Source organism: Streptomyces sp. AC558_RSS880, from assembly GCF_019049255.1.
Taxonomy (GTDB): domain Bacteria; phylum Actinomycetota; class Actinomycetes; order Streptomycetales; family Streptomycetaceae; genus Streptomyces.
This window is the reverse complement of sequence record NZ_JAGMUJ010000102.1, coordinates 1-97,742: the sequence shown is the minus strand read 5'-3', so window position 1 is coordinate 97,742 and position 97,742 is coordinate 1. Positions and strand designations below refer to the sequence as shown.

Annotated in this window: 81 protein-coding genes and 1 pseudogene; 41 read left to right on the top strand and 41 right to left on the bottom strand. The window is 73.0% G+C overall.

What is annotated here, in order from left to right:
- Nucleotides 1-112 precede the first annotated feature (112 nt).
- Both KUM38_RS28175 and KUM38_RS28170 read left to right on the top strand, forming a co-directional pair.
- On the top strand, nucleotides 113-2,206 hold the full coding sequence (locus tag KUM38_RS28175; RefSeq protein ID WP_217133252.1) for a HEAT repeat domain-containing protein: 2,094 nt from the start codon (nucleotides 113-115) through the stop codon (nucleotides 2,204-2,206).
- Nucleotides 2,207-2,269: 63 nt separating this feature from the next.
- Nucleotides 2,270-2,710 (top strand): hypothetical protein, encoded by a 441-nt coding sequence (locus tag KUM38_RS28170; protein ID WP_217133251.1) that lies wholly within the window; start codon nucleotides 2,270-2,272, stop codon nucleotides 2,708-2,710.
- Here the strand turns inward: KUM38_RS28170 and KUM38_RS28165 are convergent.
- Both KUM38_RS28165 and KUM38_RS28160 read right to left on the bottom strand, forming a co-directional pair.
- Complete coding sequence (locus KUM38_RS28165) at nucleotides 2,701-3,324, bottom strand: HD domain-containing protein (protein ID WP_217133250.1); 624 nt, start codon at nucleotides 3,322-3,324, stop codon at nucleotides 2,701-2,703. The genes KUM38_RS28170 and KUM38_RS28165 overlap by 10 nt on opposite strands.
- A 28-nt stretch (nucleotides 3,325-3,352) precedes the next feature.
- A complete protein-coding gene (locus tag KUM38_RS28160) occupies nucleotides 3,353-6,208 on the bottom strand; it encodes an ABC transporter substrate-binding protein (RefSeq protein ID WP_217133249.1) in 2,856 nt (951 codons plus the stop codon).
- Nucleotides 6,209-6,518: 310 nt separating this feature from the next.
- Between KUM38_RS28160 and KUM38_RS28155 the strand changes: the two genes are divergently transcribed.
- From KUM38_RS28155 to KUM38_RS28135, 5 genes are all read left to right on the top strand, one after another.
- Complete coding sequence (locus KUM38_RS28155) at nucleotides 6,519-7,061, top strand: hypothetical protein (RefSeq protein WP_217133247.1); 543 nt, start codon at nucleotides 6,519-6,521, stop codon at nucleotides 7,059-7,061.
- A 127-nt stretch (nucleotides 7,062-7,188) separates the two neighbouring features.
- Nucleotides 7,189-7,725 carry a GNAT family N-acetyltransferase gene (locus KUM38_RS28150; protein ID WP_217133244.1) on the top strand — a complete coding sequence of 179 codons (537 nt, stop codon included), beginning with the start codon at nucleotides 7,189-7,191 and terminating at the stop codon, nucleotides 7,723-7,725.
- A 3-nt stretch (nucleotides 7,726-7,728) separates the two neighbouring features.
- Complete coding sequence (locus KUM38_RS28145; RefSeq protein ID WP_217133242.1) at nucleotides 7,729-9,228, top strand: ABC transporter substrate-binding protein; 1,500 nt, start codon at nucleotides 7,729-7,731, stop codon at nucleotides 9,226-9,228.
- A gap of 3 nt (nucleotides 9,229-9,231) precedes the next feature.
- A complete protein-coding gene (locus KUM38_RS28140; RefSeq protein ID WP_217133240.1) occupies nucleotides 9,232-11,034 on the top strand; it encodes an ABC transporter permease subunit in 1,803 nt (600 codons plus the stop codon).
- Nucleotides 11,031-12,257, top strand: coding sequence for an MFS transporter (locus tag KUM38_RS28135; RefSeq protein ID WP_217133238.1), 1,227 nt, complete (start codon nucleotides 11,031-11,033; stop codon nucleotides 12,255-12,257). Before KUM38_RS28140 ends, KUM38_RS28135 begins: the two co-directional genes overlap by 4 nt.
- Nucleotides 12,258-12,335: 78 nt before the next feature.
- On the opposite strand, the gene KUM38_RS28130 is transcribed toward KUM38_RS28135, so the two are convergent.
- The gene (locus KUM38_RS28130; protein ID WP_217133236.1) at nucleotides 12,336-13,097 is read right to left on the bottom strand and encodes a CDP-alcohol phosphatidyltransferase family protein; all 762 of its coding nucleotides are present in this window, start codon (nucleotides 13,095-13,097) and stop codon (nucleotides 12,336-12,338) included.
- Nucleotides 13,098-13,205: 108 nt separating this feature from the next.
- On the opposite strand from KUM38_RS28130, the gene KUM38_RS28125 reads away from it, so the two are divergent.
- From KUM38_RS28125 to KUM38_RS42260, 5 genes and pseudogenes are all read left to right on the top strand, one after another.
- Entirely contained in the window at nucleotides 13,206-14,183 is a 978-nt protein-coding gene (locus KUM38_RS28125; RefSeq protein ID WP_217133234.1) for a zinc-binding alcohol dehydrogenase, read from the top strand.
- A gap of 132 nt (nucleotides 14,184-14,315) precedes the next feature.
- Nucleotides 14,316-14,714, top strand: coding sequence for a 6-carboxytetrahydropterin synthase (locus KUM38_RS28120; RefSeq protein WP_024888232.1), 399 nt, complete (start codon nucleotides 14,316-14,318; stop codon nucleotides 14,712-14,714).
- Nucleotides 14,715-14,731: 17 nt separating this feature from the next.
- Complete coding sequence (locus KUM38_RS28115; protein WP_217133261.1) at nucleotides 14,732-15,949, top strand: glycosyltransferase family 4 protein; 1,218 nt, start codon at nucleotides 14,732-14,734, stop codon at nucleotides 15,947-15,949.
- Entirely contained in the window at nucleotides 15,946-16,974 is a 1,029-nt protein-coding gene (locus tag KUM38_RS28110) for a class I SAM-dependent methyltransferase (protein ID WP_217133232.1), read from the top strand. Before KUM38_RS28115 ends, KUM38_RS28110 begins: the two co-directional genes overlap by 4 nt.
- Nucleotides 16,971-17,840: pseudogene (locus KUM38_RS42260) on the top strand (lysylphosphatidylglycerol synthase transmembrane domain-containing protein); the annotation flags it as partial. The gene KUM38_RS28110 and the pseudogene KUM38_RS42260, both read left to right, overlap by 4 nt.
- A gap of 194 nt (nucleotides 17,841-18,034) precedes the next feature.
- Here KUM38_RS42260 and KUM38_RS28105 read toward each other — a convergent pair.
- The gene (locus KUM38_RS28105; protein ID WP_217133230.1) at nucleotides 18,035-18,820 is read right to left on the bottom strand and encodes a creatininase family protein; all 786 of its coding nucleotides are present in this window, start codon (nucleotides 18,818-18,820) and stop codon (nucleotides 18,035-18,037) included.
- A gap of 41 nt (nucleotides 18,821-18,861) precedes the next feature.
- Between KUM38_RS28105 and ribA the strand changes: the two genes are divergently transcribed.
- A complete protein-coding gene (ribA, locus tag KUM38_RS28100; RefSeq protein WP_217133228.1) occupies nucleotides 18,862-19,521 on the top strand; it encodes a GTP cyclohydrolase II in 660 nt (219 codons plus the stop codon).
- Nucleotides 19,522-19,527: 6 nt separating this feature from the next.
- Here ribA and KUM38_RS28095 read toward each other — a convergent pair whose 3' ends face one another.
- Nucleotides 19,528-20,757, bottom strand: coding sequence for a serine hydrolase (locus KUM38_RS28095; RefSeq protein ID WP_217133226.1), 1,230 nt, complete (start codon nucleotides 20,755-20,757; stop codon nucleotides 19,528-19,530).
- 48 nt (nucleotides 20,758-20,805) lie between these two features.
- Between KUM38_RS28095 and KUM38_RS28090 the strand changes: the two genes are divergently transcribed.
- Nucleotides 20,806-21,252, top strand: a complete 447-nt coding sequence (locus KUM38_RS28090) for a PPOX class F420-dependent oxidoreductase (protein WP_217133224.1) — start codon at nucleotides 20,806-20,808, stop codon at nucleotides 21,250-21,252.
- A gap of 29 nt (nucleotides 21,253-21,281) precedes the next feature.
- On the opposite strand, the gene KUM38_RS28085 is transcribed toward KUM38_RS28090, so the two are convergent.
- From KUM38_RS28085 to KUM38_RS28075, 3 genes are all read right to left on the bottom strand, one after another.
- Nucleotides 21,282-23,675 carry an excinuclease ABC subunit UvrA gene (locus tag KUM38_RS28085; RefSeq protein WP_217133218.1) on the bottom strand — a complete coding sequence of 798 codons (2,394 nt, stop codon included), beginning with the start codon at nucleotides 23,673-23,675 and terminating at the stop codon, nucleotides 21,282-21,284.
- Between the two features lie 135 nt (nucleotides 23,676-23,810).
- On the bottom strand, nucleotides 23,811-25,169 hold the full coding sequence (locus KUM38_RS28080) for an MFS transporter (protein ID WP_217133216.1): 1,359 nt from the start codon (nucleotides 25,167-25,169) through the stop codon (nucleotides 23,811-23,813).
- 262 nt (nucleotides 25,170-25,431) lie between these two features.
- Entirely contained in the window at nucleotides 25,432-26,097 is a 666-nt protein-coding gene (locus tag KUM38_RS28075) for a TetR/AcrR family transcriptional regulator (RefSeq protein ID WP_217133214.1), read from the bottom strand.
- A gap of 145 nt (nucleotides 26,098-26,242) precedes the next feature.
- Between KUM38_RS28075 and KUM38_RS28070 the strand changes: the two genes are divergently transcribed.
- Both KUM38_RS28070 and KUM38_RS28065 read left to right on the top strand, forming a co-directional pair.
- Nucleotides 26,243-27,130, top strand: a complete 888-nt coding sequence (locus KUM38_RS28070; protein WP_217133212.1) for a shikimate dehydrogenase — start codon at nucleotides 26,243-26,245, stop codon at nucleotides 27,128-27,130.
- Nucleotides 27,131-27,172: 42 nt separating this feature from the next.
- Nucleotides 27,173-28,966, top strand: coding sequence for a bifunctional sugar phosphate isomerase/epimerase/4-hydroxyphenylpyruvate dioxygenase family protein (locus KUM38_RS28065; RefSeq protein WP_217133204.1), 1,794 nt, complete (start codon nucleotides 27,173-27,175; stop codon nucleotides 28,964-28,966).
- Nucleotides 28,967-29,237: 271 nt separating this feature from the next.
- On the opposite strand, the gene KUM38_RS28060 is transcribed toward KUM38_RS28065, so the two are convergent.
- The 8 genes from KUM38_RS28060 to KUM38_RS28025 all read right to left on the bottom strand — a co-directional run bounded on the left by KUM38_RS28060 (nucleotide 29,238) and on the right by KUM38_RS28025 (nucleotide 38,316).
- The gene (locus KUM38_RS28060; RefSeq protein WP_217133259.1) at nucleotides 29,238-29,822 is read right to left on the bottom strand and encodes a histidine phosphatase family protein; all 585 of its coding nucleotides are present in this window, start codon (nucleotides 29,820-29,822) and stop codon (nucleotides 29,238-29,240) included.
- A gap of 5 nt (nucleotides 29,823-29,827) precedes the next feature.
- Nucleotides 29,828-30,712 carry a phosphogluconate dehydrogenase (NAD(+)-dependent, decarboxylating) gene (gnd, locus tag KUM38_RS28055; protein WP_217133202.1) on the bottom strand — a complete coding sequence of 295 codons (885 nt, stop codon included), beginning with the start codon at nucleotides 30,710-30,712 and terminating at the stop codon, nucleotides 29,828-29,830.
- Nucleotides 30,713-30,718: 6 nt separating this feature from the next.
- Nucleotides 30,719-32,365 carry a glucose-6-phosphate isomerase gene (pgi, locus tag KUM38_RS28050; RefSeq protein ID WP_217133200.1) on the bottom strand — a complete coding sequence of 549 codons (1,647 nt, stop codon included), beginning with the start codon at nucleotides 32,363-32,365 and terminating at the stop codon, nucleotides 30,719-30,721.
- Complete coding sequence (opcA, locus tag KUM38_RS28045; RefSeq protein WP_217133198.1) at nucleotides 32,358-33,293, bottom strand: glucose-6-phosphate dehydrogenase assembly protein OpcA; 936 nt, start codon at nucleotides 33,291-33,293, stop codon at nucleotides 32,358-32,360. The genes pgi and opcA overlap by 8 nt, the downstream gene beginning before the upstream one ends.
- The gene (gene zwf / locus KUM38_RS28040) at nucleotides 33,290-34,906 is read right to left on the bottom strand and encodes a glucose-6-phosphate dehydrogenase (RefSeq protein ID WP_217133196.1); all 1,617 of its coding nucleotides are present in this window, start codon (nucleotides 34,904-34,906) and stop codon (nucleotides 33,290-33,292) included. The genes opcA and zwf overlap by 4 nt, the downstream gene beginning before the upstream one ends.
- The gene (locus tag KUM38_RS28035; RefSeq protein WP_217133194.1) at nucleotides 34,903-35,154 is read right to left on the bottom strand and encodes a hypothetical protein; all 252 of its coding nucleotides are present in this window, start codon (nucleotides 35,152-35,154) and stop codon (nucleotides 34,903-34,905) included. Before KUM38_RS28035 ends, zwf begins: the two co-directional genes overlap by 4 nt.
- A 374-nt stretch (nucleotides 35,155-35,528) precedes the next feature.
- The gene (locus tag KUM38_RS28030) at nucleotides 35,529-36,938 is read right to left on the bottom strand and encodes a glycoside hydrolase family 16 protein (RefSeq protein WP_217133192.1); all 1,410 of its coding nucleotides are present in this window, start codon (nucleotides 36,936-36,938) and stop codon (nucleotides 35,529-35,531) included.
- 607 nt (nucleotides 36,939-37,545) lie between these two features.
- The gene (locus KUM38_RS28025) at nucleotides 37,546-38,316 is read right to left on the bottom strand and encodes an IclR family transcriptional regulator (RefSeq protein ID WP_217133190.1); all 771 of its coding nucleotides are present in this window, start codon (nucleotides 38,314-38,316) and stop codon (nucleotides 37,546-37,548) included.
- Nucleotides 38,317-38,416: 100 nt separating this feature from the next.
- On the opposite strand from KUM38_RS28025, the gene KUM38_RS28020 reads away from it, so the two are divergent.
- A complete protein-coding gene (locus tag KUM38_RS28020) occupies nucleotides 38,417-39,754 on the top strand; it encodes a 6-phospho-beta-glucosidase (RefSeq protein WP_217133188.1) in 1,338 nt (445 codons plus the stop codon).
- A 172-nt stretch (nucleotides 39,755-39,926) separates the two neighbouring features.
- Here the strand turns inward: KUM38_RS28020 and KUM38_RS28015 are convergent, their stop codons facing one another.
- The gene (locus KUM38_RS28015) at nucleotides 39,927-41,060 is read right to left on the bottom strand and encodes an ATP-grasp domain-containing protein (RefSeq protein WP_217133186.1); all 1,134 of its coding nucleotides are present in this window, start codon (nucleotides 41,058-41,060) and stop codon (nucleotides 39,927-39,929) included.
- Nucleotides 41,061-41,295: 235 nt separating this feature from the next.
- Here KUM38_RS28015 and KUM38_RS28010 point away from each other — a divergent pair, with 235 nt between their 5' ends.
- Together KUM38_RS28010 and KUM38_RS28005 are read left to right on the top strand one after the other, a co-directional pair.
- Complete coding sequence (locus KUM38_RS28010; RefSeq protein ID WP_217133184.1) at nucleotides 41,296-42,153, top strand: metallophosphoesterase; 858 nt, start codon at nucleotides 41,296-41,298, stop codon at nucleotides 42,151-42,153.
- A complete protein-coding gene (locus tag KUM38_RS28005; RefSeq protein WP_217133182.1) occupies nucleotides 42,150-42,827 on the top strand; it encodes a 4'-phosphopantetheinyl transferase in 678 nt (225 codons plus the stop codon). The genes KUM38_RS28010 and KUM38_RS28005 overlap by 4 nt, the downstream gene beginning before the upstream one ends.
- Nucleotides 42,828-42,862: 35 nt before the next feature.
- On the opposite strand, the gene KUM38_RS28000 is transcribed toward KUM38_RS28005, so the two are convergent.
- From KUM38_RS28000 to KUM38_RS27990, 3 genes are all read right to left on the bottom strand, one after another.
- Complete coding sequence (locus KUM38_RS28000) at nucleotides 42,863-43,099, bottom strand: hypothetical protein (protein WP_217133172.1); 237 nt, start codon at nucleotides 43,097-43,099, stop codon at nucleotides 42,863-42,865.
- Nucleotides 43,100-43,227: 128 nt separating this feature from the next.
- Complete coding sequence (locus tag KUM38_RS27995; protein ID WP_217133255.1) at nucleotides 43,228-43,770, bottom strand: toxin-antitoxin system, toxin component; 543 nt, start codon at nucleotides 43,768-43,770, stop codon at nucleotides 43,228-43,230.
- Between the two features lie 31 nt (nucleotides 43,771-43,801).
- Nucleotides 43,802-44,458: a helix-turn-helix transcriptional regulator gene (locus tag KUM38_RS27990; protein ID WP_217133170.1), complete on the bottom strand. Its 657-nt coding sequence runs from the start codon at nucleotides 44,456-44,458 to the stop codon at nucleotides 43,802-43,804.
- A 223-nt stretch (nucleotides 44,459-44,681) separates the two neighbouring features.
- Here KUM38_RS27990 and KUM38_RS27985 point away from each other — a divergent pair, with 223 nt between their 5' ends.
- The 12 genes from KUM38_RS27985 to KUM38_RS27930 all read left to right on the top strand — a co-directional run bounded on the left by KUM38_RS27985 (nucleotide 44,682) and on the right by KUM38_RS27930 (nucleotide 56,769).
- Nucleotides 44,682-45,341 (top strand): hypothetical protein, encoded by a 660-nt coding sequence (locus KUM38_RS27985; protein WP_217133168.1) that lies wholly within the window; start codon nucleotides 44,682-44,684, stop codon nucleotides 45,339-45,341.
- 65 nt (nucleotides 45,342-45,406) lie between these two features.
- Nucleotides 45,407-46,570 (top strand): FAD-binding oxidoreductase, encoded by a 1,164-nt coding sequence (locus KUM38_RS27980; protein ID WP_217133166.1) that lies wholly within the window; start codon nucleotides 45,407-45,409, stop codon nucleotides 46,568-46,570.
- Entirely contained in the window at nucleotides 46,567-46,866 is a 300-nt protein-coding gene (locus tag KUM38_RS27975; RefSeq protein ID WP_217133164.1) for a (2Fe-2S)-binding protein, read from the top strand. The genes KUM38_RS27980 and KUM38_RS27975 overlap by 4 nt, the downstream gene beginning before the upstream one ends.
- Entirely contained in the window at nucleotides 46,856-48,235 is a 1,380-nt protein-coding gene (locus KUM38_RS43030; RefSeq protein ID WP_217133162.1) for an NAD(P)/FAD-dependent oxidoreductase, read from the top strand. The genes KUM38_RS27975 and KUM38_RS43030 overlap by 11 nt, the downstream gene beginning before the upstream one ends.
- Nucleotides 48,232-49,122 carry a dihydrodipicolinate synthase family protein gene (locus KUM38_RS27965; protein WP_217133160.1) on the top strand — a complete coding sequence of 297 codons (891 nt, stop codon included), beginning with the start codon at nucleotides 48,232-48,234 and terminating at the stop codon, nucleotides 49,120-49,122. The genes KUM38_RS43030 and KUM38_RS27965 overlap by 4 nt, the downstream gene beginning before the upstream one ends.
- A 15-nt stretch (nucleotides 49,123-49,137) precedes the next feature.
- Nucleotides 49,138-50,139, top strand: a complete 1,002-nt coding sequence (locus KUM38_RS27960; protein ID WP_217133158.1) for a proline racemase family protein — start codon at nucleotides 49,138-49,140, stop codon at nucleotides 50,137-50,139.
- Nucleotides 50,136-50,795, top strand: a complete 660-nt coding sequence (locus KUM38_RS27955; RefSeq protein WP_374227091.1) for a GntR family transcriptional regulator — start codon at nucleotides 50,136-50,138, stop codon at nucleotides 50,793-50,795. Before KUM38_RS27960 ends, KUM38_RS27955 begins: the two co-directional genes overlap by 4 nt.
- Before the next feature lie 57 nt (nucleotides 50,796-50,852).
- Entirely contained in the window at nucleotides 50,853-51,851 is a 999-nt protein-coding gene (locus KUM38_RS27950) for a LacI family DNA-binding transcriptional regulator (protein WP_217133157.1), read from the top strand.
- A gap of 136 nt (nucleotides 51,852-51,987) precedes the next feature.
- Nucleotides 51,988-53,331 carry an ABC transporter substrate-binding protein gene (locus KUM38_RS27945; RefSeq protein WP_217133154.1) on the top strand — a complete coding sequence of 448 codons (1,344 nt, stop codon included), beginning with the start codon at nucleotides 51,988-51,990 and terminating at the stop codon, nucleotides 53,329-53,331.
- 3 nt (nucleotides 53,332-53,334) lie between these two features.
- Entirely contained in the window at nucleotides 53,335-54,288 is a 954-nt protein-coding gene (locus tag KUM38_RS27940) for a carbohydrate ABC transporter permease (RefSeq protein ID WP_217133153.1), read from the top strand.
- Nucleotides 54,285-55,148: a carbohydrate ABC transporter permease gene (locus KUM38_RS27935; protein WP_217133151.1), complete on the top strand. Its 864-nt coding sequence runs from the start codon at nucleotides 54,285-54,287 to the stop codon at nucleotides 55,146-55,148. The genes KUM38_RS27940 and KUM38_RS27935 overlap by 4 nt, the downstream gene beginning before the upstream one ends.
- A 37-nt stretch (nucleotides 55,149-55,185) precedes the next feature.
- A complete protein-coding gene (locus tag KUM38_RS27930; protein WP_217133148.1) occupies nucleotides 55,186-56,769 on the top strand; it encodes a glycoside hydrolase family 13 protein in 1,584 nt (527 codons plus the stop codon).
- Nucleotides 56,770-56,893: 124 nt separating this feature from the next.
- On the opposite strand, the gene KUM38_RS27925 is transcribed toward KUM38_RS27930, so the two are convergent.
- The 5 genes from KUM38_RS27925 to KUM38_RS27905 form a co-directional block, all read right to left on the bottom strand.
- Nucleotides 56,894-57,337 carry a hypothetical protein gene (locus tag KUM38_RS27925; RefSeq protein ID WP_217133146.1) on the bottom strand — a complete coding sequence of 148 codons (444 nt, stop codon included), beginning with the start codon at nucleotides 57,335-57,337 and terminating at the stop codon, nucleotides 56,894-56,896.
- A gap of 121 nt (nucleotides 57,338-57,458) precedes the next feature.
- Nucleotides 57,459-58,247 (bottom strand): ABC transporter ATP-binding protein, encoded by a 789-nt coding sequence (locus KUM38_RS27920; protein WP_217133143.1) that lies wholly within the window; start codon nucleotides 58,245-58,247, stop codon nucleotides 57,459-57,461.
- 20 nt (nucleotides 58,248-58,267) lie between these two features.
- On the bottom strand, nucleotides 58,268-59,047 hold the full coding sequence (locus KUM38_RS27915) for an ABC transporter permease (protein ID WP_217133141.1): 780 nt from the start codon (nucleotides 59,045-59,047) through the stop codon (nucleotides 58,268-58,270).
- Nucleotides 59,044-59,817 carry an ABC transporter permease gene (locus KUM38_RS27910; protein WP_217133138.1) on the bottom strand — a complete coding sequence of 258 codons (774 nt, stop codon included), beginning with the start codon at nucleotides 59,815-59,817 and terminating at the stop codon, nucleotides 59,044-59,046. The genes KUM38_RS27915 and KUM38_RS27910 overlap by 4 nt, the downstream gene beginning before the upstream one ends.
- Nucleotides 59,814-60,785, bottom strand: a complete 972-nt coding sequence (locus KUM38_RS27905) for an ABC transporter substrate-binding protein (protein WP_217133135.1) — start codon at nucleotides 60,783-60,785, stop codon at nucleotides 59,814-59,816. Before KUM38_RS27905 ends, KUM38_RS27910 begins: the two co-directional genes overlap by 4 nt.
- Nucleotides 60,786-61,024: 239 nt before the next feature.
- Between KUM38_RS27905 and KUM38_RS27900 the strand changes: the two genes are divergently transcribed.
- Complete coding sequence (locus tag KUM38_RS27900; protein WP_217133133.1) at nucleotides 61,025-61,840, top strand: IclR family transcriptional regulator C-terminal domain-containing protein; 816 nt, start codon at nucleotides 61,025-61,027, stop codon at nucleotides 61,838-61,840.
- Here the strand turns inward: KUM38_RS27900 and KUM38_RS27895 are convergent.
- From KUM38_RS27895 to KUM38_RS27830, 15 genes are all read right to left on the bottom strand, one after another.
- Entirely contained in the window at nucleotides 61,791-62,738 is a 948-nt protein-coding gene (locus KUM38_RS27895) for a PDR/VanB family oxidoreductase (RefSeq protein WP_217133132.1), read from the bottom strand. The genes KUM38_RS27900 and KUM38_RS27895 overlap by 50 nt on opposite strands.
- Nucleotides 62,735-62,905 carry a hypothetical protein gene (locus KUM38_RS27890; protein WP_184826593.1) on the bottom strand — a complete coding sequence of 57 codons (171 nt, stop codon included), beginning with the start codon at nucleotides 62,903-62,905 and terminating at the stop codon, nucleotides 62,735-62,737. Before KUM38_RS27890 ends, KUM38_RS27895 begins: the two co-directional genes overlap by 4 nt.
- Nucleotides 62,902-63,972, bottom strand: a complete 1,071-nt coding sequence (locus KUM38_RS27885; RefSeq protein WP_217133130.1) for an aromatic ring-hydroxylating dioxygenase subunit alpha — start codon at nucleotides 63,970-63,972, stop codon at nucleotides 62,902-62,904. The genes KUM38_RS27890 and KUM38_RS27885 overlap by 4 nt, the downstream gene beginning before the upstream one ends.
- A gap of 160 nt (nucleotides 63,973-64,132) precedes the next feature.
- Nucleotides 64,133-65,239: an aliphatic sulfonate ABC transporter substrate-binding protein gene (locus KUM38_RS27880; protein WP_217133129.1), complete on the bottom strand. Its 1,107-nt coding sequence runs from the start codon at nucleotides 65,237-65,239 to the stop codon at nucleotides 64,133-64,135.
- 184 nt (nucleotides 65,240-65,423) lie between these two features.
- The gene (locus KUM38_RS43720; RefSeq protein ID WP_366815035.1) at nucleotides 65,424-65,525 is read right to left on the bottom strand and encodes a putative leader peptide; all 102 of its coding nucleotides are present in this window, start codon (nucleotides 65,523-65,525) and stop codon (nucleotides 65,424-65,426) included.
- Between the two features lie 140 nt (nucleotides 65,526-65,665).
- On the bottom strand, nucleotides 65,666-66,124 hold the full coding sequence (locus tag KUM38_RS27875; RefSeq protein WP_217133128.1) for an Rrf2 family transcriptional regulator: 459 nt from the start codon (nucleotides 66,122-66,124) through the stop codon (nucleotides 65,666-65,668).
- Between the two features lie 69 nt (nucleotides 66,125-66,193).
- Nucleotides 66,194-66,976, bottom strand: a complete 783-nt coding sequence (locus tag KUM38_RS27870; protein ID WP_217133127.1) for a sulfite exporter TauE/SafE family protein — start codon at nucleotides 66,974-66,976, stop codon at nucleotides 66,194-66,196.
- 161 nt (nucleotides 66,977-67,137) lie between these two features.
- On the bottom strand, nucleotides 67,138-68,367 hold the full coding sequence (locus KUM38_RS27865; protein ID WP_217133126.1) for an acyl-CoA dehydrogenase family protein: 1,230 nt from the start codon (nucleotides 68,365-68,367) through the stop codon (nucleotides 67,138-67,140).
- Between the two features lie 13 nt (nucleotides 68,368-68,380).
- Complete coding sequence (locus KUM38_RS27860; protein ID WP_217133124.1) at nucleotides 68,381-68,950, bottom strand: winged helix-turn-helix domain-containing protein; 570 nt, start codon at nucleotides 68,948-68,950, stop codon at nucleotides 68,381-68,383.
- A gap of 520 nt (nucleotides 68,951-69,470) precedes the next feature.
- Entirely contained in the window at nucleotides 69,471-72,212 is a 2,742-nt protein-coding gene (locus KUM38_RS27855) for a fumarate reductase/succinate dehydrogenase flavoprotein subunit (protein ID WP_217133119.1), read from the bottom strand.
- Between the two features lie 11 nt (nucleotides 72,213-72,223).
- Nucleotides 72,224-72,991: an ABC transporter ATP-binding protein gene (locus tag KUM38_RS27850; RefSeq protein ID WP_217133116.1), complete on the bottom strand. Its 768-nt coding sequence runs from the start codon at nucleotides 72,989-72,991 to the stop codon at nucleotides 72,224-72,226.
- Nucleotides 72,975-73,838, bottom strand: a complete 864-nt coding sequence (locus KUM38_RS27845) for an ABC transporter permease (RefSeq protein WP_217133113.1) — start codon at nucleotides 73,836-73,838, stop codon at nucleotides 72,975-72,977. Before KUM38_RS27845 ends, KUM38_RS27850 begins: the two co-directional genes overlap by 17 nt.
- Nucleotides 73,835-75,178 carry an ABC transporter substrate-binding protein gene (locus tag KUM38_RS27840; RefSeq protein ID WP_217133111.1) on the bottom strand — a complete coding sequence of 448 codons (1,344 nt, stop codon included), beginning with the start codon at nucleotides 75,176-75,178 and terminating at the stop codon, nucleotides 73,835-73,837. The genes KUM38_RS27845 and KUM38_RS27840 overlap by 4 nt, the downstream gene beginning before the upstream one ends.
- A 14-nt stretch (nucleotides 75,179-75,192) precedes the next feature.
- Nucleotides 75,193-75,420 (bottom strand): ferredoxin family protein, encoded by a 228-nt coding sequence (locus tag KUM38_RS27835; RefSeq protein WP_003992261.1) that lies wholly within the window; start codon nucleotides 75,418-75,420, stop codon nucleotides 75,193-75,195.
- Between the two features lie 62 nt (nucleotides 75,421-75,482).
- A complete protein-coding gene (locus KUM38_RS27830) occupies nucleotides 75,483-76,271 on the bottom strand; it encodes a GntR family transcriptional regulator (protein WP_217133109.1) in 789 nt (262 codons plus the stop codon).
- Between the two features lie 634 nt (nucleotides 76,272-76,905).
- On the opposite strand from KUM38_RS27830, the gene lanKC reads away from it, so the two are divergent.
- The 4 genes from lanKC to KUM38_RS27810 all read left to right on the top strand — a co-directional run bounded on the left by lanKC (nucleotide 76,906) and on the right by KUM38_RS27810 (nucleotide 83,561).
- Nucleotides 76,906-79,524 (top strand): class III lanthionine synthetase LanKC, encoded by a 2,619-nt coding sequence (gene lanKC / locus KUM38_RS27825; protein ID WP_217133107.1) that lies wholly within the window; start codon nucleotides 76,906-76,908, stop codon nucleotides 79,522-79,524.
- 37 nt (nucleotides 79,525-79,561) lie between these two features.
- Entirely contained in the window at nucleotides 79,562-79,690 is a 129-nt protein-coding gene (locus tag KUM38_RS27820) for a SapB/AmfS family lanthipeptide (protein ID WP_006130296.1), read from the top strand.
- A gap of 170 nt (nucleotides 79,691-79,860) precedes the next feature.
- Nucleotides 79,861-81,654, top strand: a complete 1,794-nt coding sequence (locus KUM38_RS27815; RefSeq protein ID WP_217133105.1) for an ABC transporter ATP-binding protein — start codon at nucleotides 79,861-79,863, stop codon at nucleotides 81,652-81,654.
- Nucleotides 81,651-83,561 carry an ABC transporter ATP-binding protein gene (locus KUM38_RS27810; RefSeq protein ID WP_217133103.1) on the top strand — a complete coding sequence of 637 codons (1,911 nt, stop codon included), beginning with the start codon at nucleotides 81,651-81,653 and terminating at the stop codon, nucleotides 83,559-83,561. The genes KUM38_RS27815 and KUM38_RS27810 overlap by 4 nt, the downstream gene beginning before the upstream one ends.
- Nucleotides 83,562-83,608: 47 nt before the next feature.
- On the opposite strand, the gene KUM38_RS27805 is transcribed toward KUM38_RS27810, so the two are convergent.
- Nucleotides 83,609-84,205, bottom strand: coding sequence for a response regulator transcription factor (locus KUM38_RS27805; RefSeq protein WP_254397852.1), 597 nt, complete (start codon nucleotides 84,203-84,205; stop codon nucleotides 83,609-83,611).
- A gap of 632 nt (nucleotides 84,206-84,837) precedes the next feature.
- On the opposite strand from KUM38_RS27805, the gene KUM38_RS27800 reads away from it, so the two are divergent.
- From KUM38_RS27800 to KUM38_RS27780, 5 genes are all read left to right on the top strand, one after another.
- A complete protein-coding gene (locus KUM38_RS27800; RefSeq protein WP_217133099.1) occupies nucleotides 84,838-85,728 on the top strand; it encodes a DUF4132 domain-containing protein in 891 nt (296 codons plus the stop codon).
- A 41-nt stretch (nucleotides 85,729-85,769) separates the two neighbouring features.
- Complete coding sequence (locus KUM38_RS27795; RefSeq protein WP_217133253.1) at nucleotides 85,770-90,812, top strand: DNA-binding protein; 5,043 nt, start codon at nucleotides 85,770-85,772, stop codon at nucleotides 90,810-90,812.
- A 64-nt stretch (nucleotides 90,813-90,876) separates the two neighbouring features.
- Nucleotides 90,877-94,368: a DUF5682 family protein gene (locus tag KUM38_RS27790; RefSeq protein WP_217133097.1), complete on the top strand. Its 3,492-nt coding sequence runs from the start codon at nucleotides 90,877-90,879 to the stop codon at nucleotides 94,366-94,368.
- Complete coding sequence (locus tag KUM38_RS27785; protein ID WP_217133094.1) at nucleotides 94,365-96,209, top strand: SWIM zinc finger family protein; 1,845 nt, start codon at nucleotides 94,365-94,367, stop codon at nucleotides 96,207-96,209. Before KUM38_RS27790 ends, KUM38_RS27785 begins: the two co-directional genes overlap by 4 nt.
- Before the next feature lie 140 nt (nucleotides 96,210-96,349).
- Nucleotides 96,350-97,742 (top strand): phosphocholine-specific phospholipase C (locus tag KUM38_RS27780; RefSeq protein ID WP_217133092.1); only part of this gene is annotated, 1,393 nt, incomplete at its 3' end.

Sequence of the window (97,742 nt, the reverse complement as noted above, 5' to 3'; positions counted from 1 at the left end):
GCGGTGGGGGAGAGGTTTCGTCGTCGTGACGTCACCGTAGGTCAAAGAGGTTGACGGGGTCCGCCACTCCACAAGATCTCGATTGTCAGTGGCGTCCGTCATAGTCCGCCTCATGTTCAACGGACTTCACGACATCGACTGGTCCTCGATGGACCATGCCTACGGCTCGGCCGAAGAGGTACCCGCGCTGCTGCCGGCCTTCCGTTCCCCGGACGCCGGGGAACGGAGCGAGGCGCTCAGCCGGTTCTACAGCGCTGTTCACCACCAGGGCGATGTCTATCCGTGCACGGCGGCCAGTCTGCCGTTCCTCTTCGAACTGGCGGGTGACGCCGAGACGCCCGACCGCGCGGCCGTCGTCAAGCTGCTCGTCAGCATCGGGAGCATCGCCGTCGAACGCTGCGAGGAGGTGTACGGCCACCCGTCGGGCTACGCCGACGCCGCCGCGATCGTGCGTGCTCGTGCGGAGGAGATCGTCGGGTTCGCTTCGGATGCCGATCCCCGTGTACGGCGGGCCGCGATACCCGGACTGGGGCTGTTCGTCGACGACGCGGACCGGGCCGCCGATGTGCTGCGCGGGCGGTTGCCGGCCGAATCCTGGGTCGCCCAGCGGCTGCTGGTCGTGGAGGCGATGGCGACACTGGCCCTGCGTCGCCCGGAGGTCGCGGGTGACGCGATGGAGTGGCTCGACGAGCTGGCGGCGGACCCGGTCCTCGATCCCGGCACCAGGCTCGCTGCCGTGGTCCACCGTGCCCGTTGCGCGCCGGAGCGGATCGGTGAGGACGTCGTACCGGCCGCGCTGGGCCTGTTGCGGGAGGCGGCACGTGTCACGGTGCCCGCCGAGACGTGGGCGGACCCGCCCCGTCGTACGGCTCCGGCGGTACCGGCGGACGGTGTGCCACCGCAGGTCGTCGCCGCCTTCGAGGACCTCGACCGGCACGGGCGCGTCCACGCGCCCACCACGGAGCTGCTGCGCACCCTCCACGAGGTGCTGGAGGGACGGACACCTCAGCGCACGCACCTGCTGGCGGAGCAGTTGCGCACTCCCGATCCGGGCTCTCGCCTGGACGCCCTACGGATGAGCGCGGACCTCATGAAGTCGTGGCGCGGTGACCACACGGCACTCATCCGGCTCGTCGCCGAGCAGCTCGGGGCGACCGACCCACAAGTGGCCGCGGAGGCTGCGGCCGTTCTCGAGGCCTGCCATCCGATCGCCGAGCCGGCCCGGGAGGAACTGGCCGCCCACGTGGCCGCGCAGCGCGCGGCGCACGGAGCGGACGTGTGGGCCGCACCGCAGCCGCAGCTGCGCAGGGCCCATCAGAAGGCGGTCCGCGCACTGGCCCGCCTCGGTGACACGCGAGCTCTGCCGAGTCTGCTGACGGCGCTGGACGGCGGGGTCGACGGCTGGCGTGCGGTGGAGGTCGCCGGGGCCCTGCCGCAGGCCGCCGGCCAACTGGTGCCGCGACTGTGCGACCGTCTGCGCCGCGTCGACGTCACCCAGGAGTGGTCCGAGATGAGCGCGCGGGCGCTGCTGTCCGCCCTGGCCGCGCTCGGTGACGCGACGACCGCTGTACCGGCGGTCACCGAAACCCTGGAGCAGGCGGTGCGTCATGAGCGGTGGCACCTCACCTGCTCGGCCCTGGCGGCACTGAAGAAGTTCGGTTCCGCGGCGGCTCCCGCACGGGAGACCGTACGGGCGCTGACCAGTGCCTCGGACGCGCACGTCAAGCCTGCCGCGGTCGCCGCGCTGTGGGCCGTCGGTGGCGATCGGGAGGAGGTCATGCCGCTGTTGCACGACCTGCTCGACGACAGCATCACCTTCCGGATCGGGGACGCGGCCGACATGCTCGGTGAGATCGGACCTCCTGCCGCTGCCGCACTGCCCCGCCTGCGGGAACTGCTGGCTCACGGTTACGACTGGGTCCGGGTGCACTGTGCGGCCGCGCTCTGGGACATCGGTGGCGAGGCCGAGGCGGGGACCGTCCTGGACGTCCTGCTCCAGGCGTGGACGCGGAACCCGTCCACGGCCAATCATGTGATGGCGTGCCTGGACCGCATGGGTCACGCCGCGCAGCCGGCGCTGCCGCTGCTGCGCGCACAACTGGCCCTGCCCAGGCGTGGCGGCCGGTTCGCGAGCATCGACCACGACGAGGAACTGCAACGGACCGGCCGCGCCGTCATCGGGCGACTTGCCGGAGCCACCGCGTGAACCACCCGTGATTCCGTGACCCGCCGCAGAAGCGTCCGGGCCGGGGTTCGTAGCCTTCTGATCATGGCCGACATCTACGAACTCCAGCTCACGCTCGACCTGCCGGGCTCGCTCCCGCCGCAGGACCTCGCCCTGCTCCGCTGGCACCTGGGGGAGGAGGGCGGCCGGCAGGACGACGGCTACGCGTACCCCCTCTGGGGGGACCGGGGGCCGGCGCTGCGGATCGGGGGTGCGCTGGTCGGGGAACTGTGCTCCGACGGTCCCGAGTGGGCGCTGACCGTGCGGCAGGAGGCGCATCCCGACGAGTTCGACGACCTGCGCAGGATGGTGCTGTGGCTCGGCGCGCGCACGACGACCGTGGGCACCATCGGCTACCTCCGCTTCTACGAGTCGGATGTTCCCGATGTGCTGTTCGCGGACTCGGGAGCCGTCCGCAGCGCGGTCCTGCGGGTGGAGAAGGTCCTGGAGTCGGCGACCGAGGTGATCCCCGACCCTTACGCGTGAACCGCGGCCGCCCCGGAGCCTCCCTCCGCGCCTCCACCGCACGGCACCGGCCGGTCGAGGTCCGGGTCGCCGAACTCCGTGCGCAGGGCCTCGAAGGCGGTCACCTTGTCCTCGCCGAAGCGGCGGACGTGGGCGGCGTACGCGTCGGGGGAGAGGAACGCCAACGGCCGGGACTTGCTGTGGAACTTGTCCGCGTACATCACCAGCCGCTCCTCCCGCGTCACCGCGAGGTAGTCGGCGGGAGGGATCGGAAGGCCCTGGCGCAGGACGTCGTCCTTCGTGACCCCCACCCCGGTGTGGTGGGAGCAGAACCGGCACAGGGGCTCCGGGAGGCCCTCACCGGCGAGGAGTTCGTGGCCGAGCAGTCCGTGGCGGACGTAGTTCGCGTGGTCCAGACGGCCGTCGTCCCCGTAGAGGCGGTAGACGCCGATGTCGTGGAGGAGACAGCCGGCGCGGACCAGTTCGGCGTCGACGTCGAGACGCGCGGCCGAGATGAGCTGCTCGGCGACGCTCCAGACGATCTCGCAGTGCGTGTGGACGAGCGCGAACGCCTCGGCGTTCGGTGCGTGCTTCTCGTGCAGCGCGCGGATCTCTTCGGGTCCGGGAATCCTCACTCGGGGAGCGTAACAACCGCCGGTCCGCTCACTCGATGGCGCACTCCTTCACACTGAGCGGCTCGGTGCTGCCGGCCGGTCTGCTGCACAGGACCTCCGTCTGCGAGACGCCCTCCGGGGTTCTCCGGACCCGGTTGAGGACGATGCTGTGGCCGTGGCGCTCCTCGTACAGGGGTGCGTCGGTGAAGTCGATGGTTCCGGTGGCCATTCCGTCGAGCCTGACGTTCCTGAGGTTGACCCAGGTCGCCGCGCGGCTCTGGCGCACGTCCCCGAGGCTGGCCGCCCAGTACAGGGCGCGCGTGGCGTCGTGGGAGAGGGCGGTCTGCCCGCTCGCGAAGCCGGCGGCGTCGTACGTGGCCTTTCCGTCCTCCAGCCAGGGGAGGTAGTTGGCGGCGTCCTCGTAGAAGGCGGTCCTGGACGCGGCCTCCTTCAGCTCGGCCAGGGCCGCGTGGTACAGCGTGATCCGCGGGGCCACGCCGTCGCGGCCGCCCGTGCCGGAGAACCGGGCCTTGCTCAGGTCGTCGCCCGTGAGGATCGAGATCTGTCTGTTCGCGCAGCCCGGTTCGGTGCTCAGCTGTGTCATCAGCGGTCCGACGTCCTCGACCCGTCCGGCGAAGTAGATCACCGAGGGAACGTCCTCACCCCGGCAGATGCTCTCCGCGTGCAACCGTAGTTCGGGCTTGCCGTTGGCCACCCGGTAGCGCTGCGTGGGCAGCAGCCGGAAGCCCTCCCGCTCCAGCATCTCCCCGCCGTACAGCGCCTGTTCGCTGGTGTAACGGTCCTGCGACTCCTTGGTGTCGCGGGCCAGCACCAGGGCGTGCGGGGCGCTGTCGCGGGAGCGCAGCTGCCGGGCGATGAGGCCGAGTGCCTCGGCCTGGTGCTCGTCGGGGGCCGCGAGGCTGAACCAGTTGGAGAACTCCTTCGGCAGGTAGGTCGCCGAGTTGGTGCCGGAGACGACGGGCAGCCCCACGGCGTGGAGCCGGCGCGTGACGGCGGGGCTGCTCTGCAGGTCGCGGCCGAAGCCGACGACGCCGACGACGGTCGGGTCGCGGTCGGCGTACTCGGCGATCGCGTCGGCCGTGACGCGCTGGTGGCCCATGTCCGCGCCGCCGTTGGCGAGCAGCACCCGCAGTTTCACCGTGTAGTTCTCGTTGACGACGCGCTGCGCGAGGTACACGCCGGTCAGCTCCTCGGCGCCCTTGACCAGGGACGGGTCCACCGAGGAGGAGCTCAGCGGGCCCGCGTACACCACCGTGACGTAGTCGTCCGGGTGGTCGCGCAGGACCTCGGCGTTCTCGGCGCGCACCAGCCTCTCCAGCTCCTGCAGCCGCTTGCCCTCCCCGGTGGTTCCGCCGCTCAGGTGCGCGCCGAACCGGACGTCTCCGGTGGCTATGCCGACGCACTCCGTGCCGCCGCCGGGCGCGGGACGCCGCTCGGTGTCGCGGTCGGCGGTCAGCAGGCCCGCCGAGCAGTACGTCCGGTGCAGTTCGCGGGCGTGGACGACGCCCGCGGTGACGACCAGGGCGAGGACGAGGAGCAGGCTGTGCACCGACCACACCACGCGGGCCACGGGCGGCCGGTGTCTCGCCCTGACGCACCGCCAGTCCGACTGCCGCAGCTGCACCAGCTCGCCGGGGGGCAGCGGGATCCTGAGCACCCAGGGCAGGGCGTTCGTCCTGCTCGGTGACTGATCGGCCCGGAGGTTCCCGGCCCATTCGTCGTACCAGTGCCGCAACCGCTGCGGGAGACGCGAGGGCGAGGACGGGGGCTGCTGCGGCCGGTTGAGCGGAGGATCCGCGTCCGCGCCCCGGTCGAGCAGTGCCGCGTCGCCCGCCGCCACGCCCGCCACGATCAGCAGCGGGTCGAGCTCACTGCGCCGGCTGCGGACGTCGCTGACCGCCCTGATCAGCTCTATGCCGCCGTTCTCCCGGCCTATGCGGCGCAGGAACAGCACCGGCGGGCGCGTCCGTTTGAATCCCCGGAGGTCCCAGCTGCCGCGCCGGTGGTTGTCGCGCAGGTCCTCGAAGAGCGCCAGCACGTACAGCTGGAGGGGGAACGGGCCGCCCTCGCGCATGGCCTCGGCGACGTCGTAGGCGCGTGCCGCTATGGCACGCCAGGAGCGGACGGGCCGCAGCAGCCGCACGCTGGTCGACTGGCGGCGGGCGGCGGACTGGAGGAACGTCGTGGTCAGGAACCACCGGCTCTCCCTGCGCAGCCACAGGAAGAGGGGAGCGCGCCCGGGGACGTGGTTGAGGACGGCGAGGAGGACCATCAGTCCGATGCCCGCCAGGACGGCGATGTACCACTCGGGGCGGGTGAGCAGCGCGGTGAAGGCACCCAGGACGCCCATGGGGAGGAACTGCTGCACGTCGTTGAGCAGCATGAGCCGGTTTCCGCGCGCAGGTCTGCGGGGACGCCAGCGCTGCCGGGCCAGGATGCGCAGCAGGTGTGTCTGGGCCCGCTCCCGCTGGACGTTCCCGTCCGGGGTGCCGCCGGGGGCGGTCGGCCAGTGCTCGCGCATCTCCGGGTCGTCGGTGGCCTCCTGGAGGGCGCGCACCAGGTTGAGGCGGGGGAAGGAGTAGGGGCGGTAGGAGGCGGACCGGTCGCCCCACTTCCTGGAGTCGCCGAGGTCGATCAGGAGCCGCGCGGCCCGGGCGGTGGGATCGAGGTCCGCCGGTTGCGGCTCGGTCGGCGCGACGGCCAGGCGGGTGCCGTGACGCTGCTGCCCCTCGCTCAGTTCGTCGACGAGTTCGGTGACGCGGTCGTCGTCGGCGGGGTCCTCGGCGTGCAGCACGATCACCGGCATCGGGGGATCACTGGTCCGGAAGTCCTGGATCAAGGACTCCAGCTGTCGCTGGACGTCGATCCCCGCCTCGGTCGACATGCCCGGGTGACCACCCGGACAGTTCTGAAGGAAGCTCTGGTCACGGTCGTGCATGGACACCCCCCGTGGTCGCAAGACACATGTGTCACAAGCGCCTTGTGAGGATAACTCCCGCCCCTGACAACCGCCCCGGTGCAACGGCGGTCCGTCGGGGCGGCGATGCCGTGGCCGGTGGTGGCGTCGTCGGCGGACGGTGTCACACGATCGGGTGGTGCTGTGCGACGCGGGCACGTGCGGGGCGGGCGGTCCGTTCGATCCGGTGACGGGAACATCTCCCGTCCTCACACACCACGGACGACCGGAGTACCTCATGAGCCTGCACTTCCACCGCAACCCCGACGGCACGACGACCGGGCGGAACGAGGCCACCGGCTTCACCGTGACACACGCCGAAGAGGAGGAGGTGAAGCGGCAGTTGTACGAGGACGCGGGATGGGCGTACACGCCGCCACCGCCTCCGGTGCCGCCCGGGTTCCACCGGTTCGCGCTGGTGCACGACGAGTTCGAGCACACCGGGTTCGCGGACGAGCGGTACGCGGGGCTGAGGGCACGTCCGCCGGAGGGGTGCGTGCCGGTCGACTGGGGCAGTTTCGCCCTGAAGTGCGAGCGGCCGGGGAAGACGCTCCTGGACGCGGTCGCCGGCACCGTCGCGGAGGTCCGCTGTGAGCACGGGCTGGTGATGAACAGTCTGGGGGTCGAGAAACCCCAGGAGTGGTTCGACGCCGACCACCAGAACGGATACGCGGCGGAGATCGTGGCGCACCTGGTGCTGATGGCGACCGATCGGGCCCGTCGGCTCGGGTACGGGCGCAAGGACCTGGTCCGGCTGCTCGGCGCGGCCGGTCTCGAGTAGGCGAGGTGAGGGGAGGCGCCCGGTCGGCCATTTTTGAAAATGAATATCATGTATGTAGATTCCAGGCGTGCCGGCCGGCCCCCACCCCCTTGATCACCTCGAAAAGGTTCTTGCATATGCTTTGCAAGTGCGTGACTACAGCATCAGGGCCGCGGGCCCGGCAGACCTCGACCGTGCGCGAGCCGTGATGCTCGACACCGTGTACCGCGATTTCGGCACCGGGTACGTACCGCGCTGGCACGGTGACGTCATCGACCCGGGTGCCGCCTATCTCGCCCCGCCCCGGCACACCCTGCTCGTCGCGCTCGATCCGGACGGCGGCGAGGTCGTCGCCACCGGGGCCCTCGACTCCCGGGGGCCCGCCCATCCGCCGAACCCGCGTGAGCTCGCCGAGCGCTACCCCTCCGGGGAGACCGCGCAGTTGCGGCGGGTGTATGTGCGGCCGGACCACCGTCGGCGCGGTCTGGCCCGGCGGATGGTCGGCGAACTGCTCGACTTCGCGGCCGCCGACGGCGGTTACCGGTCCGTGTATCTGCACACGGACCCGTCCGTCCCGGGGGCGGAGGCCTTCTGGCGGTCGCTCGGCAAGATCGTGCACGACGAACGTGAGGACGCGGACGGCGGCAACGGCGTCGTCCACTTCGAGATACCGATGGGACGGTGACCTGTGCACCCGCTGCGTTCGCGGCTCCTCGCCGCCCTGGTGCTCACCCCGCTGCTGGCCGGCTGCTTCGCCTCCGGGGGAGGTGAGCCCGGGGACGACGGCGACGGCAGGAGCGGCTCCCGGCTGCGGGTCGCGCTCGCCTTCCCGCCCGCCGAGCGGCTCTCGCCGTACGGCGCCGACGCCACGCTCCTCAGCCGGCTCGGCGTCTCCGAAGGGCTGACCGCCATGGACGCCAACGGCGCCGCCGCGCCCGCCCTCGCCCGGTCCTGGCGGCAGAAGGACGACAGGACCTGGGTGTTCACCCTGCGCGAGGCCCGCTTCCAGGACGGTACGGACGTCACCGCGTCCGCCGTCGCCGACGCGCTCACGCACGCCACCGAGGCCGAGCCCGAACCCGCCGCCCTCTCCGGCGTCGACCTGACCGCCGAGGCCGACGGCAGCCGCGCGGTCACCGTCCGCACCGCCGAGCCCGATCCCGTTCTCCCGCTGCGACTGTCCAGCCCGAACCTCGCCGTGTTCTCCGCCAAGGCGTACGACGCGAAGGGTCGCGTCGACCCCGTGGGCACCGCCACCGGACCCTTCGAACTCACCGAGGCCGACGGGGCCTCGTCCGCCGCACTCGACCGCTTCGACGACTACTGGGGCGGCCGCGCCCAGGCCTCCGGCATCGACGCCCGCTTCATCGCCGACGGCACCGCCCGCGCCAACGCGCTGCGCACCGGTGACGTCGACATCGCCGAGGCGGTACCCGTCGCACAGGCGGCCACCCTCGACCGGAAGACCCGGCGCGACACCGCCACCACCCGCACCACCAGCCTGCTGCTCAACTCCGCCTCCGGGCCCCTCAAGAACCCGGAGCAGCGCGCCGCCGCCCGCGCGGCCGTCGACACCTCCGCGCTCGCCGAGGGGGTGTACGAGGGGTACGCCGACCCGGGCGCCGGCGTCTACGGGCCCGCCGTGACCTGGGCCGAGGGCAAGCGGGTCGAGCCCGTCGGACGGGCCGGGGCCGGCAGCGCGAAGGGAACCGCGATCACCCTCGCGACGTACGACAACCGGCCCGAACTCCCCGAGGTCGCACAGGTGGTGAAGCAGCAGCTGGAGAAGGCGGGCTTCGAGGTGAAGCTCGAGATACGGGAGTACTCGCGGCTCGAGGGCGACGCGCTGGACGGGAAGTTCGACGCGTTCGTCCTCGCCCGCAACACCCTCCTCGACACCGGCGACCCGGTCGCCGTCCTCGCCAGTGACTACACCTGCGACGGCGACTACAACATCGCCCAGCTGTGCGACAAGGACGTCGACCGTGCGGTCGCCGAGGCCGAGCGGACCGCCGATCCCGGCAAGCGGCAGGACGCGGCCATGGCCGCCGAGGCGGCCGTCCTCGGCAGCGACGCCGTGGTGCCGCTGGTGCACCAGCGGATCATCACCGGTGTGGGCACCTCGGTGCGGGGCGTGCTGCTCGATCCCTACGAGCGCACCCTCGTCGGTACGGGAACGCGGCGCTGACCCGTGCGACAGCCCCTGACCGCACTCCTGTGGCGCACCGCCCTCGCGGCCGCCCTCGTGTGCGGCATCGGTCTGCTGCCCTGGCTCTCGCGCACCGACCCGGCACTGACCGTCCTCAAGGCACGGTCGGCCGAGCGTGATCCCACACCCGAGGTGCTCGCGGACGTCCGTGCACAACTGGGCCTGGACTCCGGTCCGCTGTCCCTGCTCGGACAGTGGCTGGGCGGGTTGTGGCGCGGGGACGCCGGACGGTCGTGGATCTCCGGCGGCGAGGTCCTGCCCGAGGTGCTCCGGGCACTGGGCGCCTCCCTGCTGCTGATGTCGGTGGCCCTGCTCGTCGCCTTCGTCACCGCCGCGCTCGTCTGCGCCCGCACACTCCACCTCGGAGCACGGCGACGGCTCGACGGGGGCAGCGGGGGCGGCGGGTCGGCGGTGCTCGCCGCGCTGCCCGAGTTCCTGGTCGCCTCCGTGCTCGCCACCGTCGTCGGAGTGCACCTCGGCTGGCTGCCCGCACTCGGCTGGTACGGGCCGCAGTGGACCGTGCTGCCCGCGCTCGCCCTCGGCCTGCCCACCGGGGCCGTCCTGGGACGGCTGCTCGGCGATCTGCTGCCCGGCGCCTTCGCCGAGCCGTGGGCGCTGGCCACCGCCGCCCAGGGACTGCCCGCCCGGTGCGTCGCCCGTCGGGCGGTACGCCGCTGCGTGCCCGCGCTGCTGCCCAACCTCGGGCTGTTCGTCGTCGGGCTGACCGGCGGGGCCGTCGCGGTGGAGCAGGTCTTCGACATCCCCGGACTCGGCCGCACCACCCTCCAGGCCGCCCTCGCCCAGGACCTGCCCGTGCTCCAGGCGGGCACCCTCGCCCTGGTCCTGCTCGCGGCCGTGGCCACGGGGGCGTGCCGGCTCGCCGCCCGGCTGCTCGCCGGGCCGGCGCTGCGGGCCGGCGCCCTGACGACACTGCACCGGCCGTCTCCGCCCACCCGCCGCGTCCAGCCCTTCGCCTACGGTGCCCTCCTGGTCGCCGTCGTCGCGCTCGGGCTGCCCCGCGACCCGCTCGCGCTGGACACCGGGGAGCGGCTCCGGGCCCCCTCCCTCGCGCACCCGTTCGGTACGGACGCCCTCGGCCGGGACCTGCTCGCCCGGGTCGGGCACGGCGCCCTCGACACCCTGCTGCTCGCCCTCGGGATCAGCGCCGTGGCCCTGTGCGCCGGCGTGCTCCTCGGGCTGCTGCCCCGGCTGTCCGGGCCGCTCGCCGACACGGTGAACGCCGTGCCGCCGGTGCTCGGCGCGCTGCTCGTCACCGCCGCCGTCGGGGGCGGGACCGCCACACCCGCGATCGCCGTGGCCGCCGTCGCCTGGACCCCGCTCGCCGCGCACACCTCGGCGCTGCTGACCCAGGAGCGCGCCACCGAACATTTCGCGGCCGCCCGGCAGTTCGGGGCGGGCCCCTGGTACCTGCTGCGGCGTGAGCTGCTGCCCGCGGTGCTGCCGCCCGTCACCCGCCACGCGCTGGTGCGGCTGCCCGGCATCGCCCTCGCCCTCGCCTCCCTCGGTTTCCTCGGCCTCGGCGCCCAGCCGCCGTCGCCGGAATGGGGGCTGCTCCTCGCCGAGAACCAGCCCTACGCCGAGCGCGCGCCCTGGGCCGTGCTCGCCCCGGCCGCCGTCCTCGCCCTGCTCGGGGCGTTCGCGGTGACCGCGGCCGGTGGAGTGCGGTGGCCGGGGCGGCGGCGCGGGCGGACCGGGAACCACACGTCCGGGGAGGCGCCCGCGCGCCCTTCACCGGTCACCAAGGAACTGGTGGAGGCACGATGACCATTCTGCCCACGCGTCCGCGCGAGGCGGCGGGCCGGACCCGGCTCTCCCCGCTGCTGCGGCTGCTGATCGTCACCCAACTCGCCTTCAACCTCGGGTTCTACGCCGTACTGCCCTTCCTCTCCGCCCATCTGGGACAGGCCATGGGAATGGCGGGCTGGCTGGTCGGGCTGGTGCTGGGGCTGCGGACGTTCAGCCAGCAGGGGCTGTTCGTGGTCGGCGGGGCGCTGGCCGACCGGTACGGCATCCGGCCGGTGGTGCTCGCGGGGTGCGCGCTGCGGATCGCCGGTTTCGTGTGGCTGGGGTACGCCGAACGGACCTGGGCGGTGATCTGCGCGGTGGTGCTGATCGGGTTCGCCGCCGCACTGTTCTCCCCGGCCGTCGAGTCGGAGGTGGCCCGGCAGGCGGTCGTGTGGGAGGAGGCGGGCGGGGGATCCCGTACCCGCGTGCTGGCGCTGTTCACCGTGGCGGGACAGGCCGGCGCGTTCGTCGGGCCGTTGCTGGGCGCGCTGTTGCTGGCGGTGGACTTCCGCACCGCGTGCCTGGCGGGTGCCGGGGTCTTCGTGCTCGTGCTCGCCGGCCACGCCCGGCTGCTGCCGCAGCGCATACCCGGGCGGGACCGGACGCCGGTCAAGGGCGGACTGCGGATGGTGCTGCGCAACCGGCCCTTCCTCGGCCTGTGCTGCGCCTTCGGCGCCTACCTGCTCGCCTACAACCAGCTGTATCTCGCCCTCCCGGCGGAGGTGGAGCGCGTCACCGGCTCCCAGACGGCGCTGGCCTGGCTGTTCGCCCTGTCCTCGCTGCTGGTGGTGACCGCGCAGTTGCCGGTCACCCGCTGGGTGGGGGAGCGGCTGGCGATGCGCCGGTCGATGGCGGTCGGCCTGCTGCTCGTCGCGGCCGGTTTCGCCGTGGTGGCGGCGGCACGTCCCGCCGGGTGGTCGGGGACCGCCGGTCTGGTGCCCGCGGCCGGGTTCGTCGTCCTGCTCACCCTCGGCCAGATGCTCGTCGTGCCCGTGGCCCGGGCCTGGGTGCCCGACCTCGCCGAGGAGGGCCGGCTCGGCCTCTACACCGGGGCGCTGTCCTCGGTCTCCGGCCTGATCGTCCTGCTCGGCAGCTCGGCGACCGGCACGCTGCTGGACGCGGGGCTGCCGCCGGTGGTGCCGTGGCTGGTACTGGCCGGTGTGACGGGGGCGGCGGTGCTGCTGCTGCCCCGAAGAGCGTGACGGGAGCGGCGCGCCCGCCCGCTCCCGCCGGGAGCGCCACGACCGGGCCGAGCCCGTCCGGTGCGCCCCGACCGACCGTCAGCCGACGACCAGTTCGCGCACCTCGTGCGCCGCGGGAACCGTCGTCACCCGGGACGTCCGCCACAGCCACAGCACGTCCCGGCCGAACGACCACACCAGCAGCCCCAGCGCCAGCACCACCACACCGACGTTGACCGCGTGGGGCAGCAGTGCCGCGCCCGCCGTCAGCAGCAGCACACCCTGGAGCGCGGCCACCGTCTTGCGGGCCGTGCTCGGCGGGAGCGGGGCGGTCAGCCACGGCCAGACGCGTGCGGCGGCCACGAAGACGTACCGCATCCCGCCGATCAGCAGCACCCACAAACCCATCGTCATCGACACGTACACGCTCAGCACGAGGATGAGGAACGCGTCCACCTCCATGTCGAAGCGGGCGCCCAGCGCGGTCGACGTCCCCGTCCTGCGTGCCACCTTGCCGTCCACGCCGTCCAGGATCAGCGCCACGGCGGTCAGGCCCACGAAGAGGGAGACGGGCGGTGAGTCCTGGAACGAGTCGGCGACCAGCGCGGTGACCCCGCCGACGAGGACGGCGCGGCCGAGCGTGACCCGGTTGGCCGGGCCGAAGGAGCGCGGCCGGGACCGGTGCAGGGCCCGGGAGAGCACCGCCCAGGTGGCGATCGCGAACGCGAGGCCGGTCAGCCAGCCCACGGGGCCCATGCCGATCGCCGTACCCATCAGAGCCAGCAACAGGACCTGTACGCCCGCCCCCACGGCGGTCTCCTGCTGTACGGGCCTCGCGTCGTAACTGTTGTTCAGGGCCACCGAGCATCCTCCGGCCGTGTGACAGAGTCGATCAACGCCGCTACCTTGTGCGCGGCCTGTGCACCACTCGGTACGCGCGCGGCTTCCCGATCGTTCAGGAGGACTTCGATGAACCGCACCGCACGTGCGTTCTGGCTCGACGCACCCGGCCGAGGGTCGATCCGTGAGGTCGGCCTGCCCGCCCCCGGCCCGGACGAGGTGCTGGTGCGCTCGCTCTGCTCCGGGATCAGCCGGGGCACGGAGACGCTCGTCTTCCGCGGCGGGGTGCCGGAGAGCCAGCACGCCGCCATGCGGGCGCCGTTCCAGGAGGGCGGCTTCCCGGCCCCCGTGAAGTACGGCTACCTCAACGTGGGCGTGGTGGAGGAGGGACCGGAGGCGCTCGTCGGACGCACCGTGTTCTGCCTGTACCCGCACCAGACGCGGTACGTCGTTCCGGCGGGCGCCGTCACACCCGTGCCCGACGGGGTGCCCGCCGGGCGGGCCGTGCTGGCCGGCACCGTGGAGACCGCCGTCAACGCGTTGTGGGACGCCGCGCCGCTGGTCGGCGACCGGATCGCCGTCGTCGGCGGCGGGATGGTCGGCTGCTCGGTGGCCGCGCTGCTGGCCCGGTTCCCCGGCGTGCGGGTGCAGCTCGTCGACGCCGACCCGGCGCGCGCGAAGACCGCGGCGGCGCTCGGCGTCGGTTTCGCGCTGCCCGGGGACGCGCTCGGCGAGTGCGACCTGGTCGTGCACGCCAGCGCCACCGAGCAGGGACTGAGCCGGGCGCTCGAACTGCTCCGCACCGAGGGCACCGTCGTCGAACTGAGCTGGTACGGCGACCGGAAGGTGAGCCTCCCGCTGGGCGAGGCCTTCCACTCCCGGCGACTGACCGTCCGCGGCAGCCAGGTCGGCACCGTCTCCCCGGCCCGCGCGCACCGCGGCTACGCCGACCGGCTCGCCCTCGCCCTCGACCTGCTCGCCGACCCCGCTCTCGACGCCCTCGTCACCGGCGAGTCCGCCTTCGAGGAACTGCCCGACGTCATGCCCCGCCTCGCCTCCGGGGAGATCCCGGCCCTGTGCCACCGCGTGCGCTACGACACCCCGTAGCGGCACCGGCGCGCCTGACCTGAGAAAAGACGTGGCGGACGCTGAACAGGGGAAGGCGGTCAGCCGTACTACACGGCATCCCCGTCGGAGATCGGCCGGGGAACAGACGCGCCGCACCTGGAGGGTCGTCCGTTGTTCAGCATCACCGTCCGCGATCACATCATGATCGCCCACAGCTTCCACGGCGAGGTCTTCGGACCGGCCCAGCGCCTGCACGGGGCCACGTTCCTCGTGGACGCCACCTTCCGGCGCGAACAGCTGGACGAGGACAACATCGTCGTCGACATCGGCCTGGCCACGCAGGAACTCGGGGCCGTCGTCGGCGAGCTGAACTACCGCAACCTCGACAACGAGCCCGACTTCGCGGGGGTCAACACCTCCACGGAGTACCTGGCCAAGGTCATCGCCGACCGGCTCGCCGAACGCATACACAAAGGGGCGCTGGGCGAGGGCGCCAAGGGCATCGCGGGCATCGCCGTCACCCTGCACGAGTCGCACATCGCCTGGGCGAGTTACGAGCGTGCGCTGTGACCGACACGACGATCGACATGCCCGACACGGCCGTCGACGTGCCCGGCACGACCGCAGGCCGGGCCGGGACCGCCCGCCTGGACTACGTCCCGGTGCAGGCGGCCTTTCCGAGGAACGGCGGGATCATCCCCATGTCCCTGCGCTCCGTGCACTTCGTGATGCCGGGCGGTGTCGACGACCCGGCCGCGCCCAGCGGCGGCAACGCCTACGACCGGCGCGTGTGCCTGGACCTGCCCGGCTTCGGCTGGCAGGTGCACCGGCACGCCGTGGCCGGTGACTGGCCACGGCCGGACGCCGCCGCCCGTGCCGAACTCGCCCGCACCCTGCGCGAACTGCCGGACGGCGCCGTCGTCCTGCTCGACGGGCTGGTCGCCTGCGGGGTGCCCGAGATCCTCGTCCCTCAGGCGGAGGAGGGGCGGCTGCGCATGGCCGTCCTCGTGCATCTGCCGCTCGGTGACGAGACCGGGCTCGACGCGGCCGTCGCCGCCGAACTGGACGCCCGTGAGCGCGCGGTGCTGCGGGCGGTGCCCGCGGTGATCGCCACCAGCGACTGGGCCGTACGGCGTCTCGTCTCCCACCACGGCCTGGCCCCCGACCGCGTCCACGTCGCCGCCCCCGGCGCCGACATCGCGCCCCTCGCGCCCGGCACCGACGGCGTCTCACGACTGCTGTGCGTGGCCGCCGTGACCCCGCGCAAGGGACAGCACCGGCTCGTGGAGGCCCTGGCGTCGGTGGCCGACCTGCCGTGGAGCTGCGCGCTCGTCGGCGGGCTCGGACAGGACCCCGAGTACGTCGCCCATCTGCGGAACCTCATCCGTGAACACGGCCTCGAGAACCGGCTGGAGCTGACCGGCCCGCAGGCCGGCGCCGCACTCGACGCCAGCTACGCCGCCGCCGACCTCATGGTGCTCACCTCGTACGCCGAGACGTACGGCATGGCGGTCACCGAGGCGCTGGCGCGCGGCATCCCGGTGCTGGCGACCGACGTCGGCGGGCTGCCCGAGGCGGTCGGCCGCGCACCCGACGGAGGAGTGCCCGGCATCCTCGTCCCGCCGGAGAACCCCGCCGCCATCGCCGCCGAACTGCGCGGCTGGTTCGGCGAGGCGGACGTGCGGCGCCGGCTCAAGGCCGCCGCCCGCAGCCGGCGGGCCGCACTCGGCGGCTGGGCGGGCACCGCACAGAGCCTGGCGGCGGTACTGCGCCGGCTTCCCACCGAATCCCGGAGGGCCGCATGACGAAACCGGCGACCACCACCCAGCACGGCGGGACGGTTCCGGCCCGGCCCGGCCCCAGGGACGTCGTACCTCGAGGGGGCACCGTGGAACCCGGCACCGCCTCCGCCGGACCGTCCGTCATCCCCGGTGCCGGACCCGCGCCCCGCCCCGGCGAACGGGCCACCCTGCGGCTGCGGGACACCGGCGACGACGAACCGGCCCGCTACGCCCCCGAGTGGCTCCAGCTGCGCGAACCGGCCGACGCCGCCGCCCGCTCGTACGACCTGCTCGACCCGCTGCGCGTCCGGCTCGCCGATCCGCCGCGCCGGGCCGACGGACTCGTCATCCACGACATCGGCTGCGGCACCGGCTCGATGGGCCGCTGGCTCGCCCCCCACCTCGACGGCGCCCAGCACTGGGTCCTGCACGACCGGGACCCCTACCTCCTGCACTTCGCGGCCGTCGCCTCCCCGCGCTCCGCCGCCGACGGCAGCCACGTCACCGTCGAGACCCGGCGCGGTGACGTCGCCCGGCTCACCCCGGACACGCTGACCGGTGCCTCCCTGGTGACGGCCTCCGCGCTGCTCGACGTCCTCACCCGCGAGGAGGTCGGCGCCCTCGCCGCCGCCTGCGCGGGAGCCGGCTGTCCGGCCCTGCTGACGCTGTCGGTGGCCGGACGGGTGGAGTTGACCGAGCCGCATCCGCTGGACCAGGAGATCACGGAGGCCTTCAACGCCCACCAGCGCCGGGGCGGGCTGCTCGGCCCGGACGCGGTCACGGTCGCCGCCGAGGTCTTCGCCGAGCACGGTGCGACCGTACGGCTCGCCCCGAGCCCCTGGCGGCTCGGCCCCGGACAGGCCGCGCTGACCGAGCAGTGGCTGCGGGGCTGGGTCGGCGCGGCGGTGGAGGAACGGCCGGAACTGGCGTCGCGTGCCGACGGTTATCTGGCCGAGCGGCTGGAGGCCTGTGCGGCGGGGGAGTTGCGGGTCGTCGTCCACCACAGTGATCTGCTCGCGCTGTGCCGGCCGGTGGACGGGGCGGCATGAGTGCGCGGCTGCGCGGCACACCCGCCGGGCTGCGCGGCACTCTCGCCCGGCTCAACGCCCCTGCCGTGCGCACCCGTCTCGGCACGCTCGGCGGCGCCGCGATCCTCGCGGTCCTGCTGTGGCGCCTCGACACCGGGGTCCTGCTGGAGGGGCTGCGCCGCATCGACGGGCCGACGCTGCTCGCGGGGCTCGGGATCGGGCTGGTGACCACCGTGTTCAGCGCGTGGCGCTGGGCGCTGGTCGCCCGGGGGATCGGGATCCGGCTGCCGCTGGGGGCGGCCGTCGCCGACTACTACCGTGCCCTGTTCCTCAACGCGGCCCTGCCCGGGGGTGTGATGGGTGATGTCCACCGGGCCGTGCGGCACGGGCAGAGCGCCGGGGACCTGGGGCGGGGAGTGCGGGCGGTGGTGCTGGAGCGGACCGCCGGCCAGCTCGCGCTGTTCGCCGTGGGGGCGGTGGTGCTGGTGAGCATGCCGTCGCCGGTGCTCGACGAAGTGCGGCAGGCCGCGCCGGTGGTCGGGCTCGGTGCGCTGGGGGCCTGTGCGGTGGTGCTGGCGGTGCGGATGAACCGGGCGCCGGGGCGGCGGAGGGTTGCCTCCGGGGTGCTCGCGGAGGCCCGTGAGGGGTTGTTCTCGCAGCGCAACGCGCCCGGTGTGCTTGTCTCCTCCGTCGTCGTACTGGCCGGGTACGTCGCCATGTTCGTCCTTGCCGCTCATGTCGCCGGGGCGGACGCGTCCGTGGCGGAGCTGTTGCCGCTGGCCGTGCTGGCGTTGCTGGCGATGGGGCTGCCGTTGAACGTGGGTGGGTGGGGGCCCCGGGAAGGGGTCACCGCGTGGGCGTTCGGGGCGGCGGGACTTGGGGCGGGGCGGGGGCTGACCGTCGCGGTCGTCTACGGGGTGCTCAGTCTCGTGGCCAGCCTGCCGGGTGTGGTGGTGCTGGTCGGTCGGTGGTACGCGGGGGTGCGGGGTGGTGAACGTGGTGGTGTCGCCCCCGCCGCCCCTTCCCTTCCCGTCCCCGGGGGCGCCGCCCCCGGACCCCCTGCCGGCCTTCGGCCTCGTCCTCACACTCCCCCGGACGGGCCGGGAGGTGACGTCAGCAGCGAGAAATACGCCGCGAACGAATCCACCAGGCTTGCCAGGATTTCCCTGCCCTTTTCCGCCGTGCCCAGAGAAGGGCGGCCGATGACACCGGAATCGGTGTAGGCGGACATGCCGGTGGTGAGGAGATGACGGCGGTCGTCCGCGACGTGATCGGAGGTCTCATAACCGGGGCGGAGCAATTCGGGATGTGTGTGGAGAAGAATGGAGGTCTCGATTTCGCCCGCGTGCATGTCGGTGAGAAGGGACGTGGCGACGCCGGCCCGTGCGCGCGCCGTCTCCCAGTCCTCCGGGGCCGGGAACAGCGCCATCCGCTCGCCACGGGCGGAGGACTCCTGAACGACGTTGCCCAGGACGTAGTTTCCGCCGTGCCCGTTGACCAGCACCAGGGTGTCCGTGCCCGACCTGCGGAGCGAGTCGGCGATGTCCCGTATCACCGCGTGGAGCGTGACGGAGGAGAGGGAGACGGTCCCCGGCCAGGCCGCGTGCTCGTGGGAGCAGGAGATCGTCACCGGAGGAAGGAGGTGCACCGGGTGGGCGTCGGCGATCTCCCGCGCGATCGCACAGGCGACCAGCGTGTCGGTCGCCAACGGCAGGAACGGTCCGTGCTGTTCGAAACTCCCGACCGGAAGTACCGCGATCTGCCGTGAGACACCGGCTCCCCGCGTCCGTACATCCTCTGTAGTATCCGCCGGCAACAGACCGTGCACCGGGCCGTATGCCGCCGACCGCTTTTGTGAACCACCCATATCGTCACGGCCTTTCGTCTCTGCTTAGGAACTCGAGAATCATGACAGAAAAAGTAGGCGTACTCGGCAAGAAGTCCCCTCGGCGGACCGGTGTGGAACGCGTCGTGAATGCGCCGCTGCCCACCGTGTACGGCACGTTCCAGGCGGTCGGCTACCTGGACCACGACCGCGGTGACGAGCAGGTCGCCCTGGTGTACGGCGACATCGGCACGGACGGTGTCCTCACCCGGCTGCACTCGGAGTGCCTGACCGGGGACGCCTTCGGGTCCCAGCACTGTGAGTGCGGCGACCAGCTGGCGTCGGCGCTGCGCGCGGTCGTCGCCGAAGGGGCGGGCGTGGTCGTCTACTTGAGGGGCCATGAGGGCCGCGGCATCGGACTCCTCGGCAAGCTGCGGGCGATGGCCCTGCAGGCGGAGGGCCTGGACACCGTCGAGGCGAACCTGGCGCTCGGGTTCCCGGTGGACGCCCGCGACTACGGTGTCGCCGCCGGGATCCTCCAGGACCTGGGCGTGCGCTCGGTGCGGCTGATGTCCAACAACCCGCGCAAGCGCGAGGCGTTGGTGCGGCACGGCATCCAGGTCGCCGAGCAGGTGCCGCTGCTGATACCGCCGTGCGAGAACAACATCACCTATCTGCGCACCAAGCGGGAACGCCTCGACCACCACCTGCCCCATCTGGACGCGGTGGCCCACCTGTCCTGACGTCCGTCAGCGCGTCACCGCCTCGTGCACCAGCCGTTTGAGGTCCCGGAAGACGGTGTGGGACGACCTGGGCCGCACCTGTGTGTAGAACTGCACGGTCAGGTCGCGGCCCGGGTCGACCCAGAACGTGGTCGTGGCCACCCCGCTCCAGCCGTAGCTGCCGAGGGCGGACGGGGCCTGCGTACGGGACGGGTCGACGACGACGGAGACGCCGAGGCCGAAGCCGACGCCCTCGTTGCCGGGCACGTCGTGTGCGGGGCGGCTGCCGAAGGCGCGCAGGTCGGCGCCGCCGGGGAGGTGGTTGCGGGTCATCAGGTCCACGGTCGCCGGGGAGAGCAGGCGCACGCCGTCGAGTTCGCCGCGGCGGCGCAGCAGCTCCATGAAGCGGTGGAAGTCGTGGGCGGACGCCACCATGCCGCCGCTGCCGGACAGGAACCGGGGCCGGCCCCGCAGCGGCAGTCCCTCGATCGGCTCGATGCCGCCGTCGTCGGACTCCCCGTACATCTCCGCGAGCCGCTCCGCCTGCTCGTCGGTGACCTGGAACCCGGCGTCCGTCATGCCGAGCGGCCGGAAGATCCGTTCGGCGAGGAACACGTCGAGCGGCCGGTCCGACACCACCTCGACGATCCGCCCCAGCACGTTCGAGGCGACCGAGTAGTTCCACTGCGTGCCCGGATCGAACTGCAGCGGCAGACGCGCGTACACCTCGGTCGTCCCCGCGAGATCCGCACCCGGCGCCACCGACGACTCCAGCCCGGCCTCGCGGTACAGCGCGTCGACGGGATGGGAGTGGTAGAAGGCGAACGTCAGACCGGCGGTGTGCGTCATCAGGTGCCGTACGAGGAGGGGGCCGGCGGGAGGGCGGGTCCGCACCTCGTCACCCGATCCGCTCTCGTACACGCGCGGCCGCGCGAACGCCGGCAGGTGGCGGCCGACCGGGTCGTCCAGTGACAGGCGGCCCTCCTCCACCAGCATCAGCGCGGCGACGGCCGTCACCGGCTTGGTCATGGAGTAGATCCGCCACAGGGTGTCGCTCTCCACGGGCAGCCCCGCCGCCACGTCCCGGGCCCCGTACGCCGTGAGGTGCGCGACGCGCCCGCCCCGGGCGACGGCCACCAGGAACCCGGGCAGCCTCCCCTCGTCGACCAGGCGGGCGAAATGCCGCTCCAGGCGCTCCAGCGCCTCCGCGTCCAGTCCGGCCTCGGCGGGATCGGCCTCTTGCCGCAGCACTGTCATCGCTCTCCTCGAGGGAACGCCGGCCCGGTGCGGGCCGTTGAACGAGTCATGACCCAGGACGCCGAACAGAACGCACTGCTCGCCCTGCTCTCCGAACGGCACGGCGGAGTGCTCGTCACCCTGAAACGTGACGGGCGGCCCCAGCTGTCGAACGTCATGCACGCTTACTACCCCGACGAGCGGGTCGTCCGCGTCTCGCTCACGGACGACCGGGCCAAGACCCGCAACCTGCGGCGCGACCCCCGCGCCTCCTACCACGTCACCACCGACGACCGGTGGGCCTACACGGTCGCCGAGGGCACCGCCGACCTGTCGCCCGTCGCCGGAAACCTGTACGACGGGACGGTGGAGGAACTGATCCGGCTGTACCGCGACATCAACGGCGAGCACGAGGACTGGGACGACTACCGCGCCGCGATGGTCCGCGACCGGCGCCTGGTGCTGCGACTGCGGGTGGAACGGGCGTACGGCATCCCGCGCGGCGCCGGGGCATAGGCCGACCCCGGCGCCGCGCGGCGAGCGGCTCAGCCGCCGACGTACTGGGCGAGGTGCTCACCCGTGAGGCCGGCGCGGGCGGCGACCAGGTCGGCGGGGGTGCCCTCGAAGACGATCCGGCCGCCGTCGTGACCGGCCCCGGGGCCGAGGTCGACGATCCAGTCGGCGTGCGCCATCACCGCCTGGTGGTGCTCGATGACGATGACCGACTTGCCGGAGTCCACGAGCCGGTCGAGCAGGCCGAGCAGCTGCTCCACGTCGGCCAGGTGCAGACCGGTGGTCGGCTCGTCGAGGACGTACACACCGCCCTTGTCGGCCATGTGGACGGCCAGCTTCAGCCGCTGCCGCTCACCGCCGGAGAGCGTGGTGAGCGGCTGGCCGAGGGTGAGGTAGCCGAGCCCGACGTCCGCCATCCGCTCCACGATCCGGTGCGCGGCCGGGAGCCGTGCCTCGCCCTCGCGGAAGAACTCCTCGGCCTCGGTCACCGACATCGCGAGCACCTCGCTGATGTCGCGGCCGCCGAAGCGGTACTCGAGGACCGACGCGTCGAACCGCTTGCCCCCGCAGTCCTCGCAGGGCGTGGCGACACTCTGCATGATCGCCAGGTCGGTGTAGATGACGCCGGCGCCGTTGCAGGTGGGGCAGGCGCCCTCGGAGTTGGCGCTGAACAGCGCCGGCTTGACGCCGTTGGCCTTGGCGAACGCCTTGCGGATCGGGTCGAGCAGTCCCGTGTACGTCGCCGGGTTGCTGCGGCGCGAACCGCGGATCGGCGTCTGGTCCACCGTGACCACGCCCTCGTGGGCGGGGACGGAACCGTGGATGAGGGAGCTCTTGCCGGAGCCGGCGACGCCGGTGACGACGCAGAGCACGCCGAGCGGGATGTCGACGTCGACGTCCTGGAGGTTGTTGGCGTTCGCGCCGCGGATCTCCAGCGCGCCGGTGGCCTCGCGGACCGTCTCCTTCAGCTTGGCCCGGTCGTCGAGGTGGCGGCCGGTGACGGTGTCGCTGGCCCGCAGACCGTCGAGGCTGCCCTCGAAGCAGACGGTGCCGCCCGCCGTGCCGGCCCCGGGACCGAGGTCCACGACGTGGTCGGCGATGGCGATCGTCTCCGGCTTGTGCTCCACCACGAGCACCGTGTTGCCCTTGTCCCGCAGCCGCAGCAGCAGGTTGTTCATCCGCTGGATGTCGTGCGGGTGCAGGCCGATCGAGGGCTCGTCGAAGACGTAGGTGACGTCGGTGAGCGAGGAGCCGAGGTGGCGGATCATCTTGGTGCGCTGCGCCTCACCGCCGGAGAGCGTGCCCGAGGCCCGGTCGAGCGAGAGGTAGCCGAGGCCGATCTCCACGAACGAGTCGAGGGTGTGCTGGAGCTTGGCCAGCAGCGGCGTCACCGACGGCTCCTCCAGCCCGCGGACCCATTCGGCCAGGTCACGGATCTCCATGGCGCAGGCGTCGGCGATGTTGACCTCGCCGATCTTCGAGGAGCGGGCCAGTGCGCTGAGCCGGGTGCCGTCGCACTCGGGGCACTCGGTGAACGTGACCGCCCGGTCCACGAAGGCCCGGATGTGCGGCTGCATCGACTCGCGGTCCTTGGACAGGAACGACTTCTGGATCTTCGGGATCAGTCCCTCGTAGGTGAGGTTGACCCCGTTGATCTTCACCTTGGTCGGCTCGCGGTACAGGAAGTCGTGCCGCTCCTTCTTGCTGTACTCGCGGATCGGCTTCTCCTTGTCGAAGAAGCCCGACTCGGTGATGACCCGCACCACCCAGCCGTCGCCGGTGTAGTTGGGGATGGTGAAGGGGTCCTCGGAGAGCGACTTGGAGTCGTCGAAGAGCTGCGTGAGGTCGATGTCGGAGACGGTGCCCCGGCCCTCGCAGTGCGTGCACATGCCGCCGGTGCGGCTGAAGCTGACCTTCTCGGTCTTGGTCCTGTCGGTCCCGCGGTCGACGGTGAAGCCACCGGTCGCCGAGACCGAGGCGACGTTGAAGGAGTACGCGGCGGGCGGGCCGATGTGCGGCGTGCCGAGCCGGCTGAAGAGGATGCGCAGCATCGCGTTGGCGTCGGTGGCGGTGCCGACGGTGGAGCGGGGGTCGGAGCCCATCCGCTGCTGGTCGACGGTGATGGCGGTGGTCAGGCCGTCGAGCACGTCGACCTCGGGGCGGGCCAGGTTCGGCATGAAGCCCTGCAGGAAGGCACTGTAGGTCTCGTTGATCAGCCGCTGAGACTCGGCGGCGATCGTGTCGAACACCAGGGAGCTCTTGCCCGAGCCGGAGACACCGGTGAACACCGTCAGCCGACGCTTGGGTATCTCGATGCTGACGTCCTTGAGGTTGTTCTCACGCGCCCCGTGCACGCGGATCAGATCGTGGCTGTCGGCGGCGTGCGGCTCGGCCGGCTGCTGCTCTGTCCTCGTGGCCATGCTCATCGTTCTCCATCCGTCGGGCGGGGACCGCGTGCGCGGTCCCCGCCGGCGTCCCCATCGCGGCCAGGCTAGGCTAGGCGGCCCGTCACCACCTGCGCTTCTCGATTCCTGACCGGTCGGGGACGCCCTCGGCGTGGATCAGGCCGTCACCTTCTCCGGCCGCTCCGCGCCCTCCTCGACGGCACGTTCGCCGAGCCGTTCGGTGGGGACGCGATGGGTCTCGCGGGCCGTGACCGCCGCGATGACCGGGGGCACGCACAGGGCGGCCGTGAACAGGGCCACCGCCGTCCAGTCGTCGCCGTCGGGCCCGGCGATCCGCGCGGCGAACGTGACCGCGAACCCGGCCACCGCGAAGCCGATCTGCGTGCCGATCGCCACGCCCGAGAGCCGGACCCGGGTCGGGAACATCTCGCCGTAGAAGGACGGCCACACACCGTTCGCGGCGCTGTAGACCACGCCGAACGCGACGATCCCGAGGAACAGGGTGAGCGGGTAGCTGCCCGTGGAGATCGCCCACAGGTAGAGGAACATCGTCACCGCGCTGCCGACGGCGCCGATCAGATAGACGGGGCGGCGGCCCACCCGGTCGGAGAGCGCGGCCCACAGCGGGATCGCGGCCAGCGCGACGACATTGGCCAGCGCGCCCACCCACAGCATCGACGAGCGGGACATGCCGACCGTGTCACCGGTGGCGTACGCCAGTGCCCACACCGTGAAGATCGTGCTGACCGAGGCGATCAGCGCGCCCGCGACCACCCGCAGGACGTCCGCCCAGTGCTCGCGCAGCAGCACCACCAGCGGCAGCTTCACGACCCCCTCGCCGGCGGTCTGCTGCTCGAACGCCGGCGTCTCGTCCAGCCTGCGGCGGATGACCCACCCGACGACGGCGACCGCGACGCTCAGCCAGAACGGCACCCGCCAGCCCCAGGACAGCAGCTGCTCCTCGGGCAGCGCGGCGATCGGGATGAAGACCAGCGTGGCCAGCAGCTGGCCGCCCTGCGTGCCGCTGAGGGTGAAGCTGGTGAAGAAGCCCCGCCGGTCCGGCGGCGCGTGTTCCAGGGTCATCGAGTTCGCGCTGGCCTGTTCACCGGCCGCCGAGATGCCCTGCAGCACCCGGCACAGCACCAGCAGGACCGGGGCGAGGGTGCCGACCTGGGAGCGGGTGGGCAGACAGCCGATGAGGAAGGTCGACAGGCCCATCAGCATCAGCGTGAAGACCATGATCTTCTTGCGGCCGAGCCGGTCCCCGATGTGCCCGAGGAAGAGCGCGCCGATCGGCCGGGCCGCGTACGCGACACCGAACGTGGCCAGCGACAGCAGGGTCGCGGTGGCCGGGTCGGAGTCGTCGAAGAAGACCTCGGGGAAGATCAGCGCGGCCGCGCTGCCGTAGATGAAGAAGTCGTAGTACTCCAGGGCGCTGCCGATCCAGGCGGCGGCGGCCGCCTTCTTCGGCTGCCCGGGCGGGGAGGCGTCGCGGGGCGGTGCGGGGACGGTCACGGCGTGCTCCTTCGGGGGACTCCACGACGGTACGCGGAGGACGAGCGGAGGGGAGTTGCCGAGGTGCTAATTAACCCACTGGGTAGTTAGTCGCGGCTGGGTAGGGATGCTGCGCCCGGTCGCCCGCACTGTCAAGGGGTCGCGTCGCACGGACCGGCGGACCAGGACCGTGGTCCGGACCTGGACCCGGACCCGGACCCGGACCGGGCCGGACCCGGATCAGGCCGGACCGCCGGTCCGGGCTCAGTCCGCCGGTCCGGGCTCAGTCCGCCGCGCGTTCCGCCGTCAGGTAGGCGATCACCATGTCGCCCAGCATCGCCCGGTAGTGCTCGCGCCGGTCCGGATCCACCAGGTCGCGGCCGAACAGCGCGCCGAAGGTGTGCCGGTTGGACACCCGGAAGAAGCAGAAGGAACTGATCATGGCGTGCAGATCCACGGCGTCGACGTCGGCCGTGAACAGCCCGGACTCCTGCCCGGCCGCCAGGATCCGGCGGATCACGTCCAGCGCGGGCGAGCCCATCCGGCCCAGTTCCTCGGAGGCCGCGATGTGCTCCGCGCCGTGGATGTTCTCGATGCCGACCAGGCGGATGAAGTCCGGGTGCCGCTCATGGTGGTCGAAGGTCAGCTCCGCCAGGCGCCGGATGGCCGCCACCGGGTCCAGGTGGTCCACGTCCAGCTGCTGCTCGGCCTCGCGGATCACGCCGTACGCCCGCTCCAGCACGGCCGTGAACAGCTGCTCCTTGCCGCCGAAGTAGTAGTAGATCATCCGCTTGGTGGTGCGGGTGCGGGCGGCGATCTCGTCGACGCGGGCCCCGTCGTAGCCGGCCCGGGCGAACTCCCGCGTCGCCACGTCGAGGATCTCGGCCCTGGTGCGGGCGGCGTCACGGATGCGCTCGCCGGGCCGTGCCGGTTCTTCGACGCTGGTCATCGCGTTCCTTCGGGCCGAGGGTGCAGTGCCGGTGATTCTAGAAGCAGCCCCTCGCCCGCCCGACGGGTCTTCCCGCGGGTCCGGGACGGCTGATATAGCTAACGTACTGGTTCGTACATTAGTGAGCCGCCTCTGGAGGTCCCCGGTGCTCAAGGACTCGTATCTCGTCGGGCTGATCGGCTCCGGCATCGGCCCCTCGCTCAGCCCCGCGCTGCACGAGCGGGAAGCCGGCCGGCAGGGCCTGCGCTGTCTGTACCGGCTGCTCGACCTCGACACGATCGGTGTCCCGCCCGAGGCGGTGGGCGAGCTGCTGCGCGCCGCCCGGCTGCTCGGTTTCGACGGGCTCAACATCACCCACCCGTGCAAGCGGCTCGTCGTCGAGCACCTGGACGCCCTCGATCCGCGGGCCGAGGCGCTCGGCGCGGTCAACACCGTCGTGTTCGAGGGCGGACGCGCCGTCGGCCACAACACGGACGTCACCGGCTTCGCCGCCGCCTTCGCCCGCGGTCTGCCCGACGCCCCGCTGGAACGGGTCGTGCAGCTCGGCGCGGGCGGCGCCGGCGCGGCCGTCGCGCACGCCACGCTCACCCTCGGCGCCGAACGGGTCACCGTCGTGGACGCGCTGCCCGAGCGGGCCGTCGACCTGGCCGCCGCGCTGGACCGGAGCTTCGGACCGGGCCGCGCCGCCGCCGCGCCCCTCGACCGGCTGCCGGAGCTGCTCGGCGCCGCCGACGGTCACGGCGGCCTCGTGCACGCCACCCCCACCGGCATGGCCGCCCACCCCGGCCTGCCCCTGCCGGCCGGACTGCTGCACCCCGGACTGTGGGTCGCCGAGGTCGTCTACCGCCCGCTGGAGACCGAGCTGCTGCGCACCGCCCGCGCGGCGGGCTGCGCCACCCTCGACGGCGGCGGCATGGCCGCCTTCCAGGCCGCCGACGCGTTCCGCCTGTTCACCGGCCGGGAACCCGACAGCGCGCGGATGCTCGCGGACCTCACCGAACTGACCGACGGCGCCGTCGGGGCGCCGAAGTAGACCGAGAGACCGAGAAGCCCCACGGAAGCAAGAGGTACCGACGTGCGTACGTCCATCGCCACCGTCTCCCTCAGCGGCTCCCTCACCGAGAAGCTCACGGCCGCCGCCCGGGCCGGCTTCGACGGCGTGGAGATCTTCGAGAACGACCTGCTCGCCGCGCCCCTCACCCCCGAGGAGATCCGCGCCCGCTGCGCCGACCTCGGCCTGACCGTCGACCTCTACCAGCCGCTGCGGGACGTCGAGGCCGTGCCCGCGGACCTCTTCGCCCGCAATCTGCGCCGCGCCCGGCACAAGTTCGAGCTGATGCGCAGGCTGGGCGCCGACACGGTCCTCGTCTGCTCCAGCGTCGACCCGTCCGCCGTCGACGACGACGCCCTCGCCGCGCGGCAGCTGAGCGAACTGGCCGACCTGGCCGACGACTTCGGCATCCGGGTGGCGTATGAGGCGCTGGCCTGGGGGCGGCACGTCAGCACGTACGACCACGCCTGGCGCATCGTCGAGGCGGCCGGCCATCCCGCGCTGGGGACCTGTCTGGACAGCTTCCACATCCTCTCGCGCGGCAGTGATCCCGAGGGCATCGAGGACATCCCCGGCGAGAAGATCTTCTTCCTCCAGCTCGCCGACGCCCCGCTGCCCGCGATGGACGTGCTGCAGTGGAGCCGCCACCACCGCTGCTTCCCCGGCCAGGGCGGCTTCGACGTCGCCGGACTGGTCCGGCACGTGCTGCGCACCGGCTACGACGGGCCGCTCTCCCTGGAGGTCTTCAACGACGTCGTCCGGCAGGCCGAGGCCGGCCCGGCCGCCGTGGACGCCCGCCGCTCCCTGCTGATGCTCCAGGAGGAGGTGGGCGTGGCCGAACCGCCCGCCCCCGTCGTGCCCACCGGGTTCGCCTTCGCCGAACTCGTCACGCCCGACGCGGATCCCCTCGCGGGTCTGCTCGACGCGCTGGGCTTCGCCCGCACCGCCCGGCACCGCAGCAAGCCCGTCGACCTGTGGCAGCAGGGCGAGGCCCGGATCCTCGTCAACACCGGGGCGGCGGTACGCCGTGACGGCACCCGGCTCGCGGCCGTCGGCCTCGAGTCACCCGACCCCGCCGGTGCCGCCCGCCGCGCCGAGGCCCTGCTGGCGCCCGTACTGCCGCGCCGCCGGGCCCCCGAGGACGCCCCGCTCGACGCGGTGGCCGCGCCCGACGGCACGGAACTGTTCTTCTGCGGCACCCGGCCCGGGTCCGGCGGCTGGCGGTCCGACTTCGCGGACGTGGAGCACGCCCCCGCCGCCACGGCCGTACGGCACATCGACCATCTCGCCCTCACCCAGCCCTGGCACCACTTCGACGAGGCGGCCCTCTTCCACCGCGGTGTGCTCGGGCTGCTCGCCGACGAGAGCGTGGACCTCGCCGACCCCTACGGTCTGCAGCGCAGCCGCGCGGTCGGCACCGCCGACGGCAGTGTCCGCATCGCCCTCGGTGTCGGTGCCGCGCCCACGGACGACACCGTGCACGCCCAGCACATCGCGCTCGCCACCGACGACGTGGTCGCCGCGGCCCGCCGCTTCCGCGACGCCGGCGGCCGACTGCTGCCGATCCCGGCGAACTACCACGACGACCTCGCCGCCCGCCACGAGTTCGCCGACGGCGAGCTGGAGACCTACCGCGACCTGGGCATCCTCTACGACGCCGACGAGCACGGCACCCTGCGCCACTGCTACACCCTCACCGTCGGCCGCGTCTTCTTCGAGCTCGTCCAGCGCGACGGCGCCCACCGCGGCTACGGCGCCCGCAACGCCCCGGTCCGCCTGGCCGCCCAGCACGCGGCTCAGACGCGCGCGGGCGGCTGAGCGCCCGCCCGTCGCCGAGCCGTGGACGGGGCCCGGCGGGAGCAGGCCGCAGCACCGGGGCTGCCGGCCGGCCTGCTCCTGACGCGCGTCAACGCACACGGGTGACGGGCCGCCACCCTCCTCGGCGCGACGGGCCGGATCGAATCGGGCGGGCCCGGCCCGCCGGCCTCGTGCCGCCAGGCCGCACACGGGCCGTGGTGCGCGCCGCCCGCGACGCGGGCCCGGCCCGCACCCGCCGGTGGCCCGGTGACGGCCGGCCGGCCGCCGCACGTCACGGCCGTGTGTTCCACTCCGCGATCACCGGGCGGCCGTGTTCCGTCGACAGACGGCTCAGGGTGCCCGTCTCCAGGCGGAACAGCCGCCCGGCGGACGGCGGCAGGCCCAGGCGGCGGGCCGTCAGGACGCGGAGCAGGTGGCCGTGCGCCACCAGCATCACGTCCCCCTCCTCCAGCGCCCCGGCCACCCGGGACAGCACCCGGTCCGCGCGCTCGCCGACCTGCTCCGGGGACTCGCCGGGGAACTCCCGGCCGGACGGCACCCCGTCGGTCCACAGATCCCAGCCGGGCCGGGAGCGGTGGATGTCCGCGGTGGTGATCCCCTCGTAGGCGCCGTAGTCCCACTCCCGCAGGTCCGGTTCCGGTATCGCGCCGGTCAGGCCGGCCAGTTCCGCGGTGCGCCGGGCGCGGACCAGCGGGCTGGTGAGGACCAGCCCGAAGGTCCGCCCCGCCAGGAGCGGGGCGAGGGACTTGGACTGGGCCTCACCGGCCGGGGTCAGCGGCAGATCGGTCCGGCCGGTGTGCCGGCCCGCTCTGCTCCACTCCGTCTCGCCGTGCCGCGCCAGCAGCAGATCCCCCACCGGCGTCACGCCTTCTCCGCCGACTCGACGGCGTGGCCGCCGAACTGCTTGCGCAGCGCCGCGATCATCTTCATCTGCGGCGAGTCCTCCTGGCGGGAGGTGAACCGCGCGAACAGGGACGCGGTGATCGCGGGCAGCGGCACGGCGTTGTCGATGGCCGCCTCCACGGTCCAGCGGCCCTCGCCCGAGTCCTCGGCGTACCCGCGCAGCCGCTCCAGGTGCTGGTCCTCGTCGAGGGCGTTCACCGCGAGGTCGAGCAGCCAGGAGCGGATGACGGTGCCCTCCTGCCAGGAGCGGAACACCTCGCGGACGTTGTCCACCGAGTCGACCTTCTCCAGGAGCTCCCAGCCCTCGGCGTAGGCCTGCATCATGGCGTACTCGATGCCGTTGTGGACCATCTTCGCGAAGTGTCCGGCGCCGACCTTGCCCGCGTGGACATAGCCGTACGGTCCCTCCGGCTTGAGCGCGTCGAAGATCGGCTTCAGCCGCTCCACGTGCTCCTCGTCGCCGCCGACCATCAGGGCGTAGCCGTTCTTCAGGCCCCACACCCCGCCGGAGACGCCCGCGTCGACGAAGCCGATGCCCCGGGCGCCCAGCTCCTTGGCGTGCTTCTCGTCGTCCGTCCAGCGGGAGTTGCCGCCGTCGACGACCGTGTCGCCCGGCTTGAGCAGGCTGCCCAGCTGGTCGACGACGCGCTGGGTGGCGGCGCCGGCCGGCACCATCACCCACACCGCGCGCGGCCTGTCGAGCCGGTCGACCAGGTCCGACAAATGGTCGACGTCGGAGAGTTCGGGGTTGGTGTCGTACCCGATGACGGTGTGGCCGGCGTTGCGGAGGCGCTCGCGCATGTTGCCGCCCATCTTGCCGAGACCAACAAGACCGATCTGCATGTCAGTTCACTTCCTGTGTTCGCGGTAGGCGGCCACCAGCGCGGCCGTGGAGGGGTCGAGGCCGGGGACGTCCGCGCCTTCGGTGAGGGCGGGCTCGACGCGCTTGGCGAGGACCTTGCCGAGTTCGACGCCCCACTGGTCGAAGGAGTCGATGTTCCAGATCGCGCCCTGCACGAACACCTTGTGCTCGTAGAGCGCGATCAGCTGGCCGAGCACCGAGGGGGTCAGCTCCGCGGCCAGGATGGTGGTGGTGGGGTGGTTGCCCCGGAAGGTGCGGTGCGGCACCTGCTCCTCGGGCACGCCCTCCGCCCGCACCTCCTCGGCGGTCTTGCCGAACGCGAGGGCCTGGCCCTGCGCGAACAGGTTGGCCATCAACAGGTCGTGCTGCGCCTTGAGTTCGTCGCTCAGCTCGGCGACCGGACGGGCGAAGCCGATCAGGTCGGCCGGGATGAGCTTCGTCCCCTGGTGGATCAACTGGTAGTAGGCGTGCTGCCCGTTGGTGCCGGGCGTGCCCCACACCACCGGTCCCGTCTGCCAGGCGACGGGACGCCCCTGGCGGTCCACCGACTTGCCGTTGGACTCCATGTCGAGCTGCTGGAGGTAGGCGGTGAACTTCGACAGGTAGTGCGAGTACGGCAGCACCGCGTGCGACTGGGCGTCGAGGAAGTTGTTGTACCAGACGCCCAGCAGGCCCATCAGGAGCGGGGCGTTGGCCTCGGCCGGCGCGTTGGCGAAGTGCTCGTCGACGGTTCGGAACCCGTCGAGCATCTCCCGGAAGCGGTCCGGGCCGATGGCGATCATCAGCGACAGGCCGATCGCGGAGTCGTAGGAGTAGCGGCCGCCGACCCAGTCCCAGAACTCGAACATGTTGGCCGTGTCGATGCCGAAGTCCGTGACCTTCTGGGCGTTGGTCGACAGGGCGACGAAGTGCTTGGCGACCGCCTTCTCGTCGCCCCCCAGACCCTTGAGCAGCCAGGTGCGCGCGGACGTGGCGTTGGTGACCGTCTCGATGGTGGTGAACGTCTTGGACGCGACGATGAACAGCGTCTCCGCCGGGTCCAGGTCCAGGATCGCCTCGTGCAGGTCGGCGCCGTCCACGTTGGAGACGAACCGGAAGGTCAGCGAGCGGTCGGTGTAGGCGCGCAGCGCCTCGTACGCCATCGCCGGGCCGAGGTCGGAGCCGCCGATGCCGATGTTGACGACGTTGCGGATGCGCTTGCCGGTGTGGCCCGTCCACTCGCCGGAGCGGACGCGGTCCGCGAAGTCGGCCATCTTGTCGAGCACGGCGTGCACGGCCGGGACGACGTTCTCCCCGTCGACCTCGATCACCGCGTCCCGCGGGGCGCGCAGGGCGGTGTGCAGCACGGCCCGGTCCTCGGTGACGTTGATCTTCTCACCGCGGAACATGGCGTCGCGCAGCCCGAACACATCGGTGGCCTCGGCCAGTTCGAGCAGCAGGGCGAGCGTCTCGTCGTTGACCAGGTGCTTGGAGTAGTCGATGCGCAGGTCGCCCACGCGCACGACGTACCGCTGCGCGCGGGAGGGGTCGTCGGCGAACAGCGTGCGCAGGTCCGGCTGCGGCAGCGCGTCCGCGCGGTGGTTCTCCAGGGCGGCCCACTGGGGGCGCCGGGTCGGCTCGGGGACGTCAGACATGAGCGGGGGTCTCCTCGGTGGCCTCGCCGCGCAGGGCGACGGCGTACATCTCGTCCGCGTCGAGGCGCCTGAGCTCCTCGGCGATGAGTTCGGAGGTGGGACGGACCTTCAGCGCCAGCCGGCGCGCGGGCTGCCCCGGCAGGGTCAGCGTGGCCAGCGGACCCTCGGGACGGTCGATGACGACCTCGCCGTCCGCGGTGCCCAGCCGGACCGCCGTGACCACGGGCCCCGCGGTCACCACCCGGTCGACGGTCACCCGCAGCCGCGCCTCCAGCCAGCGCGCCAGCAGCTCGGCGGCCGGGTTGTCGGCCTCGGCCTCCACGGTCGCCGAGGTCACCGTCGCCCGCGCCTGGTCCAGCGCCGCCGCCAGCATGGAGCGCCACAGCGTCAGCCTGGTCCAGGCGAGGTCGGTGTCGCCGGGGGCGTAGGTGCGCCTGCGGGCCTCGAGCACCTCCATGGGGTTCTCGACCGCGTACAGGTCGGTGATCCTGCGCTGGCCCAGCGCGCCCAGCGGGTCCTGCGCCGGGTTCTCGGGCCCGTCCGCCGGCCACCACACCACCACCGGCGCGTCCGGCAGCAGCAGCGGCAGCACCACCGAGTCGGCGTGCTCGGACACCTCGCCGTACGTCCGCAGCACCACCGTCTCCCCGGTGCCCGCCTCCGAGCCGACCCGGACCTCGGCGTCCAGCCGGGAGTGGGTGCGCTCGCGCGGGGTACGGGTGTGCCGCTTGATCACGACCAGGGTGCGCGAGGGGTGCTCGTGCGAGGCCTCCTCGGCCGCCTTGATCGCGTCGTAGGCGTTCTCCTCGTCCGTGACGATCACCATCGTCAGGACCATGCCCACGGCCGGTGTGCCGATGGCGCGGCGGCCCTGCACCAGCGCCTTGTTGACCTTGCTTGCCGTGGTGTCGGTCAGGTCGATCTTCATGGCCTGCGCCAGCTCCGTCCGTCTCGTGCGAGCATCTCGTCGGCTTCCGCGGGTCCCCAGCTGCCCGAGGTGTACCGCGCCGGCCGGCCGTGCGACGCCCAGTACTCCTCGATCGGGTCGAGGATCTTCCAGGACTCTTCCACTTCCTGGTGACGGGGGAACAGGTTGGCGTCCCCCAGCAGGACGTCCAGGATGAGCCGCTCGTACGCCTCCGGGCTGGACTCGGTGAACGACTCGCCGTACGCGAAGTCCATGGTCACGTCCCGCAGCTCCATCGAGGTCCCCGGCACCTTGGAGCCGAACCGGACCGTCATGCCCTCGTCCGGCTGGACCCGGATGACGACCGCGTTCTGTCCCAGTTCCTCGGTGGCGGTGGTGTCGAAGGGGGAGTGCGGCGCCCGCTGGAACACCACCGCGATCTCGGTGACCCGGCGGCCGAGCCGCTTGCCGGTGCGCAGGTAGAAGGGGACGCCCGCCCAGCGGCGGTTGTCGATGCCCAGCTTGATCGCGGCGTAGGTGTCGGTCTTCGAGGAGGGGTCGATGCCCTCCTCCTCCAGATAGCCGCGCACCTTCGCGCCGCCCTGCCAGGCCCCCTCGTACTGCCCGCGCACCGTGTGCCGGCCCAGGTCGTCCGGGACCTTCACGGCCCGGAACACCTTCAGTTTCTCGGTCAGCAGCGAGGCCGCGTCGAAGGAGGCCGGTTCCTCCATCGCGGTGAGCGCCATCAGCTGCAGGAGGTGGTTCTGGATGACGTCACGGGCGGCGCCGATGCCGTCGTAGTACCCCGCGCGGCCGCCGATGCCGATGTCCTCGGCCATGGTGATCTGCACGTGGTCCACGAAGGACCGGTTCCAGATCGGTTCGAACATCTGGTTGGCGAAGCGCAGCGCCAGGATGTTCTGGACGGTCTCCTTGCCGAGGTAGTGGTCGATCCGGAAGACCTGCTCCGGTTCGAACACCTCGTGCACGATCGCGTTCAGGTCCTGCGCCGACCTCAGGTCGTGTCCGAACGGCTTCTCGATCACCGCGCGCCGCCAGGACCCCTCGGGGGCGTCGGCCAGCCCGTGCTTCTTCAGCTGCTGGACGACCTTCGGGAAGAACCTCGGCGGTACGGAGAGGTAGAAGGCGTAGTTGCCGCTGGTGCCCCGGGAGGCGTCCAGCTCGTCGACGGCCTTGCGCAGCTGGTCGAACGCGTGGTCGTCGTCGAAGTCGCCCGGGACGAACCGCATGCCCTCGGCGAGCTGCTGCCAGACCTCCTCGCGGAACGGGGTGCGCGCGTGCTCCTTGACGGCGTCGTGCACGACCTGCGCGAAGTCCTGGTCCTCCCAGTCCCGGCGGGCGAACCCGAGCAGCGAGAAGCCCGGCGGCAGCAGACCCCGGTTGGCGAGGTCGTACACGGCCGGCATCAGCTTCTTGCGGGACAGGTCGCCGGTCACCCCGAAGATGACCAGGCCGGAGGGGCCCGCCACCCGGGGCAGACGGCGGTCCCGGGGGTCGCGCAGCGGGTTGGCCCAGTCGGCCGGGGGCGCGGGGAGCGTTCTGAGGACCTCCTCCTGCTCCTCGGGCGGCTCCTGTGGAGCGTCCGTCGTCGGTTCGGTCGTCTCGTCGGTCATTCCGCGTCAACTCCCTTGCTGTCGAGCGACTTCGTCACCGCGTCGAGCAGCTCCTGCCGGGCGTCCCCGGGCGTCGTGACGCCCTTGTTCCCTCGCCGTCGCGCCACCTCGTCGTACGGCGACGCCGTGGGGACGGAGCCGGGTGCGGCCAGTGCCTTCACGTCCAGGGTGTCCTTGTCCGCCGGGTCCTTCACCCCGGCGGATGTCCGGCGCTCACCGGAGAAGACCCTCGCGGTTGCTTCACTCACAGTCCTCATCTTCTTTCTCGCGGTCACGGCAACCGCGCGGGGCGGTCGGTGATTCCCCGGCGGCCACGTTGCCGGGGTGACGCCGTACGGGGCGGGTGGCACGCCGCATCACTTCAAGAAGTTCTCGGTTCAAGCAACAACGATGCCGTCATGCGTTCAAGTTTAAAAGTATGATCTTTCTGGTGGTCGGTCCGCTCCGGGTCGACGGGGCGTCCTCGGTGTCGGCGGCCCGCCGCTCCTCGCGCGGTGCCGGGTACCGTGGAACCGCCCTGACCATGCAGTCTGTGGCCGGACGTGCGAAAGAGGGCCCACGCGCACGCGTGGGCCCTCTTCCCCGGCCGGGGAAGGCCGGTGTGGGGGGTGGGACGGTGGGATCAGTGGCCGAAGGTGAACCAGTTGACGTTCACGAAGTCCGACGGCTGGCCGCTGGTGAAGGTCAGGTAGACGTCGTGGGTGCCCGTCACGTCGCTGATGTTCGCCGGGACGGTCCGCCAGGACTGCCAGCCGCCCGTGTTGCCCACGGCGAAGCTGCCGATGGGCGCGTTGCTCCGGCTGTCCAGGCGCACCTCGACCAGCCCGCTGACGCCGGACGCCGCACCGCTCGCCACCCGCGCGGAGAACTGCCGGGCCGGGTTCGAGCCGAAGTTGACGCCCTTGAACTGCAGCCAGTCACCGCCTGCCAGCGCGCCCACGTTCTGGCCGCCGCCGGAGTCGGAGGTGTTCTCCGTCATCGCGCCGCCCTGGCCGTCGTAGGACTCGGCCTGGATGGTGCCGTAGGCGTCGCGGTTGCCGGGGGTGCCGGGGTCGCCGGAGCCGCCGCCACCGGAGGTCAGCACCTGCACGTAGTCGACGAGCATCGAGTGCCCGGGCTGGGTGCCCGCGTCCGGGCCGCCGCCGAAGGCGTCGGGGAAGCCGCCGCCCATCGCCACGTTCAGGATGATGAAGTAGCCGTGGTTCGTCGCGTTGGTCCAGGTCGTCGCGTCGACCTGGTTCTCCCGCACGGTGTGGAAGGTGTTGCCGTCGAGGGAGAAGCGGATCTCCTCCACGCTCGTCGAGCGGTCCCACTCCATCCGGTACGTGTGGAAGCCGGCCTGACAGGTCGTGCCCTGGCAGGTGGTCGAACCGCCGATGCCGCTGGTCTCGTTGCACGGACCGCCCGGTGAGGTGCCGCAGTGCATCGTGGCGAACACGGTGTTGTTGCCCTGCGTGTTCTCCATGATGTCCAGCTCGCCGACGGCGGGCCAGTTCCAGTAGTTGCCCCGGTAGGGGGAGCCCAGCATCCAGAACGCCGGCCAGTAGCCCTTGGCGGCGGCGCCGGTGACGTTCGGCACCTGGATGCGGCCCTCGACGCGGAGCTTGCCGCCGGCCGGGGGCTGGAAGTCGGTGCGGTTGGTCTCGATGCGGCCGGAGGTCCAGTTGCCGGAGGCGTCGCGGCGCGGGGTGATGCGCAGGTTGCCGTTGCCGTCGAGGGAGACGTTGTCCCGGTTGGACGTCATCGTCTCGATCTCACCGGTGCCCCAGTTGGCGGGGCCGCCCGGGTAGCCCTTGCCGGTCGCGTACTGCCAGTGGGAGGTGTTGACACCGCTGCCCGCGGGACCGTCGAAGTCGTCGGCGAAGACCTGGGTCCAGCCCGACGGCGGAGGCGGCACGGAGGCGCTCGCGGACGGGCTCGCCGCCGTGGCCGCGCCCGCGGCGAGGGCGAGCGTGCTGACGACGGCGAGGAGCGCCCGCCGCAGCGGGCGGGGTCTGCGGAGCGTGCGGGGGATGCCGGAGGTGTCACTCATGCGGGGATGCCCTCTCGGGTTCGGACGCCTGTGGTGTGGGGTGTGTTCGAGAGCCCGGAACCTCGCTTGAGAGCGCTCTCAAAGTGACGCCAATGTGCTCTGCGGCGCTTGCGCCGTCAAGAGGTGTAACCGAGAAAGTCCCTGCGGGCGCGGAGAGTTCACGTCTCGAATTGACGCGAATGGGTGCAAGGGGAGTCGTGAACGTCGGGCGGGCGCGACGCCGGGGAGTTCCCGGGCGTCGTGCCCGTCGCTCCGTTCGACCACGCGTGGACGGGGGTGGGTGCCGGGGCGGTCGCGTGGCGGCCGCGGGTCCGTCGTGGCTGATCGCGCGGTTCCCCGCGCCCCTGAAGGGGCGCGGGGCTGTGTCGACATGCGGCTCCGCCGCGTGGGCGCGAAGGCGGACCGGAGGGACATGAGCGGCTCCTCGGGGCGGGGGCCGTACCAGTATCACGAGGAGCCGGGAGCCCGGTCCTCACCGGTGAGAGGGATTTCGCGGCGACTTCGGGCAGGTGGGAGACGCCCCGCCGCGCCGACCGGAAAGAGAGGGCCGGTGATCCGCGGGCGGTGTGCGGAGAGCCGGGCGTCGGGCGGGGAGGGAGCCGGCCCTTCAGGTGTCCCCGCCGTGCGACGGGGCGGCCGGCTGCCAGCCCAGGGCCCGGGAGATGCCGCGGGCCGCGAGGCGCAGGGCCGGGGTCAGGGCGGGGATCCGCGCGTCGGAGCGGGGGACGACGACCGACACCGCGGCGGTCACCGTGCCGTCGGGGCCGCGCACGGGCGCCGCCACCGACAGCGCGTCCGGGGTGACCTGGCGGTCGCTCACCGCGACACCCGAACGCCGCACCTCGGCCAGCACCCGCCGCAGCGGCTCCGGTTCGGTGATCGTGTACGGGGTGAAGGAGGCGAGCGGGCCCGCGCAGTACTCCTCCTGGAAGCCGGAGCCGCTGTGCGCGAGCAGGACGAGACCGACCCCGGTGGCGTGCAGCGGCCAGCGGGCGCCGACCCGGATGTGCACACCTACCGCCGAGCGCCCCGACAGCCACTCGGTGTAGACGACCTCGCTCCCGTCGCGCACCGCCAACTGCACGTTCTCGTGCGTCGCCTCGTACAGGTCCTCCAGGTACGGCAGCGCGACCTGCCGCAGCGCCGGCCCGCGCGGGGCGAGCGCGGCCAGCTCCCACAGCCGCAGCCCGACGTGGTACGCCCCCGACGCGTCCCGCTCCAGCGCCCCCCACCGGGCGAGCTCGCCCACGAGCCGGTGCGCGGTGGTCAGCGTGAGCCCGGCCCGGCGGCTGATGTCCGTCAACGTCAGCGCCGGATGCGCGTGGTCGAAGGCCGCGAGCACGGACAGCAGACGGTCGGGCGCGGAGCGGCTGGTCATGGCCGGCTGTCCTCCAGCGGGTCGGGTCGGCGGAGCGTGCCCGGCGCGGTCGCGCCACGAGTAGGGTCGTCCCGGTTCGTCGTGGCGGGAAGGTGCGGGTGTGAAACTGACGATTCTGGGCGGTGGGGGATTCCGTGTGCCGCTGGTGTACGGGGCGTTGCTCGGGGACCACGCCGAGGGCCGGGTGACCCGTGTCGTCCTGCACGACGTGGACGCCGGGCGGCTGCGCGCGATCGCCCGGGTGCTGGCCGAGCAGGCCGCCGGTGTGCCCGACGCGCCCGGGGTGACCGTCACCACCGACCTCGACGAGGCGCTGCGCGACGCCGCGTTCGTCTTCTCCGCGATCCGCGTGGGCGGCCTCGAAGGCAGGGCGAACGACGAACGGGTCGCCCTGGCCGAGGGCGTGCTCGGCCAGGAGACGGTCGGCGCGGGCGGCATCGCCTACGGTCTGCGCACCGTGCCCGTCGCCGTCGACATCGCCCGGCGGGTGGCCCGCCTCGCCCCCGACGCCTGGGTCATCAACTTCACCAACCCCGCCGGCCTGGTCACCGAGGCCATGTCCCGTCACCTGGGCGACCGCGTCATCGGCATCTGCGACTCACCGGTCGGCCTCGGCCGCCGTATCGCCCGGGTGCTCGGCGCGCGGCCGCGGGAGGCGTGGATCGACTACGTCGGCCTCAACCACCTCGGCTGGGTGCGCGGTCTGCGGGTCGCCGGCCGCGACGAACTCCCGCGCCTGCTCGCCGACCCCGTCCTGCTCGGCTCCTTCGAGGAGGGCAGGCTCTTCGGCGCCGACTGGCTGCGGTCCCTGGGCGCGATCCCCAACGAGTACCTGCACTACTACTACTTCAACCGTGAGGCCGTACGCGCCTACCGGGAGGCGGAGCGGACCCGGGGCGCGTTCCTGCACGACCAGCAGGCACGGTTCTACGCCGGGGTGGCCGACCCCGGCGTCCCCGCCCTGGACCTGTGGAACCGCACCCGTGCCGAACGCGAGGCCACCTACATGGCCGAGAACCGGGAGGCGGCGGGCGCGGGCGAACGCGAGGCCGAGGACCTGTCCGGCGGCTACGAGAACGTGGCGCTCGCCCTGATGCGGGCGATCGCCCGCGACGAACGCGCCACCCTGATCCTCAACGTCCGCAACCGCGGCACCCTGTCCCCCCTGGACGCGGACGCCGTCATCGAGGTCCCCTGCCTGGTGGACGCCAGTGGCGCGCACCCCGTCTCCGTCGACCCGCTGCCCGGCCACGCCACCGGTCTGGTCTGCGCCGTCAAGGCCGTCGAGCGCGAGGTGCTCGCCGCCGCCCGGTCGGGTTCCCGCGCGACGGCCGTCAAGGCGTTCGCGCTGCATCCGCTCGTGGACTCCGTGAACGTGGCCCGCCGTCTCGTCGACGGCTACACCGCCGTCCACCCAGGCCTCGCCTACCTCGGATAGCCGGCGGACACGGCTTCGGGTCGGCCGGTCGCCCCCCGTGACAGCGGCCGACCGACCCGAGCCCCCCGTTCCCCCGTGCTTCCCCCCGGCGGCTTCCCCAAGTCGCCGTCACCATCAAGAGCACGCGACCCGGCTCCTGATACACCCCCGGCGGAAATTTCCCGGAGATTTCCTACGTGCGCGCTCCGGTCGCCGTCCGGGGCTCCACGGACGGGGCCGGAGCCGGTACGGCCCCCAGCGCGGTCGCGGCCGTGGGTACGTCGGCGTGCTGCTGCGGCAGCGTCACCGGCAGCAGCGGACGCGGACCCGACACCACCGTGTAGTCCTGGCCCAGGAACGGCGGCGTCATCTCGCCCGGGTCCTCGCCGAGCGCCAGCCGCACGGCGGCCCACGGGACGTTCAGCCCGCACAGCGACAGCTGGTGCAGCCCACCCGCCGGCCGGGTGTTGACGTCCATGAGCACGGGCCGCTCGCCCAGCATCCGGAACTGGATGTTGGACAGGTGGTGCAGTCCGAAGCCCTCCGCGATCCGCCGGGCCGGCTCCAGCCACTGCTCGTGCAGCGTGAAGCCCCTGCGCCGGCCGTTCTTGGTGCGTCCCACCGCCAGCCGGATCCGGTTGTCGGTCCCGGTGAGGCAGTCCACCGACACCTCGGGCTGCTCCAGCCGGGGCATCACCAGCCAGTCCACCGGGTCGTCGGCCTCCCGCAGGGCGTCCAGCACCAGGCCGAGCGGCACGTACGGGCTCGGGAAGCCGCTCAGCTGGGTGAGCGAGAAGGGCGCGCGGGTGATCACGCGGAAGCCCACCCCGCCCGCGCCGGAGGCGGGCTTGAAGCAGGCCCGATACCCGCGCGCCTCCAACTCGTCGACCACCGCGACGAGTTCGTCCGCACTGCGGACCCGCCACCACGGCGGCACGGGCACCCCGATCGCCTGGACCGCCTCATAGGCGATCACCTTGTCGTGGAACACGGCCACCGCCTCGGGCGGCGGCGCAAGCAGCGCCGTACCGACCGCCTCGAACTCGGCGCGGTGCGCGACGATCGCCGCCTGGTGCAGCCGGGGCACGAACACGTCGATGCCGCGCCGCTCGCACTGGGCGAGCGCGTACTCGACGTACGCCGCCGGGGACAGCCCCTCGGGCTCCAGCTCGGCGGTGTCGGCGGCGGCCAGCACGGGGGAGTCGGGGTCGCCGTGGGTGGCGTGGATCTCGACGGCCCGGTCGCCGGGATTTCTCCGCAGCTGATCCATGAAGAACACGTTCTCCGCGTACGTGCGGTTGAGCCAGACGCGTACGCGAGAGATCATGCAGGCCGCCTTTCGGGGTGTGCGGGCAGGGCTCAGCGGCCCGTCGCCCGGGCAGGAGTGTGGAGGGTCACCAAACCGCCCTGTGCGCAGGGCGTTTCACGGCGGTGGTGTCGGGGCAGACTATACGGCTTCGGCGGCTGCTCCCGTACCACACCCGGAGACGGGGTGCGCTTGTTCCGGCGGCACGGATGTGATCTCGTGGTGGCGTTCGTGACGGCTGAAGGAGCGACGGGTGATGTCGGGGACAGACGAGGGCGGACAGTTGTGGGCCATCAGCGACCTGCACATCGGTTACGCCGAGAACCGCGAGCTGGTCGAACGGATGCGGCCCGAGTCGGACGAGGACTGGCTGCTCGTGGCCGGTGACGTCGCGGAGACCGTGGAGGACGTCCGCTGGGCCCTCAAGACCCTGGCCGGCCGGTTCGCCAAGGTCGTCTGGGTGCCCGGCAACCACGAGCTGTGGACCCATCCGAGCGACCCGGTCACACTGCGCGGCGTCGCCCGCTACGACCACCTGGTCGAACAGTGCCGCGACCTCGGGGTGATCACACCCGAGGACCCGTACCCCGTCTGGGACGGCCCCGGCGGCCCGGTCGCCGTCGCACCGCTGTTCCTGCTGTACGACTACTCGTTCCTGCCGCCCGGGTGCGCCACCAAGGACGAGGGGCTGGAGTACGCGCACGGCACCGGGGTCGTCTGCACCGACGAGCAGCTGCTGCACCCCGACCCGTACCCGAGCCGGGAGGCCTGGTGCCGGGCCCGGGTCGCCGGGACCGAACGCAGGCTGGCCGAGGTGCCGGACGGACTGCCGCTCGTCCTGGTCAACCACTGGCCGCTGCACCGCCATCCGACGGACGTCCTGTGGTACCCCGAGTTCGCCATGTGGTGCGGCACCGTGCTCACCGACGACTGGCACCGGCGGTTCCCCGTCCACACCATGGTCTACGGTCATCTGCACATCCCCCGGAGCACCCGGCAGGACGGGGTCCGCTTCGAGGAGGTGTCGGTGGGCTACCCGCGCGAATGGCGCAAGCGCGAACAGCCTCCGGGACGGCTGCGCCGGATCGTGCCGCGGACGGAGGAGGGGCGATGATCGAGGAACTGCTGCCGCAGACGGTGGTCGCCGTCGAGGCCTACGGCGACGAGGGTGTCGACGCACCGCTGTATCCCGAGGAGGAGGCGCTGCTGGAGCGCGCCGTCCTCAAACGCCGCCGGGAGTTCACCGCCGTACGCTCCTGCGCCCGCCGCGCCATGGAGAAGCTGGGCGTGCCCGCGCGGCCGGTGCTGCCCGGTGAGCGGGGCGCCCCCGTCTGGCCCGACGGGCTGGCCGGCAGCATGACCCACTGCCAGGGCTACTGCGCCGCAGCCCTGGTGCGCGCCACCGACCTGGCGTCCCTCGGCATCGACGCGGAGCCCCACGCTCCGCTGCCCGAGGGTGTCCTGTCCTCCGTGGCGCTGCCGCAGGAGGCGGCGCGGATCGGCGGACTGGCCGAGGAGCTGCCCGCCGTGCACTGGGACCGGCTGCTGTTCAGCGCCAAGGAGTCCGTCTACAAGGCGTGGTTCCCGCTCACCGGGAAGTGGCTGGACTTCCTGGAGGCCGACCTCGACTTCTTCGCCGACCCCGGCGAGCACACCCGCGGCGGCTTCCGGGCCACCCTCCTCGTCCCCGGCCCGCGCGTGGGCACCCGCGTGGTCGACCACTTCACCGGCCGCTGGATCACCGGAGGAGACCTGGTCGCGACGGCGGTCACCGTCCCGCACGTCTGAGCGGGACGGCGGCCGCCGCCCCGGGACACGGCCGGCTACGGCTCGGGGTGCCAGTCGCGCAGCATCCGGAAGAACACCTCCTCGTTGCCGGTCAGGCCTGCCCGGGCCAGGGCGGTCTCCGCCTCGGCGAGCACGGAGGGCGGCACCACCGGGGGCCCGGGAGGCCCCGGTGGGCCCGGCCGGGTGTCGAGGGCGGCGCGCACCGTGTGCAGCAGCCGTAGATAGGCCTGGACGGCGGTGCGCTCGCGGTCGGTCGGTACGGCGGTGGGCATCGCTCGGTTCTCCCCGTGTCGCGGTCGGTGACGATTCGCCTCCAGCTTGCCGCCCACCACTGACAATCGGGTCGCCCCGCGGTCCGGTTCCCCCACCCGGAGGGGCTCGCGCGCCGGGGCGTGCCCGCTCAGCCCTGCGGCCCCAGGTACCCCAGCGACGCCTCGATCCGCCCCGCCAGCCGGTCCCGCCGTACCGGCCCGCGCAGCGACGAACCGGCCAGCCGGGTCCGGCACTTGCTGGCCAGCAGCAGGCCGAAGGCCTCGGCCTCCTTCTCCTCGGCCAGGTCGAACCGGGTGCGCGCGGCGACCTTCAGGACGGCCGCCCGCAGGGTGTCCTCGTCGAGGGCATGACCCAGCAGACGCGTCGCCACCTCGGCGCCCCGGACGTGACGGCGGCCGCGGTGCCCGGCCTGCATGTGCCACAGTTCGTGACCCAGGATCACCAGCTGGTGGTCGGGCGCCGTGCGTTCCTCGATCACGACGAGGTCCTGGTCCGCCATGTCGAGCCACAGCCCGCTCGCCGTCCCGGGCGGGAAGACCGCCGTGCGGAACAGCACGGGCCGGCCGCGGCGCCTGCTCATCGCCTCGCACAGGGCCGCGTACAGGTCGGCGGGCCGCGCCGGGACCGGAAGCGTCAGCTCCGCCAGCAACTCGCCGCACAGGCGGCGCATTTCCCTGCCGATGCCCACTGTCCTCCCCGGGTCAGGCCTTGGGCCGCTGGACACTCTCCAGGAGCATGTCCAGCCACTCCGCGACCTTGTCGCGGTGCTGGTCGGTGGGCAGCTGGGCGGCCCGCCAGGCGATCTGGCGCACCCCGTGGTCCTGCAGCAGCCGCTCCAGCGGGTCGTCGGCCGGCGCCGCCGCCGCCCGCTCCCGGTCCGCGAGTTTCTGCAGCAGCTCCTGCTCGGTGTGCTGGAGCGCGCCCGCGAGCGCCTCGGGGTCCTCGGCGGTGAGGAAACCGGCGTGCACCCGGAAGAACCGCTGGATGGCGTCGCAGTGCTCCATGGTCGGACGCCGGTCGCCGTTGATCAGCGCGCCGGCCTGCTGCCGGGACATGCCCGCGCCGTCGGCGATCTCCTGCTGCGTGTACTTGCGGCCGTTCGGCTTCAGCCGGGTGCGGCGCAGCAGGTCCAGCCGCTGCACGAACCGCGCCTGCACATCGGGCTCGCCCGTGGACCGGCCGCTCAGCAGCGCCTTGACCACGGACTCCGGGACACCGGAAGCGGCGGACAGCCGGCCGACGTCGAAGACCTCGGCGTGCGCCACGCCGAGCCGGTCGGCGAGTGCGGTGACGCGGGCGACGACGGCCGGCAGCGCGGCCGTCGGCGTGGCGCCCGGACCCTCGAAGCCACCCGTCACCGAAAGATCTCCTAGGTCTCTCACAGGCTTCTCACAAGCGATTGCCGTGAACTTCACGGAGACTAGCCGTTGTCTCGAACTCACATCCAGGTCTCGCCACAACTGTGGCCAATTTCAGCCGTCAACCGGCATGGAATGCCACGATAGTTGACACGCATCGCGTGCGGGCAGCAGGATCGGGGCGCCGCGTCAGGGCCGCACAGGCAAGAGGGGTGACCTCCCGATGGCACATCAGGCAGGAGGGCAGCGGCCGGCACCGCGGCCCGTCCCCGGGACTCCCGAGGCCCATGCCTATTTCCAGGACTACGCCGTACTCCTGGAGGCGACCGCCTTCCCCTCCCTGGTGGTCGACCACCGCTGGGACGTGCTGCTCACCAACGCCGCTTTCCGGACACTTTTCCAGGACGTCGAGCCGCATCCGACGGCCCTGCCCTCCGACAACTTCCTCCGGTTCGTCCTCTTCCACCCGGACGCGGCCACGGTGCTCGGCGACCACGAGTCGAGCTGGTGCCTGCCGATGCTGGCCCACTTCGCCGGGACCGTCGAGCGGTACGGCCACGACCACGGGCTGCAGACCATCCGCCGCGACATCGCCCAGGACCCCATCATGGAGGCCGCCTACCGGCACGGACTGCCGCACTGGCTGCGGGCCGTCGGCGAGCAGGCCGCCGAACACGACGGCGCCGTACGGCCGCTGCTCCACCCCGACCCCCGCTGGGGCGCCACGGACTGCCGGATCGTCGCGGAGACGACCCCGGCCCTCCAGGACATGGACTGCACCCGGCTGACGCTGGTCCTGCGCGAGGCGCGCCGCACCCCGTCCGGGGACCGGGGGTCCCGCCGCGCCGCCTCCCACCTGAGAGTGGTCCGCTCCGCCGGCTGAGGCAGCCCCTCGCCGACGGTGTCCGCACTCTTCCCCGGCACAGTGCTGTGTGACATAGTACTGGCGTGAGCGAGTCGCTGACCTGCGATGTCGTGGTAGTGGGCGCCGGGATGACGGGCGCCGCCTGCGCCCTGTACGCGGCCCGGGCGGGCCTCGCCGTGACCGTGGTGGACCGGGGTCCCGTGGCCGGCGGCACGACCGGCGCCGGCGAGGGGAACCTCCTCGTCTCCGACAAGGCGCCCGGACCCGAACTCGGACTCGCCCTGCTGTCCCACCGGTTGTGGGCACAGGTGGCGCAGGAGCCGGTCGGGCCGGTCGAGTACGAGGCCAAGGGCGGACTCGTCGTCGCCGAGACCCCCGAAGCGCTCGACGGGCTGCGGACGTTCGCGGACACCCAGCGGGCCGCCGGGGTGACGGCCGACCCCGTCCCCGCCGACCGGCTCCACGACCTCGAACCGCGTCTGGCGCCCGGCCTCGCGGGCGGCGTGCACTATCCGCAGGACGCCCAGGTGATGCCCGCCCTCGCCGCCGCCCACCTGCTGCGCGCCTCCGGGGCCCGGCTGCTCACCGGCCGCGAGGTGACCCGGGTCCTGCGCGCCACCGACGGCGCGGTGCGCGGGGTCCGCACGGACCGCGGCGACCTCCACGCCCCCGCCGTCGTCAACGCGGCCGGCCCCTGGGGCGGCGAACTGGCCGCCCGCGCCGGGGTGTCCCTGCCCGTCCTGCCCCGACGGGGCTTCGTCCTGGTCACCGAGCCGCTGCCGCCCCGCATCCGGCACAAGGTGTACGCCGCCGACTACGTCGCCGACGTCGCCAGCGACTCCGCGGCACTGCAGACCTCCCCGGTGGTGGAGGGAACGGCCGCCGGACCGGTGCTCATCGGCGCCAGCCGGGAACGGGTCGGCTTCGACCGGTCCCTGTCCCTCCCGGCGGTGCGGGCCCTGGCGGCCGGGGCGACCCGCCTGTTCCCCTTCCTGTCCGGCGTCCGGGCCCTGCGCGCGTACGCCGGCTTCCGGCCGTACCTGCCCGACCACCTGCCCGCGATCGGCCCCGACCCCCGGGCGCCCGGACTGTTCCACGCGTGCGGCCACGAGGGCGCGGGCATCGGACTGGCCACCGGCACCGGCCTGCTGATCGCCCAGGCCCTGACCGGAGGGACACCGGAACTGGACCTCACCCCGTTCCGGCCCGACCGCTTCCCCTCTACGGCGAAGGAGGCCGTGCGGTGAATCCGCTGGAGCTCGCCGGGGCGCGCCCCGGACCCGCCTTCGAGGTCACCTTCGACGGACGGCGGATCGAGGCGCTGCCCGGCCGGACGATCGCCGCCGTGCTGTGGGCCGCCGGCGTCACCTCGTGGCGCACCACCCGGGGCGACGGGCGCCCCCGCGGGGTGTTCTGCGGGATCGGGGTGTGCTTCGACTGCCTGGTCACCGTGAACGACCGGCCCGACCAGCGGGCCTGTCTGGTCCCGGCCCGGCCGGGCGACGTGATCCGCAGCCAGGAGGGGACGGGCCGTGCGCACTGACCTCGCGGTGATCGGCGCGGGCCCGGCGGGACTCGCCGCGGCCCTCGCGGCGGACCGGCGCGGTCTGCGGGTCGCCCTGATCGACGCGGCTCCCGAACCGGGCGGGCAGTTCTACCGGCAGCCCGCCGCCGGACTGCGCGCGCAACGCCCCCGGGTCCTGCACCACCGGTGGCGCACCTGGGCCAGGCTGCGGGACCGGCTCGCCACGAGCTCCGTGCGCGTGCTGGGCGAGCACCATGTGTGGTGCGTGGAGCGGACACCCGACGGACCGGCCGTGCACGCGCTGCTCGGACCGGAGCAGGAGAAGTCGGTCGAGGTGCGCGCCACCGCCGTACTGCTGGCCACCGGCGGATACGAGACCGTGCTGCCCTTCCCCGGCTGGACCCTCCCCGGAGTCGTCACCGCGGGCGGCGCCCAGGCCATGCTCAAGGGCGGGCTCGTCGTACCGGGCCGGACCGCCGTCGTGGCCGGGACCGGGCCGCTGCTGCTGCCGGTGGCGGCCGGGCTCGCGGCGGCGAGCGTACGGGTCGCCGCGCTGGTGGAGTCCGCGGACCCGGGCCGCCTGCCGCGGCACGCCGGAGCGCTGGCCGGCAAGCTGCCCGAGGGCGCCGGGTACGCGGCCCGGCTGCTGCGCCACCGCGTGCCGTTCCTCGCCCGGCACACCGTCGTCCGCGCCCACGGCGACCATCGGCTCACCGGCGTCACCGTCGCCGCCCTCGACGCGCACGGCCGCGTCCGGCCCGGCACCGAACGCCGGCTGCCCTGCGACACCCTCGCGGTGAGCCACGGCATGCTCCCGCACACCGACCTCGCCGAGAGCCTCGGCTGCCGCCTCGACGGACTCACCGTGGCCGTCGACGCGGAACAGCGCACCGACGTCCCCGGTGTGTGGGCGGCGGGGGAGGCCACCGGCATCGGCGGTGCCGCGCTCGCGCTCGCCGAGGGGCACATCGCGGGCCGCTCGATCGCCGCCCGGCTGCGGGGCACCGTACCCGACCCCGGTGCGTGGGCCCCGGCCGCCAGGGCCCGCGCCCGGCTGCGCGGATCCGCGGCCGCCCTCGACGCCGTGTACGCCCCGCCCGCCCACTGGACCGACCGGGTCACCGACGACACCGTGGTCTGCCGCTGCGAGGAGGTCACGGCGGGCGAGGTCCGCGCGGGCCTCGCGCTCGGGGCCGGGGACGTCCGCACGGTCAAGCTGCTCACCCGGGCCGGCATGGGCTGGTGCCAGGGCCGGATGTGCGAACCGGCGGTGACGGGCCTCGCCGGCTGCGAACCCGCCCCGTCCCGGCGGCCGTTCGCCCGACCGGTGCCGCTGGGCGTACTCGCCGAACAGCACGAACAGCAGACCGAGAGAGGACCCTCATGACCGACCACCGTCCCTGGCGCGGCGTCCTCGTCGCCACCGCGCTGCCGCTGACCGACGACCTCTCCGTCGACCACGACCGCTACGCCGAGCACTGCGCCTGGCTCGTGGAGAACGGCTGCGACGGCGTCGTACCGAACGGCTCCCTCGGCGAGTACCAGGTGCTCACTCCCGAGGAGCGCGCCCGGGTCGTCGAGACGGCCGTCGCCGCGATCGGCGGGGAGCGCGTCATGCCCGGCGTCGCCGCCTACGGATCCGCCGAGGCCCGCCGCTGGACCGAGCAGGCCGCCGAGGCCGGCTGCCGGGCCGTGATGCTGCTGCCGCCCAACGCCTACCGCGCCGACGAACGCGCCGTCCTCGCCCACTACGCCGAGGTCGCCGCCGCCGGACTCCCCGTCGTCGCCTACAACAACCCCGTCGACACCAAGGTCGACCTGGTACCGGAACTGCTCGCCCGGCTGCACGGCGAAGGGTACGTCCAGGCCGTCAAGGAGTTCTCCGGGGACGTCCGCCGCGCCTACCGGATCGCCGAACTCGCCCCCGAACTGGACCTGTTGGTCGGCGCGGACGACGTCCTGCTGGAACTCGCCGTGGCCGGCGCCAAGGGCTGGGTGGCCGGATACCCGAACGCGCTGCCCCGGTCCTGCGTCGAGCTCTACCGCGCCGCCACCGGCGGCGACCTCGGCACCGCGCTGCCGCTGTACCGGCGACTGCACCCCCTCCTGCGCTGGGACTCACGGGTGGAGTTCGTGCAGGCCATCAAGCTGTCCATGGACCTCGTCGGACGGCACGGCGGCCCCTGCCGCCCGCCCCGCGTCCCCCTGGAACCCGGTCAGGAGGCGGCCGTCCGCGCGGCCACCGAGAAGGCCGTCGCGGCCGGACTGGCGTAGGGGAGGGGCCCGGTCATGCGCAGCAAGCTCGTCCTGCACGCCGTCGACTCGCACACCGAGGGCATGCCCACCCGTGTGATCACCGGCGGCATCGGCACCATCCCCGGCGCGACCATGAACGAGCGGCGCCTGTACTTCCGCGAACACCGCGATCACATCAAGCGGTTCCTGATGAACGAGCCGCGCGGGCACTCGGCGATGAGCGGTGCGATCCTCCAGCCGCCCACCCGGCCCGACTGCGACTGGGGCGTCGTCTACATCGAGGTCTCCGGCTACCTCCCGATGTGCGGGCACGGCACGATCGGTGTCGCGACGGTGCTCGTCGAGACCGGCATGGTCGAGGTCGTCGAACCGGTCACCACCATCCGCCTGGACACCCCCGCCGGGGTCGTCGTCGCCGAGGTGGCGGTCGAGGACGGCGCCGCCACGGCCGTGACCCTGCGCAACGTCCCGTCCTTCGTCGTCGGCCTCGACCGGAAGGCGACCCTGCCCGACGGGCGGACGGTGACCTACGACCTCGCCTTCGGCGGCAACTTCTACGCCGTCCTGCCGCTGGACCGGCTCGGGCTGCCCTTCGACCGGTCCCGCAAGGACGAGATCCTCGCGGCCGGACTGTCCCTGATGGAGGCGATCAACGCCGACGGCGAACCGGTCCACCCCGAGGACCCGTCCGTCCACGGCTGTCACCATGTCCAGGTGACCGCTCCCGACGCCACCGCCCGCCACTCCCGGCACGCCATGGTGATCCACCCCGGCTGGTTCGACCGCTCGCCCTGCGGCACCGGCACCAGCGCCCGCATGGCCCAGCTCCACGCGCGCGGCGAACTCCCGCTGCACACCGAGTTCGTGAACGAGTCCTTCATCGGCACCCGGTTCACCGGCCGGCTGCTCGGCACCACCGAGGTGGCCGGCCGCCCGGCGGTGCTGCCCAGCTTCACCGGCCGGGCCTGGATCACCGGCACCGCGCAGTACCTGCTGGACCCGCGGGACCCGTTCCCGGCGGGATTCGTGCTGTGAACACCGCCCTCTCCGACCTGGGCGGCCGCAGGCCCAGCTACCGCGAGCGGGTCGCGGACGCGCTGCGGGCCGCGCTGATCGCCGGGGAACTGCGCCCCGGCGAGGTGTACTCGGCCCCCGGGCTCGCCGCACGCTTCGGTGTCTCCGCCACCCCCGTGCGCGAGGCCATGCTCGACCTCGCCAAGGAGGGGCTGGTCGACACCGTGCCCAACAAGGGCTTCCGGGTCACCGCCGTCTCCGACCGGCAGCTCGACGAGTACACCCACATCCGCGCGCTCATCGAGATCCCGACGACGGCCCACCTGGCCGCCACCGCGGACCGGGTGGCCCTGGAGGCGCTGCGCCCGGTCGCCGAGGAGATCGTCACCGCCGCCGCGGCCGGTGACCTCATCGCGTACATCGAGGCCGACCAGCGCTTCCACCTGGGCCTGCTGGCGCTCGCCGGCAACGGTCACCTGGTCGAGGTGGTCCGGGACCTGCGCCGGCGCGCACGTCTGTACGGGCTGACCGCGCTGGTGGAGCAGGGGCGGCTGGAGGCGTCGGCCGAGGAGCACCTGGAGCTGCTCGACGCGCTGCTCGCCCGGGACACGGAGGCCGTACGGACCGTGATGACCCGCCACCTCGGGCACGTCCGAGGGCTCTGGGCGGCGCCTTGACGACGAATTTGCGCGTGAACGCAAGCGGCTTGCGTTTCTTGCGTTACTCTTGCGCGCATGACACGACGACTTGCTGTGGTGGCGAAGAAGGTCGGGGTCAGCGAGGCCACGGTCAGCCGGGTGCTCAACGGCAAGCCGGGGGTCTCCGAGGCCACCCGGCAGGCGGTGCTCTCCGCCCTGGACGTGCTCGGCTACGAGCGGCCCACCCAACTGCGCGGTGAACGCGCCCGGCTGGTCGGCCTGGTCCTGCCCGAGCTGCAGAACCCGATCTTCCCGGCCTTCGCGGAGGTCATCGGCGGCGCGCTGGCCCAGCTCGGCCTCACGCCGGTGCTGTGCACCCAGACCCGGGGCGGCGTCTCCGAGGCGGACTACGTGGACCTGCTGCTCCAGCAGCAGGTGTCCGGTGTGGTGTTCGCCGGCGGCCTTTACGCCCAGGCCGACGCGCCCCACGACCACTACCGGCGGCTCGCCGAGCGCAACATCCCGGTCGTCCTCGTCAACGCGGCGATCGAGCACCTCGGCTTCCCCGCCGTCTCGTGCGACGACGCCGTGGCCGTGGAGCAGGCCTGGCGGCACCTGGCCTCGCTCGGGCACGAGCGCATCGGGCTGGTGCTCGGTCCCGGCGACCACATGCCCTCGGCCCGCAAGCTGGCCGCCGCCCGCGCGGTCGCGGGGGAGGTGCCCGAAGAGCACGTCGCCCGCGCCATGTTCTCCATCGAGGGCGGTCACGCCGCCGCCTCCCGGCTCATCGAGCGGGGCGTCACCGGCTTCATCTGCGCCAGCGACCCCCTCGCCCTCGGTGTCGTACGGGCCGCCCGCCGCAAGGGGCTCGACGTGCCCGGGCGGATATCCGTCGTCGGCTACGACGACTCGGCGCTGATGAACTGCACCGAGCCCCCGCTGACCACCGTCCGGCAGCCCATCGAGGCCATGGGCAAGGCGGTGGTGGAACTGCTGAACGCGCAGATCAGCGGCAGTGCGGTGGCCCCCGAGGAGCTGCTGTTCGAACCCGAGCTGGTGGTACGGGGGTCGACCGCCCAGGCACCCCGTTCCTGAACCCCGCTCCACTGTCGAATAATTTCAGATTCTGCGCGACATCTTGCGGACCGATGTCGTCGGTGCTTGAGTGTGCCCCGCCCACCGCTCCTGTTCCGAGGGGTTCACTCGCTCCTGTCCCGTAAGGGGTCCACCGATGAGAAGCACCGGGATCCGTCGTACCCTCGTCGCGCTAGGCGTCGGCGCGCTCACGCTCACCGCGTGCGGGTCGAACGACGACGAAGCCGCCGGCGGCAAGACCCGCATCACGGTCAACTGCATGCCGCCCAAGAGCGCCAAGGTCGACCGCCAGTTCTTCGAGGAGGACGTCGCCGCCTTCGAGAAGAAGAACCCGGACATCGACGTCGTCCCGCACGACGCGTTCCCCTGCCAGGACCCGAAGACGTTCGACGCCAAGCTCGCCGGCGGGCAGATGGAGGACGTCTTCTACACCTACTTCACCGACGCGCGGCACGTCGTCGACATCGGCCAGGCGGCCGATCTCACCCCGTACGTCAAGGAGCTGAAGAGCTACGACACCATCCAGCAGCAGCTGCGGGACATCTACACCGTCGACGGCAAGGTCTACGGCATCCCGCGCACCGGCTACTCGATGGGCCTGATCTACAACCGGGAACTCTTCGAGAAGGCCGGACTCGACCCGGACCGGCCGCCCACCACCTGGGACGGGGTCCGCGACGCCGCCAAGAGGATCGCCGCACTCGGCGACGGCACCGTCGGCTACGCCGACTACAGCGCCCAGAACCAGGGCGGCTGGCACTTCACCGCCGAGCTCTACTCCCAGGGCGGCGACGTGGTGAGCGCCGACGGCAAGAAGGCCACCGTCGACACCCCCGAGGGCCGCGCCGTGCTCCAGACCCTCCACGACATGCGGTGGAAGGACGAGTCGATGGGCAGCAAGCAACTGCTCGTCATCAACGACGTCCAGCAGATGATGGGCGCCGGCAAGCTCGGCATGTACCTCGCCGCCCCCGACAACATCCCGATCCTCGTCAAGGAGAAGGGCGCCGAGTACGAGAACATCGCCCTCGCCCCCATGCCCGGCGGCGAGGGCACCCTCATCGGCGGCGACGGCTACATGTTCGACAAGAACGCCTCACCCGAGCAGATCCGGGCCGGCCTCAAGTGGCTGGACCACATGTTCCTCACCCCCGGCGACGGCTTCCTCGGCGACTACGCCCGCGCCAAGAAGAACGACGCCCCGGTCGGCCTGCCCGAGCCCCGCCTGTTCACCGGCGCCGCAGACGCCAAGGACCAGCAGGTCAAGAAGGCCAACGCCAACGTCCCGGTGGAGAACTACCAGTCCTTCCTCGACGGCAGCCGGCAACTGGAGATGAAGATCGAGCCGCCGCACGCCCAGCAGCTCTACTCCGTCCTCGACGGTGTCGTCTCCGCCGTCCTCACCAAGGAGGACGCGGACATCGACCGGCTCCTGAAGGACGCCTCCGGCAAGATCGACGGCATCCTGGCCCGGAGCTGACCGGTGACGAAGACGGTTGAACGGCCGGCCGCGGCCGTGCGGGTCCGACCGGTGAAGGCGCCGTCCCCGGCAGGGGACCGGAGACGGCGCCGCCTCACCGACCATCTGCGCGCCTACGGCTTCCTCCTCGGCGGGCTCGTCTGCTTCGCCCTGTTCTCCTGGTACCCGGCGATCCGCGCCGTCGTGATCGCCTTCCAGAAGTACACGCCGGGCTCCGACCCCGAATGGGTCGGCACCGCCAACTTCACCCGGGTCCTGAACGACCCCGAGTTCGGCGCCGCCTGGCGCAACACGCTCACCTTCACCCTGCTCGCCCTGCTGATCGGCTTCGCGATCCCCTTCGTGCTCGCCCTCGTCCTGAACGAACTGAGGCACGCCAAGGCGTTCTTCCGGGTCGTCGTCTACCTGCCGGTGATGATCCCGCCGGTGGTCAGCGCCCTGCTGTGGAAGTGGTTCTACGATCCGGGCGCCGGCCTCGCCAACGAGGCGCTGCGCTTCCTCCACCTGCCCACCTCGAACTGGTCCAACGGCGCCGACACCGCCCTGGTCTCCCTGGTGATCGTCGCCACCTGGGCCAACATGGGCGGCACCGTCCTCATCTACCTCGCCGCGCTCCAGTCCATCCCCGGCGAGCTGTACGAGGCCGCCGAACTGGACGGAGCGGGCCTGCTCCAGCGCATCCGCCACGTGACGGTCCCGCAGACCAGGTTCGTCATCCTCATGCTGATGCTGCTCCAGATCATCGCCACCATGCAGGTGTTCACCGAGCCCTTCGTGATCACCGGCGGCGGCCCCGAGAACGCCACCGTGACCGTCCTCTACCTCATCTACAAGTACGCCTTCCTCTACAACGACTTCGGCGGCGCCTGTGCGCTGAGCGTGATGCTCCTCGCCCTGCTCGGCGCGTTCTCCGCCGTCTACCTCCGCCTCACCCGCTCCGGAGAGGAGGCCGCGTGAGCAGCACCCGTACCCTCGTCTCCCCGGCCGTGCTGGCCCGCCCGCGCGGCAGGGCCGTCTACTGGACCGTGTTCACCGGCGTCGTCGTGCTCTTCGCGCTCGCCTTCCTCTTCCCCGTCTACTGGATGGCGAGCGGTGCGATGAAGTCACCGGACGAGGTGGCGCGCACCCCGCCCACCCTCGTCCCGGAGAGCTGGAGCACCAGCGGCTACACCGACGCCTGGGAGCTGATGCAGCTGCCCACCCACCTGTGGAACACGGTGGTGCAGGCGGCCGGCGCCTGGCTGTTCCAGCTGGTGTTCTGCACGGCCGCCGCCTACGCCCTGTCCAAGCTCCGGCCCGCCTTCGGCACACTGATCCTCGGCGGCATCCTCGCCACGCTGATGGTCCCGGCCCAGGCCCTGGTCGTACCGAAGTACCTGACCGTGGCGGATCTCGGCCTCCTCAACGACCCGCTCGCCATCTGGCTGCCGGCCGTCGCCAACGCCTTCAACCTCTACCTGCTCAAGCGGTTCTTCGACCAGCTGCCCAGGGACGTGCTCGAGGCCGCCGAGATGGACGGCGCGGGCAGGCTGCGCACCCTGTGGTCGATCGTGCTGCCCATGTCGCGTCCGGTGCTCGGCGTGGTGTCGATCTTCGCGCTGGTCGCCGTGTGGCAGGACTTCCTCTGGCCGCTGATGGTCTTCTCCGACACGGGGAAACAGCCGATCAGCGTGGCCCTCGTGCAACTGTCGCAGAACATCCAGCTGACCGTGCTCATCGCCGCGATGGTGATCGCCAGCATCCCCATGGTCGCGCTGTTCCTCGTCTTCCAGCGGCACATCATCGCCGGAATCAGCGCGGGCAGCACCAAGGGCTGACACCGCACCTCGTCCACAGAAGAGAAAGGCACGCACCGTGGGACAGCCCACCCCTGCCCAGAGCGACGACTGGTGGCGCTCCGCCGTCATCTACCAGGTGTACGTCCGCAGCTTCGCCGACGGCGACGGCGACGGCACCGGCGACCTCGCGGGCGTCCGCGCCAAGTTGCCGTACCTCGCCGAACTCGGCGTGAACGCCCTGTGGTTCAACCCCTGGTACCTGTCCCCGATGAAGGACGGCGGCTACGACGTCGCCGACTACCGGGCGATCGACCCGGCCTTCGGCACTCTCGCCGAGGCGGAGAAACTCATCGCCGAGGCACGGGGACTGGGCATCCGCACGATCGTCGACATCGTGCCGAACCACGTCTCCGACCAGCACCCCTGGTTCCGGGCGGCGCTCGCCGGCGGTCCCGAGCGGGAACTGTTCCACTTCCGTCCCGGCCGCGGCGAGAGCGGTGAACTCCCCCCGAACGACTGGCGGTCGGAGTTCGGCGGCCCCGCCTGGACCAGGCTGCCCGGCGGCGACTGGTACCTCCACCTGTTCGCGCCCGAACAGCCCGACCTCAACTGGGCGCACCCCGCCGTCCGCCAGGAACACGAGGACATCCTGCGCTTCTGGTTCGAGCGGGGCGTGGCCGGCGTCCGCATCGACTCCGCCGCGCTGCTGGTGAAGGACCCCCGGCTGCCGGACTTCGTGGCGGGCCGCGACCCGCACCCCTACGTCGACCGCGACGAACTCCACGACGTCTACCGTGCCTGGCGGGCCGTCGCCGACGAGTACGGTGGCGTCTTCGTCGGCGAGGTCTGGCTCCCCGACACCGAACGCTTCGCCCGCTACCTGCGCCCCGACGAACTGCACACCGCGTTCAACTTCTCCTTCATGACCTGCCCCTGGGACGCGGCACGACTGCGCGCCTCCATCGAGGACACCCTCGCCGAACACGCGCCGATCGGCGCCCCCGCCACCTGGGTGCTGTGCAACCACGACGTCACCCGCACGGTCACCCGCTACGGCCGCGCCGACACCGGCTTCGACTTCGCCACCAAGGCCTTCGGCACCCCGACCGACCTCGCCCTCGGCACCCGCCGGGCCCGCGCCGCGGCCCTGCTCTCCCTGGCCCTGCCCGGAGCGGTCTACGTCTACCAGGGCGAGGAACTCGGCCTGCCCGAGGCCGACATCCCGCTCGACCGCATCGAGGACCCCATGCACGCGCGCTCCGGCGGCACCGACCCCGGCCGCGACGGGTGCAGGGTGCCGCTGCCGTGGACGGCGGACGCGCCGCACGCCGGGTTCGGCGGCGAACCGTGGCTGCCGCAGCCCGTCGGCTGGGCGTCGTACGCGGCCGACCGGCAGGCGCGGGACCCCGGCTCGATGCTCGCCCTCTACCGCGAGGCGATCCGCCTGCGCCCGGCCCTCGGCGACGGCCCCCTCACCTGGCTGCCCACCCCCGACGGCGTGCTCGGCTTCACCCGCGCGGACGGCGCCGCGATCTGCCTGGTGAACCTCGCGGACACGCCCGCCGACCTCCCCGCCCACACCGCGCTGCTCCTCGGCAGCGGTCCGCTCACCGACGACGGACGACTCCCCAAGGACACCGCGGTCTGGCTGCGCGCCTGAGACCGCACCCGCTCGTTCCCGCACCCCCACCCCGAAGGGACCAGCACATGAGCACCTCCAGCACCGTCAGACGTGCCCGGCCGGCGGGTCGCGCGTGCGCGGCCGGGCAGCCCGACGACCTTCTTCACACTGGTCGCGCGAGTTCCAGTTTGCGCTTCAACCAGTCTGGGGTGTTCTCCTCGTCGCGCGGGAAGTGCCGCATGTCGTCCAGATAGCTGCCGGCGTTGATCTGCGGCACGAAGTTCGGCTCAGAGTCGTAGTCGAAGTTCGTTCGATACGCCAGAAAGCTGTCTGCGGTGATCACCGCAGTGAACCAAGTCCCCTTCCCCGGTTCATGCATGGCACGGCGCAGGTCGTCCATGGCGTCGAAAACCGATACCGGAGCCGTCCCGCCCTGCTTGCTGCCGTCGCTCATGGTGAATTCGAGGTCTGAATCGCTGAACCCGACCGTGGACCGATAGGTGTACTTCAGCCCGGACCATCCCTCCGGCGCCCCGCTGATGAGTCCTCGAACGGCCTCTTGAACGTACTGGGACTGTTCATCCGGGCCCATCTCTGAACTTGTCATTACCGCATCCATTTCAGAGTCAGGGTCCGGTAGTGGCCGGCACGGCATGCGGAGCTGATTCCTCCGGCAGATGTCACCGAGGTCCGGAGAATGTACCTCGAAGAGGACCGCAGCGCCTTCGTCAGGACCTCTTGTCCGTGGCCGTCCCGCGCTTCGCCGCCTGGATCTGCTCGTACACATGGGTCCGCAGCTCGGCGAAGCGCGGGGTCACACGCGTGCTCAACTGGTCCCGCTCCGCCGGCAGGTCCACCTTCAGCTGCTCCCGTACGACGGTGGGGGAGGCCGACAGCACGATCACCCGCTCGCCGAGGTACACCGCCTCGTCGATGTCATGGGTGACGAACAGGACCGTGATCCCGCGCTCCCGCCACAGCCGCCGTACCAGGTCCTCCAGATCGGCGCGGGTCTGCGCGTCCACCGCCGCGAACGGCTCGTCCATCAGCAGCACCTCGGGCTCGTACGCCAGCGCCCGCGCGATCGCCACCCGCTGCTGCATGCCGCCCGAGAGCTGCCACGGGTACGCCCCGGCCGCGTCCGCGAGTCCCACCGAGGCGAGGGCGTCCGCCACCAGCTCCCTGCGCCGGGCCTTGCCCAGGTCCTTCTGCTTCAGCGGGAGTTCGACGTTCTGGCCGACCCGCATCCACGGGAACAGGCTGCGCCCGTACTCCTGGAACACGAACGCCATCCCCGGCGGCGGACCGTCCACCTTCCGCCCGGCCAGGTACACCTCACCGGCCGTCGGTTCGAGCAGCCCGCCCACGCACTTCAGCAGCGTCGTCTTGCCGCAGCCGGACGGGCCGACCAGACAGACCAGTTCACCGGCCTCCACGGTGAACGTCAGATCACGTACCGCCTCGGTGCGCCGCCCCGATCCCTCGTACACCTTCCGCAGGCCACGTACGTCGAGCATCGATCGCCCTTTCACGAGTTTCACCGGGACCGCCGGGCGGCGGCGCGCAGACCGTGGTACCAGCCGAGCGCCCGCCGCTCGACCAGCTGGAAGAGGACCGAGAGCACGAAGCCGAGCAGGCCGAGCAGCAGGATGCCGGTCCACATGTCGGGGATCGCGAAGGAGCGCTGGAACTGCACGACGGTGAAGCCGAGACCGTTGCTGGCGGCGAACATCTCGCTGATCACCATGAGGATGATGCCGATCGACAGGGCCTGGCGCAGACCCGCGAAGATCTGCGGGCTCGCCGAGGGCAGCACCACGTCCTTGAGGCGTGCGGCGCCCGTGATGCCGTAGGAGCGGGCCGTCTCGGTCATCACGGCGTCGACCGCGCGCACCCCCTCGACCGTGTTGAGCAGGACCGGCCAGACACAGCCGCTCGCGATGACGACGATCTTCATGGTGTCGCCGATGCCCGCGAAGAGCATGATCACCGGCACCAGCACCGGCGGCGGCACGGCCCGCAGGAACTCCAGCACCGGCTCGCACACCGCCCGCACCCGCCGGTACGAGCCGATCAGCGTGCCGAGCGCGACACCGACGACCGCCGCGAGCGCGTAGCCCGCCGCGAGCCGCAGCACGCTGGGCAGCACGTCACCGCGCCACCGCTCGCCGGTCCAGACGTCCGGGAAGGTCTCCAGGATCGTGCGCAGCGGCGGCCAGTACACGTCCTCGCTGTCGGCCGAGGACACCCACCAGACGGCCACCAGCACCGCGGGCAGCGCGAGCACGAACACCAGACGCAGCAGCACCCGCCTCACACCGCCACCTCCCCGCGCACCGACTGGTGCCAGGCCAGCGCCCGCCGCTCCACCGACCGGGCCCCGACGTTGATCAGCAGCCCGAGCAGTCCGGCGACGACGATCAGCGCGTACATCTCGGGCACCGCCTGCGAGGTCTGCGCCACGGCGATCCGCGCGCCCAGGCCCGGTGCCCCGATGACGAGTTCGGCGGTGACGGCGAGGATCAGCGCGACCGCCGCCGCCAGCCGCACCCCGGTCATCACGTACGGCAGCGCGGTCGGCCACAGCACGTACCGGATCCGCGCCCAGGTGCCGAGCCCGTACGACCGTGCCGTCTCCTCGGCGACCGGGTCGACGTCCTGGACGCCGTACAGGACCTGGATCAGCACCTGCCAGAAGGAGGCGTACACGACGAGGAGCAGCACCGACCTCAGACCGGTGCCGTACAGCAGCACCGCCAGCGGGATCAGCGCGACCGACGGGATGGGGCGCAGGAACTCGATCGTGGACGCCGTCGCCTCGCGCAGATACGGCACCACGGACAGGACCACCCCGGCGACGATCCCCGCGCCGGCCGCGATCGCCAGGCCCAGCGCCCAGCCGGTGAGGGTGTCGCCGAGCGCGGTCCAGAAGGCGCCGTCCGCGAACTCCGTGCCGAGCGCGTCGGCGACACGGCTGGCCGGCGGGAAGTGCTCCTCCTCGACCAGACCGAGCCGCGGCACCGCCTCGGCCAGGACGAGGAAGGCCGCGAGCCCGGCCGCACCGAGAGCGGCGTTCGCGCCCCTCACGGCAGCAGCTCGTCCAGGTCCGGGGTCTGCTTGAACAGGCCGTCCCGTTCGCCCAGTTCCGCCAGTTCCTCGATGGCGGCGCGGTTGGGCTCGGCCGGCCACTTCGGCAGGGTCACCTTCGCCAGCACGTCCGCCGGGATCTTCGTGTACGTGGTGACGATCTCGCGCACCTCGTCGGGGTGGGAGTCGGCGTAGGCCAGGGACTCGGCGGTGGCCTCCTGGAACTTCTTCACCACCTCCGGGTTCTCCTGCGCGTACTTGACGGAGGTGAAGTACATGGCGACGGTGAGCTCCGGAGCGATGTCGATCATGGGGGAGGCGATCTCGCGGCCGCCCTGGCTCTTGATCGTGGCCAGTGCCGGTTCCACCACCATCGCCGCGTCGATCCGCCCGCCGTCGAGCGCGGCCGGCATCTGGTCGAAGGCCAGCTCGACCAGCTCCACCTTGTCGGGATCGCCGCCCGCCTTGCGCACCGAGGCGCGCACCGCGGTCTCGTTGATGTTCTTCAGGGTGTTGATGGCGACCTTCTTGCCCTCCAGGTCCTTCGCCGACTTGATCGGGCTGTCGCCCTTGACGGTGAGCGCCTCGAAGTCCTTGCCCACCTCACCGGTCGAGGCGATGCCGTTCGCCACCGCCTTCACCGGCACGTCGTTGGACCGGGCGATCATCAGCGAGGTCATGTTGGAGAACCCGAACTCGAACTGGCCGCTGACCACGCCGGGCACGATGGCGGCGCCGCCCTGCGCACTGGAGAAGTCCAGCTTCAGCCCGCGCTCGCTGAAGAAGCCCTTCTGCTGTCCCAGGTACAGGGGCGCCACGTCGACGATGGGGATGAGACCCACCGTCACGGTGGTGGTGCCGCCGGACGAGCCGGCCTCGTCCGACCCGCCGGAGTCGGACGAGCCGCAGGCCGTCGCGGCGGTCAGGACGGATGCGGCCGTGAGGCCGATGAGCAGACGACGACGCATGACTGTGACTCCCGCGGTGGGACCGGACCGGATGCTCCGACAGACGGTGCGCAGAGAGAACGAACGTGCTGAGCGGGAACGTAGAGCCCGTGCCGAGACAGGGTCAATCCCCGTACCACGTCCAGTTGTTGACGATCGCATCGTGGACAACCGCCCACGGGCGGCCACATCGTTGACAGTCGCGTGACGCACTCATAGCGTGCGCCACGCGTACGTCCGTACGTCTTCCGGAGGCCACGATGACCGTTGACGTCCGCGGACCGCACTTCGTCCGGTCCTTCGAGCGGGGCCTCGCCGTCATCCGCGCCTTCGACGCCGACCACCCGGCGCTGACCCTGAGCGAGGTCGCCCGCGCCTGCGAACTGACCCGTGCGGCCGCCCGCCGCTTCCTGCTCACCCTGGCCGACCTCGGTTACGTCCACACCGACGGCCGGCTCTTCCGGCTCACCCCGCGGGTGCTGGAGCTCGGCTACTCCTACCTCGCCGGGTTCACGCTGCCGCAGATCGCCGAGCCGTACCTCGAGCGACTCGTCGCGCAGGTGAGGGAGTCGTCCTCGCTGTGCGTGCTGGACGGCGACGACGTCGTGTATGTCGCCCGCGTCCCGACCAGCCGCATCATGACCGCGTCGATCACCGTCGGCACCCGCTTCCCGGCCCACCTCACCTCCGTCGGCCGGGTGATCCTCGCCGGGCTGCCGGACGCCGAGATCGACACCCGGCTCGCCCGTGCCGACCTGCGCCCGCTCACCGCCCGCACCCTGGTCACGGCGGACGCCCTGCGCGCCGAGCTGCGCCGGGTGCGCCGCCAGGGCTACGCGCTCGTCGACCAGGAGCTGGAGGACGGGCTCAGGTCCGTCGCCGCGCCGGTGCGGGACCGGGACGGCGAGGTGGTGGCCGGCGTGAACATCGCGGTGCACGCCGGCCGCAACTCCGTGGAGTCCGTACGCCGGGACCTGCTGCCCCACCTGCTGGCGACGGTCGCCCGGATCGACGCCGACCTGAGGATCACAGGTCCAGTACGAGCCGTCGGCCGCGGCACCGGGACACACAGATGAGCATGGTCTCCCCGGCCGCCCGCTCCTCCTCGGTGAGCACCGAGTCACGGTGGTCCGGCTCGCCCTCCAGCACATCGGTCTCACAGGTGCCGCAGGTGCCCTCCGTGCAGGAGTAGAGCACCTCGACGCCCGCTCCGCGCACCGCGTCCAGGACGGAGACGTCCGGCGGGACGGTGAGCGTCCGGCCACTGCGGGCCAGTACGACCTCGAACGCGCCGTCCACGCCTGCGTGTTGGTTCTCGAGCCGGAACCGTTCCACGCGCAGCACCCCGGCCGGGCACCGCTCCCCGACCGCGTCGAGCAGCGGACCGGGTCCGCAGCAGTAGACGAGGGTGTCCTCCGGGAGACCGGCCAGCACCGGGGAGAGGTCCAGCAGCCCGGTCTCGTCCTCGGGGGCGAGCGTGACCCGCTCCCCGTACCGGGCCAGCTCCCCGGTGAACGCCATGGAGGCACGGGTGCGCCCGCCGTACAGCAGGGTCCAGTCGGCGCCCGCCGCCTCGGCCGCGGCCAGCATCGGCAGGACGGGGGTGATGCCGATGCCGCCCGCGACGAAGCGGTAGCGTCCGGCCGGCTCCAGCCGGAAGCGGTTGCGCGGCCCGCGCGCCCGTACCTTGTCGCCCGGCCGTACCCGCTCGTGCACATGCGCCGAGCCACCGCGTCCGTTCCGCTCCCGCAGGACGGCGATCCGCCAGCTGCCCCGGTCGGCCGGGTCCCCGCACAGCGAGTACTGCCGCTCGAGACCCGGCCCGAGCAGCAGGTCGATGTGCGCGCCCGGCTCCCAGACGGGCAGCTGAGCGCCCGACGGGTGCCGCAGGGTGAGGACGAGAACGCCCTCGGCCGCCGGCTCCCGCCGCTCCACGACGAGTTCGATGTCGTCGTACGAGTCGTACGAGGTCATGCACCGGCTCCTCGCGGCTCGTGCCCCCGCGGGTGCGCGAGCATCCACTCCCACATCTCGACCGGGTCCTGCGCGGTGTGCTCGCGCCCGCAGTGACAGGTGCCGTGCAGCAGATCGGTGCCCGGCAGCCAGTCGACGCGGTAGACCTCGCCGGTGCGCTCGCTCATCGGACGCCCTCCGCGGGCTTGTCGCCCTCCTCCACCAGCCGGGCGAGGATACGGCGGGCGGCCAGACCGCCGGTGTCGATGTTGATGCTCAGCTCCTGGTAGCCGGTGCGTTCGGTGCCGAGGGAACGCTGGAGCAGGTTGAGCGCGTCGACGTCCTGCATGACGACCGTGTGGTTGTTGCTCCGCAGGAACTCGCTCACCTCGGTGTCGTCGGTGGCCCAGTCCCGCGAGACGGCCCAGAAGTCGTACACCTTGCCGTCGGCGGACGGCGTGATGGCGTAGGTGATCTCGGTGTGGAAGCCGTTCGGGTCGCTGCCGTCCGGCTCGGGCAGCACACCGACCGGGGCGATCCTGCTGTGCAGCAGGTACAGGCACGGCGCGTGGTACTCGATGTCCTGCCAGCGGGTGATCCGCCCCTCGATGCCGGTCGACCGGGCGTAGAACGGCGGGCACGCGGCGTCGTCCATGTGCCGGCTCACCCGTACGACGCCGGCGCCCTCGTCGACCTCGGTGGTGATCGGCGTCTCGGCGACCTCGGGGGTGCCGATGTACCCGCCGTGCAGATAGGTCTCGTGGGACAGGTCGAGGAGGTTGTCGACGAGCAGCCCGTGGTCGCAGTCGATGGGCTCCATGCCCCGCACGGTCACCCAGCCGGGGGAGTCCAGGTGCCGGGCCCGCGGAATGCTCCCCGCGTCGGCGAGCGCCGGGTCGCCGATCCACACCCAGACCAGCGAGTCCTGCTCGACGACGGGGTAGGAGGCGACGCGCGCGGTGCGCGGCACCCGCTTCTGCCCCGGCACGTACACGCACGTGCCGGTGGTGTCGTAGGTGAACCCGTGGTAGCCGCACACGATCCGGTCGCCGTCGAGCCGCGTCGGTGCCGCGGAGAGCGGGTAACGGCGGTGCACGCACCGGTCGTTGAGCACGACCGGACTTCCGTCGCCCTCGGTCCGGTAGAGCACGAGCGGCTCCCCGAGCACCGTCCGGCCGAGCAGCTCCCGGCCCACCTCGTGGCTGTAGGCGGCGACGTACCACTGGTTCCTGGCGAAGGCGGTGATGTGCGGCATGGCGGCCCCGTCCCTGTCGGCGGGGCGTCGTCGCCCCGCGTTCCGTGGTCGGGTTCAGGGTCCTGTCGGCTGCGACCGCCGGGCAAGGAGGCTTCTGCCAGGCGGAAGCGCTTCGGTGAAAGGGCCGGCCGGAGGGCCGGCCGGCCCGGTGCGGTGGTCGTCACTCGGTGCCGAGACCGGCGTCGTCGACCTCGTCCTTGCCCTCGGCCTCGAGGACCTTGTTGAGCGGCCCGAGGTCGTAGATGCCCTTCAGGTCGGGCTTCTCCAGCAGGCCGGCCTTGACCGCGTGGTCCGCCTCGGTGCTGAGGGTCGAGGCCAGCGGGTCGTCGAGGAAGGTGATCGACTTCCAGGCCGGGTCGATGACGTCGGCGGGCAGTTCCTTGCCCGACAGCTCCTTCAGCGCCGCGTTGGCGGACGCCTTGGCCTTGTCCGGATTGGCGTTGATCCACTCGTTGGTGTTCACCGAACCGCGCAGCACGGCCTCGACGACGTCCGGGTGCTCCTTCAGGAACTTCTGCGACACGATGATGTTCGTGATCACGAACTTCTTGTCCGGCCACAGGTCGGCCTCGTCGAGGAGCACCTCGGCACCCTCGGAGACCAGCTTGGACGCGGTCGGCTCGGGTACCCAGGCGCCGTCGATGGAGCCGGACTTGTAGGCGTCCGGTGTGATCTTGTTGTCCGTGCGGACGACGGAGACGTCGCCGCTGCCGCTCGCCGCGTCGACCTTCCAGCCCTTCTCCGCGATCCAGTTGAGGAACGCCACGTCCTGGGTGTTGCCGAGCTGAGGCGTGGCGATCTTCTTGCCCTTGAGGTCGTCCAGGGTCTTGATCTTGTCCGGGTTGACCACGAGCTTCACGCCGCCGGAGGCGGAACCGCCGATGATGCGCAGGTTCTTGCCGTTCGACTTGGTGTAGCCGTTGATGGCGGGGGAGGGGCCGATCCAGCCGATGTCGATGGACCCGGCGTTGAGCGCCTCGATCTCGGAGGGGCCGGCGTTGAAGGTCGAGGCCTTGATCTCGGTGCCGCCGAGTTCCTTCTGGAGCAGACCCTCCTGGACGCCCACCAGGGCGGTGGCGTGCGTGAGGTTGGGGAAGTAGCCGATCCGCACCTCGTCGGCGGAGAGCTTCTCGGCGCCCGCCGCGACCTCGGCCCGCTTGTCGTCGTCAGCGGCGTCAGATCCGTAGCCGCAGGCGGTGAGCAGGAGGGGAAGCGCTGCTGTGGCGGCGAAGGCGCGCAGGGCGGTGAGCGGTCTTGCGGCAGACACGGAGGTGTCCTCTCAGGGAAGAAGCCGATCAGGGAGGTGAGGAAAGCGCGAGGCGAAAGCGCACGGACGTGCGCGGGCACTCCGCTCGAAGGCCCTCGGCGGCGGGAACGCCGTCGCGGGTTCGGGAGCGGAGGTGTGCGCGGGTGAGCGGCGCTGGCGGCCGAAGGGCGCTCTGCGGACGGTCTCAGACGGTCCGACAGATGGCGCTGGACGTGCGGCCGAGGTCGATGTGGCGGCGCGAGGTCAGCAGGAGGAGTGACAGGTCTGCGCGGCTGAGCGTTCGCATGGCCACCCCCCACAGATCCCTAGTTTTCCTATCTGGTTGATAGGGATCGTGGCAGAAGGCGGCGCCCGTCCCAAGGGGGTGTTCATATGGCGGACGCGCTCATCTCGCCTGTCGGGATCCCCGGTTGACGTCCCGGTGCGTCAGGGATTCACCCAGGCCTTCGGGGCGTCGGTCAGTGCGGCCACGTCGTCGGGCAGCCGGGCCGATGCGACCTCGGCGAGCGACACGCCCTCGAGGATCTCGCGCACATTGGACCGCAGCGCGATCCACAGGGGGAGCAGCGACTCGGCGGGGCCGGTGTAGGACAGGTCCGGCGGGCGGACCCCCCGCACCGAGACCAGCGGTCCGTCCACGGCACGGATGACGTCGGCGATGCTGATGGACTCGGCGGGCCTGGCCAGCCGGTAGCCGCCGTTGCCGCCCCGCTGGCTCAGCACGAGACCGCCCCGGCGCATGTCGTTCAGGATGCTCTCGAGGAACTTGTGCGGGATGTCCTGGGCGTCGGCGATGGCCTCGGCCTTCAGAGGCCCGTCGTCCCGTGACGCGGCGAGCTGCAGCGCGGCACGTACCGCGTAGTCCGCCCTGGCTGAGATCCGCATGCGTCCCATTATCCCGTACGGCTTCGGTCGGCATCCACGGGTGACCGCCGTCCGTGCCGGTCCCGGCGGTCAGCGCAGTGACTGCGCGGCGTAGAGGGCGCCGAGGGCGGTGGCCAGGGTCCCGAGCAGGAGGCGCAGAGCGGTCTCGGGCAGGTGGGGCTGCAGACGCGCCCCGAGATAGCCGCCGATGAATCCGCCGAGACCGCAGGCCAGGCCGAGGTGCCAGTCAGGGGCGATGTCACCGGAGCCGGTCAGGGACAGCAGTGCGAAGGTCGCCGCGCCGGCCACGGAGGTGGCGAAAGTGGAGGCGAGGGCGGCCGGCGCCACCCGGGCGACGGGCATGCCCCGGCCGACCAGGACCGGGCCGAGGACGGATCCGCCGCCGATCCCGTAGATCCCGCCGATGACCCCGACGACCAGGGCCAGTCCGGTGACGGCCCGGGGGGAGGGTTCCGCGGCCGGGGCCGGCCGGGTGGGCCGGAGGGTGCGCCCGATGAGCCACAGGCCCAGCGGCATCAGCAGAGCGGCGACCATGAGGCGGAAGGCGGTGGCCCCCGGGACGGCGAAGACCCGTACCACGGCGCCGATGACCACCCCGGGCAGAGCGCCGGTCACCAGGCGGCGCGTCAGCGGGCCGCGCAGCAGACCCCTGCGGTGGTGGCGCAGCAGGGCGCCGGGCCCGGCCACCACGTTGAAGAGCAGATTGGTGGGGGTGACCGCCGGACCGGGCACCCCGAGCACGCTCAGCTGCACCGGCAGCAGGAACACCGCACCCGAAACCCCCACCGGCGCGGTCGCCACCGCTGTCAGCAGGCCTGCGGCCAGCCCGGTCAGCCCCGTTGACCATGTCACGGCAACTCCCTGAAGTGAACGTCCGGCCGGTGCCGCCGCCGTGGTCCCGCCGCCCGGCGCGGGGTTCGCCGAGCGTTCCGGCGGCGAGGGATCTCGGCGGTGGGCCGGCCGGCCCGGGCGTGCGGGCTGCGGATTCGGCCCCCGAACGTACCGCCTCGGGGTCAGGAGGGCAGGACGAACGGAGGGTGGGCGCCGTTGAGGAAGTAGTCCCCGACCTCGCGGAGCCGTTGGGCGACGGGCTCGTACAGGGTGTGGGTCCGGGCATTGCGCCAGAAGCGGTCCAGGCCCAGCCGCGCGGAGGCGGAGCGGGGGCCGATGATGTCGAGGGCGCGGCTGGTGGACTCCCGCGCGGCCCTGGAGGCGGCGGCTTCGGCCATGGCCACGAGGGCGGAGACGCCCGCGTACTCGTCGTAGGTGAGGTCCTCGCCGAGTGCCAGCGCGCCCTGCACGGCGTCCACCGCCTGATCGGCGAGTGCGGACGCGGAGCGGGTGAGGACGGTGAGTTCTCCGTAGACGGTCAGCACCTCCGGGTCGTGGGGAGTGCCGGCCGACCAGGGGAGGTGCCAGGGCGCCCGGCCCGTCCTGCCGTACTCGCGGGTTTCGGCGAGCACTCCCTCGGCCATGCCGAGAAGGAGCTGGGCGGAGACGAGATGCCCGGCCGGCGATGCCAGGGCGGCCCGGGGAGACGGGAAGTCCTCGTCCGCGGGGAGGGAACCGAGTACGTCGTCGGCGGTGACCGGTACGTCGTCGAACTCCACACTGCCGCCGGCCGCGAGCCGTTGCCCGAAGGTGTCGACGTCGGCGTCGACCCGAACGCCGTGACGGGTGGGATCCACCACGACGGCGAGTGGTTCACCCGTGTCCTCCCGTACGGCGCGCACGGCGAGGCGGTCGGCGACCAGGACCCCGGTGGTGTAGCTCTGCCGGCCGCCGAGCACCAGGCCGTGGGAGGTCCTGGCCAGCATCAGGGGAGGCTCCTGACGGGCGAAGCCACCACCCCAGTACCACCCCTCGGCCGCGGACCGCTCCTCCGTCCGCGCCGCCAGAGCGGGCACGGCGAAGAACCGGGCGCTCCACGACAGGAAGTAGTGGCAGCCGAGCAGTTGCCCGATCGCGCCGTCGGCCGCGGCGACCTCCCGGACGACCGCGTAGGCCGTGGGCCAGTCCGCACCGCCTCCCCCGGACCCGGCCGGCGTCAGAAGCGTCAGCAGCCCCGCCTCGCGCAGCCGGGACACCTCGTCGAACGGGACCTTGCCCGCCTGTTCCCTGGTCACCGTGTCCGTGGCCAGGTCGTCGGCCGCCTCGCGGGCCACATGCAGCCAGTGCGCGTGGCCGGGCCCGGTCCGGTCGGACGGCGAGGTGGGACGGGGCGGCGCTGAGGCGGGGCCCATGGAAGTGGTCTCCTCAAGGTCGGCCGCGGAGCGCGGCGTCGGGACTCTCCTGCCGGCGGGGCACGTACTTGTAGCCCACGCGCCGCACGGTGACGATCCGGTGCCGGTGGGGCTCGCCCAGCTTGCGGCGCAGGCGGGCGATGTGGACATCCACGGTGCGGCCGTCGCCGATGTGGGCGTAGCCCCAGACGGCGGCCACCAGCCGATCGCGCGCGTGCACGTGGTGGGGATGGAGGACGAGATGTGCCAGCAGTGCGAACTCCAGGTAGGTGAGGTCGAGTTCGCGTCCGTCGACCTCGGCGGAACGGCGTGCGGTGTCGATGCGGACGACGTCGTCTCCCGCCTGCCGGACGGGGTTCGGGTCCGTGGCGGCGACCGGTCGGATCTCAGGGCGTGGCCTGTCCTTGACGAAGAGTTCGGCGGGATCGGTGCCCTCGGGGACGAGCAGGAGATATCCGACGAGCGGCGCGGGCGTGTGTTCCTCGGTGCCGTTCCGTGCGGCGTCGCCCACGAGGCGAAGACGGCGCGCGTCGGGAAGTGGCCGGTCGTCCGGAGTGGGCCGGGCCGGAAGTGCCGTGGTCATGGCGGTTGTCCCTCGGATGTGTGTCGGGCCGTCAGGCACAGCGAGCGGCTTGCCTGATCACCTGCGGAACGGGGAGCGGAGCGGCACGGGCGAGTGCGTGAGCCGTGCCTTACGCGCGACAGCAGGCGGCGCTGACGACGTGACCGAAGTCGACATGCCGACGACGAACGAGTCGTTGCTGCTTACGGGACATGCTCATCATGCTGTGCGTTCCCGCTGGACACCGTCAATACTTCCCTAGTAATTCGATAGGAAAAGTAGGGAAGGTCTCACACTTTGAGAGGATGCCCGTCCCCCGGACGCATCACTGCCCCGGCCCCGGTGGCGCCGAGGGCGATGCGGCGGGGGTGGGGGCCGCCGAAGGCAGGGGCGATGAGGTGGCCGTCGGCGGGGAACGTGCCCGTGGATTCATCGGCACCGGTGGCGAGAGCCACGAGCAGCGCGCCCGCGGCGGCCTCCTCGACAAGGACGACCGGTACCGCCGTCGGAGCCGGTCGCCGGCAGTGAAGGAGGGCCGCGATCACAGCGCCCGCGCCGCATAGGCCCTGACGTCCGCGTCCGGGTCCGCCGTCGCGGCGGCCAGGGCCGCTCGGGCGTCCGCGGTGGCGCGGTGGCGGGTCAGGGCCAGTACGGCGGCCTTGCGGACGTCGGCGTTGGGATCGGCGACGGCCTTGGCGAGTGCGGGGACGGCGAGGTCGGGATCCGTGGCGGACAGGGCGGTGGCGGCGCCGGCGCGCACCTGCCAGGCCGGGTCGGACAGGGCCGCCTCGGCGCGGGCGGCCAAGGCGGCCGGGCAGCCCACCGCGCCCAGCGTCTCGTAGGCGGCCCCCCGGACCAGGACGTCGGGGTCGTCGAGGAGCCCGGCGAGGACCGAGTGGGCCACGGCCCGGTCCGGTCCCACGGTCGCCAGGGCCCTGGCGACCGTGACGCGGACCTCACGGGACGGGTCGGTGGCCGCCGCGCGGGCCAGCTCCCCGGCGGCGCCGACCGACACGAGTGCTCGCACGGCCGTGACGCGGACGGTGATGTCCGAGTCCGACAGCGAGTCCGCGAACAGTTCGACGCCACCCAGGCGGAGGGCGCGCAGGACATCCAGTGCGGTGGCGCGGACAACGGGGTCCGCCTCGGACAGGGCGGCGGCGAGGCCGTCGCGCAGTGCCGGTTCGGGGGGCAGCGTCTCGACCAGTTCCCGCAGTGAGGCGGCCGCGGCGGCGCGGACGCCGGCGTCCCTGTCGGCGAGCGCCGCGGCCAGCGCCGGTCCGGTCCCCGGTGGCACGGTCTCCGTCAGTACCGTGACGGCCGTACGGCGCACGGTGGGCTCCGGGTCGGTCAAGTAGGGGGTGAGGGCGGAGATTTCGAGCTCCTCCTCGGTGAGGGAGAGGAGGTCGAGCAGGCGAGGCGTGGCCGGAGCGTCCCCGTCGGTACCGGCGTGGACGGTCGTGCCGGTCACGGTGGGCTCCTGCCGCAACGCCACCGGGGCCACTTCCGGGGTGCCTGCCGTCGCCACTTGTTCCGGGTGGACCTCGCCGAGATGACGGGAGGCTCCCCCGACCGGCCTGAACTCGTCGACCGGGACCAGATAGGGAGCCACGGGACGTGCCGTGAACTCCATCGCCCCCGTGGGGGACTTGCGCAGATCGAGGTGGTGGAACCAGGACGCGTCGTCACGACGCGGATGGTCGAGACGGTCGTGGTAGAGGCCCCAGCGGGACTCCGTGCGGGCCAGGGAGGCCCGCGCGGCCATCTCCGCGCAGTCGCGGATGAAGCTCACCTCCGCGCAGCGCATCAGCTCGTGCGGGGTGCGGGCGCCCATCGAGGCGATGTCGGCGCGCATCCGCTCGAACGCCTCCAGGGCCAGGGAGAGCCGGGCGCCGGACTTCGGCGGGGCCACGTAGTCGTTCACGAAGCGGCGGAGTTTGTACTCGACCTGGGGCTGCGGTGGGCCGTCGGGGTGGCGCAGGGGGCGGTAGATCAGCTCGTGCGCCTCCTGGAGCTGGTCGAGGGGCAGCTCCCCTTCGTACGGCGTGTACCGGGACGCGTCCGCGCCCGCCAGGTCCCCGAAGACGAACGCGCCGATCATGTAGTTGTGCGGGACACAGGCCAGGTCGCCGGCGGCGTACAGGCGGGGGACGGTCGTACGGGCGTGGTCGTCGACCCGTACGCCCGAGGCCGAGTGGCCGCCGCACAGTCCGATCTCGGAGATGTGCATCTCGACGTCGTGGGTGCGGTAGTCGTGGCCGCGGCCCGCGTGGAAGGTGCCGCGGGTCGGGCGCTCGGTGGAGTGCAGGATCGACTCCAGGGCCGAGACCGACTCCTCCGGCAGATGGCTCAGCTTCAGGTAGACCGGACCCCGGTCGCTCGCCACCTCGGCCGCGAACTCGGCCATCATCCGGCCCGACCAGTAGTCGGAGTCGACGAAGCGTTCGCCGTGCCGGTTGACCTGGTAGCCGCCGAAGGGGTTGGCGACGTACGCGCAGGCGGGACCGTTGTAGTCCTTGATCAGCGGGTTGATCTGGAAGCACTCGATGCCGGTCAGCTCGGCGCCCGCGTGGTACGCCATCGCGTAGCCGTCACCCGCGTTCGTCGGGTTCTCGTACGTGCCGTACAGGTAGCCGGACGCCGGCAGGCCGAGGCGGCCGCAGGCGCCGGTCGCCAGGATCACGGCGCCCGCGCGGACGGTGACGAAGGCGCCCGTGCGGGTGTCGAAGCCGACCGCGCCCACGGCCCGTCCCTCCGCCGTGAGGACGCGTACCGGCATCACCCGGTTCTCGATCCGGATCCGCTCGCGCATCTCGCGTCGGCGCAGCTGCCGGTACAGGACCTTCTTGACGTCCTTGCCCTCCGGCATCGGCAGCACGTACGAGCCGGAGCGGTGGACCCGGCGGACCGCGTACTCGCCGTGCTCGTCCTTCTCGAACTTCACCCCGTACGACTCCAGCCGCCGCACCATGGCGAAGCCGCGGGTGGCGGTCTGGCGGACGGTGGACTGGTCGACGATGCCGTCGTTGGCGCGGGTGATCTCGGCGACGTAGTCGTCGGGCTCGGCACGGCCGGGGACGACCGCGTTGTTGACGCCGTCCATGCCCATGGCGAGCGCGCCGGAGTGGCGGACGTGCGCCTTCTCCAGCAGCAGGACGTCCGCGCCGTGCTCGGCGGCGGTCAGGGCCGCCATGGTGCCGGCGGTGCCGCCGCCGATCACGAGCACGTCGCAGCTGATCTCGTGCGCGTCGGTGAGGGCCGGGATCTGCAGAGGGGTGTCCACCGGAGTGCCTTTCAGGAACCGAGTGAGGTGAGGACGTCGCGCCGCAGGGCGATACGCGCGGGATCGTCGTGGGCGGCGCGCTCGCGCGGGCGCGGCACGTCCCGTACGGCGATGAGGCGGCCCGCCCCGAGCAGGGCCACGCGGTCGCCGAGGAACAGGGCCTCGTCCACGTCGTGGGTGACGAAGACGACGGTGGCGCCCGTGCCGTGCAGCACCTCCACCAGCAGGTCCTGCATCCCGGCGCGGGTCTGGGCGTCGAGGGCGCCGAACGGTTCGTCCATCAGGACGGCACGGGGCGCCCCCGCGAGGGCCCGGGCCAGTTGGGCGCGCTGGCGTTGCCCGCCGGAGACGCGGTGCGGCAGGTGCCGGGACTGTTCGGTCAGCCCGACGCGGGTGAGCCAGGACTCGGCCTGCGTACGGCGTTCGGAGCGGGACGACCCCTTGATGGCGAGCGGCAGTTCGACGTTCGCGCGCAGGGTGCGCCAGGGCAGGAGGGCGTCCTCCTGGAAGACCAGCGCACGGTCGGCGGAGGGCCCCGTCAGTGGGCCCGCGTCCTGGGTGACCTCTCCGGCCAGGGGCGACAACAGCCCGGCCAGCGTGCGCAGCAGCGTCGACTTGCCGCAGCCGGAGGGGCCGACGACGGTGAGGACCTCACCGGGGGCCACACGGAGGTCCACCCCGTCGAGCACGGGCGCGCCGGGCCGTCCGAGGGTGGCACCGCGCAGGGCCAGCCCCGCACCGGTGCGGGCGGGGGAACGCACGTCAGACGAGCTGGTCATGGGGCACGTTCTCCTTGGTCCCGGGTCCGGCCGGTGTGAGGGCCCTGGCGCCGCGCACCCGGCGTGGGGCCCGCCCGCCGGGGACGTACGACGTACGCGGCAGCCAGTGGGTCAGCCGGCGGCCCAGCAGCTCGACGGCCGTGGAGGTGAACCAGCCGAGCACGCCGATCGTGACCATGCCGACGAACACCCCGGGGTAGTCGACGACCGTGTAGTCCTGCCAGGTGCGGTAGCCGACCCCGTACTGGCCGGAGATCATCTCGGCCGAGATCACACAGATCCACGCCACACCGATACCGACCGACAGGCCGCCGAAGACGCCGGGCAGCGCGCCCGGCAGGACGACCGAGCCGAGGATCCGCCACCGGCCGCCGCCCATGGTGCGCACCGCCTCCTCCCACACGGGGGTCAGCGCGCGCACCGCGTGCCGGGTGGAGACCAGGACCGGGAAGTAGGCGGCGGTGAAGGTGATGAAGACGATGCCCTGTTCGTTGGAGGGGAACAGGAGGATCGCCACGGGGACCAGGGCGATGGCCGGGACGGGGCGGACGACTTCCAGCAGCGGGCCGAGCAGGTCCTCGGCGAGCCGCGAGCGGGCCACGAGCACGCCCGTGGCCACACCCAGCACCGTGGCCAGCAGGAAACCGGTGAGGATACGGGTGAGGCTGTCGGTCAGATCCGTCCAGTAGTCGGGGCCGGACAGCCGGTCGGCGAAGGCCCGGGCCACGTCGGTGACCGTGGGGAACTGCGAGAAGCGCAGCCAGACGTCGACGTCCAGGCCGGTCAGCAGCTGCCAGAGGCCGAGACCGGCGGCCAGGGACAGCCCGCGCAGCGCGTACCGGGTCACGACGCCCGCTCCAGCGCCTCGGCGTAGGTGACGACGCTCGCGCCGCCGTGACCGTCGACGTAGTCCTGCGCGGTCGCCGGCGCGACGAAGGGCAGCAGCTTCTTCCCGTCGGCCACCCACACCGCCTTGTCCGCGAACCACGGGGTGCCGGTGGTGGCGTCGGGGACGTAGGCGGCGCGGACGGTGGCGCGGTGGGCGGACACGTGACCCAGCAGTTCGGCGGGCGACTCGAAGGTCCGCGTCCGCGCGGAACCCTTCGGCCACACCTCGCTCGCGGCGGCCGGGGGCGTGGCGGCGAGCCGCTCGGCGTACGTCGTCCCCAGGGCCCTCCTCACGTACCGGTCGTCGACGAAGGAGTCCACGTCCACGTCACCGGTCAGCTTCGCGGACTTCAGGACCGACACGTCCTGCTTCAGGGCGGAGACGAGCCGGGGTCTGATCGCCGGGTCGAAGGTGGCGATGCCGTGGGCGCCGTTGTAGAGGTAGACGACCTCGGCGGGCAGGCCGGTGATCCCCGCGACCTTCTCGGCGGCGGTGACGGGATGGTCGTTCAGGTAGTCGGTGGCCCGTGCCTGGGCCTTGAGGAACGCCTCCAGTACGGCCGGCCGCTCCTTCGCGAAGTCCTCGCGGGCGGTGACGCCGTGGAAGGTGGGCAGGTTCAGTCGCGCGCCGTCGTACAGGGCCTTCGCCTTGCCCTGGTGGGCGAGCAGGCCGGGCCAGGCGACGAACTGCGACAGCGCGTCCGCACTGCCCGCGGCGAGGGCCGAAGCGCCCACCGCCGGCTGCTGGTTGAGCTTCTCGACGTCCTCCTCGGGGTCGATGCCGGCGCGTTGCAGGGCCCGTACGAGCGTGCCGTCGGCGGCGGAGCCGACGCTCGTGGAGACCTTCTTCCCCTTCAGGTCCCTCAGGGAGGTGAGCCTGGAGCCGGGCGCCGTGACGATGGTGTTCAGGCCGCCGCGCAGGTTGTAGCCGGTGACCGAGACCAGACGGGTGGGGCGGCCGAGCTGTTCGCCGCGGGCCGCGTTGATGAGCAGCGGGAAGTCGCCCATCGAGCCGATGTCGATCTTCCCGGCGGTCATCTGGGCGGTGATGGGGGCACCGGTGGCGTAGTCCTGCCACACGACCTTGTAGGTGACGCCGTCGCCGAGCGAGTCCAGCTGCTTCTCGAAGTAGCCGAGGGAGCGGAGCAGGGTGCCGGCCGTGACCGTGTTGATGGTCTTGGACTGGTAGCCGACGGTGACGGTGACCGTGGAGCCGCCACCGGCCTCGGCGTCACCGCCGCAGGCGGTGAGCGGGAGCAGAAGGACGGCCGCGGACACCGCGGCTGCCGTGCGTTTCATGGTGGTGGGACCTTTCACCGGAGCAGGTAGGGCATGTTGACCGTGACGGCTCCGGTGGGACAGCGGGCCGCGCACGGGCCGCAGTACCAGCACTCGTCGACGTGCATGTACGCCTTGCCGTTCCTCTCGTCGATGGCGAGGGAGTCCAGCGGGCACATGTCCACGCAGAGCGTGCAGCCGTCGATGCACTTCGACTCGTCGATGGTCACGGGCACATCGGCCCGCTGGGGCGCCAAGGGCATGGCTGTCTCCAGGAAGGTCGTGCTGCGGGGAACAGGTGGTGTCTACAGGGAGCAGGTGGTGTCTACAGGGAGCGGTGCAGCAGGCCGCTCATGGTGATGCGGTCGCCGCGGAAGCGGATGAACTCCAGGTCGACCGGGCGGCCGTCCGCGAGATGGGTGAGGCGTTCCAGCATCAGGACGGCCGCGCCGCGCGGGGCCTCGAGGACGGTGGCGGAGTGGGCGTCCGCGCTGACCGCCTCCAGGGTGATCTCGGCGTGGCCGAGCCGTTGGCCGGTGACGGCTTCCAGGAGGCGGAAGACGTCGGTGTTCTCCAGGTCGGCGCCGAGCAGGGCGGTGCCGATGTCGAGGGGGAGGTACGTGAGGTCGAGGGAGAGGGGGAGACCGTTCAGGCGGCGCAGGCGTTCGATGCAGAGGATGTCGGTGCCGGGCGGGACGTGGAGGCGTTCGGCGACGGGAGCGGGTGCGGGGGCGGGGGCCATGGTGCGGACCTCGTTGGTGACGTGACCGTGTTCGCGCAGGGTTTCCGCGAGGCCCATCAAACGGTCGAGGCCGTGGGGGTACTTCTGGGCGACGACCACCGTGCCGACGCCGGGGAGGCGGTCCACGAGGCCCTCGGCGCGGAGGAGGTCGAGGGCCTGACGGACGGTGTTGCGGGAGGTCCGGTAGTCGGTGGCGAGGGTCGACTCGTGCGGGAGGGTGCCGGCCGGGAAGCCCCTGGTGAGGAGCTGGTGGCGCAGGAGGTCGGCGAGCTGGCGCGCCCGGTCCGCGCGCAGCCGGCGCCGCGTGCGCTGGGCGGCGACGGTGGGCGCGCCCTGGCCGGCGTGGTCTCGGATGCGGTCGGTGGGCGGCATGGCCGGAACCCTACCTATCCGGTAGGGATAGTGGTGTTGCTGAAGTGTTGCGCCACTTGACGCTTCGCCGGACACATCGCTGACCTGGGCTTTCGATAGCCGGGAGGGAAGATCTGCCAGGGCCCGCCGGCGCGGGGAGCGGAATGCCGGGCAGGGCCGCGGGATCTCGTTCCCGACGGTGGCGAGGAGAGGGGCAGGCCGCGGCCGGGGGCTTGCCCGCCGTTCCTCCGGTACGGCTCGGCGCGCACTCTTTTCCCGCACCGCCGCACGGCGTTCCCTGACCGGGCGGACACCGGCACCGGCGGTCCCTCCGGCGAACACGTCCGCTTCCCCGCGGACCTGGCGGAGACGCGCCGCGGGCCGGAGGCCGTGACCGGCGGCGTCTCCGGCCCGGCCTGTGCCCACGAGCCGGTCCGCGCCCCGGCTCCGGCAAGGGGACTTCCACTGTACGGAATCCCCGTCGCCGGGCACCGAACACCGGCCGCTCCCGAGGGAGATGGGATCCGTCCCGCCCGGCCTCCCGCGAAGTTACCCGTGCGTTCCGCACGCCGGAGTGATGACAGTGGTGACTGTGCGGGACGGTACGCCGCGTGACAGCGTCATGCCCGTCAGCGATCGGCGGGAAGGAGCCGGCGTGAACAAGGGCTATGCCGTGTACTGCGACGCGGACCCGTACTTCTACGACGCTCCGCACCGCACCGTCTCCCCGGCCGGCACCGGGCGCTCCCGGTACGCCGCGGCCTCGTGGCCCGTCCCGCCGGGATGGCAGAGCAACGAGAGCGGGGACTGGCTCGCCCTGCGTCCGGTCGACGCCGAACTGCCCGACCAGGGGTGGAAGATCCACGTCTCCGCCTGTCTCGACAACGCCGAGTCCGTGCTCGAGCGCGTGTGGCGGCACTGCGTCGCCGGCGGCACGGCCTTCAAGTTCGTCCCCAGCCGCTACCTGCTGCACCAGCGCAACGCCAAGTACGCGGACCGGGCGGGCAGCGGCAAGTTCATCACCGTGTACCCGGCGGACGAGGCGCTGTTCGAACGGCTCGCGGGCGAGCTGTCGGAGCTGCTGGCGGGCGAACCCGGACCGTACATCCTGAGCGATCTGCGGCTCGGCGAAGGACCCGTGCACGTCCGGTACGGCGGTTTCACCCGGCGCGACTGCTACGACGCGCAAGGGGAGTTACGGCCGGCCGTGACCGGTCCCGACGGCGTGCTGGTGCCCGACCTGCGCGGCCCCGTCTTCCGCACGCCGGACTGGGTGGATCCGCCGGCCTTCCTGCGCCCGCACCTGAAGGCCCGGGACGCGCTGACCGTGGGCAACCTGCCCTACACCGTCGAGTCGGCGCTGCACTTCTCCAACGGCGGCGGTGTCTACCTCGCCCGCGACTCCCGCACCGGGGAGCGGGTCGTCCTCAAGGAGGCCCGTCCGCACGCCGGTCTGGCGGCCGACGGCGCGGACGCCGTGACCCGGCTGCACCGCGAACGCCGGGCGCTGGAGCGGCTGTCCGGCCTCGACTGCACACCCGAGGTGCTCGACCACCTGACGGTCGGGGAGCACCACTTCCTGGTCCTTGAGTACATCGACGGCAAGCCGCTCAACACGTTCTTCGCCCGCCGCCACCCGCTCATCGAGGCCGACCCCGGTGAGGAGCGGCTGGCCGAGTACACGGCCTGGGCCCTCGACGTCCACGCGCGGGTGGAACGCGCCGTCGAGGACGTACACGCCCGGGGCGTGGTCTTCAACGACCTGCACCTGTTCAACATCATGCTCCGCGAGGACGGCGGCGTCGTCCTGCTGGACTTCGAGGCGGCGCACCAGGTCGGCGAAGCCGGCCGGCAGACCGTCGCCAACCCGGGGTTCGTGGCGCCGTCCGACCGGCGGGGTGTCGCGGTGGACCGGTACGCGCTGGCCTGTCTGCGGCTCGCGCTGTTCCTCCCGCTCACCAGCCTGCTGGCGCTGGACCGGCGCAAGGCGGTTCACCTCGCCGATGTGGTGGCCGGTCAGTTCCCGGTGGACCGGGCCTTCCTGGACGCGGCGGTCGACGAGATCACGGGCGACGCCACCGCCCCCACCGGCGCCCGGGCGGCGCGCCGGACGGACGGGCCGGTGGTGCCGGTCCGGCCGGACGACTGGCCCCGCAGCCGGGACTCGATGGCCGCCGCCATCCGCGCGTCGGCGACACCGTCCCGCACCGACCGCCTCTTCCCCGGCGACATCGCGCAGTTCGCCACCGCCGGCGGCGGACTGGCCTTCGGCCACGGCGCGGCGGGAGTGCTGTACGCCCTGGCCGGGAGCGGGGCGGGAAGGGACGAGGACGGGGAGGAGTGGCTGCTGGAGCGGACCAAGCAGCCGCCGTCCGGCATGCCGCCCGGCTTCCACGACGGGCTCGCCGGCCTCGCCTGGACGCTGGAGCACCTCGGCCACCGCGACCGCGCCCTCGACCTCGCCGAACTGCTCCTCGACCAGCCCTTCGACCATCTGGCCCCGGACCTGCACAGCGGCACCGCCGGACTGGGCCTGGCACTGGACTCGCTGGCCGCGGTCACCGGGGAGACCGCCCTGCACGCGGCGGCCCGGCGCTGCGCCGAGCTGACCGCCCGGGGCGGGCCGGCCGGGGACGGGAGCACCGGCCGGGGCCGCGCGGGACTGCTGTACGGAGCCGCGGGACACGCCCTGCTCTTCCTGCGGCTGTACGAACGCGACCGGGACCCCGCCCTGCTCGACCTCGCGCGGGACGCGCTGCGCCGGGACCTCGCCCGCTGCGTCCGCGGCGCGGGCGGCGCCCTGCAGGTGGACGAGGGCTGGCGCACCATGCCCTACCTGGGCGCGGGCAGCGTGGGCATCGGCATGGTGCTCGACGACTACCTGGCGCACCGGGAGGACGAGGAGTTCGCGCGGGCGAGAGGCGAGATCGTGGCCGCGGCGCAGGCCATGTTCTACGCCCAGCCGGGCCTGTACCGGGGCGTGGCCGGGATGGTGCTGTACCTCGGCCGCACGACGGCCGACGTGCCCGGCACCGGTCCGGAGGCCGTCCGGCGCCAGCTCGACGCGCTGTCCTGGCACGCCATGGCCTACCGCGACCGGCTCGCCTTCCCCGGTGAGCAGATGATGCGCCTGTCCATGGACCTGTCCACCGGCACGGCGGGGTGCCTGCTGGCCGTCGCCTCCGTCCACGGCGTCCCGTCCGCCGGGCTGCCGTTCCTTCCGCCGCCGCGCACGCAGGGCGGCCCCATGACTCGGCCCCTCCCGGGGTCGTGACGCAAGAGAATCCGTTGTCCTACGAAGGGAAGATGTCATGAACCTGTTCGACCTGCAGTCGATGGAGACCCCCAAGGAAGAGGCCATGGGCGACGTCGAGACCGGCAGCCGCGCGAGCCTGCTGCTCTGCGGCGACAGCAGCCTGAGCGTCACCACCTGTAACTGACGCGAGGGTCGACCGCCGCGGCGACGCGGTGCGTCACGTCGCTCGGTTCCGGCGCCCCGGGTTCTCACCCGGGGCGCCGGTGCCCGCTTCGGCGGACACCCGGGCCACCCGGCACGCCGGGGGCGCGGCCGGTGTCCGGTCACGGTGGACGGACGGAAGGAGGCCGGCTGGTGCCGACGACCGGGTTCCGGGCGCGGCGGACGGGCAGGGCGCGGGACGGAGCCGACGGCGCGACGCCGGGGCGCGCGCCCGAAGCGCTGGTTCTGCTGTGCTCGGTGGGAGCGGCCGCGGCGACGGTGGCCCAGCCCTTCGCCCTCGGCCGCACCCTGGATCTGCTCCTGCGCGACGGCACCGGCGGAGCCGACGGCGCCGCGGGACGCTGGCTGGCGCTGAGTGCCGCGCTGCTCGTCGGCGAACTGCTGCTCGACAGCCTCACCTCCCTGTTCACCGGCCGCTGCAACGCCGTGTGGACGGCGTCCGTCCGCTCCCGCGCCTTCGACGGTCTGCTGCGCGCCGTACCGGACCGCGCGCGGCCCTTCACCCCGGGGGACGTCGGGACCCGCCTGACCCTCAACGCCGCCGACGCGGGCGGCGCCCCGGCGGCCCGGGCGGCGCTGGCGGCCTCGATGGTCACGCCGGTGGGCGCGCTCGCGGCGCTGGCCGTCGTCGACGTGTGGGTGGCGGCCTGCGTACTGGCGGGGCTGCCCGCCCTGGCGCTGGTGCTGCGGACCTTCGCCCGCGACACCGGTGCCTCGGTGGCCGCCTACCAGAACGCGCAGTCACAGCTCGCGTCCCGGCTGCTGGAGGCCCTGGAGGGCGCGGCGACGATCGCCGCCGCGGGGACCGGAGCCCGTGAACGGGCGCGCGTGCTCGAGCCGTTGACGCGACTCGACGCCCTGGGCCGGCGCATGTGGACGCTGCACGGACGGGCCCTGGGCCGGAGCGGTGTCCTGGTGCCCCTGCTCACCCTGGCCGCCACGGCCGTCGGCGGCCTGCGCCTCGCGTCGGGCGCCCTGAGCGTGGGCGAGCTGCTCGCCGCGTGCCGGTACGCGCAGCTGACGGCCGGCGTCGGTGGCGCCGCGGCCCTGCTGGGCGCGGTGGTGCGGGGCCGCGAGGCGCGGAACCGGACCCTGGAACTGGCACATATGCCCGCGCTGGACTACGGGACGCGACGTCTTCCCCCGGCCGGGCCGGGCGATCTCGAACTGCGCGGTGTGCGGGTGGTGCGCGACGGCAGGCAGGTCCTGCGTGCCGACGGTGTGCGGGTGCCGGGCGGCACCACCGCCGCGGTGGTCGGCCGCAGCGGAGCGGGGAAGTCCGTCCTGGCCGCCGTGGCGGGGCGGCTGATCGACCCCGACGAGGGGCATGTGCTGCTGGACGGCGTCCGCCTCGACCGGCTGACCCGGGAGGCGCTGCGCACCGAGGTCGCCTACGCCTTCGAGCGCCCGGCGCCGACCGAGGGCACGGTCGCCGAAGCGGTCGCCGCCGGCCCCCGGCGGGTGTCGCCCGAGCAGGTCAGGGAGGCCTGCCGTGCCGCGGGCGCCGACGGCTTCGTCCGCCGGCTGCCGAGCGGTTACGACACCCCGCTGTCCGCGGCGCCGCTCTCGGGCGGCGAGTACCAGCGCCTCGGGCTCGCCCGGGCGTTCGCGCACGCCGGACGGCTGCTGATCATGGACGACGCGACGTCCAGTCTGGACACCGCCACGGAGCACGAGGTGGACCGGGCGCTGCGCCACTCGGTGCGGCCCGGAACCAGGCTGGTGGTCGCGCACCGCCCGTCGGTGGCGGCCCGGGCGGATCTGGTGATCTGGCTGGAGGACGGGGGAGTGCGGGCGGTCGCGCCCCATCGCGAATTGTGGGAGACGGCCGATTACCGGGCGGTCTTCGGGGCCGGGGCCGCCGGGGCCGCGGCCCCGGGTGCGAGCGCCGCGCGCCGGGCCGAACCCGAGGAGGTACGGCCGTGACGCGCGTCGCGGAGACGGGCGACGGATCCGGGGCGCTGCGCCGCGTCGCGCCGCCCGCCCGCCGTTTCCTCGCCCGCCGCACAGGGGTGCTGGCGCGGCTCGCGCTCTGGTCGCTGGCCGAGACCGGGCAGGCGTTCCTCGTGGGCTACGGTGTCGCCCGCGCCGTCGACCAGGGGTTTCTCGCCGGTGACACGTCCCGGGGGCTGCTGTGGCTCGCGATCGCGCTGGTCGCCGTACTGTTCGGTGCCCCGGTGATCCGGGGCGTGTTCACCCAGCTGGCCGGATTGACGGAGCCGCTGCGCGACGGCCTGGTGCGACGTGCGGTCGACCGGTCCCTCGCCCGGGCCGTCCCGGGCGGGGCCGGCGGGACGGACCGGGCGGCGGTCTCCCGGCTGACGAATCAGGTCGAGATCGCCCGGGACAGCTTCGCCGGTCTCGTCCTGACGCTGCGTTCCTTCGTCTTCACCGCCGCCGGAGCGCTGCTGGGGCTGCTGTCGCTGCACCCCGCCCTCCTCGTGGTGGTGCTGCCACCGCTGACGGCCGGCCTGGCGCTGTTCCTGGTGACGCTGCGGCCCATGGCGGCGGCTCAGCGACGCGCTCTGGCGGCCGACGAGGCGCTGGGCGACCACGCGGCCCGGTCACGGGCGGCGTTGCGGGACCTGACGGCCTGCGGAACCGGGCCCGGGGCGGCGCGGCGCGGCGCGGAGCTGGTCGACGGGGCCGCCGCGGCGGCCCGTGTCCTGGCCGGCTGGGCGGCGGTGCGCACGGCGGCGCTCGGTGTCGCGGGTCATCTGCCCGTCCTCGCGCTTCTGCTGGCGGTGCCGTGGCTGCGCGGACGAGGGGTGACGGCGGGCGCACTGCTGGGCGCCTTCACCTATCTCGTCCAGTCGCTGCTGCCCGCCCTGCACACGCTGATGACCGCGCTCGGTGCGGCGGGGGCCCGGCTGCTGGTCGTCCTCGACCGGATCATCGGCCCGGAGCCGGAGCCGGAGCCGGAGCCGGAGCCGGAGCCGGAGCCGGAGCCGGAGCCGGAACCGGCGGGGGCGGGGGCACCGACGGTCGGGCACCACGCGCGGCCGAAGCCCGCGCACCCGGCCGCGTGCCGTCCGGCCGCCGGCCCCAAGGACGTCGGCGCCCGGCCACCGGCTCACGGGGGACGTCCGGCGCACGGCGGACCGACCGCGGCGGTGGAGCTGCGGTCCGTGACCTTGTCCTACGGCGCCCGCGCGCAGCCGGTCCTCGACTCGCTCGACCTGCGCGTCGCCCCGGGCGAGCACCTCGCGGTCGTCGGACCGAGCGGCATCGGCAAGTCGACGCTCACCCGCCTGGTCGCGGGGACACTCGCGCCGAGCGGCGGCGAGGTACGGGTGGCCGGCCGGGAGGTGACCGGGCGCGACCCCGCCGAACTCGCCGCGCTGCGCGTGCTGGTGCCCCAGGAGGCGTACGTCTTCTCCGGGACCGTGGGGGACAACCTCGCGTACCTGCGTCCGGACGCGGAGCGCGCGGACCTCGACGCCGCCGTCGGGGCCCTCGGCCTGCGGCCGCTGGTCGAGCGCCTGGGCGGGCTCGACGCACCGGCGCGGCCCGCCGAACTGTCCCCGGGCGAACGGCAGCTCGTCGCGCTCGCCCGCGCCTACCTGTCCCCCGCGTCCCTGCTGCTGCTCGACGAGGCCACCTGCCACCTCGACCCGGCGTCCGAGGCACGCGCGGAGGAGGCCCTCGCGCGGCGCCGGGGAACGCTGCTGGTGGTGGCGCACCGCTTGTCGTCGGCCGTCCGCGCCGACCGGGTGCTGGTGCTGGACGGCACGGAGGCGGTGTGCGGCACGCACGAGGAGGTGCTGGAGCGCTCACCGCTCTACCGTGACCTGACGGGCCACTGGAACGGCGGTCCGGCCCGGGAGCCCTGACCGCGGCCGGCCGTCCCGGGCGGGGGACGGGGTCACCGCACGGCCCGTCACGTCCATCCGGCGCTCTGGACGATGCGTATCGCGTCGACCCGGTTACGGGCGCCCACCTTCCGGATCGCCGTGGCCATGTAGTTGCGGACGGTTCCCTGGGACAGGTGCAGACGGGCCGCGATCTCGGCCATCGGCGCCCCCTGGGAGGCGAGGGACAGCACGCTCAGCTCGCGGGTGGTCAGCGGCATCTCCGCGCCCTCCAGCAGGGCGACCGTGAGCGTCTCGTCGAGGAAACGTTCCCCCTTCGCGACCGTGTGCACCGCCGTGATCAGCCGGTGCGCCGGAGCGTTCTTGTCGACCAGCCCGAGAGCACCGCCGTCGAACGCCCGGCGGAGGACCCCCGGCCGCTTGGCGGTCGTCAGGACGACGAGCCGGTCCCCGCACCGCGCGCGGAAGGGCGCGTCGTGCGCCTGCCCCGGCCCCCGCAGGCAGTCACCGTCCACGACCCACACGTCCGTCGGCACCGCCTCGTGATCCGGCAGGTCGGCGCCGGGTGACATGGAGGAGACCTCCAGCGCGGCATCGGATCTGAGCAGTTGCACCAATGCCGATCGCAGCAGTTCCTCGTCGTGCACCACGACAGTACGGACCATCTCCCCCACCCTTTGTCAGCGACTGCGCCCAGGGCAACCGGCCACACACTTCCCCCGAGCCACGAGGCGTGTGCCCTGATCCGCCCCGGAAGAACACGACGCGTACGCACGTGCGAACCGCACCGGACGCAATCCGCCGTTCCCGGCGTCCCCCGGAGGGCGGGACGGTTGCGCCCGCCCGGCCGAAAACAACGGAGTCACATGCCCTCCGGCGGGCGGTGCCCGCCCGTGCGGAACGCGGCGGCCGGCCGTCACGCCCACGCCGGCGGTCCCGTTGCCCTGGTTACGGCGGCACAACGCCGGCCGGAGCGGCCCCACCACGCCGGACGACGAGTACCGGGCAGTGCGTTCGTCCCGTCCGGAGCACGGCCGGAAACAGTCATCGTCCAATCTGGCGCGAATCCCGCCACCCGTCCGAGTGAATGTCGCCACCCGGACGGGTGAATCCCATCACCCGTCCGGGTGGACCGTGTTGCCCGCCGTCTCCCCGTCGGCTCGGCCCGGGACGGGCGCCGGTGGACTGTCGGTGGGTGCCTCTAGTCTTTCGACCGTCGTCACAGCGAGGCACGCCGATCGGGCCGTTGCCGGACGCGCTGTGCCGGATTCCGAGTGGTGGGAGAGGCGAGTAACCCATGGGCTGGCTGGCAGCGGGCGACACGTACGAAGTCGCTCTGACGGAGGGCGGGGTGGTGGCCCGGTCCCGGTCCGCCGCGACGGAGGTCCCTGCCGGGGCGTCCTCGACGGGGCAGGCGAAGACCCTGCCGGAGGAGATACGGGACCGTCCCGAAGTACGGGAACTCCAGCGGTTCGCCGAGTGGCTGGAGTGGCACGCGGCCGAGTGCGCGGCACAGGTCGACACCTGGATGGTGTCCTCGCTGCCGGTGCCGACCGGTCTGCTGGCCCGGCTCTGGCCCGACGAGGCATGGCGGTCCGCGCTGCGCGACATCGTCGTCGTCGGTGACGGCCCCGGCGAGACCGGCTTCCTGCGCGACGCGGACGACTCGGGCGAGCTGCGGGTGGTCACCCTCGACGGCGAGACCGTCCGCCTGGCGCCCCGCACGGTGACCATGCCCCACCCCGTCCTCCTCCCGGACCTGGAGGAACTCCGCACGTTCGCCGCCGAGTTGGGCGTGACGCAAGGCGTCGAGCAGATCCACCGCGCCACCTGGCACAAGCCCGCCGGCATCGACGGGCCCGCCCACTCGGTCCGCGAGTTCGCCGGCGCCGAGTACCGCTCGTGGTTCCACCTCTCCTCCCGTGTCACGTCCCTCGGCTACAAGGTCTCCGGCGGCAGCGCCGTCGACCGGATCCTGGACGGCGGGCGCGTCGTCACCGCCTCGGTCGGCATGAGCGATCCCTACACCGAGGAGAAGGCCTGGACCGGCAGCCTCAGCTGGAGCGACGAGGACGGCCACCGGCGCCTGCCCCTGGCCGAGGTCGGCCCCGTGGCCTGGTCCGAGGGCATGCGCATGGCCGCGGCCCTGCACGCCGGCCGCACCGTGACCGAGGACGGCGCCGCGTGAACGACACGACGGCAGCGCACACCCAGGAAAGGCACGCGCTCATGAACGACCCGACGACACGGAACGGCGCGCCGGCGGACCCGGAGGAACTGCTGCGTGCCGGTGCGGTACTGCCCCCGGGCACCAGCGGGGCGGGCGACCGGGCCGTGCCCGTGTACACCCAGGCCTACCGCCATCCGGGCCTGGACGGCAGGATCGTCGTACGCCTCACCACCGAGGAGCAGACCGGTGGCCCGCGCACCGGTTTCCTCGGCCTCGAACCCGAGGGCGAGCCGGTGGAGGTCGGTCTCGGCCGCCCCCGGGCCCTGGGCTTCCCCGACTGGGTGCTGGTCCACCACCCCTCGGACGGTCACCTCGCCATGTCCCTGGTCGAGGAGATGAACAAGGTGGCGCGGAAGGCCAGATCGAGCCCGAAACGGGCCCGTGCCGCCTACGAGGCGATCGGCGAACGGCTCGCCGGCTCCGTACCGCACTTCCTGCCGACCTTCTACGAACAGGCGGGCCGGGTGTTCCTGGCCGCCGAAGAGACGGCCTACGCGTCCCAGATGTTCGTCAACGCGCGCAAGGCCGAGACGGCCCACGCGCTGCCGTTCGACGAGGCGCGCATGGACGCGGTGTTCCTCGAGTTCGCCCTGGCCGGTGCCGTGCCGACGAAGATCCTCTCCAGCTACGCCAAGGGCCTGTCGTCCCGCGTACCGGCCGCGACGGCCTTCCGGCACCTGCGCGGGCTCTTCGTCCGGCTCGCCGCGCACGGCGTGCCGCCGTCGAGTCCGGGCGCGGCCGACCTGCGCCGGCTGACGAAATCGGTCGCGGGCAGGAACGCGCTCGCCGAGGAGATGGCCTACCTCCGCGAGATACTGCCGCTGCCCGGCACGGCCAAGGCACCGCCCGGCTGGTGGAAGGCCCACCGGGCCGCCCTGCTGGAACTGGCCCGGCGGGAGCCCGCCGTCCGCGGCACGCTGCTGGGGCTGCTGCCCACGGAGTGGGAGCGGGAGGAACTGCCCCAGTGGCTCGACCTGCTGGAGAAGGCCGGAGCCACCGCCGGGTTGTGCGACGCCACACTGCCCGCCGAGGTGCGTTCCCCCGACGGCACGGCCGGATGGGTGCGCAGGTTCCTGGCCCTGTGCGACACCGACAGGAAACACGCCGCGCCGCCGGAACTGTATCCGCTGGTCGACCGCATGGCCGACGTGCTGCGTGCCGAACTCCGGGACCGCGGGGACGCCTTGCGGCCCCCCGGCGGCGACGTGAACCTGCTCGACCAGCTTCTGGCCCTGGACATACCGGTGGCGGATCCCGGCGACGGCCGGTGGCTCAACCTGCACGTCTGGGCGGCCTGCGAGCACCGGCGAGATCTCCTCGCGCTGGCGGCCGACACCCGCTTCCATCCGGCGTTCCGGCACAGCTGCCCCGACTCGAACTTCGGCGACAGCGAGCAGACCGTCGTCCGCCTGGCCAGGTCACCCGGCGGGCGGCTGATGCTCGCCACCTGGGTGGCGGAGGTCAGCCGGAAGTACCTCACCAGCGAACTGCCCGAATTCATCGGCTACTCCGGTGTGCTGCGCACCCTGTCCTGGCTGCCGGGAGAGGTGCTGGCCGTCGCCGCCGACGAGGTACGGGAGGCCCTGGCCACCGGCGTCGCGCCCGCGCTGGCCCGCACCCTGCGCACCGGCGTCCTCGACGAACTGGGCTGGCCTGCCTGGGACGAGGCCCTGCGGTCCGCCGCGTCGAGGGGGAAGAGCCAGGACATCAAGGTCGTCGACGGCTGGCCGCACCTCATCGTCCTGTCCGGTGGAGAGGTCCGGGTGATCGGGGCGGAGGGCACGGTTCTCGTATATGAGCCGCGCCTCCCGGACCCTTCGGACCTGTTCGGGTCGTTCACCTGTCAGTACGTCGACGGCGGGCTGTTCGTCTGGTGGCGACTGTCTTCCGCAGCCAGCCTCCCCTACACCTGGCAGGGGTACTGGCACGACACCACCGACTCGCCGCGCATGGCGGTCGAGGGTGACGTCCACGCCTGGTGGCCGTGCGAGGCGGACGGGAGCGGAGGAGTCAACGGGGGCATGGCCCCCGCGTCCCTGCCCCTCCCCGGAGGTGGCCGGACCACCGGTCACGGGGTGCTGCGCCGAGGAGACGCCTACGTGCCGCGGACGCGGCATGTGATCAGTGACGGCACGTCGTACTGGGTGTGGGCCAGGGGGGACGGAGAGGACGGGCGGTACACCTGGCGCGCGTACGACCCGGTCGGCGACACGCTGGGCGAGCCCGGAGCACCGGAGTGGATCGACGGGGCCCTGCACACCGCTCCGGAGGGAAGCACCCTGGGGAGTGCCTGGCTGCTGCCCGCCCCCTCCGCCGTACCGGGGCCGGTGTGCGCCCCGGTGGACGGGGTGCTCGGCTGGCGTGTGGTGACACTCCCCGACGGCTCGCGGCGGGGCGAGGACCTGGCCGGACGCTCGGTCGTCGTGCCACCCGGAGCGGACGGGGAACCGCAGCACGCGCTGGTGTTCCCCGGCGCCGACCGGCCGGTGACCGTGATCCACAAGTCGCGTACGGTCCGGCTGCTCGACACCGACGGCACGCTGGTCGCCGAGAGCGGGTACGGCGGCAAGGCCGGCCCCTTCAACGCGGGTACGGCCCTGCTTCCGCACCTGCGCTACTGGCACCTCCTCCAGCCGCGCGATCCGCAGGGGTCCGCCGCGCTCCGCCAGGTCGGCGAGGACACCGCGGAGGCGCTTCTGACGGGGGCCGTGGCGGCGCTGGAAGCCGAGAAGGACGACGAGCAGGGGAAGGAGCGGGCGGAGACGGACGGCCGGGACGTGGTGGGCGGCCTGGTCCGCGCACTCCTGCCGCAGGTCGGCCACGAGGCGCTGCGCGCGGGCATCACCGGGGTGGTGCGGTTCGCCGCCGAGCAGCAGCGCGTCCTGGACGCGGCGCGCGCCCGGCTCGACCTGGAGATCGAGGGCGCCACCCCGGAAGAGCCGCGCCCCGCGCTCGGCGACCGCCTGCTCGCCTCGGCGCTGAACGGCGTCGGCCTGACCGAGCGCGACGCACGCATGTACTACGACTTCCAGCACAACCTCTTCGAGCTGCCGCACCTGCTCTCCCGGTCGATGAAGGGCCTGGCCGAGCCGGCCGCCGCGGGCAGCGTGCACCTGTCCCTGCCCAGGCAGGGACCGCTGGAGCACCTGAACGGGCTGGCCCTGCCCGAACTGCCCGCCGTACTGGCACTGCGGGCCGCCTCGGAGTCCACCGTGGAGGAACACCGGCAGGCGCTGGACACCTTCCTCGAGGAACTGGACGCGCGGGAACTGACGGAGCTGGACCCCCGCCACTGGCGCCGCGTCCGGCTGTGTCTGGAAACCAGCCTGTTCGAGGGGCCCGACGCCGTGCAGGGCTACACGGACGAGACCGTCCTCGACCTGGGCGGGGGCGCGTTCCTCGTCTTCCCCGACGACTGGTACCGGTTCGTCCACCCGTACGGCCACCACGAGATCCGCGGCCGGCACTACGGCGCGGCCTACCACGACCCGTCCGGCCGGTTCGAGACGCCCGCCCCCTACACACCGGTTTCCGACGAACCGTTCGTCCCGGAACCGACCCGGGCCCCCGGCTGGGTCGCCGCCTTCCGGGCCGAACTCGCCGAGCGCGGCCCGGCACCCTGGCGCCCCGAGGCCGCCGAGGAGTTCGCCCGGCTCACGGGCCTCACCCCGACCACGGCCCGGCTGGTGCTCGCCGGTATGCCGCAGATCGACGACAAGCGCGAGGCCGTGCCCTCCGCGACCCTGAAGGTGATCGGTGTGAAGTCGGCCGACGCCCGCATCGCCAAGGACGAGTTGAGGTCCCTCGGCATCGGCGCCCTGCGGGCCGTCGTGGCGGCGCTGCTGCCCACCGAGCCGTCCCGGCTGTGGACGGACGGCCCCGACGTGGCCGCGGCGGCCGAGGTCTGGAACGAGCGGCTGGGCCGGCGCGCTCCCGTCCCCGAGGGCGTGCTCCACGACGCCGTCCGCAGCGTGGAGCCACAGGGATGGGCACCGGGCGAGGCACTGCGCGGCTTCCTCGACGTGAGCGCCGAACCACGGCTGAGCCGGGACCTGACCTGGACGACGGGCCGCTACCGTCCCGAATCCGCCGAGGGCACGGTCGGCTTCGACGAGAGTGCCCTGAAGACAGCGGTGCCCCTGGCCGCGTGGCTGGCCCACCGCCTTCCGTCCGGCGACCCGATCCGTGCCGTCCTGCCCGGAGTGCTGACCGCGATACGCGACCGGCTGGCTCATCCGGGACTGCTGCTCGCACTCGGCGGGGGAATCGACCTGGAGGCGTACCGCCTGGCCGCCGGCGACCCCACGGAGACCGGCGACGGCTTCGAGCGCTACGGCGCGGTCGTGCTGGGCGTCGCGAGCTCCATGCCCTACGCCGCCCTCCGGACCGCCCTGCTCGACCCGGCAGGGAACGACCCTCACATGGCGGCGCTGTTCCCCGGCCAACGGCCGACCCTCGTCGAGAGGGCTCTGCGCCTGGTCCACGACCGGCTCTTCGCCGAGCTGCTCGCCGACCCCGGGAACCCGGTGGCGGGCGAGCGCGACGCGGACGGGCTGTGGTGGCCGCAGGACCCGGCCCGGTCCGTGCCCGACCTGGTCGGCGAGGTGGCCGAGCGGTACGGCATCGGCGAGGACGCCGCCGTCCTCTACCTGATGCTGCTCGCGATGCCGGACCCCACCGACCGCAACACCGCGCGCTGGACCGGCTGGGGGAAGCAGCGCGGCGGAACGGCCCGACTCCGCGCCGCCCGCGCCGAACTCGCGGCCACCGACCTCGTGGTCGAGGGCAACCGCTCCAAGGCCGGACGTTCGCTGTTCCTGCCCGGCGGTTGGACCCGGTTCGCCAATCCGCACCTGCCGCTGGAGCGGTGGAAGCTGCCGATGTACGACCTGCTCGACGGTGAGAGCCCCGTACTGGGCGTCGTCGTACCCACCCGGCCCGTCGCCGGCCTCTACCGCGAGGCCTGGCGGCGGGTCCAGGACGGGGACGAGCCGCAGCTGGAGGAACTGGAGGTGCCGCGACCGCGGAAGCGCCGTCGCTGAGTTCCGCACGAAGGGGGACGGCCGTCCCGTACGGCCGTCCCCGCCGAACCGCTTCCCTGGACCCATGACCGCAAGAGCAGAGGTGGCCGCACTGGCGGCCCGCACGCGGCCGTACCTGATCGGCGTACGGCACCACAGTCCCGCACTGGCCGTCGCCGTGCCCCGGCTGCTGGACGCCGCGGACGCCGAGGCCGTCTGCGTCGAACTGCCGGCCGACTTCCAGCCCTGGCTGCCGTACCTCTCCGATCCGCGTACCACGGCGCCGGTGGCCCTGGCCGGCGCGTACGAGGACGGACGGCTGCGCCTGTACCCCCTCGCCGACTTCTCCCCGGAACTGGCGGCGATCCGCTGGGCGCGGGACCGGGGCGCGGAGGTGATCTGCTGCGACCTGCCCCTCACGGCACCGGAGTGGACGACCGCCCCGGAAGCGGCAGGCCCGGCCACGGACGACCTGTGGGACCGCACCGTGGAGGCGCTCGCCCCCGGCAGCGCTCCCGACGCCGTGCGCCGCGCCGCCCTCGGCTTCGGCCGGGCCGCGCGCCGGGACCGGGCGGCCCGCGGCGGCATCGCGGCCGTCGACCTCGTCCGGGAGGCACACATGCGCCGGGTCGTCGCGGCGGCCGGGGCCGGCGGGCGCCGGGTCGCGGCGGTGATCGGCGCCTTCCACGCGCCCGGACTGACCGACGGGGGCGGGGCCGCGGGGGCCACGGCCGCGGGGGAGGCGGCCGACGGGGGCTCCCCGGTCGTCACCTCCCTCGTGCCGTACGCCTTCGCCCTGCTGGACCCCCGCTCCGGATACCCGGCCGGCATCCACGACCCGCGCTGGCAGCAGGCGGTGCTCGAGGCCGGTGGCGATCCCGGCCGGACGCACGACGCCGCCGCGCGCGTCGTCACCGAACTGTGCCGGGAGATCCGCGCGGCCGGTTATACCGCGGGCACCGGCGAGGCGATCGAGACCCTGCGGCTGGCCTGTGACCTCGGCACCCTGCGCGGTCTTCCGGCGCCCGGCCGGAGCGAACTCCTGGAGGCGGTGACGTCCGTACTGGGCCAGGGGGGACCACCACCCGGCCGGGTCCTGGAGACGGTGCTGGTCGGCACGGGCCGCGGCCGGCTCGCCCCCGGCACACCCCGGTCCGGTCTCGGGCCCTGGGTGGAGGCGGAGCTCGCCTCGCTCCGGCTGCCGGGACCGGGCAGCACCGGCAGCCGGGAGGTCCGGCTCTCGCCGCTGCGCTCCGCCCTCGACGCCCGGCGCGAGATCCTGCTCCAGCGGCTCAAGGAGTGCGGGGTGGGCTACGCGGAGCCGGTCGAGGTGTCCGCCGTGGGGGAGGGGAGCGCCCTCACCACACGCTGGCGGGCGGCCTGGACCCCGTCGGTCACGGCCCGGCTCGACCTGGTGGGCGTCCGAGGGGTCACCGCCGCCCAGGCGGCCGAGGGCACCCTGCGCGAGAACCACCGCCGGGCGGCGGAGTCCGGCGGAGTCACCCCGGCGCGGGTCGTCGGACTGCTGGAGGCGGCGGCCCGGTGCGCCCTGACGGACCTGGTCGGCGACTGTCTCACGCAGGCCGCGCGGGTCCTGCCCGCGGCGGCCACGCTCCCCGAACTGCTGCGGTGCGTCGATCTGTCGGAGTCGATACGCAGGGAGCACCTGCCCGGTACGACCGAGCGGACACGCCTCCGGGCCGCGGCGCTCCGCGACCTCCTGCTGGAAGCCGCCGTCCGTGCCCTGCCCGGGCTGGCCGGCAGCGACGAGACGGAGGACGCCGTCGCCCTCGTGAACCTGGCCGTCCTCAGCGGTGAGGAACGGCTCGGGCTGCGCCTGGACAGCGAGTTGTACGACCTCGCGCGCACCGGTTCCCCGCTCGTCCAGGGAGCGGCCCTGGCCGCCCGGGTGCTGCTCGATCTCGACAGCTCGAAGCTGCTGGGCGGAAGACTCGCCGGCTGGATCGACTCGGCGACGGCACCGGACAGCCGGCACCGGCTGGAGCGCCGGCTCACCGGCCTGCTCGTCGCCGCCGGGCCGCTGGTCGCGTCCCTGCCCACCTCCCTCGACCCGCTGCTGGAGCGCGTCGAGACCATGGACGACCGGGGCTTCCTCGACCGGCTTCCCGCGCTGCGCGGTGGTTTCCAGGCGCTCACCCCGGAGGGACGGGGGCGGCTGCTGGCGGCCGTGACCGACCGGCTCGGCGACCGGCCCGACCTCCGGCTCACCGCGCCCGCCGTACTGGCCGGCCGGTGGGCCGAGGCGGACAACGAAGGGCTCGCCCTGCTGAACGAACTGGGCCTGGCGGATCTGGTGAGCCCTCCGCCCACGGACACCCCCGCCCCGGACGGGCCGGGACGCGCGGTGAACGGGCCGGTGCCCGGCGACGACACGGAGCGCGAGCCACGACGGCTCGGCCCCGCCGACCGCTGGCGGCTGCTGCTCGGCCGCGAGACGGCGAAACTCCCCCCGGGCCTGGTGCCGTACGCCCGGGCGCTGGACGAGCTGTTCGGAGCGGAGGGACCGACCGGGGACGACGGCGCGGACGACGGCGCGGAGGAGACGGCGGGGGAGGCGGTTCCGGACCACGACGGCGACACGGACGCGCTCACCGCCGGCCAGGGCCCGAGTTACCCCAGCGCCCGGCACTGGGCCGAGGACCTCGAAGCGCTCTTCGGCCCGGACATCCGGGAGGAAGTCCTGGGACGCGCCGCGGCCAAGGGCCGTACGGACGTGATCGACCACCTCGACCCGGACTCGGTACGCCCTTCCGTGGAGCTGCTGTCCGCCGTGCTGTCGCTCGCCAGGGGAATGCCCGAACAGCGGATCGCCCGCCTCCGGCCACTGGTCAAACGGCTGGTCGAGGAACTCACCCGGGAACTCGCCACCCGGCTGCGCCCCGCACTGACCGGCCTCACCACACCGCGCCCCTCCCGGCGCCCCGGCGGCCGGCTCGACCTGCCCCGTACCCTGCGGGCCAACCTCGTCCACAGCCGCCGCCTGGAGGACGGCACCGTCCGGATCGTCCCCGAACGGCCGGTCTTCAGGACCCGCGCCGCCCGGCAGAGCGACTGGCGGCTGATCCTCGTCGTCGACGTGTCCGGATCCATGGAGTCCTCGGTCGTCTGGTCGGCGCTGACCGCCGCCGTGCTCGGCGGCGCACCCATGCTCTCCGCCCACTTCCTCACCTTCAGCACGCAGGTCGTCGACCTCACCGACCGGATCGACGACCCGCTCTCCCTGCTGCTCGAGGTGAAGGTCGGCGGCGGCACGCACATCGCGGCCGGTCTCGCGCACGCCCGCACCCTGGTGACGGTGCCGAACCGCACCCTGATGGTGGTCGTCAGCGACTTCGAGGAGGGCGGCGCGGTCGACGGTCTGCTGGCCGAGGTCGGGTCCCTGGTCTCCTCCGGTGTCCACCTGCTGGGCTGCGCCGCCCTGAACGGCGACGGAACCCCCCGCTACTCGGTACCGGTCGCGCGGCGACTCGTCGCGGCCGGAATGCCGGTGGCCGCCCTCAGCCCCCTCTCGCTCGCCCGCTGGGTGGGCGAGCGCCTCCGCGGAGCGACCCGATGAGCCCTTCCCTCCCACCCGTCGCACCGGAGGTGTTCGCCTCCGCGGTGGAGAGCCTCACCACACGGCTCCGCGGCAGACTGGACGCGGCCGTCGAAGCCCTGGCCGGCACACCGGTCACCACCGGGGACGGCACCGTCCGCGTCCGCTGCGGCGAGGACGCCCGGGTGACCCTGACCCCCGGCCCGTCCGGCACCGTCACCGACCCCGGCCAGGCCCACTGCACCTGCCTGCTGGCCCCGCGCTGCCTGCACCTGGCGGCGGTACTGGGCGCCTGCCCGGTCGCCGACGCGGCGCCCGCGGACGCCGCGTCGGCCGCGGACGCCGCGTCGGCCGCAGACGGTCCGGCGCCTGCGGACGGTCCGGCGGACCGGGCCCGGCCCGTTGGACGGGACCGTCCCGCCGCCAGCGGCTCCCCGGCCGCCCCCGGCCGTCCCGGTGCCGGGACGGAGACGCCCGCCGGTCCGGGGCGCCGGTCCGTCCACGTCCCCTCCGCCGACCGGATACGGGCGGCCTCCGGGCTCTGGACGGCGGCGGCAGCCGTGCTGTCCGCCGGAACGGCCGGGGCCGGAGCGGTCCTTCAGGCGGAGTTGCTGCGCGCCGCCCACACCGCTCGCCTCACGGGTCTCCACCGTGCGGAGGCCGCCGCCCTGGACGTCGTCCGCCACCTGCGCGACGAGCGCGACCCGTACCGTCCCCGCGCCCTCACCGTGCTGGCCGACACCCTGCGCGAACTCCTCCTCGTCACCCACCGCCTGAGGTCCGCCGACCCCGATCCGGAGCTCATCGGTGCCGTCCGCCGCCACCACCGCCCCGACGGGCCGCTGCGGCTGTACGGCGTCTGCCGCGAACCGGTGATCGGACCGGACGGCCTCGGCGGGGTGGTCACCCACCTCGTCGACGACGACGGCCACGGGTACACGCTCCCCGACGTCAAGCCCGGCGGCCCCGCCCGCGCCCGCCGGGCCGGTACCGCCCACGTCGCCGTCCGGTCCTTCCTGAGCGACCACTTCCGGGTGTCGCGCGGGGGTCTGATCGTCACCGGAGCGGTCGTCGCCCCGGACGGCCGTCTGCTGCCGGAGCCGGGCGTCCGCGCCGCCTTCGCCGCCGGACGGCCCTGGACCCCGCCGGACCCCGGCGGAGCCGGGCACACCGGGTCACTGACCGTCCGCGACGTGGAGGTCGCCGCCACCGGCGGCGAGGACCTGCTGGTCCGCGTACTGCCGGGGCGGGGGGACGGGCCGGTCCGGCTGGCCCCCGCGCACCGCCATCCTTTCCTCGCCCACACCGCGAACCTGCGGCGCCTGGGTGAGCACCCCGGGCTGCGGATCCGGGTCGTCGGACGCCTCGACCCCGACCGGGTCACGACCCTCCGCCCGCTCGCCGTCGCCCCGGTGCCCGGCACCGGGGCGACCCTGTGGCTGCCGGACGACTGGCAGGGCCGCGCCGATCTCGGCTACGACCACCTCCGGGACGACCACTTCCCGCCGGACCTTCCCCGTCCGTTCGAGCCCGTCCCCACGGCCGCCACCGCGGACGACCCGCCGCTCTGGCGCGTCCGCCGACTGGTCGAACTGGCCGTCGCCGGCGGACGCCGGGCCGCTGCCGAACCCTCGCGCGACAACGACCGGCACGGCCACGCGGCCGCCCTGCGCCGCAGTGGGTTCGTCACCGGCGCGGAGCTGGCCGTCACGCTCGGCGCGGTGGCCGCGCACCGCACCCGCGACGCCTTCGGCCGCCTCGCCGCCGACGACCAGGACCGCTACCCCGCCCAGTGGCTCGCCACGGCCGTCTACCTCGCCGGCGCCGAAGCGGCCCTGCGCCGGAAGTTCTGGCGCGGCTAGGGCGTGCAGCCGGCACACCTCACGTACCGACGACCTTCACGCAGGCGCCACCACGCCCTTCCCCGACGTTCGCTGCTCCTGGAACACTCCTTTCGCGCGCACCCCCTCAGCATCCGGCACCGCACGAGAGGCCCTCATCCATGCCCGAAGTCAACCGGCGCCGATTCCTCCAACTCGCGGGCGCCACCACGGCGTTCAGCGCGCTCTCCGCGAGCATCGAGCGGGCCGCCGCGCTCCCGGCCAACCACCGCTCGGGGTCGATCGAGGACGTCGAGCACATCGTCGTCCTGATGCAGGAGAACCGCTCCTTCGACCACTACTTCGGCAGGCTGCGCGGCGTCCGCGGCTTCGGCGACCCGCACCCGGTGACCCTGGACGGCGGCAGGTCGGTGTGGCACCAGACCAAGGCCGACGGCACGGAGGTCCTGCCCTTCCACCCGGAGGCCGACGACCTCGGCATGCAGTTCCTGGAGGGGCTGCCGCACAGCTGGCCCGACGGCCAGGAGGCCTACAACAACGGCAAGTACGACCGCTGGCTGCCCGCCAAGGGCACCACCACCATGGCGTACCTGACCCGCGAGGACATCCCCTTCCACTACGCGCTCGCCGACACCTTCACCGTCTGCGACGCCTACCACTGCTCCTTCATCGGCTCCACCGACCCCAACCGCTACTACATGTGGTCGGGCCACACCGGCAACGACGGCGAGGGCGGCGGCCCGGTCCTCGGCAACGACGAACTCGGCTACGACTGGACGACGTACCCCGAGCGCCTGGAGGAGGCCGGGATCTCCTGGAAGATCTACCAGGACATCGGCGACGGCCTGGACGCGGCCGGCCACTGGGGCTGGATCTCCGACGCCTACCGCGGCAACTACGGCGACAACTCCCTGCTGTACTTCAACAAATACCGCGACGCCGAGCCGGGTGACCCCTGGTACGACAAGGCCCGCACCGGCACCGACGTCAAGAACGGCGACGGCTACTTCGACCGGCTCCGCGCCGACGTCAAGGCCGGCCGGCTGCCGCAGATCTCCTGGATCGCCGCCCCCGAGGCCTTCTCCGAGCACTCCAACTGGCCGTCCAACTACGGCGCCTGGTACATCTCCCAGGTCCTGGACGCGCTCACCTCCAACCCGGCCGTCTGGGCGAAGACCGCCCTGTTCATCACGTACGACGAGAACGACGGCTTCTTCGACCACGTGGTGCCGCCGCTGCCGCCGAAGTCGGCCGCGCAGGGCCGGTCCACCGTCGACGTCTCCCTGGACGTCTTCGAGGGCAGCGCGACCCACCGCGAGGGCTTCTACGGGCTCGGCCCGCGCGTGCCGATGCTGGTCGTCTCACCGTGGAGCAAGGGCGGTTACGTCTGCTCGGAGACGTTCGACCACACCTCGGTCATCCGGTTCATGGAGCGCCGCTTCGGTGTGCGCGAGCCGGGCATCTCGCCGTGGCGGCGGGCGATCTGCGGCGATCTGACCTCCGCCTTCGACTTCTCCCGCAAGGACAGCCGGCCGGCCCGCCTGCCGGACACCG

What these genes read in the sequence shown, in the direction of transcription:
- KUM38_RS28175 (WP_217133252.1), top strand. Translation starts at nt 113, where the DNA reads ATGTTCAACGGACTTCACGACATCGACTGGTCCTCGATGGACCATGCC.
- KUM38_RS28170 (WP_217133251.1), top strand. Translation starts at nt 2,270, where the DNA reads ATGGCCGACATCTACGAACTCCAGCTCACGCTCGACCTGCCGGGCTCG.
- KUM38_RS28160 (WP_217133249.1), bottom strand. Translation starts at nt 6,208, where the DNA reads ATGTCGACCGAGGCGGGGATCGACGTCCAGCGACAGCTGGAGTCCTTG.
- KUM38_RS28155 (WP_217133247.1), top strand. Translation starts at nt 6,519, where the DNA reads ATGAGCCTGCACTTCCACCGCAACCCCGACGGCACGACGACCGGGCGG.
- KUM38_RS28135 (WP_217133238.1), top strand. Translation starts at nt 11,031, where the DNA reads ATGACCATTCTGCCCACGCGTCCGCGCGAGGCGGCGGGCCGGACCCGG.
- KUM38_RS28125 (WP_217133234.1), top strand. Translation starts at nt 13,206, where the DNA reads ATGAACCGCACCGCACGTGCGTTCTGGCTCGACGCACCCGGCCGAGGG.
- KUM38_RS28115 (WP_217133261.1), top strand. Translation starts at nt 14,732, where the DNA reads ATGCCCGACACGGCCGTCGACGTGCCCGGCACGACCGCAGGCCGGGCC.
- KUM38_RS28110 (WP_217133232.1), top strand. Translation starts at nt 15,946, where the DNA reads ATGACGAAACCGGCGACCACCACCCAGCACGGCGGGACGGTTCCGGCC.
- KUM38_RS28105 (WP_217133230.1), bottom strand. Translation starts at nt 18,820, where the DNA reads ATGGGTGGTTCACAAAAGCGGTCGGCGGCATACGGCCCGGTGCACGGT.
- ribA (WP_217133228.1), top strand. Translation starts at nt 18,862, where the DNA reads ATGACAGAAAAAGTAGGCGTACTCGGCAAGAAGTCCCCTCGGCGGACC.
- KUM38_RS28095 (WP_217133226.1), bottom strand. Translation starts at nt 20,757, where the DNA reads ATGACAGTGCTGCGGCAAGAGGCCGATCCCGCCGAGGCCGGACTGGAC.
- KUM38_RS28090 (WP_217133224.1), top strand. Translation starts at nt 20,806, where the DNA reads ATGACCCAGGACGCCGAACAGAACGCACTGCTCGCCCTGCTCTCCGAA.
- KUM38_RS28085 (WP_217133218.1), bottom strand. Translation starts at nt 23,675, where the DNA reads ATGAGCATGGCCACGAGGACAGAGCAGCAGCCGGCCGAGCCGCACGCC.
- KUM38_RS28075 (WP_217133214.1), bottom strand. Translation starts at nt 26,097, where the DNA reads ATGACCAGCGTCGAAGAACCGGCACGGCCCGGCGAGCGCATCCGTGAC.
- gnd (WP_217133202.1), bottom strand. Translation starts at nt 30,712, where the DNA reads ATGCAGATCGGTCTTGTTGGTCTCGGCAAGATGGGCGGCAACATGCGC.
- pgi (WP_217133200.1), bottom strand. Translation starts at nt 32,365, where the DNA reads ATGTCTGACGTCCCCGAGCCGACCCGGCGCCCCCAGTGGGCCGCCCTG.
- opcA (WP_217133198.1), bottom strand. Translation starts at nt 33,293, where the DNA reads ATGAAGATCGACCTGACCGACACCACGGCAAGCAAGGTCAACAAGGCG.
- zwf (WP_217133196.1), bottom strand. Translation starts at nt 34,906, where the DNA reads ATGACCGACGAGACGACCGAACCGACGACGGACGCTCCACAGGAGCCG.
- KUM38_RS28030 (WP_217133192.1), bottom strand. Translation starts at nt 36,938, where the DNA reads ATGAGTGACACCTCCGGCATCCCCCGCACGCTCCGCAGACCCCGCCCG.
- KUM38_RS28025 (WP_217133190.1), bottom strand. Translation starts at nt 38,316, where the DNA reads ATGACCAGCCGCTCCGCGCCCGACCGTCTGCTGTCCGTGCTCGCGGCC.
- KUM38_RS28015 (WP_217133186.1), bottom strand. Translation starts at nt 41,060, where the DNA reads ATGATCTCTCGCGTACGCGTCTGGCTCAACCGCACGTACGCGGAGAAC.
- KUM38_RS28010 (WP_217133184.1), top strand. Translation starts at nt 41,296, where the DNA reads ATGTCGGGGACAGACGAGGGCGGACAGTTGTGGGCCATCAGCGACCTG.
- KUM38_RS28005 (WP_217133182.1), top strand. Translation starts at nt 42,150, where the DNA reads ATGATCGAGGAACTGCTGCCGCAGACGGTGGTCGCCGTCGAGGCCTAC.
- KUM38_RS28000 (WP_217133172.1), bottom strand. Translation starts at nt 43,099, where the DNA reads ATGCCCACCGCCGTACCGACCGACCGCGAGCGCACCGCCGTCCAGGCC.
- KUM38_RS27995 (WP_217133255.1), bottom strand. Translation starts at nt 43,770, where the DNA reads ATGCGCCGCCTGTGCGGCGAGTTGCTGGCGGAGCTGACGCTTCCGGTC.
- KUM38_RS27985 (WP_217133168.1), top strand. Translation starts at nt 44,682, where the DNA reads ATGGCACATCAGGCAGGAGGGCAGCGGCCGGCACCGCGGCCCGTCCCC.
- KUM38_RS27965 (WP_217133160.1), top strand. Translation starts at nt 48,232, where the DNA reads ATGACCGACCACCGTCCCTGGCGCGGCGTCCTCGTCGCCACCGCGCTG.
- KUM38_RS27960 (WP_217133158.1), top strand. Translation starts at nt 49,138, where the DNA reads ATGCGCAGCAAGCTCGTCCTGCACGCCGTCGACTCGCACACCGAGGGC.
- KUM38_RS27950 (WP_217133157.1), top strand. Translation starts at nt 50,853, where the DNA reads ATGACACGACGACTTGCTGTGGTGGCGAAGAAGGTCGGGGTCAGCGAG.
- KUM38_RS27945 (WP_217133154.1), top strand. Translation starts at nt 51,988, where the DNA reads ATGAGAAGCACCGGGATCCGTCGTACCCTCGTCGCGCTAGGCGTCGGC.
- KUM38_RS27925 (WP_217133146.1), bottom strand. Translation starts at nt 57,337, where the DNA reads ATGACAAGTTCAGAGATGGGCCCGGATGAACAGTCCCAGTACGTTCAA.
- KUM38_RS27920 (WP_217133143.1), bottom strand. Translation starts at nt 58,247, where the DNA reads ATGCTCGACGTACGTGGCCTGCGGAAGGTGTACGAGGGATCGGGGCGG.
- KUM38_RS27905 (WP_217133135.1), bottom strand. Translation starts at nt 60,785, where the DNA reads ATGCGTCGTCGTCTGCTCATCGGCCTCACGGCCGCATCCGTCCTGACC.
- KUM38_RS27900 (WP_217133133.1), top strand. Translation starts at nt 61,025, where the DNA reads ATGACCGTTGACGTCCGCGGACCGCACTTCGTCCGGTCCTTCGAGCGG.
- KUM38_RS27895 (WP_217133132.1), bottom strand. Translation starts at nt 62,738, where the DNA reads ATGACCTCGTACGACTCGTACGACGACATCGAACTCGTCGTGGAGCGG.
- KUM38_RS27890 (WP_184826593.1), bottom strand. Translation starts at nt 62,905, where the DNA reads ATGAGCGAGCGCACCGGCGAGGTCTACCGCGTCGACTGGCTGCCGGGC.
- KUM38_RS27885 (WP_217133130.1), bottom strand. Translation starts at nt 63,972, where the DNA reads ATGCCGCACATCACCGCCTTCGCCAGGAACCAGTGGTACGTCGCCGCC.
- KUM38_RS43720 (WP_366815035.1), bottom strand. Translation starts at nt 65,525, where the DNA reads ATGCGAACGCTCAGCCGCGCAGACCTGTCACTCCTCCTGCTGACCTCG.
- KUM38_RS27875 (WP_217133128.1), bottom strand. Translation starts at nt 66,124, where the DNA reads ATGCGGATCTCAGCCAGGGCGGACTACGCGGTACGTGCCGCGCTGCAG.
- KUM38_RS27865 (WP_217133126.1), bottom strand. Translation starts at nt 68,367, where the DNA reads ATGGGCCCCGCCTCAGCGCCGCCCCGTCCCACCTCGCCGTCCGACCGG.
- KUM38_RS27860 (WP_217133124.1), bottom strand. Translation starts at nt 68,950, where the DNA reads ATGACCACGGCACTTCCGGCCCGGCCCACTCCGGACGACCGGCCACTT.
- KUM38_RS27850 (WP_217133116.1), bottom strand. Translation starts at nt 72,991, where the DNA reads ATGACCAGCTCGTCTGACGTGCGTTCCCCCGCCCGCACCGGTGCGGGG.
- KUM38_RS27840 (WP_217133111.1), bottom strand. Translation starts at nt 75,178, where the DNA reads ATGAAACGCACGGCAGCCGCGGTGTCCGCGGCCGTCCTTCTGCTCCCG.
- KUM38_RS27835 (WP_003992261.1), bottom strand. Translation starts at nt 75,420, where the DNA reads ATGCCCTTGGCGCCCCAGCGGGCCGATGTGCCCGTGACCATCGACGAG.
- KUM38_RS27830 (WP_217133109.1), bottom strand. Translation starts at nt 76,271, where the DNA reads ATGCCGCCCACCGACCGCATCCGAGACCACGCCGGCCAGGGCGCGCCC.
- KUM38_RS27820 (WP_006130296.1), top strand. Translation starts at nt 79,562, where the DNA reads ATGAACCTGTTCGACCTGCAGTCGATGGAGACCCCCAAGGAAGAGGCC.
- KUM38_RS27805 (WP_254397852.1), bottom strand. Translation starts at nt 84,205, where the DNA reads ATGGTCCGTACTGTCGTGGTGCACGACGAGGAACTGCTGCGATCGGCA.
- KUM38_RS27800 (WP_217133099.1), top strand. Translation starts at nt 84,838, where the DNA reads ATGGGCTGGCTGGCAGCGGGCGACACGTACGAAGTCGCTCTGACGGAG.
- KUM38_RS27795 (WP_217133253.1), top strand. Translation starts at nt 85,770, where the DNA reads ATGAACGACCCGACGACACGGAACGGCGCGCCGGCGGACCCGGAGGAA.
- KUM38_RS27790 (WP_217133097.1), top strand. Translation starts at nt 90,877, where the DNA reads ATGACCGCAAGAGCAGAGGTGGCCGCACTGGCGGCCCGCACGCGGCCG.
- KUM38_RS27785 (WP_217133094.1), top strand. Translation starts at nt 94,365, where the DNA reads ATGAGCCCTTCCCTCCCACCCGTCGCACCGGAGGTGTTCGCCTCCGCG.